At 42.8% G+C, this 115,343-nt stretch carries 96 protein-coding genes, 2 tRNA genes and 1 other RNA gene (2 of these 99 cut by a window edge); 35 read left to right on the top strand and 64 right to left on the bottom strand.

Annotated features, from left to right (window positions below; translation table 11 throughout):
- From moaA to modB, 8 genes are all read left to right on the top strand, one after another.
- Positions 1-193, top strand: partial view of a GTP 3',8-cyclase MoaA gene (gene moaA / locus AB8P72_RS03850; RefSeq protein ID WP_369958045.1) — the end only. The gene continues 911 nt to the left of window position 1, outside the view; only the last 193 of its 1,104 coding nucleotides appear in the window; its start codon lies off the left edge, out of view; its stop codon occupies positions 191-193.
- Between the two features lie 67 nt (positions 194-260).
- Entirely contained in the window at positions 261-791 is a 531-nt protein-coding gene (moaB, locus tag AB8P72_RS03845) for a molybdenum cofactor biosynthesis protein B (protein ID WP_089555991.1), read from the top strand.
- 3 nt (positions 792-794) lie between these two features.
- The gene (locus AB8P72_RS03840) at positions 795-1,550 is read left to right on the top strand and encodes a molybdenum cofactor guanylyltransferase (protein ID WP_369958044.1); all 756 of its coding nucleotides are present in this window, start codon (positions 795-797) and stop codon (positions 1,548-1,550) included.
- A 213-nt stretch (positions 1,551-1,763) separates the two neighbouring features.
- Positions 1,764-2,201 (top strand): cyclic pyranopterin monophosphate synthase MoaC, encoded by a 438-nt coding sequence (moaC, locus tag AB8P72_RS03835; protein WP_369958263.1) that lies wholly within the window; start codon positions 1,764-1,766, stop codon positions 2,199-2,201.
- A 79-nt stretch (positions 2,202-2,280) separates the two neighbouring features.
- Positions 2,281-2,571 (top strand): MoaD/ThiS family protein, encoded by a 291-nt coding sequence (locus tag AB8P72_RS03830; RefSeq protein ID WP_369958043.1) that lies wholly within the window; start codon positions 2,281-2,283, stop codon positions 2,569-2,571.
- A 135-nt stretch (positions 2,572-2,706) separates the two neighbouring features.
- Positions 2,707-3,198 (top strand): molybdenum cofactor biosynthesis protein MoaE, encoded by a 492-nt coding sequence (locus AB8P72_RS03825; protein WP_068404974.1) that lies wholly within the window; start codon positions 2,707-2,709, stop codon positions 3,196-3,198.
- Between the two features lie 173 nt (positions 3,199-3,371).
- Entirely contained in the window at positions 3,372-4,277 is a 906-nt protein-coding gene (modA, locus tag AB8P72_RS03820) for a molybdate ABC transporter substrate-binding protein (RefSeq protein WP_369958042.1), read from the top strand.
- A gap of 209 nt (positions 4,278-4,486) precedes the next feature.
- Positions 4,487-5,188: a molybdate ABC transporter permease subunit gene (gene modB, locus AB8P72_RS03815; RefSeq protein ID WP_369958041.1), complete on the top strand. Its 702-nt coding sequence runs from the start codon at positions 4,487-4,489 to the stop codon at positions 5,186-5,188.
- Positions 5,189-5,237: 49 nt separating this feature from the next.
- Here the strand turns inward: modB and AB8P72_RS03810 are convergent, their stop codons facing one another.
- The 5 genes from AB8P72_RS03810 to msrB all read right to left on the bottom strand — a co-directional run bounded on the left by AB8P72_RS03810 (position 5,238) and on the right by msrB (position 8,035).
- On the bottom strand, positions 5,238-6,254 hold the full coding sequence (locus AB8P72_RS03810; RefSeq protein ID WP_369958040.1) for a D-cysteine desulfhydrase family protein: 1,017 nt from the start codon (positions 6,252-6,254) through the stop codon (positions 5,238-5,240).
- A 189-nt stretch (positions 6,255-6,443) separates the two neighbouring features.
- A tRNA-Asp gene (locus AB8P72_RS03805) sits at positions 6,444-6,520 on the bottom strand.
- A gap of 51 nt (positions 6,521-6,571) precedes the next feature.
- Positions 6,572-6,647: transfer RNA gene (locus AB8P72_RS03800), tRNA-Val, on the bottom strand.
- Between the two features lie 348 nt (positions 6,648-6,995).
- Positions 6,996-7,481, bottom strand: coding sequence for a glutathione peroxidase (locus AB8P72_RS03795; RefSeq protein ID WP_369958039.1), 486 nt, complete (start codon positions 7,479-7,481; stop codon positions 6,996-6,998).
- Positions 7,482-7,612: 131 nt separating this feature from the next.
- Positions 7,613-8,035, bottom strand: coding sequence for a peptide-methionine (R)-S-oxide reductase MsrB (gene msrB, locus AB8P72_RS03790; protein WP_068404968.1), 423 nt, complete (start codon positions 8,033-8,035; stop codon positions 7,613-7,615).
- Positions 8,036-8,460: 425 nt separating this feature from the next.
- Here msrB and AB8P72_RS03785 point away from each other — a divergent pair, with 425 nt between their 5' ends.
- Positions 8,461-10,092 (top strand): aminotransferase class I/II-fold pyridoxal phosphate-dependent enzyme, encoded by a 1,632-nt coding sequence (locus AB8P72_RS03785; protein WP_369958038.1) that lies wholly within the window; start codon positions 8,461-8,463, stop codon positions 10,090-10,092.
- 94 nt (positions 10,093-10,186) lie between these two features.
- Here AB8P72_RS03785 and AB8P72_RS03780 read toward each other — a convergent pair whose 3' ends face one another.
- Together AB8P72_RS03780 and AB8P72_RS03775 are read right to left on the bottom strand one after the other, a co-directional pair.
- On the bottom strand, positions 10,187-11,797 hold the full coding sequence (locus AB8P72_RS03780) for an inorganic phosphate transporter (RefSeq protein ID WP_369958037.1): 1,611 nt from the start codon (positions 11,795-11,797) through the stop codon (positions 10,187-10,189).
- A 651-nt stretch (positions 11,798-12,448) separates the two neighbouring features.
- Positions 12,449-14,119 (bottom strand): ATPase, encoded by a 1,671-nt coding sequence (locus tag AB8P72_RS03775; protein WP_369958036.1) that lies wholly within the window; start codon positions 14,117-14,119, stop codon positions 12,449-12,451.
- A 282-nt stretch (positions 14,120-14,401) separates the two neighbouring features.
- Here AB8P72_RS03775 and AB8P72_RS03770 point away from each other — a divergent pair, with 282 nt between their 5' ends.
- From AB8P72_RS03770 to AB8P72_RS03750, 5 genes are all read left to right on the top strand, one after another.
- Entirely contained in the window at positions 14,402-15,112 is a 711-nt protein-coding gene (locus AB8P72_RS03770) for a hypothetical protein (protein WP_193031733.1), read from the top strand.
- Between the two features lie 412 nt (positions 15,113-15,524).
- Complete coding sequence (gene ubiE, locus AB8P72_RS03765) at positions 15,525-16,373, top strand: bifunctional demethylmenaquinone methyltransferase/2-methoxy-6-polyprenyl-1,4-benzoquinol methylase UbiE (protein ID WP_369958262.1); 849 nt, start codon at positions 15,525-15,527, stop codon at positions 16,371-16,373.
- A gap of 200 nt (positions 16,374-16,573) precedes the next feature.
- Positions 16,574-17,269 (top strand): SCP2 domain-containing protein, encoded by a 696-nt coding sequence (locus AB8P72_RS03760; protein ID WP_102077850.1) that lies wholly within the window; start codon positions 16,574-16,576, stop codon positions 17,267-17,269.
- Positions 17,270-17,359: 90 nt separating this feature from the next.
- Positions 17,360-19,018 carry an ABC1 kinase family protein gene (locus AB8P72_RS03755; RefSeq protein WP_369958035.1) on the top strand — a complete coding sequence of 553 codons (1,659 nt, stop codon included), beginning with the start codon at positions 17,360-17,362 and terminating at the stop codon, positions 19,016-19,018.
- A gap of 180 nt (positions 19,019-19,198) precedes the next feature.
- Entirely contained in the window at positions 19,199-20,635 is a 1,437-nt protein-coding gene (locus AB8P72_RS03750) for an FAD-binding oxidoreductase (RefSeq protein ID WP_369958034.1), read from the top strand.
- A 222-nt stretch (positions 20,636-20,857) separates the two neighbouring features.
- Here AB8P72_RS03750 and ruvB read toward each other — a convergent pair whose 3' ends face one another.
- From ruvB to AB8P72_RS03725, 5 genes are all read right to left on the bottom strand, one after another.
- Positions 20,858-21,838, bottom strand: coding sequence for a Holliday junction branch migration DNA helicase RuvB (gene ruvB, locus AB8P72_RS03745; RefSeq protein ID WP_068404994.1), 981 nt, complete (start codon positions 21,836-21,838; stop codon positions 20,858-20,860).
- A gap of 197 nt (positions 21,839-22,035) precedes the next feature.
- Positions 22,036-22,656 (bottom strand): Holliday junction branch migration protein RuvA, encoded by a 621-nt coding sequence (gene ruvA, locus AB8P72_RS03740; RefSeq protein ID WP_068404947.1) that lies wholly within the window; start codon positions 22,654-22,656, stop codon positions 22,036-22,038.
- A gap of 104 nt (positions 22,657-22,760) precedes the next feature.
- Positions 22,761-23,798, bottom strand: a complete 1,038-nt coding sequence (gene fba / locus AB8P72_RS03735) for a class II fructose-bisphosphate aldolase (protein WP_286798018.1) — start codon at positions 23,796-23,798, stop codon at positions 22,761-22,763.
- A gap of 467 nt (positions 23,799-24,265) precedes the next feature.
- Entirely contained in the window at positions 24,266-24,652 is a 387-nt protein-coding gene (locus AB8P72_RS03730; RefSeq protein WP_191692201.1) for a hypothetical protein, read from the bottom strand.
- Positions 24,653-24,939: 287 nt separating this feature from the next.
- A complete protein-coding gene (locus tag AB8P72_RS03725; protein ID WP_369958033.1) occupies positions 24,940-26,142 on the bottom strand; it encodes a phosphoglycerate kinase in 1,203 nt (400 codons plus the stop codon).
- Between the two features lie 422 nt (positions 26,143-26,564).
- Between AB8P72_RS03725 and AB8P72_RS03720 the strand changes: the two genes are divergently transcribed.
- Positions 26,565-26,894: a TraR/DksA C4-type zinc finger protein gene (locus AB8P72_RS03720; protein ID WP_144297721.1), complete on the top strand. Its 330-nt coding sequence runs from the start codon at positions 26,565-26,567 to the stop codon at positions 26,892-26,894.
- 95 nt (positions 26,895-26,989) lie between these two features.
- Here the strand turns inward: AB8P72_RS03720 and AB8P72_RS03715 are convergent, their stop codons facing one another.
- Positions 26,990-27,658, bottom strand: coding sequence for a thiamine phosphate synthase (locus tag AB8P72_RS03715; RefSeq protein ID WP_369958032.1), 669 nt, complete (start codon positions 27,656-27,658; stop codon positions 26,990-26,992).
- A gap of 92 nt (positions 27,659-27,750) precedes the next feature.
- On the bottom strand, positions 27,751-28,842 hold the full coding sequence (locus tag AB8P72_RS03710) for a serine hydrolase (protein WP_369958031.1): 1,092 nt from the start codon (positions 28,840-28,842) through the stop codon (positions 27,751-27,753).
- 449 nt (positions 28,843-29,291) lie between these two features.
- Between AB8P72_RS03710 and AB8P72_RS03705 the strand changes: the two genes are divergently transcribed.
- From AB8P72_RS03705 to AB8P72_RS03695, 3 genes are all read left to right on the top strand, one after another.
- On the top strand, positions 29,292-29,927 hold the full coding sequence (locus AB8P72_RS03705) for a response regulator (protein ID WP_369958030.1): 636 nt from the start codon (positions 29,292-29,294) through the stop codon (positions 29,925-29,927).
- A 76-nt stretch (positions 29,928-30,003) separates the two neighbouring features.
- Positions 30,004-31,926 (top strand): PAS domain-containing sensor histidine kinase, encoded by a 1,923-nt coding sequence (locus AB8P72_RS03700; protein ID WP_369958029.1) that lies wholly within the window; start codon positions 30,004-30,006, stop codon positions 31,924-31,926.
- Between the two features lie 8 nt (positions 31,927-31,934).
- Positions 31,935-33,659, top strand: a complete 1,725-nt coding sequence (locus tag AB8P72_RS03695; RefSeq protein ID WP_369958028.1) for a sigma 54-interacting transcriptional regulator — start codon at positions 31,935-31,937, stop codon at positions 33,657-33,659.
- 69 nt (positions 33,660-33,728) lie between these two features.
- Here the strand turns inward: AB8P72_RS03695 and AB8P72_RS03690 are convergent, their stop codons facing one another.
- Positions 33,729-35,366 carry a S41 family peptidase gene (locus AB8P72_RS03690; protein WP_369958027.1) on the bottom strand — a complete coding sequence of 546 codons (1,638 nt, stop codon included), beginning with the start codon at positions 35,364-35,366 and terminating at the stop codon, positions 33,729-33,731.
- Positions 35,367-35,717: 351 nt separating this feature from the next.
- Positions 35,718-37,376: a 2,3-bisphosphoglycerate-independent phosphoglycerate mutase gene (gene gpmI, locus AB8P72_RS03685; RefSeq protein WP_369958026.1), complete on the bottom strand. Its 1,659-nt coding sequence runs from the start codon at positions 37,374-37,376 to the stop codon at positions 35,718-35,720.
- 246 nt (positions 37,377-37,622) lie between these two features.
- Here gpmI and ssrS point away from each other — a divergent pair.
- Positions 37,623-37,818: non-coding RNA, 6S RNA (gene ssrS, locus AB8P72_RS03680), on the top strand.
- Between the two features lie 135 nt (positions 37,819-37,953).
- Here ssrS and AB8P72_RS03675 read toward each other — a convergent pair.
- Positions 37,954-38,571: an FxsA family protein gene (locus tag AB8P72_RS03675; protein ID WP_193031908.1), complete on the bottom strand. Its 618-nt coding sequence runs from the start codon at positions 38,569-38,571 to the stop codon at positions 37,954-37,956.
- A 152-nt stretch (positions 38,572-38,723) separates the two neighbouring features.
- On the opposite strand from AB8P72_RS03675, the gene ruvC reads away from it, so the two are divergent.
- Positions 38,724-39,308, top strand: coding sequence for a crossover junction endodeoxyribonuclease RuvC (gene ruvC / locus AB8P72_RS03670; protein WP_238060555.1), 585 nt, complete (start codon positions 38,724-38,726; stop codon positions 39,306-39,308).
- Between the two features lie 148 nt (positions 39,309-39,456).
- Here the strand turns inward: ruvC and AB8P72_RS03665 are convergent, their stop codons facing one another.
- From AB8P72_RS03665 to AB8P72_RS03650, 4 genes are all read right to left on the bottom strand, one after another.
- Positions 39,457-40,437: an META domain-containing protein gene (locus AB8P72_RS03665; protein WP_369958025.1), complete on the bottom strand. Its 981-nt coding sequence runs from the start codon at positions 40,435-40,437 to the stop codon at positions 39,457-39,459.
- Between the two features lie 289 nt (positions 40,438-40,726).
- The gene (locus AB8P72_RS03660; protein WP_068406659.1) at positions 40,727-41,386 is read right to left on the bottom strand and encodes a glutathione S-transferase family protein; all 660 of its coding nucleotides are present in this window, start codon (positions 41,384-41,386) and stop codon (positions 40,727-40,729) included.
- A gap of 242 nt (positions 41,387-41,628) precedes the next feature.
- Positions 41,629-42,267, bottom strand: a complete 639-nt coding sequence (locus AB8P72_RS03655; RefSeq protein WP_369958024.1) for a peroxiredoxin — start codon at positions 42,265-42,267, stop codon at positions 41,629-41,631.
- 420 nt (positions 42,268-42,687) lie between these two features.
- Positions 42,688-44,427: a glutamine--tRNA ligase/YqeY domain fusion protein gene (locus AB8P72_RS03650; protein WP_369958023.1), complete on the bottom strand. Its 1,740-nt coding sequence runs from the start codon at positions 44,425-44,427 to the stop codon at positions 42,688-42,690.
- Positions 44,428-44,701: 274 nt separating this feature from the next.
- On the opposite strand from AB8P72_RS03650, the gene AB8P72_RS03645 reads away from it, so the two are divergent.
- On the top strand, positions 44,702-45,217 hold the full coding sequence (locus AB8P72_RS03645; protein ID WP_068406650.1) for a peptidylprolyl isomerase: 516 nt from the start codon (positions 44,702-44,704) through the stop codon (positions 45,215-45,217).
- A gap of 77 nt (positions 45,218-45,294) precedes the next feature.
- Positions 45,295-46,137 (top strand): UDP-2,3-diacylglucosamine diphosphatase, encoded by an 843-nt coding sequence (locus tag AB8P72_RS03640; protein ID WP_369958022.1) that lies wholly within the window; start codon positions 45,295-45,297, stop codon positions 46,135-46,137.
- Between the two features lie 146 nt (positions 46,138-46,283).
- Here AB8P72_RS03640 and AB8P72_RS03635 read toward each other — a convergent pair whose 3' ends face one another.
- The 3 genes from AB8P72_RS03635 to surE all read right to left on the bottom strand — a co-directional run bounded on the left by AB8P72_RS03635 (position 46,284) and on the right by surE (position 49,594).
- Positions 46,284-47,588 carry a lytic murein transglycosylase gene (locus AB8P72_RS03635; protein WP_201542643.1) on the bottom strand — a complete coding sequence of 435 codons (1,305 nt, stop codon included), beginning with the start codon at positions 47,586-47,588 and terminating at the stop codon, positions 46,284-46,286.
- A 115-nt stretch (positions 47,589-47,703) separates the two neighbouring features.
- Positions 47,704-48,507 carry a peptidoglycan DD-metalloendopeptidase family protein gene (locus AB8P72_RS03630; RefSeq protein ID WP_369958021.1) on the bottom strand — a complete coding sequence of 268 codons (804 nt, stop codon included), beginning with the start codon at positions 48,505-48,507 and terminating at the stop codon, positions 47,704-47,706.
- A gap of 274 nt (positions 48,508-48,781) precedes the next feature.
- Positions 48,782-49,594 (bottom strand): 5'/3'-nucleotidase SurE, encoded by an 813-nt coding sequence (surE, locus tag AB8P72_RS03625; protein ID WP_191692486.1) that lies wholly within the window; start codon positions 49,592-49,594, stop codon positions 48,782-48,784.
- Between the two features lie 223 nt (positions 49,595-49,817).
- On the opposite strand from surE, the gene AB8P72_RS03620 reads away from it, so the two are divergent.
- The 3 genes from AB8P72_RS03620 (at position 49,818) to AB8P72_RS03610 (ending at position 53,713) form a co-directional block, all read left to right on the top strand.
- Positions 49,818-51,125: an RNA-guided endonuclease InsQ/TnpB family protein gene (locus tag AB8P72_RS03620; protein ID WP_369958020.1), complete on the top strand. Its 1,308-nt coding sequence runs from the start codon at positions 49,818-49,820 to the stop codon at positions 51,123-51,125.
- A gap of 458 nt (positions 51,126-51,583) precedes the next feature.
- Positions 51,584-52,021: an MCR_0457 family protein gene (locus AB8P72_RS03615; RefSeq protein ID WP_068406636.1), complete on the top strand. Its 438-nt coding sequence runs from the start codon at positions 51,584-51,586 to the stop codon at positions 52,019-52,021.
- 525 nt (positions 52,022-52,546) lie between these two features.
- Positions 52,547-53,713, top strand: coding sequence for a D-alanyl-D-alanine carboxypeptidase family protein (locus tag AB8P72_RS03610; protein ID WP_369958019.1), 1,167 nt, complete (start codon positions 52,547-52,549; stop codon positions 53,711-53,713).
- 155 nt (positions 53,714-53,868) lie between these two features.
- Here AB8P72_RS03610 and AB8P72_RS03605 read toward each other — a convergent pair whose 3' ends face one another.
- From AB8P72_RS03605 to ndk, 10 genes are all read right to left on the bottom strand, one after another.
- Positions 53,869-55,842 (bottom strand): sensor histidine kinase, encoded by a 1,974-nt coding sequence (locus AB8P72_RS03605; RefSeq protein WP_369958018.1) that lies wholly within the window; start codon positions 55,840-55,842, stop codon positions 53,869-53,871.
- Between the two features lie 241 nt (positions 55,843-56,083).
- Positions 56,084-57,526 carry a ribosome biogenesis GTPase Der gene (der, locus tag AB8P72_RS03600; protein ID WP_369958017.1) on the bottom strand — a complete coding sequence of 481 codons (1,443 nt, stop codon included), beginning with the start codon at positions 57,524-57,526 and terminating at the stop codon, positions 56,084-56,086.
- A gap of 462 nt (positions 57,527-57,988) precedes the next feature.
- Positions 57,989-59,197 (bottom strand): outer membrane protein assembly factor BamB, encoded by a 1,209-nt coding sequence (gene bamB, locus AB8P72_RS03595; RefSeq protein ID WP_369958016.1) that lies wholly within the window; start codon positions 59,195-59,197, stop codon positions 57,989-57,991.
- A gap of 243 nt (positions 59,198-59,440) precedes the next feature.
- The gene (locus tag AB8P72_RS03590) at positions 59,441-60,244 is read right to left on the bottom strand and encodes a YfgM family protein (protein WP_369958015.1); all 804 of its coding nucleotides are present in this window, start codon (positions 60,242-60,244) and stop codon (positions 59,441-59,443) included.
- A 58-nt stretch (positions 60,245-60,302) separates the two neighbouring features.
- Positions 60,303-61,589: a histidine--tRNA ligase gene (gene hisS / locus AB8P72_RS03585; protein WP_288727750.1), complete on the bottom strand. Its 1,287-nt coding sequence runs from the start codon at positions 61,587-61,589 to the stop codon at positions 60,303-60,305.
- A gap of 116 nt (positions 61,590-61,705) precedes the next feature.
- Positions 61,706-62,821 (bottom strand): flavodoxin-dependent (E)-4-hydroxy-3-methylbut-2-enyl-diphosphate synthase, encoded by a 1,116-nt coding sequence (ispG, locus tag AB8P72_RS03580; RefSeq protein WP_068407683.1) that lies wholly within the window; start codon positions 62,819-62,821, stop codon positions 61,706-61,708.
- 125 nt (positions 62,822-62,946) lie between these two features.
- Entirely contained in the window at positions 62,947-63,762 is an 816-nt protein-coding gene (locus tag AB8P72_RS03575) for a helix-turn-helix domain-containing protein (RefSeq protein ID WP_369958014.1), read from the bottom strand.
- Complete coding sequence (gene pilW / locus AB8P72_RS03570; protein WP_369958013.1) at positions 63,759-64,694, bottom strand: type IV pilus biogenesis/stability protein PilW; 936 nt, start codon at positions 64,692-64,694, stop codon at positions 63,759-63,761. The genes AB8P72_RS03575 and pilW overlap by 4 nt, the downstream gene beginning before the upstream one ends.
- A 253-nt stretch (positions 64,695-64,947) precedes the next feature.
- A complete protein-coding gene (gene rlmN / locus AB8P72_RS03565; RefSeq protein ID WP_369958012.1) occupies positions 64,948-66,189 on the bottom strand; it encodes a 23S rRNA (adenine(2503)-C(2))-methyltransferase RlmN in 1,242 nt (413 codons plus the stop codon).
- A 354-nt stretch (positions 66,190-66,543) separates the two neighbouring features.
- Positions 66,544-66,975, bottom strand: coding sequence for a nucleoside-diphosphate kinase (gene ndk / locus AB8P72_RS03560; RefSeq protein WP_369958011.1), 432 nt, complete (start codon positions 66,973-66,975; stop codon positions 66,544-66,546).
- A gap of 347 nt (positions 66,976-67,322) precedes the next feature.
- Here ndk and AB8P72_RS03555 point away from each other — a divergent pair, with 347 nt between their 5' ends.
- A complete protein-coding gene (locus tag AB8P72_RS03555; protein ID WP_369958010.1) occupies positions 67,323-68,630 on the top strand; it encodes an RNA-guided endonuclease InsQ/TnpB family protein in 1,308 nt (435 codons plus the stop codon).
- Between the two features lie 226 nt (positions 68,631-68,856).
- On the opposite strand, the gene AB8P72_RS03550 is transcribed toward AB8P72_RS03555, so the two are convergent.
- The gene (locus tag AB8P72_RS03550) at positions 68,857-70,146 is read right to left on the bottom strand and encodes an adenylosuccinate synthase (protein WP_369958008.1); all 1,290 of its coding nucleotides are present in this window, start codon (positions 70,144-70,146) and stop codon (positions 68,857-68,859) included.
- 196 nt (positions 70,147-70,342) lie between these two features.
- Positions 70,343-71,659: an ATP phosphoribosyltransferase regulatory subunit gene (locus AB8P72_RS03545; RefSeq protein ID WP_369958007.1), complete on the bottom strand. Its 1,317-nt coding sequence runs from the start codon at positions 71,657-71,659 to the stop codon at positions 70,343-70,345.
- 499 nt (positions 71,660-72,158) lie between these two features.
- Here AB8P72_RS03545 and AB8P72_RS03540 point away from each other — a divergent pair, with 499 nt between their 5' ends.
- A complete protein-coding gene (locus AB8P72_RS03540) occupies positions 72,159-72,548 on the top strand; it encodes a DUF2237 family protein (RefSeq protein WP_369958006.1) in 390 nt (129 codons plus the stop codon).
- Positions 72,549-72,674: 126 nt separating this feature from the next.
- On the top strand, positions 72,675-73,898 hold the full coding sequence (gene corA / locus AB8P72_RS03535; RefSeq protein ID WP_200663194.1) for a magnesium/cobalt transporter CorA: 1,224 nt from the start codon (positions 72,675-72,677) through the stop codon (positions 73,896-73,898).
- 129 nt (positions 73,899-74,027) lie between these two features.
- Here the strand turns inward: corA and AB8P72_RS03530 are convergent, their stop codons facing one another.
- The 17 genes from AB8P72_RS03530 to AB8P72_RS03450 form a co-directional block, all read right to left on the bottom strand.
- The gene (locus AB8P72_RS03530) at positions 74,028-74,492 is read right to left on the bottom strand and encodes a phosphate-starvation-inducible PsiE family protein (RefSeq protein WP_369958261.1); all 465 of its coding nucleotides are present in this window, start codon (positions 74,490-74,492) and stop codon (positions 74,028-74,030) included.
- A gap of 134 nt (positions 74,493-74,626) precedes the next feature.
- On the bottom strand, positions 74,627-75,532 hold the full coding sequence (folD, locus tag AB8P72_RS03525) for a bifunctional methylenetetrahydrofolate dehydrogenase/methenyltetrahydrofolate cyclohydrolase FolD (RefSeq protein WP_369958005.1): 906 nt from the start codon (positions 75,530-75,532) through the stop codon (positions 74,627-74,629).
- Between the two features lie 272 nt (positions 75,533-75,804).
- Positions 75,805-77,259 carry a capsule assembly Wzi family protein gene (locus AB8P72_RS03520; protein WP_369958004.1) on the bottom strand — a complete coding sequence of 485 codons (1,455 nt, stop codon included), beginning with the start codon at positions 77,257-77,259 and terminating at the stop codon, positions 75,805-75,807.
- Positions 77,260-77,297: 38 nt separating this feature from the next.
- Positions 77,298-78,833, bottom strand: a complete 1,536-nt coding sequence (locus AB8P72_RS03515) for a hybrid nucleoside-diphosphate sugar epimerase/sugar transferase (protein ID WP_369958003.1) — start codon at positions 78,831-78,833, stop codon at positions 77,298-77,300.
- A gap of 24 nt (positions 78,834-78,857) precedes the next feature.
- Positions 78,858-79,976 carry a glycosyltransferase family 4 protein gene (locus AB8P72_RS03510; protein WP_369958002.1) on the bottom strand — a complete coding sequence of 373 codons (1,119 nt, stop codon included), beginning with the start codon at positions 79,974-79,976 and terminating at the stop codon, positions 78,858-78,860.
- A gap of 17 nt (positions 79,977-79,993) precedes the next feature.
- The gene (locus AB8P72_RS03505; RefSeq protein WP_369958001.1) at positions 79,994-81,178 is read right to left on the bottom strand and encodes a hypothetical protein; all 1,185 of its coding nucleotides are present in this window, start codon (positions 81,176-81,178) and stop codon (positions 79,994-79,996) included.
- Between the two features lie 148 nt (positions 81,179-81,326).
- Entirely contained in the window at positions 81,327-81,851 is a 525-nt protein-coding gene (locus AB8P72_RS03500) for an IS630 family transposase (RefSeq protein WP_369958260.1), read from the bottom strand.
- Positions 81,820-82,176 (bottom strand): IS630 transposase-related protein, encoded by a 357-nt coding sequence (locus AB8P72_RS03495; protein WP_369958000.1) that lies wholly within the window; start codon positions 82,174-82,176, stop codon positions 81,820-81,822. Before AB8P72_RS03495 ends, AB8P72_RS03500 begins: the two co-directional genes overlap by 32 nt.
- A 133-nt stretch (positions 82,177-82,309) precedes the next feature.
- Positions 82,310-83,368 carry a hypothetical protein gene (locus tag AB8P72_RS03490; protein ID WP_369957999.1) on the bottom strand — a complete coding sequence of 353 codons (1,059 nt, stop codon included), beginning with the start codon at positions 83,366-83,368 and terminating at the stop codon, positions 82,310-82,312.
- Positions 83,369-83,607: 239 nt separating this feature from the next.
- Positions 83,608-85,347: a hypothetical protein gene (locus tag AB8P72_RS03485; protein ID WP_369957998.1), complete on the bottom strand. Its 1,740-nt coding sequence runs from the start codon at positions 85,345-85,347 to the stop codon at positions 83,608-83,610.
- Positions 85,344-86,642 carry a lipopolysaccharide biosynthesis protein gene (locus AB8P72_RS03480; protein WP_369957997.1) on the bottom strand — a complete coding sequence of 433 codons (1,299 nt, stop codon included), beginning with the start codon at positions 86,640-86,642 and terminating at the stop codon, positions 85,344-85,346. Before AB8P72_RS03480 ends, AB8P72_RS03485 begins: the two co-directional genes overlap by 4 nt.
- Positions 86,639-87,673 carry an NAD-dependent epimerase/dehydratase family protein gene (locus AB8P72_RS03475; RefSeq protein WP_369957996.1) on the bottom strand — a complete coding sequence of 345 codons (1,035 nt, stop codon included), beginning with the start codon at positions 87,671-87,673 and terminating at the stop codon, positions 86,639-86,641. Before AB8P72_RS03475 ends, AB8P72_RS03480 begins: the two co-directional genes overlap by 4 nt.
- 39 nt (positions 87,674-87,712) lie before the next feature.
- Positions 87,713-88,990, bottom strand: a complete 1,278-nt coding sequence (gene tviB, locus AB8P72_RS03470; protein WP_369957995.1) for a Vi polysaccharide biosynthesis UDP-N-acetylglucosamine C-6 dehydrogenase TviB — start codon at positions 88,988-88,990, stop codon at positions 87,713-87,715.
- A gap of 63 nt (positions 88,991-89,053) precedes the next feature.
- Entirely contained in the window at positions 89,054-91,015 is a 1,962-nt protein-coding gene (locus AB8P72_RS03465; RefSeq protein ID WP_369957994.1) for a polysaccharide biosynthesis protein, read from the bottom strand.
- A gap of 52 nt (positions 91,016-91,067) precedes the next feature.
- On the bottom strand, positions 91,068-93,332 hold the full coding sequence (locus tag AB8P72_RS03460) for a polysaccharide biosynthesis tyrosine autokinase (protein WP_369957993.1): 2,265 nt from the start codon (positions 93,330-93,332) through the stop codon (positions 91,068-91,070).
- A gap of 45 nt (positions 93,333-93,377) precedes the next feature.
- Positions 93,378-93,809, bottom strand: a complete 432-nt coding sequence (locus tag AB8P72_RS03455) for a low molecular weight protein-tyrosine-phosphatase (RefSeq protein WP_369957992.1) — start codon at positions 93,807-93,809, stop codon at positions 93,378-93,380.
- Between the two features lie 34 nt (positions 93,810-93,843).
- On the bottom strand, positions 93,844-94,950 hold the full coding sequence (locus AB8P72_RS03450) for a polysaccharide biosynthesis/export family protein (protein ID WP_198328964.1): 1,107 nt from the start codon (positions 94,948-94,950) through the stop codon (positions 93,844-93,846).
- Between the two features lie 367 nt (positions 94,951-95,317).
- Between AB8P72_RS03450 and rluB the strand changes: the two genes are divergently transcribed.
- A complete protein-coding gene (gene rluB / locus AB8P72_RS03445; RefSeq protein WP_201542683.1) occupies positions 95,318-96,244 on the top strand; it encodes a 23S rRNA pseudouridine(2605) synthase RluB in 927 nt (308 codons plus the stop codon).
- 99 nt (positions 96,245-96,343) lie between these two features.
- On the opposite strand, the gene AB8P72_RS03440 is transcribed toward rluB, so the two are convergent.
- The 3 genes from AB8P72_RS03440 to AB8P72_RS03430 form a co-directional block, all read right to left on the bottom strand.
- Positions 96,344-96,901: a hypothetical protein gene (locus AB8P72_RS03440; protein ID WP_369957991.1), complete on the bottom strand. Its 558-nt coding sequence runs from the start codon at positions 96,899-96,901 to the stop codon at positions 96,344-96,346.
- A gap of 71 nt (positions 96,902-96,972) precedes the next feature.
- Positions 96,973-97,626 carry a hypothetical protein gene (locus tag AB8P72_RS03435; protein ID WP_369957990.1) on the bottom strand — a complete coding sequence of 218 codons (654 nt, stop codon included), beginning with the start codon at positions 97,624-97,626 and terminating at the stop codon, positions 96,973-96,975.
- Between the two features lie 323 nt (positions 97,627-97,949).
- On the bottom strand, positions 97,950-98,723 hold the full coding sequence (locus AB8P72_RS03430) for a hypothetical protein (RefSeq protein ID WP_369957989.1): 774 nt from the start codon (positions 98,721-98,723) through the stop codon (positions 97,950-97,952).
- Between the two features lie 193 nt (positions 98,724-98,916).
- On the opposite strand from AB8P72_RS03430, the gene AB8P72_RS03425 reads away from it, so the two are divergent.
- Positions 98,917-99,519, top strand: coding sequence for a LysE/ArgO family amino acid transporter (locus AB8P72_RS03425; protein WP_369957988.1), 603 nt, complete (start codon positions 98,917-98,919; stop codon positions 99,517-99,519).
- 88 nt (positions 99,520-99,607) lie between these two features.
- Here AB8P72_RS03425 and AB8P72_RS03420 read toward each other — a convergent pair whose 3' ends face one another.
- The 4 genes from AB8P72_RS03420 to AB8P72_RS03405 all read right to left on the bottom strand — a co-directional run bounded on the left by AB8P72_RS03420 (position 99,608) and on the right by AB8P72_RS03405 (position 104,339).
- A complete protein-coding gene (locus tag AB8P72_RS03420) occupies positions 99,608-100,990 on the bottom strand; it encodes an NAD(P)/FAD-dependent oxidoreductase (protein ID WP_313205993.1) in 1,383 nt (460 codons plus the stop codon).
- A 335-nt stretch (positions 100,991-101,325) separates the two neighbouring features.
- A complete protein-coding gene (locus AB8P72_RS03415) occupies positions 101,326-101,931 on the bottom strand; it encodes a MarC family protein (RefSeq protein WP_207161740.1) in 606 nt (201 codons plus the stop codon).
- Between the two features lie 310 nt (positions 101,932-102,241).
- Positions 102,242-103,102, bottom strand: coding sequence for a carboxylating nicotinate-nucleotide diphosphorylase (nadC, locus tag AB8P72_RS03410; protein ID WP_369957987.1), 861 nt, complete (start codon positions 103,100-103,102; stop codon positions 102,242-102,244).
- A 202-nt stretch (positions 103,103-103,304) separates the two neighbouring features.
- A complete protein-coding gene (locus AB8P72_RS03405; RefSeq protein WP_369957986.1) occupies positions 103,305-104,339 on the bottom strand; it encodes a hypothetical protein in 1,035 nt (344 codons plus the stop codon).
- A 319-nt stretch (positions 104,340-104,658) separates the two neighbouring features.
- On the opposite strand from AB8P72_RS03405, the gene nadA reads away from it, so the two are divergent.
- The 3 genes from nadA to AB8P72_RS03390 all read left to right on the top strand — a co-directional run bounded on the left by nadA (position 104,659) and on the right by AB8P72_RS03390 (position 108,776).
- Complete coding sequence (gene nadA / locus AB8P72_RS03400; RefSeq protein ID WP_369957985.1) at positions 104,659-105,798, top strand: quinolinate synthase NadA; 1,140 nt, start codon at positions 104,659-104,661, stop codon at positions 105,796-105,798.
- Position 105,799: 1 nt separating this feature from the next.
- The gene (nadB, locus tag AB8P72_RS03395) at positions 105,800-107,695 is read left to right on the top strand and encodes an L-aspartate oxidase (protein WP_369957984.1); all 1,896 of its coding nucleotides are present in this window, start codon (positions 105,800-105,802) and stop codon (positions 107,693-107,695) included.
- A 169-nt stretch (positions 107,696-107,864) separates the two neighbouring features.
- Positions 107,865-108,776, top strand: coding sequence for a lysine exporter LysO family protein (locus AB8P72_RS03390; RefSeq protein ID WP_144297288.1), 912 nt, complete (start codon positions 107,865-107,867; stop codon positions 108,774-108,776).
- Between the two features lie 36 nt (positions 108,777-108,812).
- Here the strand turns inward: AB8P72_RS03390 and AB8P72_RS03385 are convergent, their stop codons facing one another.
- From AB8P72_RS03385 to AB8P72_RS03370, 4 genes are all read right to left on the bottom strand, one after another.
- Positions 108,813-109,529 (bottom strand): OmpA family protein, encoded by a 717-nt coding sequence (locus AB8P72_RS03385; RefSeq protein WP_369957983.1) that lies wholly within the window; start codon positions 109,527-109,529, stop codon positions 108,813-108,815.
- A 76-nt stretch (positions 109,530-109,605) separates the two neighbouring features.
- Positions 109,606-110,085 (bottom strand): OmpA family protein, encoded by a 480-nt coding sequence (locus AB8P72_RS03380; protein ID WP_369957982.1) that lies wholly within the window; start codon positions 110,083-110,085, stop codon positions 109,606-109,608.
- Between the two features lie 133 nt (positions 110,086-110,218).
- On the bottom strand, positions 110,219-111,511 hold the full coding sequence (locus tag AB8P72_RS03375) for an FAD-dependent monooxygenase (RefSeq protein ID WP_369957981.1): 1,293 nt from the start codon (positions 111,509-111,511) through the stop codon (positions 110,219-110,221).
- A 107-nt stretch (positions 111,512-111,618) separates the two neighbouring features.
- Positions 111,619-112,866: an FAD-dependent monooxygenase gene (locus AB8P72_RS03370; RefSeq protein WP_369958259.1), complete on the bottom strand. Its 1,248-nt coding sequence runs from the start codon at positions 112,864-112,866 to the stop codon at positions 111,619-111,621.
- A gap of 609 nt (positions 112,867-113,475) precedes the next feature.
- Here AB8P72_RS03370 and AB8P72_RS03365 point away from each other — a divergent pair.
- Positions 113,476-114,609, top strand: coding sequence for a PhoH family protein (locus AB8P72_RS03365; RefSeq protein ID WP_369957979.1), 1,134 nt, complete (start codon positions 113,476-113,478; stop codon positions 114,607-114,609).
- A 126-nt stretch (positions 114,610-114,735) separates the two neighbouring features.
- Positions 114,736-115,343, top strand: partial view of an rRNA maturation RNase YbeY gene (ybeY, locus tag AB8P72_RS03360; protein ID WP_369957978.1) — the 5' portion only. 49 nt of this gene lie beyond the right edge of the window; the window shows 608 of its 657 coding nt (coding positions 1-608); the start codon lies at positions 114,736-114,738; the stop codon falls past the right edge of the window.

Below are 115,343 nucleotides of genomic sequence, written 5' to 3'. Positions count from 1 at the left end.
CAGTAGCCAAGGTAAGGTGCATCTGTGTCTATTTGATCAAGGTAACTACGATATTCGTCCGTATCTCGAGCAAGACGATGTCGCAGGACTTGTGAATACCCTGCACAGCTTTATGCCGATTAAACCTGAGCATCATTACCTTCACGAATCAAACAGCGGCATGATGAATAACTTGTCGATGATTGGTGGTTAGAATCAAAAATATACTAATAATCAAATTTTTCATTTTTTATCACAAGCGTATTTATTAAGGAACATTCATGAGTAAGCTGCAAGCACCCTTTACCCCGCTTAATATCGCCATCTTGACGGTTTCTGACAGTCGTACTCTTGCAGAAGATACTTCAGGGCAATATTTGGTCGACCAACTGACCGCAGCAGGGCATCAACTGGCCGACCGTCAGCTGATAATTGATGATATTTATAAAATCAGAGCCGTTATCAGCGGCTGGATTGCCGACCCAGATGTGCACGCTATTATCACCACGGGCGGTACTGGTTTTTATATTAGAGACAGCATGCCAGAGGCGGTTGGCGTATTATTTGATAAATCGGTTGATGGCTTTGGCGAGATGTTCCGCTTAATCTCAAAAGACGATATCGGCATGTCGACGATTCAATCTCGCGCCGTTGCTGGTATGGCAAACGGTACGGGCATTTTTTGCCTACCCGGTTCGTCAGGTGCTTGCCGCACTGCGTGGGAAGGTATCTTACAAGAGCAGCTCGATAGCCGCACGCGCCCTTGTAACTTTGTGCCGCACTTTATGCGCACCAACCCAGGTCACGATTAGTTCATGCTGCAAGTTGCAGACAGCTCAACCCAAGCTGATGAACTCAGTAGCTTAGCCGGTATCGTTATTTTAGCAGGCGGCGCCTCCAAACGTATGGGTTCGCCAAAAGCTGAGCTTATCTTGCCAACAGCTGAGCGTTTGCTTGATTATCATGTCAGACAGGCGCTTGAATTAAGCGCTGCGATGATGAGCAATCTACCTATTATGATTGCCGATAATGGACGTGGTTTTAGCGTCCATGTAGATTCGATTAACAAAGACATGCAGTTGCCAATTTTCCATATTACTGATTATCTTTCTAGTAAAAGTGTTTCTAAAAAAGATGATAAATCGATTGAAACCGGCGGCGCGTTGGTAGCGATTGAAGCAGCGCTGCAATCATTAAAGCGTTTGGCAAGTTCAAACCAATTAACAAAAGACGCAAACTGGCAACAATCTTGGCTGCTGGTCATTAGCTGTGATAGCTTGATTCCTATCAGCGATTTATGGCAAAAACTGCAACCTTATATCAGGCAAGCTGACGGCAAGTCTGTCATTTGTTTAACCGATGACAGCCATTTATATCCATTATTAGGTTTATATCGTTTAAGTATTGAGCCTGAGTTAAAGCAGTATATTGACGACGGACAGCGGCAAGTAATGAAATTTATTAAGCCGATTGTGCAGCCTGTACCCTTTACCAAAGCATGGCAAGCGTTAACCAATTTTAATACGCCTAAAGATTTTGCCCGTGCTTGTTTAGCTTTGAGCAACTTATAAAAAGGTTTATTTAAAGGTTTGGTTAAAGAAAGCAACTTTAAGAAGAAATTGCCATTTAATAAGCACTGTATTTAAGAAAAACGAGCCATTTAAGAGAAATAAAGAATGAATAGCGATAGTCAAAAAGACAGTAACCAAGCGACCAAACAAGCAACTAAGCTACCAAGTAACCAGTCTGGCTTATCACATTTAGATAGCGACGGTGATATCACCATGGTTGATGTGAGTGGCAAAACGGCGGGTACCAGAGAAGCCCATGCAAGCGGACAAGTGGTTTTTCCTGCAGATATCTATACGCAAATTAAAGCCGCTGACGGTATGACCAAAAAAGGCAGCATCACTCAAACCGCTCATATCGCTGGTATCATGGCAGCCAAACGCACCCACGACCTGATTCCCCTTTGTCACCCCCTGCCCTTGGATAAAATCGGTCTAAGCTTTGCATACGATGATGCCCATCATAGCATTACCGTAACCGCTACCGTTAAAGTCACTCATAAAACTGGGGTGGAAATGGAAGCATTAACCGCCGTTAGCGTCGCCTGCTTGACTATTTATGATATGACCAAAGCCATCTCACACGACATTGTGATTGATAATATCCATCTTATGAAAAAAACTGGCGGTAAATCCGACTATCAGCATAAGTAAGAATGATTTAAAAAAATAAAGTTGTAAAAAACGTACAGTTAGACAGTAAATAAGCAGTTTATCAATAAGGGAGATTGCTATGAGCACCTTAGTAGAAAGCAATACAGACTCTAAGTTAGAAACCATGATGAATATCAACGTCTTATATTTCGCCAGCTTAGCCGATGAAGCCAATTGCCATGAAGAAAAAATCACGGTGCCACAGTCGACTTCATTGACCGAACTCTATGAGCAGCTGCGCCAAAAGCATCGTTTTAGTCGTTCGCAGTCGGAGCTACGCGTGGCGGTAAATGACTATTTTGCCAAGTGGACGGATGAGATTTATGATGGCGATAGTGTGGTTTTTATCACGCCAGTTGCTGGTGGTTAATTTAACATAGCTTTTTATTAACCTACTCATTTATCCTTTTTTATGAATTCACTTTTTATGAGCGTCGTGACTTTACGCGATGCTTAAAAGTTAAAAATCTTGTTAAACGAAATTGCTAAATAATAGGCAGAAAAAATGACAGACAATGTACATGGCCAATCGATGAGCATCAAACGTAGCATAGATGAAGCGTATCTCATCGCTGAACGAGATGGTTTTGCGCTGTTAGATACCGATATTGACGAAAGTCGCCTTAAGAAAACGCTCGATAATGACAGCTGCGGCGCCTTTGTCTGCTTTGAAGGCCGCGTACGCAACCATAATAATGCCACAAGCGTCAATCGTCTAACCTACTATGGCTATGAAGATTTGGCCATCAATCAAGGCCGCGCCATCATCAAAGAGGCCAAAAAGCGCTTTGAGATTCTCGATGCCATTGCTATCCATCGCATTGGCGCGCTAGAGATTGGCGATGTGGCAGTTTGGGTTGGTGTGGTTTCTGCCCATCGCTATCCTGCTTTTGACGCTTGCCGCTGGATATTAGATACGATTAAAGCCGATATTCCGGTGTGGAAACAGGAATATTACCAAGATGATTCTTCAAAATGGCTGAGCAATAATGGCTAATTAATGATTAACTAATGACGACTCACTCAATAACATTGATGAAAAATATATAGTCGTGATATGCATATCGTTTAGAAAACAATTAAGCCAATAACTATAAAAAACTGATATATACTGCAAAATTATTCATTTTCACTGACTATTGTTCTTTTTTAAAGTAGAGGATGTAGGTTATGCACTCAAAACCATCATATGCTCAGCATCAACCAATTACCAATTTGTCTTATTTAAAACGGTCTAAATCGATAGCAACATTGGGCGCATCTGCGTGCTTGGCTTTAATACTCAGCGCTTGTAGCCAAGAAAACAGCCCTAATGAGACAGCGACCGTTGCAGAAAACGCACCACTGACTACTCAACCTAGTGAAGCCATTCGCATTGCTGCCGCCGCCAATTTATCAGACGTATTGCCTGAAATCATCGAAGGTTATAAAAAAGATAAAAATCTGCCCGATCAAGAGATCGAGGTTACCTTTGCTTCTTCAGGTAAACTATATTCGCAAATCACTGCCGGCGCACCTTACGATATTTTCTTAGCAGCCAACCAAGAGTTTCCGGCTAAATTGGTCGATGATATGTTTAAAGGTGACAGCAGCCATACGCCGTTTACCTATACTCAAGGCCAACTCTCTATTTATAGCGCGACCAAGCCGGTTGATAGTTTGAATCAGAGTACACTGACTGAGCTATTAAAGCGTGATGACAAGACGAAAATTACTATTGCCAACCCTGAGCTTGCGCCTTATGGCGAATCTGCCAAGGCTTATTTACAAGCACAAAACCTTTACGACTCTCTAACAGCACAAAAGCGCATCATTCAGGCGGAAAATATTGGCCAAGCTTTTCAATATGCCCACACAGGTAATGTCGATTATGGCTTTGTCGCCCAGTCGCAAGTGACCGCCATCAAAGCGACGCCCGAGCAATTTTATATTTTACCAGCCGACTCTTATCCTGCTATCCTGCAGGACGGTATCGTCATTACCGATGTTGCTAGCGCAGCAGATTTTACTGATTACCTGCGCTCGCCTGCTGGACAGGCTTATTTTGCTAAAGCGGGTTATTTGGCTGTTAAGTAGCTTGTTTGTAGCAATCTATCGAGAGAATAAATACGGCTTAGGTTTGCTCAAGTGAATACTTTAGCCCTTGATATGCTTGCCTTCGTAAAACAAGTGAAATGTAACATAAGTGACACCTTATCAAGGCAAGCGATCTATAAATAACATGGCTTCATAAATAATGTCCTATCAGCGGCGCACTGGATAAAAGGTAGATAGATAATCACGCTATGATGTCCCAGTTTCTTATTTCAGACATGCTGCTACCGGTATGGGTAAGCATCAAGCTTGCCAGCATTACCACCCTTTGCTTATTGTTATTTGCGACGCCACTCGCCTATTGGCTTGCCAAGCCTAGCCGCGGAAATATCGTTGGGCGTATAAAGATTCTATTGATGGGCATTATTGCGATGCCTCTTGTTTTGCCGCCTACCGTCATTGGTTTTTATTTATTATTATTACTCAGCCCGAGCGTCGGTATTGGACAATGGCTTATCAAGCATAATATCAGCCCTTTGGTTTTTACCTTTGAAGGGCTGGTGATCGGCTCTATCATCTACTCCCTGCCTTTTTATATTCAGCCTGTCTACGCTCAGTTTTTGCGCATTCCTCAAAGCGTAATGGAAGTGGCAAGCTTATTAGAGCCTAGCCGTCTTAGACGTTTTATAAAAATCGTCCTACCGCAAGCGCACATTGGCATCATTCTAGGCGGCTTAATCAGTTTTGCGCATACCATTGGCGAATTTGGCGTGGTACTGATGATAGGTGGCAGCATTTCAGGTGAGACCAAGGTTGTCTCTATTGCGATATATGAGCAAGTAGAGGCGCTAAATTATGAAGCAGCGCACCTTATGTCGGGGATTCTTATTATTATGGGTATTATTATGGTGGCGCTGATTGCTGCTGTCAGTCGACTTAATCAGCGCCCATAAGCACTTGTTTTATAAACCAATAACAAGTCAAATTTCTTGTTGTAAGGAATCAAACTTCTGGCTTACGGCTTTTTTTCGCCAAATCCAAATCATGGGCATAAGCAAATAAAGCTGGCGCACCGCCAGTATGCCAAAACAACACACTATCAGTTTTCTTAATCTTCCCAGTACGAATCATATCGATAAGTCCGCCCATCGCGCGACCAGTATAAACAGGGTCGACCAATATCCCTTCTGTTTGCGCCGTCAAAGCAATCGCCTCATTTTCTAATGCACCCACTACGCCATAGCCTTCACCAACATAATCAGAGTTAAGAATCAGATCTGACTCGGTAAATTCGTAATCTGTCTTGATTAATTTTGCCGTGCTATTAGCAAGCGCTAGCGTATATTGATCAAAGGCGACTTTATCGGTTTCGCTTTTATCAATATTAATACCGACGATTTGATAAGGTGAGTTAAAGATTTTGTTGCCAAGCATTAAGCCCGCTTGCGTGCCGCCAGAGCTTGAGGCAAACACGATATGAGTCAAGGATATATCCAGGCTTTGACGCTGCGATTCTAGCTCTTTAAACGCCTCTACAAAGGCTAACGCCCCAAGCTCGCTTGAACCACCGTACGGTACCACGTAGACGTTTTTGCCTTGGTTAGTTAATTGTTCAACGATGCTAGGAATTTCCTCACCTTTGCGATGATTGCCTGCCCAGTGGATATGACAACCAAACACCTTATCTAGTAAAAGGTTGCCATTTACCTGCTCCGGCTCTTCACCGCCCAAGACTAAATGACACTCTAGTCCTAAGCTTGCCGCCGCCGCTGCTGTCTGACGGCAATGGTTTGACTGTATCGCGCCCGCAGTGATGATTGTATCGGTACCTTTGGCAAGCGCGTCACCGAGGATAAATTCAAGCTTGCGGGTTTTGTTGCCACCCAATGCTAGCCCCGTATTGTCATCTCTTTTCATATAGATTTTGGGGCCGCCCAAGGCTTGACTCAATCGTTTCAGCTCAACCAGAGGGGTTGGAAAAAAGCCTAGCGGCTCTCTAGGTATGTGGTTATATTCCATGTTATTTTCTATCCCTATTATCAATAGCCATGTAGAAATTATCTGTTAGCACAGCATACAATAGAAATATAAGTCACGCCGCTACTATTTAAAATAAGCAGACACAAAAAAACCTCAAACAATCTAATGTTTGAGGCGAAACTTGCTTAGACTTAACAGTCTAAATTCGTTTTCTAATACTACAGAAAATGGCGCAGCGGACGGGACTCGAACCCGCGACCCCCGGCGTGACAGGCCGGTATTCTAACCAACTGAACTACCGCTGCTTAGGTCGTCTTTAGCATTTCGTCTTCTAAAAGACCCACTCGCTAAATGAGTGGTGGGTGATGACGGATTCGAACCGCCGACATTCTGCGTGTAAGGCAGACGCTCTACCAACTGAGCTAATCACCCTGAGCGAGGATAAAACGAAGCACTGCTTCGTCTGAGCGCAAGAGAATTTACATTTTCGTAAATTCTAGGAAGCTACGCATCCAAACTAATATTACTGAAATCCTTTAAATAGGATTTCCTGAAAGTTTCAACATTCAAAGCTGTCACCCTTTAAATAACTTTCAACAGAAGAGAACTAACTAAAGCCTCGCTCTGTGGGTGTGTATTATATAGATTTACACATGGCTGTCAAACCCTATTTGCCTTTTTCTTGCGTATTTTTTCTTAATTTAGCAGCAATTTATGCAAACCTATGTTTTTATTGGCTTTATATTTTATATAAAACCAATAATTTCTCTAGCTTATTATTTATTTGGCCGCCAATGCTTGTTCGATATCTGCTTTTAAGGCATCAGGCTTCGTCGTTGGCGCATAACGGTCAATCACTTGCCCATCGGTGCCAATTAAAAACTTAGTAAAATTCCATTTGATACCATCTGTCAGCAGCCCGCCTTTTTGGTCTTTAAGCCAATCATAAATCGGATGCGCATCTTTACCATTGACATCAACTTTTGCCATCATTGGAAAGCTGACGTCGTAATTTTTTTGGCAAAACGTGCCAATCTCCTCGTTAGTCCCAGGGTCTTGCGCGCCGAACTGATTACAAGGAAAGCCAATCACCACCAATCCTTGCTCTTTATACTGTTGATACAGCGCCTCTAGGCCTTCAAACTGCGGCGTAAAGCCGCATTTACTGGCGGTATTGACGATTAATAATATTTTGCCTTTATAATCGGCAAAGGCTTGCGAGGTGCCATCCATACGTTCAGCGGTAAAATCGTAAATAGTGCTCATGATTCATCCTTAAATTGATTGTTTTATTATTTTTACTATTAACGTGCGTACTGATAAGAAAAAAGGAAGCACCGCGTACTTCCCTTTTATCATGCTAACTTTGGCTAAAACATTGATTATATTAATACTTATTATTCAGCTTTATCCAAATCGATAGACACTGAGTTGATACAGTAGCGCATACCAGTGGTCTCACGTGGGCCATCAGGGAATACGTGTCCCAAATGCGCGCCGCAATTGCTACACGTCACTTCGGTACGGCGCATGCCAAGTGAATTGTCTTCGTGCTCATCGATAGCGCTATTATCGATACTCTGATCGAAGCTTGGCCAGCCGCAACCGGCGTCAAACTTATTGTCCGACTCAAACAAGCTGGCACCGCAGCCTTTACAGCGGTAGATACCTTTATCATTGACATCGTTATAAACGCCGGTAAATGGACGCTCTGTGCCCTTCTCGCGCATGACGTGGTATTCGTCGGCACTTAAGCGCGCTTTCCAATCTGCGTCGGTCAATTGGCTGATTTCTTCTTTGCTTAATTGATTGTCTTGCATCTTTTATCCTTATTAAATGATTGGTTATCTCATTTGCGGTGTGTCAGTTACTGACCAATTTATCGTACGTTTTTATAAAAACGCTAGGCTTTATCTGCTGCTGACTGTCTTACTATTCAAGGCATTGCTTATAAAAGTAATAAATTTAGCAGTTTAAAGTTTCAGGTTTAAAGAAACGACATTAGAGATAGAGAAGTAAAATATAGCAAATTACGCCGCCGCCTAAATCAGTAAAGTTGTAATTTTATTAAACGAGCTTTTAGCTCGCTTTCTTATTACTGATAAAACCAGGATAAATTGCAAGTTATTCTTGCATCAAATATCAACTTTATAAAAATTATGTCTTTATGCTTGCATTAATAAAGTGTATGCAATAATATCTTGCATTAGGAATAGATTATCTTTAATAAAAGGCTTAAACAACAATGGCTGATAGCGAATTTTCCCTAACTTCTCAAAGCACGCAAGCCGAACGACTGGTACAGCTGCGCCGCGATAAAGGCATGACCGCCGAGCAGTTGGCACAGGCGATGACGGCAGCAGGTGCTAAGGTGAGTCGCGGTGCGATTTCTAATTGGGAGCGCGGCACCAATGGCATCGTGTCATCGAAGCTGCCGACCCTAGCGCGTATCTTAGGCTGTAGTGAAGGCTATTTATTACGTGGCGATTTGCAAAACGACATGGATAGCGTTGCTAATTCAAATCAACCTATCAATTCTTATAATACAACCAATACTCATAATAAGAACGAAACGCCTAGGCAGCAAAGCGTAGCCCATACTTCTACCGCAAATTTACAACCCAACCCGATAAGTGGTCACTCTATGAATCCCATTAAAAAATCCGATAAATTACAAAACGTTTGCTACGATATTCGCGGTCCGCTTTTGCAAACAGCCAATAAAATGGAAGCTGAAGGTAAGCGTATTTTAAAGCTGAATATTGGCAACCCTGCGCCGTTTGGCCTTGAAGCACCGCATGAGATTTTGCGCGATGTAGCGATGAACCTGCCAGAAGCGACAGGATACTCGGACTCGCAAGGGATTTTTGCGGCACGTAAAGCGGTCTTGCAATATTATCAATCAAAAGGTCTGCTATCAGCTGTCGATGTGCGTGATGTATATTTGGGTAATGGTGTCTCTGAGCTGATTGTGATGACCATGCAAGCACTCATGAACGATGGCGATGAGGTGCTTGTGCCAATGCCCGACTATCCGCTTTGGACAGCAGCGGCCAATTTAGCAGGCGGTACAGCGGTACATTATCGCTGTAATGAAGACGACAATTGGCATCCAGATATCGAAGATATTAAGTCTAAAATTACGCCCAAAACCAAAGGCATTGTGGTGATCAACCCCAATAACCCAACGGGCGCACTGTATAGTGATGAGGTGTTATTGCAAATTATCGAAGTCGCCAAAGAGCATGATTTAATTATCATGGCCGATGAGATTTATGACCGTATTCTTTATGATGATATGGCGCATACGCCGATGAGCACCTTGACTGATGATGTACTGGTGCTGTCTTATAACGGCTTATCAAAGTCGCACCGCATCGCCGGTTTCCGTGCTGGTTGGATGATGGTTTCTGGTAAAAAAGACCACGCTGCCGACTTTATCGAAGGCTTAGATATGCTGGCGTCTATGCGCCTATGTTCTAACGTTCAAGGTCAATATGCCATTCAAACGGCAATGGGCGGCTATCAAAGTATGAAAGAGCTCACTTCAAAATCAGGACGACTATCAAAGCAGCGCGAACTGGCCGTTTCACGTCTTAATGCCATTAAAGGTATTTCTTGCACCATGCCGCAAGGGGCGTTTTATTGCTTTCCAAAGATGGATCCTGAGGTTTATCCTATCAAAGACGATATGCAGTTTATGATGGATTTATTGATAGAAGAAAACGTTTTAATGGTACAAGGGACCGGCTTTAATTGGGATGCACCCGACCATTTCCGCTTGGTGTTTTTGCCCAATCTGCATGATTTAGAAGATGCCATGGACAGATTGGACCGCTTTTTTGCCAAAAAACGTAAGCAGTTTGGTACCGAGTAAACATTCAAACTTGTATAAAAAAACGCTTATCAGCAGCTGCCGATAAGCGTTTTTTATTTATTATAGAAAACCATAATAAATAACAATAAAACTTTTATTTAAAAATATTACTTAATAACAGATAGCTGATAGCCGACATCGAGGCCGCCGCAGGCAGGGTAATTACCCATGCCAGACCGATAGGTTTCATCAGCGCCCAATTGGTATCTCGATTGACGATGCCAATACCAAGTACCGCGCCAACCAGCGTATGCGTACTCGATACGGGCAGACCCATGGTCGATGCGCCCATGACGACGGCAGCCGCAGCCAATTCCGCGGAAAAGCCTGAAGCTGGGTGCATTTTTGCCAAATTGGTCCCGACGGTTTGAATGACTTCTTTACCGATAAACCATAGACCAACGATGAGCGCCACACCAAAGGTCAACATCACCGCAGGCGGTACAGCCGCTTCGGTCGCTATACTATTGGTACGGATAACGTCCATAATTGCCGCAAAAGGACCGACGGCGTTGGCGATATCGTTTGAGCCATGACTAAAAGCAAAGGCGGAAGCAGTAAAGACCTGCATCCAGCTAAACATAATAAACGTCGCTTTGGTCAAATCTTCTTTATGCTTACCGCGGATACTCTTGGTATAAATAAAGGTCGCAAGCCATACCAGCGCCGCTATCATACCCATGATGAAAAAGCCTTGAATCGTCGTCATGTTGCTGTTGACGTTTTTTAAGCCTTTGAACACCACCAAAGAGGTCATGACCGCGCCGCCTGCACCAGCAATGAGCGGCACCCATTGTTTAAGGGCTTTTAGAGTATCAAGGTTGCTACGTTCGTGCTCAATCTTATAAAGCTGTTTGTAATAATCGGTTTCTAAATCCTCAATGTCGCAATCATCATCTTTATAGATTTCTTGATCGCGCAGCATCGCTGAGGTATACGCCAATTGCTCTGACTCGGTTAGACTTTCTAGATACTCTTTGTGGTTTTGCTTGACGGTTTTTTTATCGTCTTTTAGCGTCGCAATATGCGCTTCGGTTCTATCATTATATTCAATGATTTTTTTCTTAATTTGACCATATAAAAGGTAAGAAAATACGCCGCCTAACACGGGTGAGATGACCCAAGAGATGGCAATTGTTCCAATCGTACCCCAATCGACGGTCGATAGTGCCATGTCGGTACCACCTAAAGAGATACCGAGCACAATAGAGCTACCAACGACGCCACCGATAATGGCATGGGTGGTCGAAACGGGCAAACCTTTTTTAGTGGCAAACAACAGCCAAAATGCCGCCGCGATAAGCGCTGAGAGCATGACATAAATAAACTGATTGGGCGAAACCGCTAAACCATCTAAGTCAACGATGCCGCTGCGAATGGTGTCGGTGACTTCGCCGCCCGCCAGTACCGCGCCCGATACTTCAAATATCGCGGCGATGCCCAAAGCTTGCGGAATCGTCAACGTCCCTGCTCCCACCGAAGTACCGAAGGAGTTGGCGACGTCGTTACCGCCGATATTAAATGCCATAAACACACCAAAAGCCGTCGCTACGATAAATAGCGTCGTCTGCTGATGCATGGTGTAATCTAGACCCCACCATAAAAAGTAAGCGGTCATCGCAATCAGTAAAATGGCAAAAAATAGATTGATTCTCATAGAACCGACTGCTTTGGTTGGTCCTGTAGAACTGCTGCTAATACCCATACGTTGATACGTCCTGCGTAAGCTGATTGAAATTATAGGTGATTGATGCCATTGCGGCGCTATTGATGGTGTCGTTTTTACCACCCACCATTATGATAGCGTGTCCGCAACGTGGTTTTGACATACTGTTTTGAATATGTTTCTCGAAATACTGTTTTGAATGTACGAATTTGAAAATATAGTTATAAAAAGTTACTATCTACTGCGCTCTATATTGTCCTGATAGTTTTGCGTGCTTGTAAATATTTACGCGCAAGCTTGCCCACCTATCAGCGAAAAACCTAAGCCACAAAATGCCATAAAGCCGCAAGTAGTCTTGCCAAATCGTCCGATTACAGCAGCTTGCGGCTTAGGTTTTATAGTGATAGCGTTGGTTATAAAAATCTGTTGTTAATAATTAAAACATTTATAGGATAAATACCATCTCTGACTGTGCAGCTATTTTGTGAGCAGGCAGAAGTTATTACGCGCCTATTATATTAAATATAGACACAGATTGCATGATGATATTGCGAGATTTGTAACTTTGAATATATCACTCAAAAAAGCTGCCTATTTAGTAGAAAAATGTTGTTAATTTTCCCTAAGACTTCAAATCAAAATAATACTAACTTTTAAACTCGTATAAAGCCTTTATCACTTATCATGCATTTATTTAGTATCAGCAGTGATAGACAATGCCGCGGATAGCTGTTTAATAGCGTGGTCTAATACCTCTAGTCGCGCTTGACGCTTTTCATTAGTCGCGATGATTGCCCAAGGTGCATCCTTGGTATTGGTACGTGCCAACATATCAGCCGCCGATTGCACATAACCCACCCATTTATCACGATTACGCCAATCATCATCGGTCAGCTTAAATTGCTTATGCGGCGTCTCTTCACGCGCCTCAAAGCGTTTGAGTTGCTCCCCTTTATCAATAGCAAGCCAATATTTGATGACTATCGTGCCAGCAGCGACCAAATCTGCTTCAAAACGATTGATTTCGTCATAAGCGCGCTGCCATTCTGCGTCAGTCGCAAAGCCCTCGTTACGTTCGACCAATACGCGTCCATACCACGTACGATCAAAGATGGCGATACGGCTGATACGATCGACTTGCTCATTGGGCAGTTTGGTCCAAAAACGCCATAAATAAGGATGCTGCAATTCATATAACATCGGTGCGCCAATATTATAAATCTGATATTCGCGCGGATCGAGTGGCGCAACCAGCCTTTTGATCGCGCCGCCTTTGCCAGCGGCGTCCATCCCTTCAAAGGCAAACACCACATGCCGACCCTGACGCGCCCGTAGCAATTTGGCAAGGTGTGCTTGCTTATCGGCAAGCGCTTTATGATAGTCAGATTTCTCTATCTCAGTATCGTCAACCTCTATCAAAATTTTAGGGATTGCTACAGGCTCGAATTTTGCTGCTTCTTTTATATTCTGACTTTCTGCTTTACTGCTTTCGAGCGCCTTTTGCATCGCCTGCAATACTTGATGACAAAAATGGGTGGCAGCCTCTGATTTATCATCGCCATTGATAATAATCCAGTCATCTTGCTGGCGTAGCAAGGCTGTTGCTACCTTATTAAAAGTATCGACGACCTGTTTACTTTTCCAATCGATTTGATATAAAAACTCTGGATCAGCTTCATCGTCATTTAGGCGCGCCTGCAAGGTTTCGATATCGACATGAAACCAGCATTTAAGCAGTTTGGTTTGGTTAGCAGCAAGATCTTGTTCAAAGGCTTGTAGTTTGGTGAGTTCTTTCTTTAAATAGTTTTGCCATTGGCCAATAGGCAAGGCGTTATTTTTCAGCGTCTTATTATTCTTATCTTCACTTTTTTTCACCTTATCGTCATCACTTTCATTGTCATCATCATCTAAGGTCACCATACGCATGACGTTATAGAGTAAGTCGGCATACCAGTTGCCAAAATACACCATCACATCGCCATGACGTGGCAGCGCTTTGGTATGCGCTTGCCAAATCGGCTGATGCTCTAAGGGACAATCTCCGATAGTCGCCTCAACCTTGAGTAAGCGCGGGTCAACCCATTGCCGCAGCTGGGTGACTGCGGTGCCCTTGCCCGCCTGCTCCATGCCGTTGACCAACACCAAGAGCCCAGTTGGTTTTTTGATGGTTGGCGGTGTTTGCTGCCGCGTGGCGCGTAGGGCAAACTGAGCGGTGACTAACGCCAAGCGCAATGTATCTTTGTCCATAGCAAAGATATTTAACGGATTGGGCGTCAAACGCTGCTCGACGACTTGCTTACTAAACTGGTCACTTACCGCTTCTGGCGCTTGGCTTTCAGTCGATTTATTTTTTTTGCTCATGTCCATACTCGCTTTATTATTAGATAATTTTTATATAGGTCTTATTTATGGTTTTTATTAGCTGTCTTATTTATATAGTGAATCATAGCATTGCGTAAAACCAGTAAATAACCCTGCTATGTAACAGTTTGGCATTTGTATTCTGTGGTATTTTCTTTTAAGGTGAACAAAATCTTGCGCGCATGCTTTAATAGCTGCCCACAAAGATAAGAATTTAGTATTATCTCAACCCTTTTATTAGCAATTTTATTGCCATTTTTACTTTTTATAGGATTACTTGCCATGTCTGCGTTAGCCAATTTACAACAGCACTTAAACCGTTTTTGGGCGCTGCCACACCATAAAGATGCTGCCTTAAATACCAAGCTCAAAGAAGTGCAAGCATGGCAACAAGCACGTATTAAGCGCACCCATAGCGCGCTGTTTGAACAACCAAAAAACAAACCGATGGCAGAGTATTTTTTAACCCAGCTATATGGTGGTGATGAATTTAAAGTATTGGCAGAGCAGTTAGATCGTATTCTTCCCAAAGCCAAAAAATTAGAGCGCCTTGCTAAAGAAGCTTCTTTAGAAGCGGGCAGCATGGGCATTCAAGCGTCTATCTTGGCCATTGAGCTGGATTTACATTTGGCCGAGTGGTTGGTTGCGCAAGATTTAGCAGTCAATGAAGAGAATATGCTTGCCGCTTACCGCGCAGTCGATGAGGCCAATGAGCGCCGCGTGCAGATTAACAATCTAAAAGAGGTCTGCTACCGTACCGATAAAGATTTGAATTCATTTATGCTCAAAAAAGCCTTTGGTCTCGCAAAAGGAACGGCTTATCGCCATAACTTCCAGCCGCTTTACGACTTTATCGATTCAGGCTTTAAAGCGATGAAACCGCTAAAAAGTGTCAGCAGCTTTATTGAACCGTTTTGTGAGCGCGAGCTTGAGATTATTGACGAAGTTCATGACACCAATAATGGCGGTAAGCCAGCAGCGTTTGGTGTATGATAGGGTCAATAATGCCCGTGGCTAACTGACCGCTATAGTGCTTAAATAGGGTTTAAACCGTATGCAATCGGTGTTTAAACCCTATGCAAATAACGCTTAAATACGCCATCATAAAAACAAATAATAGGATAATCGTATGACTGATAACTCAAATAACAACCTTAGCCAAGCCGATCAATCCCATACTGATAACCCTACTTCTCATGGTCATCTGCAAGATAAATTGGTTAAAGATAGTATTGCTCATAATCAAAGCATCACCGCGCAAGTAAAAGCGCGTCAAAACCAAAGCGCTAGTACGACGCTGAATGCCAATGCTGCAGCCGATAGCAGCAATAATAATGACTTTACCCAAGTGCACGACTTACCAACCGGAACCCCACAAGGTCAACAAACGACTATGCCAAACACCATAAATAACAGCGTCAATCCTACTGCTACGCACGCACAAACGGCCAAGCAAACGCTATTTAACCAACGTGATGACATCAATAACCCGCATACGCCTGATACCGATGGTAATGAGCAAACGCATTTTGGCTATAAAACGGTCAATAAAGCAGAAAAACAAGCGCGCGTTGCCGATGTTTTTACCTCAGTTGCCAAAAAATACGACATTATGAATGACTTAATGTCGTTTGGTATTCATCGCCTGTGGAAACGTTATGCGATTAGCTTATCGGGTGTACGCGCCGGTCAGCAGGTGCTCGACATCGCTGGCGGTACGGGTGATTTGGCCAAAGTATTTAGCCGTGAAGTCGGTCGCAACGGCCATGTGGTATTATCAGATATCAATGCGGCGATGCTAGAAGTTGGCCGCGAACGCCTCATCAATGCCGGCTGTAATAACGTTGATTTCGTCTTAGCAAACGCTGAAACTTTGGCGCCTTTTGATGATGAAAGCTTTGATTTGGTGACTATCAGCTTTGGTCTGCGTAACGTTACAGACAAAGATGCGGCGCTAAAATCTATGTATCGCGTCCTCAAGCCAGGCGGTCGTTTATTGATTTTAGAATTCTCAAAACCTGTGTTTGAGCCATTATCAAAAGCTTATGATTTGTATTCATTTACGGCGTTGCCGATTATGGGTAAGTTGGTTGCTAATGACTCTGAGAGCTATCAATACTTGGCAGAATCAATTCGTATGCACCCCGATCAGCAAACGCTTAAACAAATGATGCAGCAAGCAGGCTTTGAAAATTGTGATTATCATAACTTGACCGCTGGTATCGTTGCGGTGCATCGCGGTTTTAAAGCCTAGTTTTAAAAAATCATAGTTTTAAAAAAGCACAGGTTTAGAAAAGAATAGCTGTAGAGCTTAGTTTTGACAGCTGCTTAGATAACCAAGCTTTTTATCATGTAAAAACGTCTGTCATTGAACAGGCGTTTACATCGTCATAACAGCCAATATTGAAATATGCGCCACGCTTATGGCGCTCAACCAAACATTGTGAGGGCCTTATGCTGACTGTTTTACTTTTGGCAGGTGCCGAAAAGCTGATTAATATCGCCATTGCCAGCGATGAGATTACTAAAGCTGGGCTAGCGCCGCTTGCGGGCAAAGTGCTGCGTCTCAATATGGGCATGCCTGAGATTAATATAGACGTTCTATTTACCGAAGAGCGTTTGCGCTTTGAGCCGGTCATGACAGAGAGCGTGTTTGAACCAAGCGGCAGTATGAATGAGCGCCAACAGGCCAGCCTAGAGCGTTCGCGACTTGGCCATAGTCGACCAGATTGCACCATTACCGTTGATAATCCAGCGCAGCTGCTGAACCTGATGCGCGGCACAGAAGGCAACTTACCGATTGCAGGGGATTACAAAGTGCTGATGCAACTTAAGCAGCTGGTTGCAGGATTTGACCCTGATGTCGCCGGCCAGCTTGAGCCGTTTATTGGAAAACCGATGGCCAGCCAACTGCATTTGCTTATCTCGCAGCTAAAAGGTAGTTGGCGTCATAATGCTAAGCGCGCCTTTAACGATGTCAGCGACTGGGCCAATGACGTAGCGGGTAATGTTACTCCTGATCCGATGGAAGCCGCCGAAGTTAATGACCTAAAGCAGCAGTTATTAAAACTGCGTGCGGATATCGAACGTGAAGAAGCCAAGCTTGCCGCTATCAAAGATGAGCAAGCACGTTTAAGCAATCATAGATAATCATAAATAGAGTCTATGACGACCTAAACGCTAACTATGCGCCATCATAGACTCTGCCCTATTTTCGACTTTTTAGAGTAACCCTATCTCATGCTACTATCCCATCGCGCCCGCTTACTTGAACTTTGGCGTATTGCCGCCGCTTATCGCATTGATACCCATTTGTCTGTCGAAGAAGCGCCGCAGCTGCAACCGTTAGCGCGTTTAATCCGTTTACATCCAGCAGCTTGGGGTAAAAAACATCAGCCTAATGCCATCAAATATGCGCTTGAAGACATGGGTACGTTATTTTTAAAACTGGGACAACTGCTCTCGACGCGCCGCGATTTGGTGCCGCCTGAGATTATCGATCAATTGGTGCAGTTGCAAGATAAGGTCAAACCGTTCGACTCTGTTGTTGCCATTGCCCAAATCCAAGACCCAAAACATGGTTTAGGTCAATCTATCGCCACGCTATTTGCCCGCTTTGATGTTAAACCATTAGCAGCGGCTTCTATCGCTCAAGTACATACGGCCGCTTTGCATGATGGCCGTGAAGTGGTGGTAAAGGTCGTTCGCCCTGATATTCGTACCACCATCGTGGCAGATTTTGAGCTACTGCGTGAGCTTGCTAATTGGGCATCGGCGCGTATCGAAGCGGCGCGCGCGATTCATATCGTTGATATTGTCGAAGACTATCGCCAAGTCATGCTGAACGAATTAAACTTGACCTTAGAAGCAGACAACACCACGCAGATGCGCAACAACTTTTTGGGTTCAGCACTGATGTATGTGCCTGAAGTTTATGATGCGGCTAAAAATGTCATGATTATGGAACGTATTCAAGGCGTTCCTATCTCGCAGGTTGAGGTATTTGATAAGCTTGGTTATGACCGTGCAGCACTAGCAGAAAAAGGCTTAACGATATTTTTCACCCAAGTATTCCGCGATAACTTTTTTCATGCCGATATGCATCCGGGTAATGTCTTTGTAGAAACGCCACCGGTTAAAACGCTCACGGCAAATATGCCAGCAGTTGACCTAGGGCATGAGCCACGCTATATCGGGCTTGATTGCGCCATTATGGGTACGCTATCAAAAGACGACCAACTTATTGTCGCGCGTATGCTGTTGGCGGTAATGAATAATAACTTTACGGCGATGGTTGATATCGTCAGCCGTGCCGGTTGGATACCACCCAATACCGATAAGCATGCGCTCATGCGTGATATGAAACGCACTGTCGGTCCGATGCTACAAAAATCCATTAATGATATCGACTTTGCTGGTGTCTTGATGCAAATTTTGGATATCGCCCGTCGCCATCATATGAGCATCCCGCCGCAATTGATGCTGCTGCTGAAAACCTTGGTGCATGTTGAGGGCCTTGGTCGCGATTTATATCCTGAGCTGGATATTTGGTCACTTGCGAAGCCCATTTTAAGCGGCTGGATTAAAGAGCAGCTAGACCCGATGCGTAACTTGCAACACTTACGTCAGCAGTTGCCAGAGATTTTATTATCAACGACGGATATTCCTAAGCTACTAGACCAAGGTTTACAAAGCCTTGCCTCACAAGGGTCGCGCCAAGACAGTCAGCTACGAGAAATCCAACAAATACGCGCTGATATGCTCAATGACCGTCGCCGTGATTGGCTAGCGCTATCAGGTTTTGCGGTATTTATTGCCATCGCCACGCAAGTCGGTTGGTTTGCGCCTATTTTTTACCTATTGGCTATCATCGTCGTTATTTGGCGGGTTTTAGCTTAGACTATTAATTTTTAACGAAAAAATATCCGTTAATTACTATCAAAATATCTCACTTGAATAAGCTCTAATGCATTTTAATTGTCGTTAAAGGGCAATTAAAATGCATTAGAGCTTAACTTTTTATCTTATTTAGCATGTCGTTTAACCAGTAAATATACGTCTTATATGGAGAATTTACCTATGTCGACCATATCATCTACATCACCTTCCAAGTCTCATGATTTAATCAAAAAGGATCATAGTGACGCGATTGCCGCTTTGCAAACACGCTTTGGCAAACAACTTAGCACCAATATCACCGTACGTGAACAGCATGGACATACCATGACCTGGCTTGCTAACCAGCCACCCGACGCGGTATTGACCGTGCAGGATAAACACGAAGTCGCTGCAGCGGTTGAGATTTGCAATCAGTATGAGATGCCAGTCATTGCCTTTGGTATTGGCTCATCTTTAGAGGGTCAATTGAACGCTCCCTATGGCGGGCTATGTATCGATATGCATGCCATGGATGCGATATTGCAGGTTAATAATGAAGACCTGACCGTTACCGTACAACCTGGGGTCACGCGCGAGCAGCTCAATCATTATTTACGCGATACTGGCTTGTTTTTTCCGATAGACCCCGGTGCCAATGCCAGTATCGGCGGTATGGTGGCGACCCGTGCTTCAGGCACCAATGCCGTCCGTTATGGCACCATGAAAGATGTGGTACTTGCCCTTGAAGTAGTGACCGCGAGCGGAGACATTGTGCGCACAGGTACTCGCGCCAAAAAATCTGCCGCTGGTTATGATTTAACACGCTTAATGATAGGCTCTGAGGGGACACTTGGCATTGTCACCGAGATTACGCTTAAACTATTTGGTATTAGCGAGTGTATCGGTAGTGGTATTTGTCATTTCTCAACGGTTGAGGATGCTTGTCAGGCGGTGATGTTGACTATTCAAATGTGCTTGCCAATTGCCCGTATCGAGCTGCTCGACGCGATGCAAATCAAAGCTTGTAACCAATATGCCAATTTGAATTTAACAGAAACGCCTACGCTATTTGTAGAATTCCATGGCACAGAAGCCAGCGTCGCCGAGCAAGCGCAAATCTTTACCGATATCATCGAAGAGTTCGGCGGTACAGATTTTGCTTGGGATACCAACGAAGCCGAGCGGAAACGTCTGTGGCAAGCGCGCCATAACGCCTATCACGCTAGCTCTGCCCTACGACCTGAAGCCAGCGCTCTATCGACTGATGCCTGCGTGCCCATTTCACGCTTGGCAGAATGTGTTAGCGCTACGGCAAAAGACATCGAAGCGTCGGGTATGATTGGACCTATCGTCGGTCACGTCGGCGATGGTAATTTTCATGTTCTTTTATTGGTCGATACCAACAACCCTGAAGAAGTCGCTACCGCTGACGGTATTATCAGCCGCCTTGCCTCGCGTGCGATTGAGATGGATGGTACTTGTACCGGTGAGCACGGTATTGGACAAGGTAAGCAAAAATATATGGAGCAAGAGCATGGTAATGCCTTATTGCTGATGCAAGCGATTAAATCTGCCCTTGATCCCAAAAACATCCTGAATCCTGGGAAAATATGGCCTGAAGCTTTACCTAAAGCTTAATTTTAAAAAACTGCAGTATGAAAAAGCGTTTATCTTTAATCTCACAATTAAAGGTAAACACTTTTATAGTTTTAATATGGTTCATTTATTTTGAAATAAATGCGTGATTGCAGGTATCAATTTTTCGAAGCCTCTGGAGTGCAAAGCACACAGCAAGCGAGGAAAATTGTTACCTGCACAATGCTATTAAAGACACGTTTCGTGCGTTTCGCACTGACTATCCTACAACATCTGGTCAATCGCCATTTGCGTCAATACCCGACCACGCGCCGTCCGCAGCACATAACCTTGCTGTATTAAATATGGCTCAATCACATCTTCAAGCGTACCGCGATCTTCGGCCATCGCTGCTGCTATTGCTTCAACGCCTGCTGGGCCACCATCAAAACGCTCGTGTAATATTTCGATATAACGTCTATCTAAATGATCAAGCCCGCGTCTATCAACGGCAAGCATATCAAGCGCACTACCCGCTATCGCGCCATTGATACTACCATCGCCTCTGACTTGCGCATAATCACGCACACGGCGTAATAGCCGATTGGCAATCCTTGGCGTTCCGCGCGAACGGCGCGCAATCTCTACCGCGCCATCTTCGCTCATCGGTACCCGCATCAAACGCGCCGCACGGCTAACAATCGTTGTCAAATCAGCGATATTATAAAACTCTAAGCGCTGCACGATGCCAAAACGATCTCGCAATGGCGAAGTCAGCAGCCCTGCGCGCGTAGTTGCTGCCACCAAAGTAAACGGCGGTAAATCAAGCTTGATAGAGCGAGCAGCTGGTCCTTCACCAATCATAATATCGAGCTGAAAATCTTCCATTGCTGGATAAAGAATTTCTTCAATGACCGGACTTAGACGATGAATCTCATCGATAAAGAGGACATCGCCCGCTTCTAAATTGGTCAGCATGGCGGCCAAATCCCCTGCACGCTCAAGTACAGGCCCTGAGGTAGAACGCAGATTGCCACCCATTTCACGAGCGATGATATTAGCAAGTGTGGTTTTACCAAGCCCCGGCGGACCAAAAATCAAGGTATGATCTAATGCCTCGTCGCGACCGCGTGCCGCGCCAATAAACACTTCCATTTGCTCACGCACCACCGGCTGACCGATATATTCAGCCAATAATGCCGGTCGAATGTTAGAGTCAGGCGCATCACCTGCCCCTTCTAACGGATTAATCAAACGATCTTGCATCATAGGTTTTATCATTTTATTAAAATCATTATTTTTAAAGGACTAAATCATAAACAGCATAACCAAACGCTGCGCATAAGTCATGCAAAACATCATAAAGCAGGTAGTCAATAAAACACAGCCTAAAACTAAAATAAGCGACAATGAATGTCGCTTATCTGTTTAAAATTTAACATAATTACTTATAGTTTAAATGATTAAAAGCCAGAGAGCTGTTGCAAAGTGGCTTTTAACAAGCTCTGCGTATCGGCAAAGGTATCACCATTACTTTTCGCTGCTTTAATCGCTTGCTGCGCTTCTCGTTCTTTATAGCCCAAGCTAATCAACGCGCCCTCGACCTCAGCGATGATACTGCCTTCAGCAGACATAGGCGCAGGCTGAAGCGCAAATTCTAAACTGCTATTATCCACTTCGATATTTTTCAGCTTATCTTTTAACTCAATCAATAAACGCTGTGCAGTCTTTTTACCGATACCGGGAATACGCGTTAATGCCGTCTCAGACTCTTGCTCGACGTGCATTTTTAGCTCAGCCGCTGACATCGCAGACAGCATCGCCAGCGCCATTTTTGCCCCAACGCCATTGATTTTAATCAATTGGCGAAAAACATCACGCTCTTTACGATCGATAAAACCAAAAAGCAGCTGCGCATCTTCACGCACGTGAAAATGCGTCCAAATGCTCGCCTGCTCATTAAGACGCAACTGACAAAATGACGGCAGCGGCAGCTCTATATCGTAGCCTACGCCAGAGGCAGTCATGACACAGGCAGTCGGCGCCATCAAATATTGCACCTGCCCCGTAATCAATCCAATCATTAATCCACCACCTTTTATAAGATTTAATATAAAAACTGCTTATAGCGTTTGCGCTAAAAATAAGCGGCTGTTATGGCTCAATGAGCATGCTTTTTTGGCCACACTTATTTATAAAAATCGACCATACCTTCGAGGCTGATTGGACGAACTTTATGCGCCTGACCCGCTGAACCAAAGGCTTCAAAACGATTGGTACAGATATCTGACATCGCAACCATAGAGGCTTTAAAATATTTACGTGGATCAAATTCGCTAGGATTTTCTGCCAAGAATTTACGGATCGCGCCCGTTGATGCCAAACGTAAATCGGTATCGATATTGACTTTACGGACGCCATGTTTGATCGCTTCAACGATTTGCTCAACCGGCACACCATAAGTTTCCCCGATATCACCGCCGTTTTCATTAATAACTTTGAGCCATTCTTGCGGTACTGACGACGAACCATGCATCACCAAATGGGTATTCGGGATACGCGCATGAATCTCTTTGACGCGCTCAATCGATAAGATGTCGCCTGTCGGTGGACGGGTAAATTTATACGCGCCATGACTGGTGCCAATAGCAATCGCTAGCGCATCGACATTGGTGTCTTTGACAAACTGCTCGGCTTCATCAGCACTGGTCAATAGTTGCTCGTGATCCAATACGCCTTCTGCGCCTGAGCCGTCTTCTTCGCCTGCCATGCCGGTCTCAAGGCTACCTAAGCAACCGATTTCACCTTCGACAGACACGCCGCACGCGTGGGCCATCTTGACCACTTCGCGGGTCACGCTGGCATTATAATCATAATCCATTGGCGTTTTTCCGTCTTCACCGAGCGAGCCGTCCATCATCACCGATGAAAAACCAAGCTGAATTGAGCGCTGGCAAATCGCAGGTGACATACCATGATCTTGATGCATCACCACCGGAATATGCGGCCATTCTTCAATCGCAGCAATAATCAGATGACGTAAAAATGCTGACCCTGCATAACTACGCGCACCCGCACTGGCTTGCACGATAACAGGTGAATCACAAGCGTCGGCCGCCATCATAATGGCACGCATCTGCTCTAAGTTATTGACGTTAAAGGCCGGGACACCATAGCTGTGCTCAGCGGCATGATCCAAAAGTTGACGTAAAGATATTAAGGCCATAAAACGCTCTCTGATTAGATTTTAAAATAAATACTTATAACGATTTGGTGATTACAAGTGTTCCATCCTCGCTGCAAGGTAGGTAAATCGACAAGCAGCACTATAGAACAGTTGGGAAAATGCAGGATTTTTACTAGCAATTATCACGCGCAGATTATAGCAAATTTTGCCCACGCTTCGTAGCGGTTGAGCGACTATTTATTAGGCTCACATTATTAAGCTCGATTAAGCTTGCGGTTTTATTGAGCATACCGATTGTATTGAGGTTACAGCTTTGGTTTAATTGATGAATGATGCTATTGCATACTTTACTTTTAGCAATGCATAAAACGCAAAAAGCCTTGGTCATCACCAAAGCTTTTTAGTATTTCGAGGCTTATAAGACCGCTATTGATTATAGCGCTATGCATGCAAGTCGATTATTAAAATCAAATAACTTGAATGAATCATAACTGATTAGCAATCAATTAGTACTGTTGTTCTGCTTCTACTGCGTTTTCACTGGCTTTCTCTTCAACAGCAGAGGCACCATCAGCAACCACGCCAGCAGTAGCGGAAACGGCTTCATTTGCGCCAACTACAACTGCTTCACCAGTATTTTCTATCGCGTCAGTCGCAGCAGCACCAGCTGTTTCAGCGCCTTCGGCAACTTCTGCGCCGGCGTTTTGGGCAGCAACTTCAGCGTCAGCAGCAGCGGCTTCGGTTTCAGCAGTAGCAACTTCTGTGTTAGCAGCAGCATCATCACCCGCAGACTCAGCAGCAGCTTCCGTTTTATCTTGTGTTTCTTGGCTACATGCAGTAATTGCAAAGGTACCAGCAAGGACACTAGCAAGTAACAAATGACGTTTTAACATAATAAACCTCTCGTAAATAAAGCATGCCAAATACATGATTTTCGCTATTTTATAGAGTACAAATTGGGCATGCAATCATAATTTTCAGTATGGAAACAAATAATTACTACTTAATAATAAGCTGTGACCTTTCACGCTCACCTTTATCCTGCAGCTCTCATACAGACAGGCCAAACAACAATAAAATCAAACACGGTGGTCACTTTATTATTTTTATAGCCTACCCCAGATGCTCATAATAAGTTGTACGTCTAATGTTACTTAATTGATAAATGACGATAGAACGATTACTCGCCGATTTGTAAAGCAGCGACTGCTGGCAACACTTTACCTTCTACAAATTCCAAAAAAGCGCCGCCGCCCGTTGACATATAGCTAACCCCATCAGCCACTTGATATTTATCAATTGCCGCTAACGTGTCACCGCCGCCTGCAATCGAAAACCCTTGGCTGTCTTTAACCGCGTTTGCCACGATTTGTGTACCTTGACCAAAAGCATCGACTTCAAATACGCCGACCGGTCCATTCCATAAAATGGTTTTTGCCTTAATAATAGCAGCCGCTAATTGCTTGGCGCTCTCTGGCGCGATGTCTAAAATCATGTCATTATCGCCGATGGTATCGACCGACTTGATAGTAGCGGTAGCTTTCTGTAATGAGCCGGTAAAGTCCGCAAAATCAATCTCATTTTTATCGGCCACGACCACATACTCTGGCAATAAAATCTCAGTTTTATTCATAATATCACGAGCGGTATCGACCAGTTCCGCCTCATATAATGATGCTCCAACGCTATGACCTTGCGCTGCCAAAAAAGTATTGGCAATACCGCCGCCAACGATAATTTGCGAGCAGACTTCAGCTAAGCTATGCAGTACTTCAAGCTTGGTCGAGACTTTTGAGCCACCAACGATTGCCAGCATCGGTTGGGCTGGCGTTTCAAGCGCAATACTTAAGGCATCAAGCTCAGCGGCCAATAAAGGTCCAGCGCAAGCGACTTTGCCCGCTTGATGCATCGCTTGGGTCACGCCTTCGGTTGACGCTTGCGCGCGGTGCGCCGTGCCAAAAGCGTCCATGACAAAGACATCGCACAAATCCGCATATTTTTGCGCCAACGCTGTGTCGTTTTTCTTCTCGCCGTTATTAAAGCGCACGTTTTCTAACAGCACGACTTCGCCTGCCTTGATTGCCACGCCTGCCGTTAGATAGTCTTTATTTAAGCTGACTGGCGCAGCTAGCTTATCGCTTAAATAATCAGCAACTGGCGCAAGCGAATAGATGGCCTCAGGACTGCCTTCTGTCGGACGACCAAGGTGTGAGCAAACAATCACCGCCGCGCCTTTTTCTAACGCCATTTTGATGGTAGGCAAACTGGCTTGCAGGCGCGCATCGCTTGCGACTTTGCCATCTTTGATAGGTACATTTAAGTCTTCACGAACCAATACCACCTTATCCGCTAAGCTAAGCTCACTCATACGCAAAAAATTCATTACCTGCTCCTATGCATCATCTATGGTTAATCTACAATATGGCTGTTTGCTAACTGCAAAACGTTTTTACGAAATAGTCATCTTAAAACGTATATTATGGGTCATTCTCGCACTTGGTGTTATAGAACTGTCCAAGCAAGAATTTCAGCGGTGTATTCTAGCAGTTTTTAGTCTTCTCTTATAAAGAACTGTGATAAATTTTGCGCTATAGATTATCAATCCATATAACTGCCAAATTTCAATAGTAATCATATGCACTAAGAACAGTAACATTTCGTGGTGGTACTTCATCATCAGGCTGTTTATGATAAAAGAGTGTTTATGATAAGCACCGCTCATTATAAGAAAGCAGCTTATTATAAAACCTATGATGATAATGAATAATAAACCTAACAATAAAAACAATTTCTCAGGAGAAAATTATGAGTATTGATATTGAAACTGCCAAACAAGACCTGCTAAACCTAAAGGAAGAATATGAAACTCGCATTGATAAAATCGAAGACCATATTCAAAACCCGCAAGACGACCTCAATGAACATTGGGAAGATCAGGCCATCTCATACCGTCAAAACGACATGCGCGCAAGCTTGATGGATGAAGCACGTCAAAGCCTTATCTACGTCGAAAACGCGCTAAGCCGTATTGAAAACGGTACCTACGGTGAATGTGAAGTGTGCGGCAAACAAATTGAAGCGCAACGCTTAAAAGCGCTGCCATATGCTACGTTGTGTATGGAACATGCAGAATAATTTTTAATGTCTATTTTAAATAAATGTCACTTAAAATAATGTCATTTGAAATAAATGTTAGCTTTAAAGATTAAAGAATTGAAATAAGTTTCTAATCAAGCAGGCGCTTGCCATCTGCTAAGCGCCTGCTGCCATTGCTGACAACGCGCGGCAATTTTCTCTACAGGCAAATCCATAATATCGCCAACGACCGCCACATAGGCAATTGGCAAACCTGCCAGCTCGGTTATATTTTCCGCCGTCAATCCCCCTATCACGCATATATCGATCCCCTGTTGACAACCTTCAATAAGTTGCTGGCGAGATATCACATTGGCATTAGGTTTGGTGTTTGAGGCAAAAACAGCGCCCATCGCCGCATAGCTTGCGCCATCTTCTTTTGCTTGTTTGATCAGCGCTACATCGCCGTGACAAGTTCGTCCGATAATTTCACTTGGTGCTAGGGCAATTTTGGCATTATTTATCTCACCATCTTGTTGACCTAAATGCACCCCGATGCCAAGTTTTTTGGCAAGTGCAATGTCATCGTTCATTACAACATCGACATTATAGGCTTTAGCTAAGTTGACTATTTGCTGTGCTTCCTCATAGAGTTTTTCTTTGCTATTTACCGATTGTAAGGTTTTTTTACGGCGAATTTGCAATAATGCTACCAGCCCCGTTGCTAATGCTGCTTCTAATTTTGCATATAACACCGCGAATTCATCATCATTGGTAAGTAAGTATAATCTGGGCGCGGGCGCCATAGTCGATGCTTGGAACATATCATTTTTCCTCAAACAAGCTCAAATTTGACCCAATAAAAAGGCCGTTATATTACATAACAGCCTTGCACATCAATATTAAAATAGCACGCTTATACGGTACGGCGAGTCGCCAAACTGTTTAAGATATTTTTAGCATCGCCCCAACGCGTCGCTGAGCTGTTCGCACCCAAAATCACGATAATCGCTGGACGATTATTAACGCGGGTTTCCATCACCACGCAGCGCCCTGCTTCATTGATAAAGCCAGTTTTTGAGATACCGATTGGATAGCTACCATCACGCACTAAGCTGCTGGTGTTGTTGGCTTTATAGGTACGGTTGCCGCTTGAGTAGTTAGAGACAAAAAAGTCATAGCTTTTGGTGGTCGAAAAACGACGAATGACATCGTAGTTACCAGCTGCACGTACCATTTTAACGAGATCATTTGATGAAGCGACATTACGCTTATCAAGACCCGTTGGGTCACCGAAGAAAGCGGTGGTCATGCCCAAGTCTTGAGCTTTACGGTTCATAGCGCGCATAAAGGCACTATAACCACCTGGATAGTTACGCGCTAGGCTTTTTGCGGCTGGGTTTTCTGATTTCATCAATGCCATAAGTAGCATCTCAGCACGGTTCAAACGGTCACCTGACTTAAGGTTTGAGCTGGCGCGTTTTGGACCGACGAAGTCTTCTGGATCAAGGGTAATCTCTTCACGCATGTCAAGACCGGCGTCTAACACCACCATCGCTGTCATAATCTTAGTAATACTTGCCATCGGACGGGCAATATCAGCAGCTTTTTCGTAGATAGATTCGCCGGTTTCAGCATCGATGACCACAACACTGCGCGAATCGGTACTGATCGGAATCATACTACCGCTGTTAAAACCACCACGATAGGCGGTGTTATAGCTGTTGGTATTATTGAAGCTATTATTGCTGCTACCAAAACTGTGTGCATTAGTAATATTGGTGGCGCCGTAGCCATTGTCTACTTTTTTAATCGCCGAGCTATTACTGCTGTTGTACATGATTTTACGCGCTTCAGATAAGCTATCGGCACCGCCCCAGCTCACACGAGCACTAGACTCAGAGCCAGAACTACCATTAATGGTAAGTGCCGCTTGTGCAACACTGCCCAAACTCAATGAAATCAGAGCAGCGATTAATTGCTGTTTGGTTAATGGTAGTTGCTTCATTATGCCTCCTGCAGCCGCGCTGCCATTAGTTAGAAAATTAGTTACATACTAACTAACACCAACAACGTACGTAGCGTTTGTGGTTGTGTTTGTAGATACTCGCATAGAGTTTTTGTATTTTTAGTGTATCATGGTTTGCATTTAAGTTTAATCTACTAAATCAATTAGATGTCGTTTTTTGACCACATTCAAATTTTACTACATTTACTTTATATTACAGCAATATTAATTAACAATGGCGCAATATAGCATTACATTTAAGCTTATAAGGGCACAATTGCAAAGCTCATATAAAAGTATGCTGCTTAATATAAGGGAGTTTGTGAGTTTACATATTTTAGTCAATAAATTTATAGCAGCTGACATTTATAATGAGAAAGTAAAATCATTTAGATAGTTTAAGTTTAACAGTGCACCCTTTATTCTGACCAATAGAAAAGAGTATAACTATGATTCAAGTACTAGTAGTAGATGATCATGATTTGGTGCGAATGGGCATTAGCCGCATGTTGGCAGATAGTGCCGATATCGAAGTCGTCGGTGAAGCGGATAGTGGCGATATGGCGATTAAATTGGCAAAACAGCTGCGTCCGGATGTGATATTGCTCGATGTCAATATGCCCAATATTGGCGGCCTCGAAGCCACCAAACGCCTTATTCAGCTTGATATGGGCTTTAAGATCTTGGCCGTGAGTAGCATGTCAGCGCAGCCCTACCCGTCGATGCTTATTAAAGCGGGTGTCAATGGTTATATTACCAAAGGGACGCCGCTTGACGAGATGATACGCGCGGTGAAAAAAGTCTATCAGGGCGGGCGTTACTTTAGCCAAGAGGTTGCCGAGCAGTTGGCGGATGTTCTGCTATCTGATAATGCCAGCTCACCTTTTGACTTATTAAGTGACCGTGAAAAACAGGTCGCGATGATGGTGGTGAATTGCCAAAGCCCGCAGCAAATCGCCGACCAGTTATTTGTCAGCGTCAAAACCATCAATACTTATCGTTACCGCATTTATGAAAAAGTCGGTGTCGATAGCGATGTAAAATTGACCCATTTGGCCATTCGTCACGGGCTTATTCAACCGTAAGTTACTAAGCATAAATAACTAAGTATAGTAAGCACCTTCCCTTCTATTACGCTCAACTTAAAAGGCTTTAGAGCCAGTGAAAACTTTAAAGCCTATGAAACCTTCAAAGCCTGTGCCATCGTCAAAGTCTAAGCAACATGAGCAGCATAAGAAATCTGCTCCTAGCGTTATAGCCGCTATTACGGATTATTTTCAGCGCGATGACACCTTACCTTTGCCGCAGCTGCGCAGGTTGGGTTTGATTTATAGCAGCTATCGCTTTGTCGTCAGCTTATTCTCGATGTTGATGGTGTATATTACAGCACGCGCTAGCGATGGTTCATCATTACCAAGTTTTTTGCAGCAAACCGCACTCAGTTTCTATGTACTTTTAAGCTTAATTTTATTGGGTTTATTTTATGTGGTGACCAAGCATCCACGGCAACAGCTGGCGTTTGGTTTAGCGGTAGACGTCATTATTTTAAGCTTACTGCTCTATACCGCTGGCGCGCCTGATTTGCAGTTGACCATGCTGTATATGGTGGTGGTTGCCGCAAGCTTTATGCTGCTTCATAGCTCGCAAGCGCTGATTATCACTTTACTGGCGATTATTTTCGTTATCTATCAGCAGTTTTTTTATGCGATTGCCAATAGCATGAATTTGGCAAATTTAGGCGATGCGCTCCTGATGTCAGCCAGCTTTTTGGCAGTCGGCGGTTTGAGTTGGTCAATCTCGCAGCGCTTGGTACAAGTTGAGAAAGTAGCGGCCCGCCACGCCAAAGAAGTCGAACGCTTAAACGTTATCAATCAAGAAGTCATCACCCAAATGGCCAACGGTGTCATCGTCATCGATTGTGAACAAGTGGTTTTAGCCAACCTTTCGGCTTATCAATTACTGAGTATTCCAAATGCTACGGCAATGGATGCAGAGTATGTTGAGACAAATGCTGCGCTAAGTAGCTCGCCAAACAGCTTGTTAAACAATTCTTTAAACAGCCATGCGAACAACTCTTCAAATAATATTAAAAATCATATTGCAAACAAACCACTCGCCGACTTTCAGCAGCAGCTTCGCGCGCAACATCTACAGTTATTTGAAGCTTGCTTATCGATAGAGACGGGACAATCTCGCAGTTTTATTTATGAGTTGCCAGCTACTGCCAATGCCTCTGTCTTTGGTAAGCTTCGCGTTGAAATTATCCCGCTAAAAAATGACAGTAAGCTTGTCATTTTAGAAGATTTACGCCGCGAACAAGCCAGCGCCCAACAGTTAAAACTGGCCTCACTAGGGCAACTGACCGCTAGTATTGCTCATGAAATAAGAAATCCTTTAGCCGCTATTTCGCAAGCCAGTCAACTACTGATAGAAGATATTGAAGAAAGTCAGGCCATAGAGAGTGCAAGCGCAAATGATGCGTTGGCTGGCAATCATGAGCTTTATAAAATGATATTCACGCAAACAAAGCGCGTTAATCGTATTATTGAAGATGTCTTAAAGCTGTCACGCCAGCAAACCGCCAAGCAGCAATTAATTGCCCTTGCCGACTGGATACCAGAATTTTTGGCAAACTATTTTCAAGGTCATGATGTTTTTTTACACAGCCATGCGCAGCCGTCCATCTCATTTGACCCGCATCAATTAGAGCAAATTTTTATCAATTTAATTAACAATGGCTTACGTCATAGCAGTTATGCTCACCCTCATGCCGTTGTGGAAATCGAGATTTATTGTGCCGACAACGATGTTATAATTGATGTATTGGACGATGGCACAGGTGTAAGCACGGCAGACTTAACCCACCTGTTCAATCCATTTTTTACCACTGATAAGGCGGGTACGGGTTTAGGCTTGTATTTATCGCAAGCATTTTGTGAAGCCAACCATGCGCGCCTACTTTATATTCCAGAACACAAAAAGACTTGTTTTCGTTTGATTGCGCCTGCTATTGACAACGCGGCCATTGATAATGAAGCAGTTGAAAACCTATTTTTAATGCCTTGCAATATTTTAAGACAATGAGATGATGTATGACCACAACCGCGCTAGTCGTTGATGATGAAGTAGATTTATGCCGCTTGATGCAAATTACCTTAACCAAGATGGGCATCAAAAGCGATGTGGCTTATACCTTATCGCAAGCCAAAACCTATTGGCAAGCAAACGACTATGACTTTTGTCTAACCGATTTAAAACTCCCTGATGGGTCAGGCTTAGAGTTGGTTAAGCATATTAGCAGCAGTTCAAGTACGCCCATTGCCGTGATTACCGCGCATGGCAGCATGGATTTGGCGATTGAAGCACTGAAACTGGGCGCTTTTGACTTTGTTAATAAGCCGCTCGAGCTGCCGCGTCTACGTCAATTAGTTGAAAATGCACTCAAGGTTATTCATCAAGATAACGCCGCAAAGTCAACGCCTGAGCGCTCACCTGAGCAGCAAATGCTCGATAGCCGTCTGATTGGCGACTCAGCCGTCATGCACCCACTAAAAAATACCATTTTAAAGTTAGCGCGCTCACAAGCGCCAGTTTTTTTATCGGGGGCATCGGGCACTGGTAAAGAAGTGGTTGCGCGCTTGATCCATGATTTAAGCCCGCGCCGCGATGGCAGCTTCGTGCCAGTCAACTGCGGCGCGATTCCGTCAGAGCTGATGGAGTCAGAATTTTTTGGTCATAAAAAAGGCAGCTTTACTGGGGCTGTGGCTGATAAACAAGGACTGTTTCAACAGGCCAATGGCGGTACGCTATTTTTAGATGAGGTCGCTGATCTGCCATTAGCGATGCAGGTCAAATTACTGCGCGCCATTCAAGAAAAAACTGTGCGTGCAATCGGCGATACCAAAGAAGTGCCAGTTGATATTCGTATCCTATCAGCGACGCATAAAGATTTAAATCAGCTGGTACATGCAGGTAGTTTTCGCCAAGATTTATATTACCGCATCAATGTCATTGAGCTTAAACTACCGACGCTTAACGCAAGACGTGATGATATACCGGTATTGGCCAAGCACTTTTTGACCTTAATTGCCGACGAACGGCAATTGGAGTCGCCGCCAACACTGACCAATGCTGCTTGCGCGCGTCTACAACATCACGACTTTGCGGGTAATGTTCGCGAATTACGTAATATCCTTGAACGCGCGATAACCTTAGCGGAGACATCCACTATTGATGCTAGTCATTTAGGCTTAGCTGATTTTGACAATCAACAATTAGAGAACGCGCAAGAAGCTATTGCAGAAGTAGAGCAAAATAACAACGCTGACAAAGCGACCCTTTCGAGCAATGCTATTTTAGATAAAAGTGAAAGCTTGGGAGCGCAATCTATAAAAGATAATGTGGTAAAAAATAACGTAGAAGCCGTAGAAAAAGACAGCCCGCAACAAGCAAAAGCTACTATATCTCCTTATCCCACCATTACGCAGCACTATCCTTCAATGAATGCGCACGCTGCAGCCAGTCCTACAGCACAACTTGATAAAACAGCACCTAGCGCTATGTCAGAACCATTAAGCAATGAAGCTAATGAGCAAGAGAAATTAGATAAATCAATAAAAGAAGAAGTTGTCGCTGGTCAATTACCTGCCCAAGGCTTAGAGCATTATTTGCAAGAGCAGGAAAGGCAGCTGATTATTACCGCCCTTAAACAGACAAACTGGAATAAGACCCAAGCTGCTGAATTGTTGGGCACCACTTTCCGCTCGTTACGCTATCGTATGTCAAAGCTTGAAATTGCTGAAAATCAGTCTGAATAATATATAAGCGCTAACCGTAAGACGATAATTAAATCAGCTCGAAAAGTCTCAGTTTAAATGCTAACGAAATTAGGGCTTGGCTTTAACAGCCGGTTTTTCAGTCGGCTTTTCAGTCACATGGTCGATAAGCCTGTTGTTTTGAGTCACTTTGTTTTTAACAACTTTATTATTAGTATCATCTTGACTAGGATTATTCGCTGCTTGAGGCTTGCGTACAAAGCGAACACCCGACGGCAGGGCTTTTTGTCTGAGTAAATCAAGCGTCTGTTGCTCCCATGTGCTTTCACTTCCTGTTAAAGTCACATCAGGCGCTACCCCAACCCCATCTATTTTTTTACCCGAAGCGGTCATGTAATGAGCAACGGTCAGCTTTACCGCCTGCTCGTCATTAAGCGGTATCACGGACTGCACCGAACCTTTACCATAACTGACCTCGCCTAAAATAGTCGCGCGTTTTTGCGCTTGCAAACTACTGGCTAAGACCTCAGCCGCTGAAGCAGAATAACGATTTTGCAACACCACAACTGGCATGGTATCTAATAACGCTGCACCTTGCGTCGATAGTGTGCGGGATTCGCTTTGACGACCTTTGACTTGTACCACATCGGTATTGGTCATAAATAAGCTGGCAACGCTTACCGCTGACGCCAATACACCGCCTGGGTTGTCACGCATGTCTAATAAAATTCCCTTAACAGGCGCATCCAAATCAATTAACCCTTGTAACAGCTTTTCACGGCTATTGTTTTGAAAGGCGGGTAATCTAACAATAGCCATTCCATCTACCAGCCGCGTTTCAATAACTTGTGGATGGTTGTGATTACGCTGTAAAGTCGTGGTATGTTTACGCCGGCCTGCTTTTGATGTCACCACATCTACTTGGGTACCTGCAATGCCCGTTAACAATTGCTCAATGTCATTACTTTCTTCGTCTTCACCAAGTTTAAACTCGTCCACTTGGTGCAAATAATCACCAACGGCAATGCCTTTTTTATCAGCAGGCGAGCCATCAACCACCTCAGTAATCACCCAATAGCCTACTTTGGGTTGATACTGCACCTTGATACCGATATCGCCGACGTCGCCTTCAGTAAAAGCACGCAGATTCTCATAAGCTTCTGCATCCAAAAACTCAGCGTGGCTATCAAGCTTGGTCAACATACCGCTCATGGCATTGCTAAATAACTCTTCGTCATTCACCGTATCCACATATTCGCGGCGTACCAAATCAACGACAGCCACAAAGGTTTTAAGCGTTTCAGGCGAAATGGCTTTTAACGATACTTGCGCAACTTCAGCGGGAATATCGGTATTTATCACGTCTGACTCGTCATTTAGCGCGCTTTCATCGGCGACAGCATCTATCGAGTCATCGACTTGATCGGCAGATTCGAGCATATCGGCGATATCTGATAAATCGTCGGCGTTATTAGCTTCCTCGTCATTATTTAAGGATACATCGTCGTCGTTAAGTCCAATCAATTGCAAGCTTGCTGTGGGATTTTTGCCAGTATTATTGATTTTTTGATTATCATTGGTAGCAGCCTGTGCCGGCATATTGACCACACCCAACCCTACCACACCGCTAATAAGGGCGGGTTTTAATAGCTGAGAGCCGATTGATTTGACATTAAAAGACTTCATTTTAAAAGATTTAGAACCAATAAATTTAGAAGTAGTAGATTTAGAATCAAGAGGCAATGGCATGATGATATTTCTCAAGCTTTTAGACCGCAATAAGGATAAAGGGCGAATTGGACGCATAATAAATTACTCAAAGAAAGGGATTGGTTATTATTTTTATAACTTTTGGATTATATGGATATTTATGATTATAAAGTTATTCATGAACAATGTCGTCTAAAATAACACTGCGCCTCTATCTAAGACTAGGACAGTATTGCAAGTAACTTAAACAATATGTATCAAGAAAAATACGGGGATGCGCAAAAAAAATGCAAAAAAAGGGAAAGATACTCAATATCTCTCCCTTTTTATAAAACTCAATAGCTTTAGCAGTAATAATAGACTGCTAAATAACCCTATTAAATGTCTCGTTTATGTAGCCGAAAGCAGTAAGTTTTTACCGGTCATCTCATCTGGTTGCTCGATATCCATTAATGCCAAAATCGTAGGCGCGATATCACTAAGCTTGCCGCCGCTACGTACTTTTACGGCTTTCTCACCAATATAAATCAATGGCACCAGCTCAGTGGTATGCTGCGTATGCACTTGGCCGCTTTCGTAGTCTTGCATCTGCTCACAGTTGCCATGGTCAGCGGTGATCAGCATGTCGCCACCCGCAGCGCGTACCGCTTCTTCTAAACGACCAATGCACACATCCAACGCCTCTACCGCTTTGACAGCAGCTTCAAAGACACCTGTATGCCCGACCATATCGCCGTTGGCATAATTAACCACCAACACATCATATTTACCAGATTCGATAGCAGCGACCAGCTCATCGGTCACTTCAGGCGCGCTCATTTCTGGCTGTAAATCATAAGTAGCAACATCAGGCGATGGCACTAAAATCCGCGTCTCGCCTTCATATTCATCTTCGCGGCCGCCGCTAAAGAAAAAGGTCACGTGCGCATATTTTTCAGTTTCAGCGATACGTAGCTGGGTCTTACCTTTATCTTGTAAATACTCGCCAAGCGTGTTGGTCAAAGACGCTGGATAATAGGCAATACTGGTTTTTGGATTGTCCGCTAGCACGTCAGAATACTTCGTCAACATCACAAAAGCGGCAAGCTTTGGTTGCTTATGACGGGCAAAACCAGAAAACTCATGATCTGGTAGCACAAAGGCTTGCGCAAGCTCACGAGCACGGTCAGCGCGGAAGTTCATAAAGATAAGTGCGTCATTGTCATCGACGGTATAAGGCACTTCGTCGCGACCAATCACCACCGTTGGATTGATAAACTCATCGGTTTCGCGTGCTTTATACGCCGCTTGTATGGCGCCATCGGCACGTGTTGCTAAGCGGTCGGCTTTACCCTCGGTGATAAGCTCATAGGCTTTTTGCACGCGGTCCCAGCGATTATCACGATCCATTGCATAATAGCGCCCGATAATGCTGGCAATTTGCACGCGGCCACCTTCGTAGTGGTCATTGAGCTTGGCAATATGGTCGCGTAAGCGGTTAATGTACTTATCAGCAGATTTGGGCGGGGTATCGCGGCCGTCTAAAAAACAATGCACAAAGACATTTTTGGCACCGTGTACCAATGCCGAATGGCACATGGCTTCGATATGATCTTGGTGCGAGTGCACGCCACCATCAGACAACAATCCCATAATATGTACGTTACCGCCAAGCTTATTTGCCGCTTTCACCGCATTAACTAAAGCTTCGTTTTTATAGAACTCACGATTGGCGACTTCATTTGAGATACGAGTGGAGTCTTGATAAAGCACGCGGCCGGCGCCCAAATTCATATGACCAACCTCTGAGTTACCAAACTGACCATCTGGCAGGCCGACATCTTCTCCTGAAGCCGATATCAATCCATGCGGGTATTGCTGATAAATCTTATCCAAATTTGGCATATGGGCGGCAGCAATCGCATTATCCTTATCGTCTTCACGATGCCCAAAACCATCTAATATCATTAAGACATGGGGCACTTTTTTATTTTGCTCGCTAACTTGCTTATTATTGAGCTGAGCCTGACTATCGTCGATAATTTCTGCTTGTTGCTGGTTATGGGTCATGGATTACCGCTCCTCAAGTGAATGAACGCTTAGAATGCTATCTTAGGATGTTTACAGTCCTCTATATTAACACATATCTCAAAATAGCTGAAAAATCGTCCTTTTAAGCCATATTTAAGCCCTTAAAAATTCTGCCATTTCATGGTAGATAAAGTAAATACTCAACATCATTCATGCTGCTTATTAACCCTACGTAGCAATCTGTAAATCGTACTTGCAATCACTCAAGTCATTGGTTAAGATAATTATATTCTGAAGTGTTGGCTAGTAGATGTTTATTCCCTGAGCCGATAATGCTTTACCAGGATGTGGTACCTATTGCCTTATTGTGTATGCCTGCACCGCTTGCGGTGTCTCAGGAAACCTGCAGAGGCAGTGACGCATCCGCCCTGAACTTCACGGTTCATGGGTCACCATCTTACGGCGGCACTTCGGTTGTTTTATTCAGTTATTAGCTATTTTATTTATAAATATTATCTTTTATAAAAATAGTTTTAACACTCAAAAAGCCCCTTTTATTAACGGTAAAAGGGGCTTTTTTTATGCCGGCAAAAATGTCTATTTAATAATAAATTGATTATTCGTCATTGGCAGATTTGGTAATTTTCTTCACATCTTTAGGGATGTTTTTAGCCGTCCCATCGACAGTAGTATGTTGTTTAAACACATTGCCAAACGGATTTTGTTGCTGCTGACCAAACGGATTTTGATTGTTCATACCACCAGCACCGCCAAATGGATTTTGACCACCCATGCCGCCTGCGCCACCAAACGGGTTTTGTCCACCCATCTGTTTTGCCATCATCTCCATCATTTTTTGCTGATTGTTCATAACGTAATTATTAGCAAAGGCTTTGAGCTTTTTTTGCACCGGCGGCAATATCACCAGTAAGGCTAATAAGTCACTGAGCACACCCGGAATCAGCAGCAAAAGACCCGCCGCTGCTACAGCGACACTTTTAATCATGGTTGATTCTTGTGGACGCATAGCAGGGTTCATCATACCGCCCGCTTTCATCTGCTGCGCCATTGGATTGAGTGCTGCCATCCCTTTACGTATAAGAGAGATACCGATAACGGCGGCGATAATAAACCACATAAATACCCACCAACCGCTCATAAACTGCGCAAGTAAATACCAAAGCAGCATCTCGATAATAAACCAAACGATGGCAATACCAACTATCTGACCCATAAAGTGTCGTCCTATAAGATAAAATCTAAAAATTAAGCGCCATGCAAATTAATATGGCTAACATATGATGTATATGGGGATTGATTGCTATACTATCAAACTTACGGCTGATTTTTAAGCCATAAAACAAAATGTAAGTAAGACGGAATACTATGGCAATTATTATCGGGATTGACCCGGGTTCGCGCATGACCGGTTATGGCATTATCCAACAAACGGGCGACAAACTTACGTATATAGACGCAGGTACCATTCGCACAGATACCAAAGAAATGCCTGAGCGCCTAAAGCGTATTTTTAATGGCTTAACGCGTATCACCCAGCATCATTTAAAATATGGCGACGAGCCAATTTATACCGCTATCGAGCAAGTTTTTATGGCAGAAAACCCAGACTCAGCGTTGAAGCTCGGGCAAGCTCGCGGCGCAGCTATTGCCGCTATGGTCGCTCTTGATTTAGAAGTATCGGAATATACCGCTCGCCAAATTAAGCAAGCGGTCTGCGGTTATGGTGCGGCGGCAAAAGAGCAAGTACAAGAAATGGTCTGCCGCATTTTGGCGTTAGAGGTGGTGCCCCAGCAAGATGCTGCCGATGGTCTTGCCTGCGCCATTTGCCATGCGCACTCAAGCCATTCCATGAACAAACTCATAATGAATAGCACCATGCGTGGACGCGGCGCTTCGAAGAAAAAAGGTCGCTGGCGTTTGACCGAAGAAGACTTAGGCAATTTGCGTTAAAAAATAAGTTCGCAGTAAAGTAATAGAAGTAATAAATATAAAAAAACACGCATCCAAACGGCGCGTGTTTTTCGTTTAAATTATCTCTTCTATTTGAGTCATCATTTTAAATAATAAAAATGACCAACAAACCTACTCTAACAAAGCATTACTCTACCACGCTACTCTCAATCACTGCATCGAGTACATAGGCATATTCTTGCGCTTCTTCATTCTCGTTAGCGTCTAACTGATAGCGCTGAAGACGTAGTACTTCATCGTGCATACCATCGGGCTGATAGCCATCGATTTCACCGTTAAAGGCTGTCCACTCACCTTCGCTAGCCTTGATACCTTGGTCATCATAAGTAATGGGTTTTACTTGTAAGCATAACTCTGAACTCTTGTCAGCGCAGGCTACTTTCTTAGCATTGACTGCCCAAAATACCGTTTCACCTTTACTGTTATATTTAGCTTGCGAAGTCAGCTTTCCTACCCAAACTAACGTCGCCGCGTCGCTTGTGATTTGCGTTAAGATTGGTTGACGACTTTCAGCCGTTGCGCTCTCAGCACTACCGTTTTCGATATTGGCGTCTAATACTAAGGTCAATTGATTCTCACCTTGCATTAGCTCATTCAATTGGTTTTCAGCCTTATCAAGCTCACCGCACGACATTTTGGTGCTCATACCGTCTTCGATGGTCAACGTCTGACCTTGAAGCTGATATCCTGCGCTCATGGTATTGCAGCCGACACTATAATTTAGGCTATTCTCGCCTTGGTATTGGCTAAAGCTCAAGCGCACTTGGTCTTTGATATCAAGCAGTGTATTTAGTGGCTGAGCGCCTTTATCGCTTGCAGACATCAGTGTCCAGCGATAACGGGTAAGATTGGCTATCATTTGTTCTTCAGTGCTCATCTCAGCCGCCTTGGACTCATCATTTTCTAGCGTAGCATCAGGCGTAGCAGCATTACCATCGACTTCGTTAGCATTTTCTGTCTGTATATCATTCTCGCTTGGTACTGAGGATTCTTGGCAGGCAGTTAATGTCAGACTTACCGCTAAAATACTGGGCAATACAGCAAATCTAGCCAAAGACTTTATAAAAGATGATTCCGTAAAATATTGGGTGTCAAAAGATGAGGTCATAACAGTCATACCTTGTGAGTAAACCTTTTCGATATTCCGCTTTCTAGCATACGAAGTTTTTACCATACAAATTGCAATTGTATCTGTTTTTGTAAAGTGTTCATAATTTGACCACTATAGCGCCGATGTTATCTATTATTGTTACAAAGTGTTTAATTTTATAGATTGATAGTAACTGTTTTCGATAGTTTTTCTAATTTTGAAATAAAAAAAGCCTTAACTGGCTAATATGGTGGTTAGCTCATTAAGGCTTTTGGCTATGTAAAGCTCGGTTTATAAGGCGACCTTATCATTCATCATAAGCAGGTTTGGCTTTTGCCATATTTTTAATACTAAAGCGCTCATGCATCATTTGATAAAAACGCGCCAAATTTTCGCCCTGCTCGTTTGGATTAACTTTCAGCGCTTTACCAAAATCTAGCCCCAAATACAGTACTATATCGGCAAAGCTCAACTGCTCACCGACCAAATAATCATGACCGTTTAGGGCATTTTCAAAATAAGGTAGGGCTTTTATCGCGCGGGCAATAGAGGGCGCGACAAACTCAGGTACTTGCTCGACACGCTGCGCTTTGGACGGATGGCTATGCTGAAACGCCAGCATAAAGTTGTATAGCACCTCAAACTCAGCAATACGGCGCATCGAGCATACTTGCGCCCGCTGTACGACGTCATTACCCATCACCGAGCGCTCGCCATAAACACGGTCGAGATACTCGCATACCGCCTGCGAGTCATTCAGCACCGTACCATCATCCAAGGTTAATACCGGCACCGTCTGCATGGGATTGATTTTGGTAAATTCCTCAGACATCTGCTCATTGGTAGCAAAGTCGATATCGACCACATCAAGATCATCCATATCATCGACATCGATACCTTTTGACGCTAATAAAATAAGCGCTTTACGTGGATTTGGGGCGGTACGGGTTAAGTATAATTTTTTCATGGCAAACTCCTTGTAAGATGGTTTTAAAGCGACTCAGCGCCCTTTGGTTTTATTATGGCTATTGCATTATCGGTTATGGATAAAATTATAAATATCATATTTAGACATTTCAGCCTGTTATTATCATAACAAAACCTTATGAAATATGCTGTTTTAATAAAAAGCTGAAAAAGTAAAAGCCCTATAACATGACGTCATAGGGCTTATTAACTTGAAACAACTGCTTGGACTAGCTGCTCAACTTATTTGTTAGGCGCAGGCGTGGTACGTAGATAAGGCTTAATTTCGGTATGGCCTTTTGGATAATTGGCGGGAATATCTTCGTTTTTCACGCTTGGTGGAATGATAACGTCATCGCCTTCTTTCCAATCAACTGGCGTTGCGACATTATACTCATCAGACAATTGCATCGCATCGATAACACGGACGATTTCATCGAAGTTACGACCACAGCTGGCTGGATAAGTCAGGGTTAAGCGTACTTTTTTATTTGGATCAATGATAAACACACTTCGAACCGTCGCGGTATTGTCGGCATTTGGATGAATCATGTCATAAAGATCCGCCACTTTGCGATTTGAGTCCGCAATGATAGGGAAGTTAACGGCGGTACCTTGGGTTTCTTCAATATCTTTGGCCCAACCTTTATGATCGTCTAGGCCGTCAACTGATAAGGCAATTGCTTTTACATTGCGCTTTTGGAACTCGCCGCCTAATGCCGCCGTACGCCCAAGCTCAGTGGTACAGACTGGCGTGTAATCTGCAGGATGTGAGAAAAAGACAACCCAACTGTCCCCTGCCCATTCGTGGAAATTGATATCACCATCAGTGGTTGTCGCGTCAAAATTTGGTGCAGTATCACCTAAACGTAAATTTGCCATGCTTTATTCCTTATTTATATGAGTGATGAGCGTTAGTATTTATTCACCTCTAAAGGTATCCATGCGCTCTATTGTTATAAACGTATTTAGTTATAAATGTTCCTAGTTATAAATGTACTTAGCTATCAACATACTCGGTCAATACTACACAATAACTCAAATTACGTCAGCAAGAATTCTCTTCTATCTTAGCAAACTGGTTATGAATGTCTTGTGATGGATTGTAATGCGCTTATGCCATTTATTACTAAGAATCCAAGTTTGCATTTAAAACATTAACCAAATCAATATTCTGAACCCTTCAAGATAATCCACGTTCATAAAAAAGCCCATCTCTAGCGTACTAGAAATGGGCGATTTTGAAAACTACTATTGTTGAGTAACGTTTTAAACTTTAATAATAGAGCCAATAGTTCTACACTAAGCCGGTTTATAGCTGTCACGTAAGCTCACGATTTGATTAAACACTGGCTTGTCGCTCGAGTGGTCTTCACTATCAGCAATAAAGTAGCCCTCACGCTCGAACTGGAATCGCGTACCAGCATTGGCATTAGCAAGCGATGGCTCAACTACGGCATCGAGCTCAATCAACGAGTTAGGATTTAGCGCTTGATGAACGTCGGCGACGCTACTTGGATCTTCAGCGCTAAATAGCTGCTCATACATGCGTACCGTCGCTTGCACGCCTTGGCTTGCTGAGACCCAATGAATCACGCCTTTAACCTTACGGCCTTCAGGGTTGTTACCCAAAGTCGCAGGGTCAATCGTGGCTTTTAGCTCAACAACATTGCCAGCGTCATCAAGAATATGCTCAGTCACTGCCAACACATAAGTGTTACGCAGACGGATTTCTGGCTTTTCTGGAGATAAACGCTTATAGCCTGCTGGCGGCTCGATCTCGTAATCGCCTTGGTCAATATAAAGGGTTTCGGTAAACGGAATTTCACGCTCGCCCATATCAACATTTGGATGGTTTGGCTGCGTGAGCCATAAAGTCTGAGCGTCTTCATCCCAGCGCGCATTGACGCTATCAGCTTTTTGCGACTCCCAACTGCTAACCGCATCGCTAAAGTTAGTAATCGTTACCTTTAACGGCTTGAGCACTGCCATACCGCGCGCCGTCGTCGTCTCTAATGACTGACGAATACTAAATTCTAATAGACGAAAATCAACGACGCTGTCTACCTTGGTCACACCGACGCGTTCACTAAAATCGCGTAGACCTTCAGGCGTATAACCGCGGCGGCGCATGCCAGCGATGGTCGGCATACGTGGATCATCCCAACCGCTAACGATACCTTCATCAACCAACTGCTTTAATTTGCGTTTACTGGTCAAGGTATGGTCGACGTTTAGACGACTAAACTCGTACTGGTGCGGCGGCACATCAAAGCCAATTTTTTCAACCGCCCAATCATAAAACGGACGATGGTCTTCAAATTCCAGTGTACATAACGAATGGGTAATGCCTTCGAGTGCATCAGAGAGCGGATGGGCAAAATCGTACATCGGATAAATACACCATTTATCACCGGTTTGATGATGGGCTTGGTGCATGACGCGATAGATAACAGGGTCGCGCATATTCATGTTTGGGCTTGCCATGTCAATCTTGGCGCGCAGCACGGCTTTGCCTTCGGCAAACTTGCCTTCTTTCATATCATTAAAGAGTTTTAAGTTTTCTTCAACACTGGCATCACGCTGCGGCGACGGCGTGCCTGCTTCATTAAATGAACCACGATTATCGCGAATTTGCTCAGGCGATTGCAAGTCCACATAAGCATCACCCTGCTCAATCAACTGTACGGCCCATGCGTACAACTGGTCAAAGTAACCGGACGCATGGTGCGCCTCGCCTGCCCACTCAAAGCCAAGCCATTTCACATCATTTTCAATATTATCAATATAGTCTTGCTTTTCGGCGGTTGGGTTGGTGTCATCAAAGCGCAAGTTACAAACGCCGCCAAACTCTTCGGCGATACCAAAGTTTAAGCAGATAGATTTGACATGACCTAAGTGCAAATAGCCGTTTGGCTCAGGCGGAAAGCGCGTCACGATTTGCGGGTATTTTTGCGCTTTGATATCGTCACGAATGATATTACGAATAAAGTCGTTTTTTTGTTCGTCTTTTTGTACATTGTTGCTTGAGTGCTCACTCATTACTCATTGCTCCTAGCGCAAGGTTTTAGCCTTTAACACGTGTCATTACGCTTTATAAAAGGTTCAAAATAAGAAAATTTAAAATAATCAATCAAAAATCGCTGATAAAAGATAACGTTGCGTTATTCTATCAGCTTTTGCAAAGGCATTAACAGCCTGATACATGACAGACGACAAAAAAGCCGTTAGACTAGCCATAACTTTTTAGTCAGCAACTTTTTAACCACCACTTAACAGCGTTATTTTAGACGCTATAATCAAAAAGGAATATCACATGGTAGACATGCCACCAGTAGTAGAACTTGACACCAATATGGGTGCGATCGTTATCGAACTCAATGAAGAAAAAGCGCCAAAAACGGTCGAAAACTTTTTAAACTATGTTAAATCTGGTCATTATGACGGTACGATTTTCCATCGCATCATTGACGGCTTTATGATTCAAGGCGGCGGTATGGACGCTGAAATGAATGAAAAAGCAACCAATGCACCCGTTGAAAACGAAGCGGACAATGGCTTGAAAAATGACAAAGGTACGATTGCGATGGCCCGTACGCAAGACCCACATTCAGCAACCAGCCAGTTTTTTATTAACGTAAAAGACAACGATTTTCTAAACCATTCTGGCAAAAACATGCAAGGTTGGGGCTACACCGTATTTGGTAAAGTCACTAGCGGCATGGATGTTATCGACAAAATGCGCGGTGTACCAACCGGCCGTTTTGGCATGCATGCTGATGTGCCAAACGAGCCTGTAGTCATCAACTCTGCGACTATCATTACGCAGTAATCGTTTTTTATAAACGGTATAAGATAAGCGGTTTGTCATTAATAGCCGCTTATCTTACCTTATGAGGATAAAGATACATGCAAAGCTTTAATCATTTAATCACGACCCGCCCTCATGAGGTGCGGCAAGTTTTGATTAGCGATTTGCATTTATCGCCAGAAGAGCCTGCCTTAGTGCAGGCTTTTTTGGCCCTGCTCGATGATTGCCTTGCCCTACCTCAGCTTAAACGCTTATTTATCTTAGGCGATTGGTTTGAGGTTTGGATTGGCGATGACGCTTATTTGACTTTGTCAGAAGACGCGCGCCAAATCCATTGGCTCACGCCGCTTATCGTTAAACTAAAAAAACTACGGATAGCTGGCTGTGAGATATTGGTCATGCATGGCAACCGTGATTTCCTCTTAGGTCAGCCCTTTTGTAGCTTATTTGGCGGTGAGCTGATTTATGAGCCGTATTATTTAACCGTCGGACAGCAGAATTACCGCTTAGAACACGGCGATGCCTTATGTACCGATGATAAAAAATATCAGTTCTTTCGCAAGATGATGCGTCATCGTCTGACGCAGTGGTATTTGCTCAATAAATCGCTGACAAAACGTTTAGCGATTGCCGATAAATTACGGCAAAAAAGTCAGCAGAATAACGCCAATAAAGCCGCTTATATCATGGACGTTAATGAAGATACAGTAATACAAGCCATAGCAGACAGCGATGCGTTGTTACATGGTCATACCCATCGCCCAGCCATTCATCAGGCGACGTCCGATAAAAAGCGCTACGTGCTTGGTGATTGGCGCTTGCTTGATAAAGAGTCACGCCAGCCAAAAGTCAGTGCGGTGATTGGGGCGGTAACGGCAGATGGTGATACAGGCGATAATGCTGCTGAGTTTGAGTTGGTTGAGTTTAAGATGACTGTCTAAACCCTATCTAACCTGCTGCTACAATTTTTATAAAACTGTACGAACAAAAAAAACTCCGCTTAGCACGGAGTTTTTTATTGGTTTAGTTATTTTTTAAACCATCGTTGTAAATAACGATTATCCAAAAACAGCGACTTTACTCTGTCTCACCATCCTGCCAATGAAGATGCTGTGCGTTGAGTGATAAAGCCGTCTGGCGTTTGACCATTATCTGCTTGCCAGCGCTGGAACGCCTTACGCGTATTGGTACCAACGATGCCATCAGCGCCTTTGGTATCATAACCCATGCTGGTTAAACGCTGCTGCAAATTACGCACTTGCGCGGTCGATAATGGACGCTCATAGCGCGGCCATGATTTTTGTAAGCCGCTCTGACCTGCCAGCGCTTTACCAAGTAAGCTCACACCAAGCGCATAGTTTGATGAGTTGTTGTAAACCTTGATGACATCAAAGTTTGGGCTAAGTAATAGGACTGGACCATCTTTACCAGCAGGTAGCCATAGCTCCATTTGCGTATTGGCATCTAAATAAACATCAGCGATGGTATCCACGCCCATCGCCGCCCATCTAGCCGCAGGTTGCTTGGTACCAACCGTTGAGTAATCAAACGACGCAGGTACAGTTGCTTCATAAAATGGCGCAAGGCCTCGCACCCAACCTGAATTACTCAGGTAATTGGCAGTAGAGGCCAGAGCATCGCTCGTTGCCCATGGGTTACGATGACCGTTACCATCACCATCAACGCCGTGTTTCAGCCAGGTATCAGGGATAAACTGCGTCTGCCCCATACCGCCTGCCCAAGAGCCATCGAGCTGTGACCATGAGACATCGCCGCGCTGCAATAGCGTCGCTAGTGACAATAACTGGGTTTCAGCAAATTCTTGGCGACGGCCATCATAAGCAAGGCTGGCAAGCGAGCTTGGAATACTGCTATTGCCCGTTACCACACCGTATGATGACTCCATGCCCCAAATCGCAGCGATGATTTCTGCATTGACGCCGTACTGCGACTCTAACTGTGATAAAAATGCGCGTTGCTCGGCAAACTTACGCTTACCTGTGCTGACACGGCCATCTGATACGGCAGAATCGACATATTCCCAAGGCATTTTAGAAAACTCTGGCTGCCCTGAATCCAGCGAGATAACTTGCTGATTTAAATAAGCCGTGTCCATCAAACGACGCACGGTTGAAGCATCATGACCCGCTGCAATGGCGCGCATCGAGAAGTCAGATTTCCAATCAGAAAAACTGTTATAGCTTGGTTTAGTAACCGGCTGCGGCTTGACGACTGGTACAGGCGTTGGCTTTACCTGAATGGTTTGGGTTTGGGTAATTTGCACATTACCTTGGCGTACAGGGGTACTCGGCTTTTGCATTGCCTGCTGGCTGGTACAGCCGACCATGACTAACGCGGGAAACAAGGCAAGGTACTGTTTGTTTAATAACATAAATTTCTCAAATATGAATAAGTAAAGCAACTGATAGCTAATAAGTAATAGCGAGCAAGCAATAACAATTAACAACAGCCACTAAAAAATTGCAGCAAATTTAACGTTTTAAAATCTAACGTCCAAGCACCGCACGTGGGTCAATAGGGTTACCATTTAGGCGTACTTGGAACTCTAAGCCGACTTGATTGCTCTCACCGCTGCTACCCATATTTGCAATACGCTGTCCGCGCTGTACTGCTTCACCTTCTTTTACCAGCAAGGCACTGTTATGCGCATAAGCAGTAATGTAGTTATCGCTATGACGAATCATAATCAGGTTGCCATACTCAGGCAGGCCGTTACCTGAATACAGCACCGTACCCGATTGGCTAGCAAGCACTGGATCACCGACATTACCGGCAAACCACATACCCATATTACCGGCAGCAGCATCAAAGTTACGAATCACTTGGTTGCGACTTGGATACTCATAACCCGAGGTTGCGTTGGCGGTCACTTCATAAACAGGCGTTTGCGAATAGTTCGGAGTATTATTCACAGGCGGTGTATAGCTCGGCTGTGGCCGTGTTTGAGCAGGGGTGTTATAGCGATTGTTATTATTGGCGCTTACTGGCTCGGCTTGCCATAACTTGAGCCATTGACCACTATAAATCGTATATTTGCTATCTAAACCATTGATCGCACCGATTTGGCGATAATTGAGACGATAGCGGGCGGCGATTTGACTGACAGTGTCGCCACGCTGCACACGATAATAATTGGGCACGCCTTGTCCGTTGGTGATAATCTTCGGTCCCTGATTAGCCCCTTGATAGGTGGGTTTGGTGGCACAGCCGACCATCGTCACGGTCGCTGCCGTCAATGTTCCCATCAAGGCTAGGGTTGCTAAGCGCGATCCAGCAATAAGCTTCTTCATACAAGATTTCCTATTCTTTATGTTACTCACAAACTCCTTGTGTTACTCACAAGCATTTTGCTAACGGTTGTAACGTTTAATGTCCTAAACACCATAATTATGCATTTAATAACCAATGGTTTTTAGCTCATTCAATAATAAATGGTTTTTAGCGATTTTAAGCCCTAGCAAATTTAGTACTAATAAATTTAAGCATTGGCCAATTTAAGCACGGGCAAATATCATCATAAACTTAGATAAATCAGTCAATTTACAGCACTAATTAGAGGGCTAATTACAGTACTAAGGCTGAGAATGTCGCAAGGGTTTCGGTTGGCGTATGATGCAGACGCACAGGCGATAGACTAATATACCCTGCTGCCACCGCTTGGTCATCCATCATCTGCGTTTCTGCTGATTCAATACTTGCGTCGTCTGTTAATAATTCCCGTTGGCGTTTGCGTAACGATAGCCAGTAGGCATCGCGTCCGCGTGGATCGACCACATGATGAACGGGACGTGCAATCTGACTGTGACTCAGCGCTGTTATTTTTCGACCTTTAATCGTAGCTGCGCTTTTGACATCAGGAATATTAACGTTTAATACATGATAGGGCAAATTTTTGCAAGCATCCAATATCGGTGTATCGGTAATGAGTTTGACAATCTCATTGGCCGCCATTTGATAATGACTGGCTTGCTGCGCATCGTCATTTTTTGTGCCGCCGCCTACCAAAGAGGTTGCGATAGCTGGTATGCCAAAAAGCTGCGCGGTCAATGCAGCGCCAAAGGTACCCGAAAATAAAACGTCCTGACCAAGATTGGCACCGGAATTGATGCCAGTAATCACCCAGTCAAAATCGCTATGACGATAGAGTTCATGTAACGCCAAATAAACGCAGTCAGCGGGTGAACCATTGACTGCTATAAAACCCGAATCTAAATTATGGGTATACAATGGCGTTGAGATGCTCAAAGCGCTTGCGCAGCCACTTTGCTCGTTGCTTGGCGCAACCACCACCACTTCTGCGATGGTCGACAATGCCTGATAAAGTGCCAATAGCCCTGGCGCATGCACCCCATCATCATTACTTATTAAAATCTTCATTTTTGCCCAATTCAGCTTAATATCGTTATTAATGACCGTCTGTCAGGTCCTCTACTTTTTTATCCTAAAACCGCTATCTAAAAGCGAAAGAGGACTCCACCCGACATTAGGGTGGAGGTGAATTTCGCCTAGTGTTTATTATATTTTTATACAAATTAGCTACTGTATGAAATCTAAATAATCTTTAGAATTTATATTCTATCAAACAAAATTAGTTGCGGTAATGAAAATCAACAAAGCGTATAAGTTTAGGCTTGAGCCTAATGTAGAGCAACAGATTATTCTAAATAATCTTGTCGGCTCTGCACGTTTTGTTTGGAATCAAATGCTAGCGATCTCATTTGAGATGTTTGCCAAAAATGAATTTATTAATGCCACCAACTTGGTTAATAAAATCATGGATCTAAAGAACAATCCTGATTTTGACTTCTTAAGAACCCATGCCAATGCCGTGTCCTTACAACAAAAAGTACGTGATCTCGCCTCTGCTTGGTCACGATTTTTCGACCCTAAAGTTCATGCTAGGCTCAAAGAAAATAAAAAGAAGCTCCGAAAACCCAAGTTCTTTAAGCTAAGCGATGGCACAGAGATTCAACTACGACAACTGATGCCAAGATTTAAACGTAAATCCGATGGCTGCGACTCAATCAGGCTTGTTCAGTTTGATAAGTATTGCCGTATTGAAGGCAATCGCATCAAACTACCTAGCGGTATTGGCTTTGTGAAGTTTAGAAAATCGCAAGACATCATCGGCACCATTAAAAACATCACCATCAGCAAGAAATCAGGTCACTGGTACGTGTCGTTTGGCACCGAAACGCAGCTAACTGAAAATCCACGACACCCTGCCACAAGTGCCATCGGCTTGGATATGGGTATCACTAAACTCATTACCACCTCAGACGGTCAAACCATCAAACCCAAAAATAGCTTTAAAGCCAATCAAATTAAACTGGCCGCATTACAGCGCCAATTAAGTAGAAAAGTCTTATTCAGTCAAAACTGGAAAAAGCAGAACCGTAAGATTCAAAAATTACACCATCACATCGCCAATATTCGCCATGATTACTTGCATAAAATCACCACCGCGATCAGCAAAAACCACGCCATGATTGCTTGTGAGGACTTAAAAGTAGCCAATATGTCGAAATCTGCAAGCGGTACGCTAGAAAACAGAGGGCGTAACGTCAAAGCCAAGTCAGGATTGAATAAATCCATTTTGGATCAAGGCTGGGGCATGATGATTGATATGCTTGAGTACAAGCAGCACTGGCAAGGCGGGGTGCTCATTAAAGTAAACCCACGCTACACCAGCCAAACCTGCTTTGAATGCAAGCATACCGCTAAAGAAAATCGACAAACCCCAGCTAAGTTTGAGTGCGTCCAATGCGGGCATAAAGCAAATGCTGATGTGAATGCAGCTAAAAATATTTTATCGGCAGGACATGCCGTTTTGTCTGCGGAGGGAGGATGCGGTAAAGGTCGCCCGTTGAAACAGAAAACTTGTGACATTCGTGAGAAAGTCGCCTAAGCGCTAACGCTTTTAGAATCCCCCACTTGAGCTTAGCGAAAGTGGTGGGAGTATGTCAAAATCATGCCTACCAAAATTAAGCAAAATAAAGACAGACATTATAGATAGCGCTGTCGCGTTTTAGATTTTGGGCGATTATACCCTACTCGCCTCGCGAGGCGAACCCAGACTTTAAGTCATCTCAACTTACTATTTGATTTTATTCATAATTTTAATAGTACAAGCAAGCGTCTTTTGCAAAAGATAAAACGTTGGGGTTACAGTAGGCAACAAGGGACAACACGATCAATTGATACTTTTATGTTGAGGTAACTTAGGGCGATATAATGCTGATATGTTGCTGTAAAGGCGGCTTAGCTCACAATATATCTACACATAAATCAATATTTTATGTGACTTTTATTTTTTTACCCATTAACATAGCACCATCAAACAAAGATAAGCGAGTGTAATACTGAATGAAAAATCAATCGATATTATCTATAGCTTCTGTGATAGCAAAGACCGCCTCAAAAGTTGGTCTTGCAGGACTGATAACGTCTATTGCTATGCTGTCTCAAGCGACTCAAGCTGCGTCCAATGCGTCGACTACCATTCCAGTAGATTTATCAGGCATTAATATCACTAAGCATGAAATTGCGGTGATGCATGTGTTATCAGAGATTTGCCCGCCGATGTTAACTGGCAAACAAAAACAGCGCTTTTATAAATCTTATAACGTGCAGCTGCATGAATTGATGCCATCGTTAGAGGATCCAAAAGCGGCTATTCAATACTTGTCTACGCAGCAAGATTATCGTCAAATTCTGCAAGGTATTCGTAGTTGGACCATGGGCTTCTCAAAACAAGAGAACAAAGCCTTATGCGAAGATTTGGCCAATGCTGAATATCATTAATCCGTTTCGATAGAAAAGTAAATCCGATAAAACCTAGCATATGGTCAACGTAAATAAATACCTTTACTATTAACGACAATAAAATCTGGTTATTATGACGTGATAGATGCTAGGCAAAGATTATTAATAATTAGCTTTTAGTAATTGCTCTTATAAATTTTAAATAAGAATCTGCATTAAGCCTATACTGGGTTTATTAAAGACTACATTTATATTGCAAAATCAGCTTGCTGTATCGTCCGCTCATAGCAGACGATACAGCAAGTTTTTTTATGGATATTAAAAAGGTTGCTATAAATCCAATTTCTAATTGTGAGTGATTTTATTTTATTTATCATTTCCCCATCGAGCGGCATTTTGCTAAGATAAGGCGTTAATTTTATGTCCATCGCTCAGTCGTCAAGGCTTTCAGCAAAAATCTGTTCTGACGCTTAAATTTAAAGCGCTTATGTTAGATTAAATTGAGATTTAGCCTGTGATAGCAGCGATAGATACATTTGGTTTTATGATGCGGTGTAACAATCTATGATAGTAAAGCATGTGAAAAAACAGCTGGTACAGCTGGTAGTGGGCGTTAGTGTTTCTATGAGTGCAATGATGGCGGGCGCAGCCATTCAGCCTCCTGAAATGGACAATACCGCCTATGTATTAATGGACTATAACACGGGTGAGATACTGGCGCAGAAAAACGCCAATCAACCACTGCCACCAGCGTCTTTGACAAAGATGATGACCAGCTACATGATTGAGCAGCGCTTAGCATCAGGTGATCTCAAAGAAGACGAGCAAGTATTGATGAGCGCCAATGCTTGGTGCCGCGGTAGTAGCAGTGAGTCGTGTATGTATGTACCGGTCAATAAATCTGCCAGCGTGATTGATATGCTACGCGGCATCATCATTCAATCAGGTAACGATGCTTCAAAAGCGATGGCCGAACACATCGCTGGTAGCGAAGCTTCGTTTGCGATTTTGATGAATGAAGAAGCCGAAAAAATCGGCATGAAGAATACCCATTTTGTCAATGCCACAGGTATGCCCGATGAAGGTCATGAAGCATCAGCTTTAGACCTAGCAAAACTTTCGCGTGCTATTATCAAAAACAGTGGCGACTATTATGGTCTTTATTCGGAAAAAGAGTTTACCTATAACGGTATCACGCAGGGTAACCGTAACGCCCTACTTGCGACCGACCCGACGGTTGATGGCTTAAAAACAGGTCATACTGACGCCGCAGGCTATTGCTTAGCAGCGTCAAGTAAGCGTGACGATATGCGCCTTATCTCTGTCATTATGGGCACAAAAAGTCAACAAGCGCGCGCCGATCAGTCACGTGAGTTGCTAAACTGGGGCTTTGGCCACTTTACCACCGTCACTAAAGCGCCGGCTGGCCAATTCGTCAGTAAAGTACCGGTTTGGTTTGGCGAAGCAAAAGAAGTGGAGTTGACAACCGGTGACAGTTTGCAGATTTTGACCAGCAAAACCCAAAAGAATAAAATCACCACCGTGGTCGATATTCCTGAAAGCTTAGAAGCTCCTATCAAAAAAGGTCAAGAAATTGGCAAAATGATGGCGGTAATTGATGGTAAAGCAGTTGCCTCAGTTCCTGTCGTTGCTACGAGCGATATCGAACAATCAGGATTTATGAGCCGTATTTGGCAACGTTTCACGCGCTGGGCACAAAACTTGTTTTAAGCACTTGTCTTAAATCTTTAGCTTAACAATTGGTTCTAAAAGCCATTTGATATTAGATAACAGTGATTAGCGAGTTTAATATAAAAAAGACGCATTTGATGGGCGTCTTTTTTATCGGTCTTTTTTTATCTTTAGCCTCATGAACACCGTCATATTTAAGACCAAACCAGCCAGCTTTTTAGCAAATTACTCAGCGCTTTGTCTTCATAGTTCGCTACCTGACAGTAATCAACTCCAGCAGCTTTTAATCCGTGCTCAAAACTATCCAAATGTAGCGCCTGCTGCTGCGAATACCAATACACCAACAAAGCACGATGATCGGTCTCAGAAGCACGAATACGCCTTGCCAAGGCTTCAGCACTACTTGGTAATACGTCTTCAGCAAACATCACCATATCGAAATTTTTATCGTTTATATCATCAATGACCAGCTGTTCATGTTGATAGCAGGTGACACGTGCCCCTAGTCGTTGTAATTCCTCTAGCAAAGCGCCGCTATCTTGATAGTAGTAATACATTACGTCGAGTCCAGACAGCAGGTATTGCTGCCGCGATTGACGCTGATTGGACAGCTGCATAGTAACTATAAATTCTGTCCCGACCCCTAGCGTACTACTCACCTCGACACTAGCACCCATCAGTTGCGCCATTTGCTTGACGACTGGCAAGCCTATACCTGTGCCTTCATACTGACGGGTCTGCGATGAATCTACCTGAAAAAACGGATTAAAAATATCTTCTATAAAACTGCTGTCAATACCGATACCGCTATCTTTTATCCGTATCTGCCAGCGATTGCTGTGGTCGAAATGGGTCAGCTGCGAGGTAATGCTTACTTGCCCTGTTGGGGTAAACTTAATGGCGTTACTCAGTAGGATCGACAGTATCTGCTGAATTTTTTCGGCGTCGCCTTCGAGGCTATAATCAATATGATGAATATGACTGCTCAAATCCAAACCTTTCTGCTTGGCAATAGGTTCATATTCGGCCAATAGGTCTGAAATTAATTGCAGCGGATTAAACTCACTGATTTGTAGGCTGATTTGCCCTTTTTGGATTTGATTCAGTTGTATAATTTGATTGAGCGCCAATACCAATTTATCACTGCCATTGTGAATAATCTCAACCGCGTCTTTTTGCTCAGCATTTAGCTGTTCACCTTCTAATAGCTGTAAGCCGCCAACGATGGCATTTAGGGAAGTTTTTAGCTCATGGGTTATCATGCTTTGAAAATTATGCAACTGCACATCAAGCGATAAATCTTTTTGATGCAACTGCTGCTCAAACACGGCCAGCGCTGCATAATCTTGTTTCGACGCTTGCAGGCGATTAAACAAAGTGATAAAAGCCTGCTTAATCTGTACCAATTCTTCAAATTTAAAGCGCTGCGGAATCGCCGGTAGCTGCTCAAGCTCAGGGTTTTTTAGCACAATATCGCAAACTTCGGTTAGCGCGGCGATATCTTTTGATGGCCAGTTTAGTTTGCGCAGAATAAACAACGCCCAGATAATCGCCAATGACGTTGTCATTAACCACAGCCATAAATTGCTTTGAACCCAATCTGTCCGCAGCGCTGCCACATTTAAAGTAATATTGATATAGCCAACCAAGGCGGTATCAGACGACATTTCGCTCACTGAGTCGCTTATAGGGTCGCTCTCTGAGTTTGAGTTAGTATTGATGGTGGTCAAAGTCGTAAAATTTTTCTGCTCGCCGTTTAGCGTATCACTACCGATAGAAAGTGTGCTAGTACCATCAACATAGTCACCGACGACCGGATAATTAAAGCTGACCGCATTGGCAAATAAAGCATTTTTCCAATCGTCTTTTGACAGATTGCTATCAGCAATTGGCTGCGAGGTGGTATAAAACAAAATACTTTCGATGTTTTGCTCATTTTCTAACAAAAAACGCACTTGATCAGCGACTACCTCATCGCCATCTACGCTCGCCGCGCTAAGCGTCAAAAGGTTCGCCAACTGCTGAGTATGCCGACGTTCTTCCTTATAATGCTGCACCAAGCCATAAACAAAAGACAATAAAAAACCTGCCAATACAGCCAAAATCATGGTCTGCATGATAGATTGCCAAATAAGCATGGGTAAGGTTTTTGGGGAGCGGTTGTTCATATGACTCAACTGAGTGAAGACAACTTGTAATTATAATATAGATATATTATAGAGAGGATAAGGATAATGCGACATTTTAATGTAACTTAACACAGTCTTAAATTAAAAAATGCCATGACGACTGATATAGCCATCATGGCATTTTATACTACAGAAAAAGCTAAGAATCGAAAAACAGCAAAGTTAAAATAAAATGTTCTTTATTTGCTAAAAAAATAAAGACACTCACTATCTGGCAAAATTAACGCTTTTTATCTTTATTGGTAAATCTGGGCTTATCTTTGGTGGTAAATTTTTGCGCGCGATTGCGTTCACGTTGGCGTAATTGCTGCGCTTTTGCTTTGGTTGGTGTATCGCTTTTATTGGCGTACGGGTTTTCATTTTGCTTAAATATAACATTCAGCGGTGTGCCTTCAAGCTTAAAGACTTGACGGAATTGGTTTTCAAGATAACGCTGATAGCTTTTTGGTAGCGCAGACGTTTGGTTACCATGAATCACAATCACCGGCGGATTATGACCACCAATATGCGCAAAACGTAGCTTAATACGGCGACCAGCAACCGTTGGCGGCGGATTTGCCGTGACCGCATCTTGTAAAATCTGCGTCAAACGGTTGGTTGATACCTCAAACATCGACGACTGATAAGCGCGCAAGATAGATGGGTATAAATTACCTACGCCAGTGCCGTGTAGCGCTGAGATAAGATGTACTTTGACATAAGGGATAAAGTTAAAGCGACGATCCATCTCAAGCTTGATATAGTCTTTTTGATCCTGGGTCAGACCGTCCCATTTATTAATGGCAACTACCAATGCACGCCCTGCATCAAGCGCATAACCAATCATATTTAAGTCTTGGTCGACAATACCTTCGTGCGCATCAATCACAATGATGGTTACGTTAGAATCTTCAATCGCTTGCAAGGTTTTAATGACTGAGAACTTCTCTACCTTTTCATCGATTTTACCGCGGCGACGTACACCAGCCGTATCAATCAAAACGTAATCTTTGCCATCGCGTTTATAAGGAATATAAATACTATCGCGCGTCGTACCGGGCATATCAAACACCACCACACGATCTTCACCCAATAAACGGTTGACCAGCGTTGATTTACCAACGTTTGGACGACCGATAATCGCAAGCTTTAGCCCTCTTGGCTCGACGATATTTTCTTGCGTTGGCATATCAGCGGTCAACGCTTCTAGCAAGTTACCGACACCGCGCCCATGACTGGCAGCCATCGGATACGGCTCACCTAAACCTAACGCATAAAACTCTGCCGGCGCCGCATCATGGACACCATCGACTTTATTGGCGACGACATAAACAGGCTTACCAAGGGTATGCAAAAACTTACCAATCTCAGCATCGGCACCAATCATACCGGCACGCGCATCAACGACAAAAACGATAATATCGGCTTCATGAATGGCGGTATGCGACTGCTCAGACATATAGTCATCAATATTGCCGCTACCATCGTCTGCCTCACCAATACCGCCAGTATCGACCACGATAAAGGATTTGTCTTCGTAGGTTGCATCACCGTATTGACGGTCACGAGTCAGCCCTGATAGATCAGCAACCAATGCCTGCCGACTTTTAGTGAACTGGTTAAATAAGGTAGATTTACCGACGTTTGGACGGCCAATTAAGGCGACCACAGGCTTGATACTCATGAGTTACTCTCAGTGAAAGACACAGTGATGTGTACAATGGCGGACGCTGCGTTCATACTTATATTAAGAATAATAACGCTACTCGACCGCGAGTTTAAATAAATGGTAAAGATAAAACGATGGCAAATAATACTGGGCTTTTTGCGTTAAGCAGTTGCTATAAATAATGGTTAATATGTCGCTTAAAGTATAGATAATTCAGACATATAAGCATCATGACCAATCAATCGTCATGACTTATACAATTAGCGCCTACCACGTATCGGTCGCATAGAGTACGCGAAAGCCACTATTTAAACAAGCAATTTACACAAGGCACGAAACGCTGACAAAGCAGCGTTTTTTTAACTCTCATATCAGTCTGCTTATTTAACGTCTCATTTTGCGCCTAGTTTTAACCAATCGCTTTAAAACATGGCTTTAGAACATAGACGTTTAAATAAGCCTTCCCTTATAACAAACCTAGCGTGCTAATTGCCAAATCGCTACTTGTCCTGAAGTACTTTGGGTCATTAACAGACTGCCTTGTACTTGCAAGTTGGTCAAAGCACCTTTGGTCTGCACGCGGCTAACAATTTTGCCGCTTGCAGGATCAAATAAATGTACCGCCCCATCAAAGTCGCCGACCGCAATATAATTGCCAATCATTACAGGATTGGTGAGGTGACGATAAGTCAACTCTTCACTTTCCCACAACACTTCGCCATTACTGCGGTTATAAGCGACCACCTTACCGTCTAAACTGGTAGCAATAACTTGCTGATTATTGACCGCAAGCGACTTTAAGCTGGCAAGCTCATTGACGAACATAACCTGACGCGAGGCCAGATCAATCCCAAGCAGCTGACCGCTATAACTGATGGCAAATAGCTGATTGCTATCAACAATCGGCATACCATCGACATCGCTCATGCGCTCAACTTCGCTACTACCCGATCCGACGCCAACGCGGCGTGACCACTGCGGTAGACCATTATCAATAGTAATAGCATGCAAGCGACCATCAGCCGTTGCTAGGAGTGCAGTTTTATCATCTAACAGTGTCGGCGCTGCTGTACCGCGTACGCTGATAGGAGGTACTTGGGTGGCAAACTGCCAAACAGATTGACCGTTTTGTAGCGATAAACCATGCAAGAAACCATCATTGGCTGATAAAATCACTCGGTTATTGGTGATTAACGCTGGGGTCAAAACTGTGCCGGTTAATTGCTGCTGCCAGCGCTTAGCGCCAGTTGCACTATCAAATGCCATCACCAAACCGCTACGCGTACTCACAATAGCCGTCTGACTAAGGGCGTCTAATGCCACGCCGCTGGTAATTTGATCACCTACATTGACTGACCATAGGCGCTGACCCTTATTATCAAAGCCTGTCAAATCACCACCGCGTGACGCCGTCACGATTTGCGAGTTAGCATAGCCTACTTGCAAGCTAAGAGGGTCTTTATTACTGGCTTTTTTACTACCAACATCGGTACTAAAAACAGGTTGTAGTACGCTAATTGGCTGTGCGATTTGTACCAACTTTACAGGCTCATTGACGACTGGTTTGATACCTCGATTACACCCAACGACTGCTGTTGCCATCACTGCGATGACGGCGACATGCATGGCCGTCGTTTTGATTGTCTTAACGTTTATCGTTTTGTTTGAGCGAATAGCTTGAGTCATTATAGGTTCTCACTACCAATAAAGTAATCATGAATAAATTAGTTAGCAGTAAATAAGTGGCACACAATAATAAGTATAATAAATAAGCACTTATGATTGATACTACCTCTTTAACTCACTGCGCTACTTAGTTTTAAAAGGGTTTGTGCAACGTTTTATCGTGTTGCAATTTTTCTTTATTAGCACATTAGCGCTTTTACTATTTTTTTAATATTTGGTTTTGGTATCTTTTTAACAACTGGCTTATGCGCCAGCTTCTATCTTACTATTGTCTGCCGCATTTTCACCTTCGGCTACGTCTGGCTGGGCAGGCATAGCAGGTTCTTGGATAAGTCCTGCTTGCGGCGCAATAGGTTCAGGCACGATACCGAGACTTTCCATCTTTAATGCCAATACTGCACGCGTCTCTTGACGGCTACGTAACAATTCCCAAGCATTATTGTAAGATTTAATCGCCGCATCTTTATTGTCTTGTGCCAAATAAATATCACCCAATAGCTCTTGCTGGCTTGCCTCAAACGAGCTTGGCATATCGTTATTAGCTTCAGTTAAAGCAGCATCGGCATCGCCCGCTGCTAATAGTGTTTTGGCATAGCGCAGACGGGTAATCGCTTCTAAGCCTGCATCACCCAAATCGATTGCCAGTGCCTTTTTAAAGGTTTCGCCAGCCCCTTTAAAATCATCACTGTCCACTTGCTGACGCGCTTTAATCATCAGCGCTTGCCACGCATAGACTGAATTGCCATGGGTGCTTACTAAAGCATCAATATCTTTATCTAGCTTTTTACGGCTCTCAGCCAGTGACGCTTGTGCCTCTGCTTCTAAGTCTGGATTTTGTGACGCCAGGCTAACTTCTTCATTTAAACGTTGAATATCGGCATAATGGTCGGCGGCTACCGTATCGACGCGCGCATGGTTATTTTGCCAATACGTCCAGCCAAAATAGGCTGCTAACGCCAATAAAATCGCAGTGACAATATAGCTGCCATATTGCTTTAACGCTTGCATTGAATTGTCTGCATTTGGCGAATTGGGTGTCAGAGCCATATATTTTTACCTGATAAAATTGATATGAAATTTTTAATGCTAAAACCACAATCGCTTATTAACGAACGAAGTTGTCTTTAGTTGACAACCAGTCTTGCGCGACTGTTTTTTGCTCACCCGTCTGCATGTCTTTGATACTAATGGTATTATCATCGAGTTCCTGCTGAGCGATAATCACTGTCAACGCCGCGCCCGATTTATCAGCCTTTTTCATTTGCGCTTTTAAGCTGGTTGCGCTCGCCATTTTTACGCGTAGGTCAGGACGGCTATAACGCAGCGCTTGCGCATAACTGATACCCGCACTATAAACTTCTGGATGGGCGACGACAAAAATATCGCAAGCGGGCAACTCTGCTATCGGTGATACAGCGTCGATAAGCAGTAATAAGCGCTCAAGTCCCATCGCAAAACCAACGGCTGGCTCAGATTTTACTGCTTTATCATCAGAGGTGCCGATAGATTTTAACTGACCAACCAAACCATCGTAACGGCCACCGGCACAAACGGTCGCTTGGCTACCAAGCTTATCAGTAACCCACTCAAATACGGTTTTATTATAGTAATCAAGTCCACGTACTAAATGCGGATTAATCTCAAACTCAATCCCAAGTGCGGTTAAATACGCTTGTACTTGTTCAAAATGCGCTTTACTTTCGGCACCCAAAAACTCGGCAAGCTTTGGCGCCTCTGCCAATAGCGCTTGGGTACTCGCCTCTTTACTGTCTAAAATACGTAATGGATTGGTCGTCAGGCGGCGTTTGCTGTCTTCATCTAACTGCTCTTGTTTGTCAGTTAGATATGCAACCAATGCTTCGCGATAAGCATGACGCTCATCAAGCTCGCCCAAACTGTTAAGCTCTAAGCGCATCTCATCTTTTAGACCAAGCTCTTGCCACATCAAATGCGTCATAGCAATCAGCTCGGCATCAGCATCTGGTAGCGCACTACCAAAACTTTCGACACCCAATTGATGAAACTGACGGTAGCGACCTTTTTGTGGACGCTCATAGCGAAACATCGGACCTATATACCAAAGCTTTGGCGTATCGCCGCGCAGCAAATTGTGCTCAATCACCGCGCGTACTGCCCCTGCCGTGCCTTCTGGGCGCAATGCCAATGGTGTTGGCGGCTCAGACTTATCGGTAAAGCTATACATCTCTTTTTCGACGATGTCGGTTGCGCCGCCGATAGCACGCGCAAACAAGTCGGTTTGCTCTACAATAGGCAAGCGAATATGCTCATAACCGTATCTGCCCAATACATCTGCCAATATCGACTCTAAGTGCAGCCATTTTGCGGACTGCTCAGGCAAAATATCATTAAACCCTTTGATTGCTTTAATCATAGTACGGTCGTATCCTTAAATTTTTAACAAGCTATCTCTAATACTTTTTATTAATAATGACGGTTTTTATTAATAATCGCGCTTTATTTTAATCGCAAAACAAATCAGGGGGCGACTTATTTTACGCGAATGATTTCATTCTCACGTTTTTTCGCCAAATCTTCGGCATGCGCACGTACCATGCCTTCGATTTCATCAACCAAATTATTGGTATCAATCAAATGGCTTTTTTCGCCCATACGGTAGACCAGCGATTTTGGTGCCGCGCCGACAATACCAATGTCTGCTTCTTTCGCTTCGCCCGGACCATTTACCTTACAACCAATCACCGACAAATTCATCGGCTCACGGATATCTTCTAAACGCGACTCTAATGCGGTCATTACTTTAATCACATCGAACTCTTGGCGTGAGCAGCTTGGGCAAGCGATAAAATTAACACCATTTGAGCGGATATTGAGCGACTTTAAAATATCAAAGCCGATTTTAATTTCTTCTTCTGGCTCTGCTGCCAAGGAGATACGAATGGTATCGCCGATACCGTCTAATAACAGCCCGCCTAAGGCAATGGCAGATTTCACCGCGCCAGTACGATAGACGCCCGCTTCGGTGACGCCTAAATGCAAAGGATTATCAATCTGCGCAGAAATCAGACGATAGGCATCTAAAGTCAAAAATACATTACTGGCCTTTACCGATACTTTATATTGATCAAAGTTTAAACGCTCTAAGATATCGATATGGCGCATCGCTGATTCAAGCATCGCCTCACCCGTTGGCTCAGTATATTTACGCTGAATGTCTTTTTCCAAGGAGCCGGCATTAACGCCAATACGAATCGGAATATTATAATCTTTGGCGCAAGCGACCACTTCGCGGACTTTGGCGTCGCTACCGATATTACCCGGGTTAATCCGCAGACAATCGGCGCCCGCTGCTGCAACCGCTAGGGCGATTTTATGATCAAAATGTACGTCTGCGATAAGGGGTACACTAACCCGCTTACGAATCTCGGCAAAGGCGTTGACGGTGTCCATCGTCGGTGTCGACACGCGCATTAAATCCGCACCCGCTTCGACGCAGCGCTCAATTTGGGCAACGGTCGCTTCTACGTCACAAGTATCGGTATTGGTCATGCTTTGCACACTAATCGGTGCATCGCCGCCGATTGCGACATCACCAACATATATTTTTTTGGTAAGACGACGGTTAATAGGCGCTGACGTTGACATAGACAAACCCTTTCATTGGAACAAATTGGAACGAATTAAAACTGAAACTTGGAAACCAACATTACTTTTAACGCTAACAGCTTGTTAAGAACAATCGTTTTGTTAAGTTTAATAGCTGTTAAATATTAAGGTGCAAGCTCAAAACTGGCCTGCGTACCTGTAGCATAACTGTCTAACGCCACCGCTTCTTCATTAAGCATTAAGCTGACATTTTTGACATTATCAATCTGTACGTTAAAAGGTGGTGTACCTGATAACTTATAATCGCCAGCAGTTTGCGAGCCATTCATCAGATTGCTACCCGAGGCATCGGTAATCACCACAACAGCGGCATCGGTCAGCTTCACGTCGAGCGTAGCGGCAGCTGTACTTTCACCGCCCAAATTCAGCGCCGAGCCAGACGCACCAACGCCATTACTATCAACATCAATCGCTGCGCCTTGCGCTTGCTCTAGTGCTGAGATATCTTCGCTGATCGTTACTGGCTGCTCATTATTGTCTTTACTGGCGTTAGACACCATACGAAATAAGAAAATCGCTAGAATAATAACGCCAATCACGGCGATGATTAATAAGGGATTAAAACGAATACGGTTATGAGTATCGCGCTGCAAGGTACCCATCGGGCGTAGTAGCGACTCAATATTTTGAGGAGCGCGCGCTTTTAGCTCATTAGGGTAAGCAGCATCAAAGCTGCTCGCTACTTTTATAGGATCTAAACCCAAAAACTTGGCGTAGTTAATTGCAAAACCCCGCGCAAACGCCGCTTGTGGTAAATCCGCAAAATTCTCATTTTCGAGCGCTTGTAAATGACGTTTTAAAATAAATAATTCGGCAGCAGCCTCTTCTAAACTGACTTGTTTGGTTTTGCGGGCTTGCTGCAACATGGCACCAAATGATCCCTGAGCGTTAGATTGTGTGTTTGATGATGGGGTGGTCATTTCCATGGTGCCTCTGGATTATTAAGCCAAATCTTAAGTTGTTTTGCTTCATCGCTTAGTGGATAAGCGGATAAAAGCTGCTGAGCCAATTGCTGGCGCGTTGCTATGTTATTTTGTGCCGCGGCAAGTTTGATACCCTGTAATAGCAGACGCGGGCTAATGCCCTGCCCTTGTACCAGTAATAAGGTTTCATCATAAAGCCTTTGAGCCTGCTGTACACGTTGCTGCTCGAGTAGCAAATCAACCAGTTCAATATGCGCAATCACACTATTGCGATTACCATCTAAAGCGCGTAAAAATGCTTTGGCAGCAGCTGGATGATCATTGAGCTGAAGATAGGTACGCCCTAAATTCTCTAACGCCCCAATTCGGCCTTCATAGCCAAGCGCCGCCCCTGCAATCTCAAACTGCTCCGCCGCCTCTTTATAGCGCTTCATTTGCGACAAATAAACACCATAATTATTGTGCGCTTGATCAAAATCTTTATCCAGCGCAATGGCTTTTTTAAAGTATTGATCGGCTCTTGCAAGATTAAGGCGACTGCCCTCTTGCTGCAACAAAATGCCCATCATATCATAAGCAGGCGCATAACGGCTATCGGCAGCAAAGGCTTTTTCAAGTTGACGCTGGGCGGTATCGAGCTCATTTTTGCGGATATATTGTGCAGCAAGTGACGTGCGAACGCGAGCAATTTCTTGCTGATCTAAATTGCGATTGTCGCTCGGTCGCGTCGACGTTTGATAAGGTGCATTACCAATCAAGTCTGTGGTCGTCGTACTTTGACAACCGCTTAACAACAAAGCACTTAACGCACTGGCTAACAAAATAACGTTTGCGCCGCGCGTTTGGGCAATACTAACAGCTGATTGCTGCGCCGATTGAGAAAGTAAGGTTTGATATTTGAACTGACAAAGAGTTTTTAAAGTCATCATAGCCGCCATCATAAAACTGTGGGTCAATGCGTTCGATCATCGAGGCATCAGTTTAATAGATTTAGCACCCATAAGTACAATTTAGTTGATATTAATTGTGCTGCTCTTTATTATTGATGTCCGTAACTACATTCTATTACCGTTCTGAGATGAAAAAGACAGATAAGCAATTCAATTCATTGCCTTACCTGTCTAATTGTCAATCAGCAAATATTTAACCCTAACTTCCTAACTTTGGACAATAAAAACGGCATTAAATAATTTCCCGATCTTTAATACTTTGCTGCCATGCTGCTGAACGACGCGTTCTATCCGCCACTTGTCCAACCAATTGACCACAAGCGGCATCGATATCGTCACCGCGCGTTTGGCGAATGGTACACACAAAACCCGCTTGGCTTAAAATATCGCTAAAGGCATGAATGCGGTTATTGCTCGATTTATCATACGGCGCATGCGGGAACGGGTTAAACGGAATCAGGTTAATCTTACTTGGCAAATCTTTTAATAATGCCACCAGCTGATGGGCGTGCTCATTGCTATCATTGACGCCATCAAGCATGACATATTCAATAGTGACATGCTTCTTATGACGCGGATTGACATCATAAACATAGTTTTTTGCCGCGGCAATCAGCTCATCTAATGGATATTTTTTATTAATCGGCACCAGCTCATTACGTAGCTCATCGTTTGGTGCATGCAAGGATATCGCCAATGCCACATCAATATCTTGCGCTAGCTGGTACATTTTTGGCACCACGCCTGAAGTCGATAGCGTCACACGGCGCTTTGATAAACCGTAAGCATGATCGCTTAGCATCAGCTCCATTGAGCCAACCACGGGTTTATAGTTTAATAAAGGCTCACCCATGCCCATCATCACGACGTTGGTGACGTTGTTTTCCCATAAACTATGGTCAACGTTTTCCAAACTGTCATTGTCATCGCTCATATAAGAGGCGTTCGCCACCCATAATTGGCCGATAATTTCGGCAGCGGTTAAATCACGCTCGAAACCTTGCTTACCAGTACTGCAAAAACTACAGTCTAGCGCGCAGCCGACTTGTGAGGAGATACAAAGAGTCTTACGGCCGTTTAGTTTGCTATCATCGGCCGGAATCAATACCGTCTCGACCAATGAGCCACCCGTGACTTCAAAGACCCATTTACGCGTACCATCATCGCTATACTGACGATGAATCACTTTTGGCGGCGTGACACAAGCATGGGCTGATAATTTATCACGCAAGGATTTGCTCAAATTAGTCATTTGCTCAAAATCGGTCACCCCATGCTGATAAATCCATTTAATCACTTGCGTCGCACGAAACGGCTTTTCGCCAATACTTTTGAAATAATCGGCCAGTTGTGCTTGCGTCATGCCCAATAAGTTGGTTTTTGCTTGTGTTTCATCGACAAGCTTGATGCTATTGGCAGGCTTTTTAGCAGTCTGTGCTGGGATATGTTGGATAGGAGTTTCGAGAGTGGACATAATAGGTAACCTTTTTGCAGCCACTAAAATAAGCGCTACAATTATTGAGATGGGCGTTGCCAGTTAATCATACATCTGATGTATGTATGCATAAGCAATCCGTTATGAGCGCATTTTTATCCGCTTCTTTTATCAAGATATCTATAAACACATAAATTTTATAAAAATATCATGACAATATGCTGATAAGGGATTGATAATGCTCTTAAAACTAATAATGAGGCAGATCTTTAAGGATTTCAATGTAGAAACAAACTATTATAGCTAAAACGGCTTATACCAAAAGATATAAGCCGTCTTGCTACACTAATTATCGATAACCAGCATCAAAGCGATTATCAATAACTGCTGCTATTAACGCGTACGTGCACAAACTTCATCTTCATTGAAGAAATAGCTGATTTCACGGGCTGCTGATTCAGCTGAATCTGAACCATGAACGGCGTTTTCATCGATGCTGCTAGCGAAATCAGCACGGATAGTGCCTTCAGCAGCGTCTTTTGGGTTAGTTGCACCCATGATTTCACGGTGCTTAGCGATTGCGTTTTCGCCTTCTAGCACTGATACCAATACAGGACCTGACATCATGAAAGATTTTAGGTCGTTGTAAAATGGACGCTCAGCATGCTCGGCGTAGAAACCGCCTGCTTTTTCATCATCAAGTTGTAGCATTTTAGCGGCAACAATTTTTAGGCCTGCTTTTTCAAAACGGTCGTAGATAGCGCCGATGTGGTTGCCAGCTACTGCGTCAGGTTTGATGATAGATAAAGTATGTTCGTTAGCCATGAAAAGCTCCTAATGGATGAGGGGTTAAAAAATTGAACTAAAATAAGAAATGAAATAGAAAAGAAGTCGCTTTATCACGAACCTCTCATTTTATCTCCGACTACTATATTGGCTTAGACTTATTGAAATGATTCATGATTTATCAATATAAATATAAATTCAAGACAGACCAAAACAGAATTATTGCTTATCAAAACGTGAAAAAGGACTCCACCTGATGTTAGGGTGGAATTGAATTTCGCCTAGCGTTTCGTTTATTATATTATATCTTTACACAAATAATATATTGAAATAAATTATTGTAAACTTTAGAGTTTATATTATATCAAAAAAAATGAATCGGCGTTATGAAAATCAACAAAGCGTATAAATTTAGGCTTGAGCCTAATGCAGAGCAACAGATTATTCTAAATAATCTTGTCGGCTCTGCACGTTTTGTTTGGAATCAAATGCTAGCGATCTCATTTGAGATGTTTGCCAAAAATGAATTTATTAATGCCACCAACTTAGTTAATAAAATCATGGTTCTAAAGAACAATCCTGATTTTGACTTCTTAAGAACCCATGCCAATGCCGTGTCTTTACAACAAAAAGTACGTGATCTTGCCTCTGCTTGGTCACGATTTTTCGACCCTAAAGTTTATGCTAGGCTCAAAGAAAACAAAAAGAAGCTCCAAAAACCCAAGTTTTTTAAGCTAAGTGATGGCACAGAGATTCAACTACGACAACTGATGCCAAGATTTAAACGTGAATCCGATGGCTGCGACTCAATCAGGCTTGTTCAGTTTGATAAATATTGCCGTGTTGAAGGTAATCGCGTCAAACTACCCAATAGCGTGGGCTTTGTGAAATTTAAAAAATCACAAGATATCATCGGCACCATTAAAAACGTCACCATCAGCAAGAAATCAGGTCACTGGTACGTGTCGTTTGGCACTGAGCGAGCATTATCTGAGAACCCAACTCACCCCTCTAAAAGCGCCATAGGTATTGATTTAGGTATCACTAAACTCATTACCACCTCAGACGGTCAATACATCAAACCCAAAAACAGCTTTAAAGCCAATCAAATTAAACTTGCCAAATTGCAGCGTCAATTAAGTAAGAAAGTAAAATTCAGTGAAAACTGGAAAAGGCAAAACCGTAAGATTCAAAAATTACACAATCACATCGCCAATATTCGCCATGACTACTTGCATAAAATCACTACCGCGATCAGCAAAAACCACGCCATGATTGCCTGTGAAGATTTAAAAGTCGCCAATATGTCGAGATCAGCTAGCGGTACGATGGAGAAAAAAGGTCGTCATGTCAAAGCTAAATTAGCATTAAACAAATCAATCTTAGATCAAGGCTGGGGCATGATGGTTAATATGCTTGAGTACAAGCAACAATGGCAAGGCGGGTTGCTCATTAAGGTAAACCCACGTTACACCAGCCAGACGTGCTTTGAATGCAAGCATATTGCCAAAGAAAATAGCCGCACTCAAGCAAACTTTGAGTGCGTCGAATGCAGGTATGTTACGAACGCAGATGTTAATGCGGCTCGTAATATATTAGCGGCAGGACATGCCGTTTTGTCTGCGGAGGGAGGACGCGGTAAAGGTCGCCCTTTGAAACAGAAAACTTGTGACCTTCGTGAGAAAGTCGCCTAAGAGCTTATGCTTTTAGAATTCCCCACTTGAGCTTGGCGAAAGTGGTGGGAGTATGTCAATATAATGATTGACGCTATAAATGCTAGCATCAATTTAGGTAAGACACTTGCATAAAGCCAAAACTTACCGCTCATTTGTCAAATATTTATGATTTATTGCTACTAAAAAACCCCAATGCTGAACATTAGGGTTTTATGAATAACTTATAATAGAGCTGTTTTACTAATTAAGCATCATACGGATCGCGCAATACAATCGTTTCTTCACGGTCAGGACCGGTTGAGATGATATCAACTGGGCAGCCAATCAATTCTTCGATACGTTTAATGTAAATTTTAGCGTTTTCTGGTAGGTCATCATAGCTTGTGATACCAACCGTTGACTCGCTCCAGCCTTGTAGGGTTTCGTACTTAGGCGTTACTGATTCATAGAATTCAGCATCATGGGCGCCTGCACACTCAGTTTCAGGTAGATTATAACCGACACCGATTAATAGCTCTTCTAGACCGTCTAATACATCAAGCTTGGTTAAGCAGATACCTGACATAGAGTTTAGTACCACAGCACGGCGTAGGGCTTCAGCATCGAACCAACCACAGCGACGAGCGCGACCAGTGGTTGCACCAAACTCATGACCAACTTTGGCCAAATGCGCACCAACATCATCAAACAATTCGGTTGGGAATGGACCGCTACCAACGCGCGTAGTGTACGCTTTAGTGATACCCAATACATAGTCTAAATACAATGGACCAATACCTGTACCAGTCGATACGCCGCCCGCAGTGACGCTAGAGCTGGTGACAAACGGATAAGTACCGTGGTCGATATCAAGTAACGTACCTTGCGCACCTTCAAACATTAGGTTTTTGCCAGCAAGACGTAGTTGGTTTAGGTCTTCGGTCACATCGGTAACCATACCTTTAATCTCTTCTTTCCACTCTTGGCAAAGCTTAAACGTCTCATCAAAATCAATGGCGTCAACTTTATAATACTGAGTCAGTTGAAAGTTATGATATTCGATTAGATTGCGTAGTTTTTCTTCTAAGTCATCACGGAATAAGTCAGCAAGTTTAATTGCACGGCGCGCAACTTTATCCTCATAAGCTGGTCCGATACCGCGACCTGTGGTACCGATTTTACCAGTACCTCGCTTAGCTTCGCGTGCTTGGTCAAGCGCCACGTGATAAGGCATGATCAATGGACAATTTGGTGAAATACGTAGGCGCTCACGGACTGGCACGTTCTTGTCTTCTAGGGCTTTCATCTCTTTTAGTAGAGCGTCAGGCGCTAGCACCACGCCGTTACCGATGAAGCACGTTACGCCTTCACGCAAGATACCTGAAGGAATCAGATGTAGGATGGTGGTTTTGCCATCGACAACTAAGGTGTGACCGGCATTATGGCCACCTTGGAAACGTGCAACGGCTGAGGCTTTTTCGGTCAGTAAATCAACGATTTTACCTTTACCTTCATCGCCCCATTGGCTACCCAAAACTACGACATTCTTACCCATGATTAATCCTTACCTTTATGTATTGAGGTGTGTGCAATAACGGTTTAAAACTAAATTTACGCTAAAAAATATGATTAAAGGTTATTCTTTAGCATTTTAATGATTCAGTCATTTAATGATATTTCTTGAAATAGGTTGTAAATTCAAATATGGCTTTTAAAATTAAATGGCATTTAAGAGTAAACAGCTTTTAAGCTCAAACGGTCTCTAACTGCCACTCATTATCTACAAAGTTTAAACGGTGCGTCAGCGCTGCTGGACGGTCATCAGCCGTTAATGGCATAGTGACGCGGTAACCTTGCTGACGTAAGCTTGTGACCTGTTGCAATAGATTCTGCATTTGCGCTTTATCAGCATTAGCTTGCTGTAATGCCTCATAATCAACCAATACAATAATCGGTGATTCAAGCTGAGTATGCGCCAGCAAACGACTAACATCCATACTAAAACCTGTCGCTTGACGGGGCTGCTTCGCACTTAATTGCCCCACGCTCTGCATACCATCAAAGCGCCCGCCACGTACCAGCGGCTGAGTTTCACTATTGATATAGCCGTTAAAGATAATACCCGTATGGTAATGATAGCCTGATAGCTCCGTCACATCGATACTGACTGGCGTCTGCCACTGCGTCTCTAAATGGGCTTTTAGACGTTGCAACTCATTGACAGCCGTCACGATGTGCGTATCTTGCTTAGCAGTCTCTGACAGCGTGTCTAACAGTTTTGCCATATCATGACCAAAGCGCGCCAATGCATAAAAATCATTACCCATTGTCAGTAGCTGACAGACGCGTTTTAGCTCTGGTAAATTCTTATTGGCATACAGATGCATCAATTGCTCGGTGTCATTATCTGACAACTCAGCCAGTGCCGCTAAACGCTTGAATATCGCCACATGACCCAAGTCAATATGTAGCGCTGCGCTCATATCCAAGCTATTTACCATACTAAACAGCACATCTATCAGCTCGATATCAGCTGCAAGCTCGCCGCAACCAAATATCTCCGCACCGAGTTGTAGCGGTGTACGTGAGCCAAAGAGCCCTGAAGGCAACGTATGAATGACATCACCGGCGTAGCAATAACGCGCAATTCCATGACCGCCGTGATGGGCATCTATACGCAAAATCTGTGGCGTAATATCCGCGCGCACGCCCATCAAACGACCAGTCAGCTGATCGATAATCTTAAAGGTTTGACGTTTTAAATCTTCTGAGGCTTCACTCAATAACGATTCGGTAAACTCAATCATCGGCGGATTGACCAACTCATAGCCATGGCTAATAAGCTGCTGGATCAATTGATGTCTCAGTACTTCTTGTTTATGGGCATCTTCAAACAGCACATCGACAACCCCATCAGGCAGCAGCCAGCTGTTATTGGCAACGTCACTGGCAAAGTTGTTGAGATATGGCAGACCATTAGCGGCAGCAGGGTTATCAGCAGGCTGGGGCGCCGCTGGTTTTGTCGTATTTGACTGGGCAGGTTTTGCAAAATCAGAACTGACAGACACAATGAATCCTTGTTTGGCGTAGCGCTTACCAAAAACGCGGTACTGATGCGGTACCAAAAAGTCGTATTCATAATGGCAGTGATATAAGGCGTTTTGTATTTTTGACGCGCAACATCACCGACCCAATTATCTATAAGCAAACTAGGTGACCGCAAAAGGGTGAGTAATAAGTATAAGTTAGGATGATAAGACGAGTATCTTTATGCGCTAAAATTTATGCGATAGAAAACTATGATAAATAATCAAGGCACTTTATGCTTTAGTTTAGCATAGCAGCCAAGCTTCGCCTAGTGACAATTGAACCCAATTGCCATCTAATTATTTTGCGAACGCATGATGTAATGAACTCATTGTCTCCTAAACTTATTCTTTAACAAAGAAGCGGCCTGACTCATAAACCGTACTTAAACCTTGTAAAGCGTTTACCATCTGTTGCTTGATAAGGCCTTATCGCTAGACTCATGTTACACTAAAGCATATTTTTATCTCGGAAAGCCTTATGTCATCTGATTACCACCCAAACCCTGCCATCAACCAAAGCAACGTTCTTGGCACTGCCCTTGCTAGCTGTTGTTTTGACCCTATTACTGGCTATTACCGCAATGGCTTTTGTCATACCGGTAACCTTGACGTCGGTCAGCATACCGTCTGCGCGAAGATGACCAGTGAATTTTTAAACTTTTCTGCCAGTCGTGGTAATGATTTAATCACGCCGCTGCCTGAGTATGGTTTTTCTGGCCTGCAACCTGGTGATTACTGGTGTATCTGCGCGCTACGCTGGGTTGAAGCATTAGACTTCGATATTGCCCCACAGATAAAGCTCGAAGCTTGTCACGAAAGCTTATTAAGTTTGGTTGATATCGACACGCTAAAACGCTATGCATTGTAGTTTGCAGAGAAGCAATATAAAAAAGGTGAGGGACATAAATTAATAGGCTAAAGATGTTTTAGCCGATGTCATTTTCACGTTTATTTAACATTTATTTAATATTAGCCACCGACTAAAGGAGAAGGTATGAACCAAGATGATGACCTGATTGTCAAACCGACAACGCGTATCACACCTGACTCTAATGTCAGCCTTATCGATACCAGCATGGGCGATGAGCGCTCTTATTTAGACAATTATGCCAGCTATGACAGCTATATTTATGGCGATGCCGATGCGACGGTCGAAGATACGATTGAGACAATGACCGTTTATGATCCCGACTCTGAACGCTATGAAGATATCGACTTATCGAGCGATGATGAAGTGGTCAATTGCTACGCCTACTCGCGTAAAACTGGTGAAAAAGTCAATAAAATTGGCCTAAATGATGTCAGTCGCGCTTTAAGTAATAGCGGGCAATTTATCTGGCTCGGGCTTTATGACCCAAGTTTAGAGACCATGGTAAAAGTTAGAGATGCCTTTGAGCTGCACGAGCTGGCAATTGAAGACGCCTTTGCTGACCATCAGCGCGCCAAGGTTGAAAACTACGACAATGATATGATATTTGTGGTGCTGCGTACCGCCAAACTTGAAGACAACGTCATTCGCTATGGCACCACGGCGATATTTATGGGCAAAAACTACCTGATTACGATCCGCAATGGGCCGTCGAACTCTTACGCGCCGGTGCGCGAACACTGCCATCGCCGCCCAGAAAAGCTGCGCATGGGACCTATCTTTGTCCTGCATGCCATACTCGATTTTATCGTCGATAACTATATGCCGATTACCGATCGCTTAGGCAGTTATCTACGCGAGCAAGAACGCAATATCTTCACCTATGAGTTTAATAAAGAAACGCTTAGAAATCTGTATGAATTAAAATCCCAGCTGGTGCATATGCGGGCGGTGATTTTACCGGTACAAGATATCTGTAGTTTCTTTATTAATCACGATAAAAGCGATTTAATCTCGCCGTTTTCCCATGCTGCAAAACCTTATTTCCGAGATGTGAATGACCATTTACTACATTCTTTAGATGCGATTAATGGCTTAAATGAAATGCTTAGCGTGGTCATGAATACTTACCTCGCTATGGTTAATATGGGACAGAATGAGGTGGTACGTAAACTTGCTGCTTGGGCTGGTATTTTGGCCGTACCGACAGCGATTGCTGGTATCTATGGCATGAACTTTGACTTTATGCCAGAGCTGCATTGGCAGTATTCTTACCTTGTTATCATGGCCGTTATTATCTCACTGTGTAGCTTTTTATACTTTAACTTTAAACGCTTGGGTTGGCTGTAATTTAAGAGAATTTCAGACAAAAAAAAGGGCTGCCATTTAATTGGCAACCCTTTTTTTATTAAAAACTATTTATTCGCATGCGCATGATTGAGCAACAACCATTCAACGATGATGTTTTTTGAAAAAACCTTATTTACGATAAGGCTTACTATCAACGCTTGGCAGATGATGCTCGGTACTACTTATTTGATGATCATCCAAATAATCTTCTGGTCGCCCAAACATCTTCGCCGTCCACGTTAATATTACAATCGACGCACTCAGTACCATAATGGCAAAGGAAATCGTTGCCAATAGCCACAGATGAAAGTTATCGGATACCGCTTGCACGTCAACCACCAAATGGCGTGATAAAGCGGTAATCGCAATAAATATCAAAAACTGCACCGGCAAACGGTGGGTTTTAAAATAAATCCCAATCATAGCGAGCAGTTCAAGATAAATAAAAAGCAATAAAATATCTTTTAAATCCGCTGCGCCTTTTTGCACAATAGAAAAGAACTCTTTGCCCGCCGTCCAAACGACCACCACGCTGATTAAGAATAAAATAATATAGTGGCAGATATCGACAAACTCACGGCCGATATGCTGCATGCGCTCATGGATACCGATATTGGAATTTGCTACATCGGTATCATCGATATCATTGCTTTGATAGGCTTTATTATTTTTCTCTGTCGATAGCTGTTCTGATTGCTGTTCTGGTTTTTGCTCTAACAGCGTCTTCATCAGCTGACTGCACTGTTATCTAAACCAGCAGCTTTTTCGGCCGCATCAACGGTTTGGCGAATAAGGGTATTAATGGTCATAGGGCCTACGCCACCTGGAACTGGTGTATAAGCACTGGCAATATTTTCTACGCCTTGCAATTCGATATCACCAACGCCGCCATTATCCGTCGGATGGAAACCTGCATCGATCACCACCGCGCCTTCTTTAATCCAATCCGCTTTAATTAGCTCAGGTACACCCACTGCCCCAACCACGACATCAGCACGCTTAATATGCGACTCTAAATCTTGCGTTCTTGAGTGGCAAATCGTTACCGTACAGTTGGCATTTAATAGCATCATCGCCATTGGCTTACCTAAGATAGCACTGCGACCGACGACTACCGCTTCTTTACCTGCAAGCTCAATGTTATGATGCTCTAATAAATGCATGATACCTTGTGGCGTACATGAGCCATAAGCGGACTGCTGCATCGCCATACGGCCAAAGCCCAAACAAGTCACACCATCGACGTCTTTTGCCAAGTCAATCTGCTCAAAGCAAGCACGCTCATCGATATGTGCCGGTACTGGGTGCTGCAGCAAAATACCATGAACGTCTGGATTGCTGTTAAGCTCGTCTATTTTTGCCATCAGCTCTGCAGTCGTTGTCGCACTTGGCATTTCAACGCGTATAGAATCCATACCCACACGCTTACAAGCATTGCCTTTCATACGTACATAAGTCGCAGAAGCAGGATCGTCACCGACCAATATCGTCGCGAGGCTTGGAGTACGTCCTGTCTTAGCTTTGATAGCGTCTACACGCGTACTCAGTTGCTGTTCTATTTGTTTAGCAAGTGCTTTACCGTCCAAAACGGTAGCAGATCCTTGGGCAGTTGACGTAATAGACGCAATTGACATAGTAACTCCAATAGAGGGTGCGATAAAAAATAGGGTGCGATAAAAAGTAAAGACAGCGCCTGCAAGTTTTTGCATGCCTGTCTTATACTCGGTCAATTCTTTTTGACCGTTAATTGAGACTGATATTGTACCTGTCTGAGCCAAAAAATCCTAGCGCGCTATTAACAGTCCATACTTTAAAATCTGTAAACTCACTATAAAAAATCGGCCTATTAATTATAATAGACCGATTTTTATGTTCGAAAACTTTCGTAAACTGATTAAACAGTCATTTAATAAGTATGAAATTCTATACCTACGCCTACCCCAACATCAGTGGACTGATTATCAGAGTCGACTGCCCAAAGCCTACTAGATATCAGCGTCTTTGGATTGTATTGATGCTCCCAAGCCACATCAATACTGGTCAGCTTATCAGTCGTTGGAAAAGCTTGATTAATGGGTTCATCCGCTTGATTCACCTTGGCATGTTGTACTTTTGCATTAATGAAATTACGGTCATCGAGCCATAAGCGACCACCAAGCGCGATACTTTCCGCATCGCCGCCTAGTGCATATCCTAATGGAAAACCTTGCTGATAATAGCCGTCTGTATAGATAAAGTGGTCATAAGAAACGCCTTTTACCTCACCACTAGAACGAGTGTCTGTATACTCTGCATACAGCTGGTACGGCTTACCATAGGCAGCAGATGCATAATCAACACCGGCTAAATACATGTTTTTAGCGGGCAAACCCCCTGCTTCATCTTCGCCCACATATTGAGCATAAACGCCTGCAGGGATATTCACCAATGGTGCTAAATTTAAGCGCGCATCAAAACCACCAAGTTGATTAGCTGGGTCATCAGCCGCCTCTATACTATTAGTTGCTTCGTTATCTTTGGTTCCTAATAAAGCATCAGTAAAAGAGCTAAAACTCTGGGGACGACCTTCACCGCCCCACATAAAGGTACGTGAGGCCCCTAATTCTAACCAGTCTGTAGGATTAGCTGTTAGGCGCATACCAAATAGCTTAGCATCAGGAATCGCCTCATAATCCTCTAGCTGACCAGCAAATAGCTGATACTGCCAAGGTCCGACCCACGATAAATATGGGGATGTCGGCGCTGTTTGTTGATCTCGCTGCATGGTAAAACCTGTCACTGGCAAGCTTGCATCACCTCGAATAAGGCTACCATCATGCCCGGGGCCCCACCAGGTAGGAATTTTACCCGCTATAAACCACTGATTGGCTGCGGTACCAGCAAGGTACGAGCCTTCAAAGCTAACGTCTGAGCTGTCATCGATAAGTTTGTCATTTTTTACATTGGCTTGGAGATTAAACTCCCAATCTGTTTCGCTAAGCGACACACCTACACTTGCTTGTTGACCTGCAAGTTGATCGTCAGCAAATTTTTGTGGTAGCTGGTCTCTATCGGTTTGTATATGCAGGGCGGCAGAGCCTTTTACCACTGAGTCACGGTTTTGGCTCAATCGCGCTTGTACCGACTGCAACATCTGCTGCTGCGCTGGCGTCTGGGCACTAGCCGTATTTAACGCGCGATTAATCTCATTAGCAGTCAGCGGCCACGTGCTGGTACTAATCTGCGCGACCCCTTGAGTATTCAGCCAGTCAAGATCTGCCTTAAGCTTTAGATCGTTCATATACAGGTTTTGTGCAGATGCCAACATCGACACTGAGGATAAGACACTCAAACTTAGGACCAGACTTAGCTTTTTATACATGATAGATTACTTCCAGATAACTGAGATTATATCGTTTTTCATTTAACTGCGTCGCCACTACCTTTACCTAAAGCGGTATTCAGTATATAAGAAAGATAGTTTTTAAGGTTGATAGTATCAATCATTTCTTTGTCTTTTTTAGCCAAGCGTTCGGGTGTAGACATATCGATACCACTTAATTGAGCTAGACCAGTGATGCCTGGTAAAACTTTATAAACCCCCATCTCATCTCTAGCTTCGATAAGCTCTTTTTGATTAAACAAGTTGGGTCTCGGACCTACCAAGCTCATCTCACCTTTTAATACATTGATAAGTTGTGGTAACTCATCGAGCTTTGTTTTACGTAGTACTTTGCCCAATTTCGTTATCGAAGTATTATCAGCAAGGTGACTGGCAACAGACTCCGTGCTCACCTTCATCGTACGAAACTTAATCAATTTAAATGGTTTCTGATCTTTACCTACTCGTTCTTGAATAAATAGAGGCGAGCCTGTATCCAAGTACCCAATAGCGGTTGCCCCAATTAACAATGGTGAGGCTACTACTAAGCCTGTCGTAGAAAAAACAATATCCAATGGTCTTTGTAAAGGCATAGACTGGGAAGCTGCTAAGCTTGACTTGTAATATTTAGCAGTTTTTTGAATAGACTCACTAGTTGAATATTTAGGCTCCCAACCTAACAAAGTTTTAGCTTTACTGATATCAACTTGTAATGATCCTGATAACCTTTGAGCGACACTTGATTTACCGACAGCACTTGCTGCGGTATTAATCAATTTGGGAGGAATATTTACTGCTTTGTTTTTAACGTCTAAACCTTTTGATATCTCTTCCAACAAATCAGCAGTAGAAATATCATCATCGTCAGATATCAGAAATACTTCATTTTTAGCATCTTTGTGCTCGATACAGGTAATAATAAAATCAACCAAGTTGTCTACAGATACCAGACTGCGTAGGTTCTGTTTAATTCCACCTATAGGCAAAGGGACGCCCTTATAAGTCCATTTCATTAGAGAGCGAAAGTTACCTTTGACATTTTCGCCATATACTAGGGTAGGACGAATAATTACAACTTCTAATGCCGTTGTCTCAGCAATTTTAAGTAGGCCCTGCTCAGCCTCATATTTAGAAATACCATAAGGATCGGTAGGATTAGGCTTAGAATCAGCTGTATACGGTCTACCACGCTCGGTACCTTCGCCATTCACTTTGATTGAGCTAATAAATATAAAACGCTTTACACCTGCTTCCACAGCTTGCCGAGCTAGATTTAAGGTCCCCTCTAGATTAACCTTACGAAATTCAGTTAAAGGATCAGCAGACTTATCATTCATTACATGTACACGAGCAGCTGTATGAACAACTACATCGACACTTTTTAGTGCATCACTCCAATCAGTGCTAGTTGTTAAATCATCAACTTTGACAATCCGTACAACGTCCGACTGCTCATTAATGTTACGCACAGCAATCGTTAAATCATAGCTCCCATCTGCTACAATACGCTGCTGTATCGCATTGCCAACAAATCCAGTTGCACCAGTGAGAAGTAATCTATGTTTATTACTCATGGATAAATATCCTAAATAAAAAATTTAATTTGTTTGCTGATAAATAGACAGATGCTGCCCTACCACTTTTTCAATCGAAAACTCTCGCTCTGCTAGCTGACGTCCAGCAATACCCATCCCTACTCGAAGCTTAGGATCTTTAATTAGCTTTTCTATAGCATCAGCTAATGCATTGGAATTCTTAACTGGGACCAATAATCCTGTCTTGTTTTCTTCGATAGCATCACGGCAACCGGGTACATCTGTCGTAATCACAGCCCTTCCCGATGCAGCAGCCTCAATCAATACTTTGGGTAATCCTTCACGATAGGAAGGTAGTACTACGATATTAGTCTTCCTGAACACAGCCGACATATCCTTCTGATATCCCAAAACAACTAAATTTGGAAGAGCTTTCCATTCCTCAAGATCTTGCTCTGTAGCACTAGTATTATTACCTAAATCAAGATCTCCCACGATCTGATAATTAGCTACTATGCCCTTTTTATTTAACAACTTAATAGCATCCACATACTCCGCTAACCCTTTATCAAATAGTAAACGTGCTGCGAAAGTCACTACAGGCGTATCATTTAAGTTTTCAGGAGTAGACTGGAAGGTAGATAGGTCTATACCTGAACCACGTATGAGCATGGTTTGCTCAGCTTTGACAGCTTTTAGATCTATTAATAACTGCTTATCGTCAGGATTTTGCAGTATAACTGTGGTTTTTTTAGAACCTAAAGCAAGACGATATAAGCCTACTCCAATTTTTCGTTTTAAGTCTGCTTTAACACCTTCTGCCAAAAATAAAGTGCCTAACCCTGATACAGCAGCCACTACCTTATTAACTGATGTAAAGCGAGAAGCTATACCGCCATATAAAACAGGTTTTATAGTCACTAAATGTAAAATATCAGGATTTATATTATTTATAAGCTTCCAAATTTCTAATAGACTATTTAATTCGCTTGGAACACTACTACCATTACGCGATAATGAAACCTCATGATGAATAAAACCTTTTTCTAATATTTCTGAAACTGCTTCTCCAGCTCTAGTCGCCACATGTACAGTGTACCCCTGCTCTTGAGCCGCTAGAGCAATAGGTAAGCGGTGGGATAAGAAAAACCAAGGCTCATTTACTATATATAATATCTTCAACTTATACCCTATCAATTTTATCGAGAATTGTGCTTCATAGCTTGCTTGGATGAAGCTTTCTTCTTTCTCGGAAATAGCTTCTCAATATCGCAGTCAGCACATACAAATAATACATATATAACTACGAAAGCATAGCGATAGCGAACAGCTGTCCCGTAGTTTGCAACAACCAAACCATATACGGACATCGCTAGCGCCATAAATAGCAACCAAAAAGCAAGCTTATCCAAACTTTTCTTCCAAGCTTGTCGAGTAATCAAAAACAAAATACCCAAAACAAATGCGTTTTCAAGTGACTGTATTAACTGTAAAGCACTGCTTGCTTCCCATGGTAAAGGTTTAGATAAGAAATAAAATCCTGATGTTAAACCTTGATAAACAAAGTCTCCCACACCTGAGATGAGTTCAATATCATCCCTGTCTCCCCCATCTTCAACAAACATAGCCACTCGAAACTTGTTGACTAGAGGAATAGCGATCGGTGCAGAAAGCAGTAAACCAACCAAGCTAATAGCACCAATAACCAATGCTTTGGTGAGCCCCATACCTTTTTTTGCAACATTAAATATAAAGTATAGTAAGACTATTGGACCAACAATATAAAAATTCTGGAACTTAATTAAATATATTGGAATAATGCAAACAGCACTCTTTAAAACTTTAGACTCACGAGCAAAGATTATCGCCAAAGTCATAAAGAAAAATATTAACGTCTCTCTTAAGCTCAGAGCCGTATACAAAGCCATACTTGGAAACAATAAGTAAAACCACGAAGATAGCTTCGTAAATATTTTTTTTACGTAAAGAATGAAAAATAAAACGATATAAATAAAAGTATTATAAAACCCCAAGCTGATAGGCGATACAGGAGTAGGAAATGGCATCAATGCGAAAAAGACACTAGCTTGTACAGTATTTTTACCACTCGTTAATGATTCAATAAAGCCCCATTTCCCACTTCTTAAGTTATTAACTCCTTCCCAATATTTCAACTGGTCAGGCATATAACTAACACTAAACAAAACATCGTTTAGAAAAAAAGGCAGAAAACAATGAAGTACTAGTACTATTTGGTAGTTACTAGAAACTTTAAACTTATATCCGCATACCAATATTAATAATAGGCATATAAATAAACTAGGTAATTCAAACAACCTAATCCCAAAAAAACCATAGGTATAAATCCAATTTAACTCACTCATATTTTCTCATAAAAAACTCAAATCTCATTAACTTAGATCATTAATATTATGCAAAAAACCTTGAAAACAATTTATTAACTATATTTTCATACATAGTAGATAAATGAAATTTCATGAAATCAACTCCATAACTTATATCTAGTTATAGTCAGTTCAAAATAAAATTGTTATGGTTAGGGCAAATATCATAAAATAATTTAGATAAGTCATTTTGCATCCAACCTTGGCGTAGAAACTTCACTTGAGCCCACTTCTTTTCAATGGGATTTAGATCAGGGCTGTAGGGTGGCAACCAAAGAATACGATGGCCATGCCTATTTAATAGCTTTCGAATGCGTTTATTTTTATGAAACCTGGCATTATCCATCACGATCACACATTTGGCTTTAAGACTTAGAATAAGTGTGAACTTGCACCAGTCATAAAATATATTGCTATTGATGTTTTGCTCAAAGTAATCAAGCGCAAACAGCATCTTTTCATACAAAGCACCGATGACGTTGGTTCGCTTTTTACCTTGCCAGTTGTAGCGATCAATACAAGGCTTACCAATCGGTGCGTAGCCATTAGGACGAATAGTCTCAGCTTCAAAGCCACTTTCATCCATATAAACAATGGGGTAGCCTTGCTGAATAAAACGATCAAGCTTTCTCTGATAAGCGGCTCTTTTTATTGGAGATGCTTTTGGATGTTCTAAGATCTTTTTTTTGACTAATGCCTAGGCGCTTTAAGGCATGATAAATGCCTGTTTTACTACAGTTTAAACGACGAGCTCTTTCGTATTGATAATCATCAGGATGTTCTTTGACATCCTTAAGTAGCACGTCATCTGGTATTTTATAAGGCTTAGTTTGCCTAGTTGCTTTACTATGAACACGTCTCTTCCAGTTTTGTATGGTGGTTGGGCTGAGATTATAGAACTCAGCCGCCCCGGCAAAGGTGATACCATCGTCTATACTTTTGAGAACTTGTCTACGAAAATCTAGTGAGTAAGTCATGATGTTTATAATAAAAATTGGGTTTGATAATTGATTTATAACATTTTTAAGTGGGCTTGACTATAGCTCGTCATACTACTTTTAAAGTTCAATATAAATAGTAAATATTTTAGCTCATTACGGATATGGTATATTAAACTCTTTCTTTTAGTTTGCTTAACCAACTATCCATCCTATTTTTCCAGCTTACTTCTATTATAGTATTTCTAAAACCATTATTCTCTAGATTATTCAAATAATGTAATATGTCCTTTCTAGTTTTTTCAGTTTTTTCAAAACTCACACCTATTCCACAATCATACTTTAAAACCTCATCTGAATAACCTATAATATTCTCTGCAATTACTGGCTTATTATTATTAATATAATCATATAATTTTAACGGACTACCAGGGCTTACACGATTATTTTTAACTGGTAATAGACATGCATCAGCAGCTTTTATTAACTCATTACATCCGATATCATCAAGAGGAGATATATTAATACAGACACTATCTGGATCATATTGTTTTAAAGAACCTCCACCTACTACTATCTTTATTTTATCACCATATTTATTAAATTCTTTTTGTAAATCAACTAGGTATTCCACACCATGCCAAACTGAAACAGATCCAGTAAAAACTAAATAAGTGTACTCATCATTAAATGAAAATTTATGCCTTGCTTCACTCTTATTGATAAGACTTAATGAATCATTGCCATAGCCATTGTAACAATAAAAGTCTGAAAGTTTACTCCAACCTTTTTCTTTATAAAAATTTAATAAAAAAGGATGGTTAAATATTCTGATATCCACCCATAAGTCTAAACTATGAAAAAAATTAAATACAGACTTTAAAAGAAAAAGTTTTAGACTTTTATGTCCTAAGAGTTTTATCTCTTCCTTAGATAGAGCATGTATTTCTCTAACTGTCAAAACACCCATTAACTTAGCTATTAAAACCGAGAAAAAACCAGTATTACCTCTAGATATTAAAATATCTGGCTTATTCGCTAAAATATAACTGGCACATTTTATATCAAGAGAAAAACCTTTAAGTAATTTATATAAGCTACCACCTTTGTAAAGACTGAACACTGTAAGACTTGGCACAATATCTGCTAAAGCTTCTAACTTTTGTTTAGTCGCTCGATCCTTACCACTTGACTTTGTAAGATCAAAGTTACACAAATACACAATATGCATATCGAATCCTAAAACATAAATTATGGAGTGAAGAGGAGATAATATAACATGAACATTTTTCACCAAAAATCTTAACTACTTTATCTTATTTCGAGTGGTTAATCCCAAACCTTTCTTGTCTTTTAAATTAAAGCCTGCAAGATATAGGATATTCAAAAAATACCTCCTTGTAAATAAATTATGACCTAAGTGTTTCGTCAAAACATAATGTATAAAGTATATTTAAAGCTTATTATAAACTATTTCATTAAATGTAATACTGTAAGCAAGTTAACTCTTTGCTCTAAAGTTAAAGATTTATAGTTAACTTCATTACAAACATTAGAACTAAGCACTTGTTCTTCATATTCTTTTTCTATATTACAATCTATTTTTTTTGATAGATTTTTCCAATTAGTCCAAGACCCATCCACTTTTTTTACATTTAAAGCCTTGTTAAAAACCCTTTTATTCCACCTAGGAAGTTGCAAAAAACTATTTAAATACCACGGATAATAAGGTAGACGACCATCTCCATGAGGAATTAGCTTACTGGCTTTAAGTGCTGGCTTCAATGCTTTATGAAATAATTTCCTATTAAGTTTCCATTGAGTAGGAACCATAGCAGATACTTTTACAACATCTTTGCTTGTAAACACCTCATAACTTGGAAACAATCTTCGGTTTACTGTTATGTTTGGAAAATCCACATGCATTGTTATTGGCCATACATTAAACCATTCATAGGCACTATCTTTCCTTAAAGAGCTAACATAGCTATAATGAATTGCACGACGTTTATTAATCTCTTCTAATATATTACTTCCAAATACTAGTGAATTATTTGAGATAGTTCTATCAGTTCCTTTAATAAAGAATTCGGGTAAGAAATAAAATCTTTTATATGTTTTATTTTTTTTAGAATGATGAGCTTTAAGTAAAGTATCGGATAAAAAACCACCAAATACGGCTAACTTTTTGTCTGCACCCGATTGCTTTGCTAAACCCAAGGTATGAGCATTAGTATATTGCTGGCCATTACCTACCAGCTTACTGGCTTTAGGTAGGATATCTAAGTAGTGCGTTGGACTCCGTAAAATATAGTTAAACTCACAACCGTAAGCATCAGAAACACGCTTGGCTAATTTAAACTCTCTGTTCTTTGAGTCAACATAAATATACGCATCGCGTTTTAGGCGTTCAGGCAGCAAGCCTGCAACAGAACGTGAGTCTTCTCCCGCACTAATGAATTGACCTACTTCAGTCATTGTTTCAGTAATACGCTCAATATAACCAGCTAAACCTATACGTAATGCTATTGCAGCTTCATTAATATTTTTATAAGAATTAATCTCTAAAGGCTCCCAATAAGGAGTTCTTTGCTCTATATTTTTACTATTATTTAAAAGCCATCTATGCTCAGTGGCTGGTGCTAGCTGAAATAAGTTTGAATAAAGTGTATGCGGATAAGTCACTATACTATGAAGAATAAAATCAGCGACTGATACCTCATCTACATTTTTATTTTGATTTGCTATCTTAGCTACTGTATCAACATGTGTGCCTAGACAAAAACTTATATCTAAGAGATATTGATAAACAGGTATGAACGTCATTAGGTCTGTATAACAGAATATTTCAGCTGTATTTTTATTAACTATAAGAATAACAAAAGGGCCACTTAGATCCTCTGACCAGTCCGCTGCTCCACTTTGCCAACGCTGTAAAATAGCTTGAGTAGCTTCCGTAGGCTGTTGTGCGTTAGTTAGAAAGTGGTTGTCTCGCCAATACAGTACAGGGCCACCAATAACTACACAGATATGAGATTCATCTTCATAAGGTGCAAAACCATTGTAAGGTCCTAGGGTAACTGCAAGAGCTCCCCAAGTTCCCGAATACTCTTCAACTTTAACCAACTCTGGTTCTGGCATTAGATCTTTTAACGGCTTTGCAAGTTGGTGTATTGCTTGCTCATTACGACAAAATAAGAAATCACTCATATTGCTATTTGCTCCTGATCAAATCTTTTTGCGGCAAAAAACGTGCTAACGATTAGATAGATGTTCAACACTGCTCCCACTATGCTAAATACAGCTACGGCAGTTAATGCACTAGCAAAATAGAAAAAACCTATATAAATCGCAACTATACGTAAACACACACTAACTACTTCATAAACTAAAAACCAGCGCTGCATTCTAAATACAGGTATAGAAGAAACTGATGGACGATTGATGAGTGCAAAGAATAACCAAACTGATAGCCACTGCGCATACTGTCCTGCTGTCTGCCATTCTTGTCCAAATACAAAATCAAATAAAAGTGGACCAAATACAATTACTATTAAGAACGGCCATATACCAATAATAGTTAGAGCTGCCGTAGCTTTAACAAGTAAAGGCAAAGTTTTATCTTTTGCCAGCACTGCTTCATTAAAATGTGGATAAAAAACACTTTGTACTGAAGAAGCTAGCAAAGTTGAAGGTAAGCTTAATACAGTTCGAGTGAGGGTATAAAATCCAGCAGAAGCTGGACCAAAAAAAGCAGTAAGCATTAATATAGGTAGGCTTTGAGATGCTGCGTTCAATACAACTTGCGGCATACGGTATAAAGGGAAATCACGATACTCATACGCAACATTTTTTAACGACACACTTTCTTGGTTCTCAGTAACTGATGTAGTAGTAACCTTACTTCCAATGTAGCCTGTTAATACTGAACGAACAGCTATAGCTAATGTATGAATGCCAATCAATACACCTGCTAATGGGGCATATAACCCTGCCAATGCTTGTGAACCGTAGTTGATAAAGGAGTGAGCTATAGAAACCTTAGCAATTCCTTTAAATGCTTTTTTACGTATTAACCATTGCTGCGCTATGTCTTGGCAAGAGCTAAAAAACATCACTAAAGGTATAAAAAACATAAAACTAATTAAACTAGCCGCGCCTAGCTTAGGTATTATCCAATCACCTGCTAGCAACAGGACTACAAGCACAAATAAACTCATAATCACTGTAATCAGTAACGATAATTTAACTAGAGCTTTAGCTTTGTTATCATTTTCAGGCAATACAATCGCAATAGGGTAGGCTAAAGTAGCTAGGGTAGTCAAAACAGCTGTTAGAGCAATAAATGCACCAAGTGTTCCATATACTTCAGGACCATAGGTGCGGGTAATAAATGGAATAAAAGCCATACCAATGGCTTGAGCGCCTACTGTACCGCTAGCAACCACTAGCACATTTTTAACTAGGCGATTTTTCCAAATTGGTTGTAGTTTACTTTTTATCATTTTAAGCAAAGTTTCTGTACATACCAAGGCATAGCTTTCTCAATACCCTGAACAATATCAAACTGTGGCGCATAGCCTAATGCATTTTGAATTTTACTAATATCAGCCTGACTATGACGCACGTCTCCTGCCCTAAAATCTCTATAGACCGGGGCTTGAGTGTAACTAACGCCATTAGCACCTAAATGCTCTTTAAGTGCTAAGAACAGCGTATTAAGGGTAGTACGACCGCCCACAGCTACATTGTAAACCTGATTTTTAGCTTCTTTAGTAGCAGTTGCGGCCAAAATATTGGCCTGCACGGCATTTTCAATAAAATTAAAGTCACGACTAGTCTCGCCGTCGCCATTAATGAATACTTCATCACCTGCGATCATAGCAGCCGTCCACTTTGGTATTACCGCTGCATAGGCACCATCTGGTGTTTGACGCTTACCAAAGATATTGAAATACCGCAGACCGATCGTCTTAAAGCCATAAGTACGTGAGAATACATCTGCATATAACTCATTGACATACTTAGTCACCGCATAAGGTGATAACGGATTGCCAATAGCATCCTCGACTTTTGGCAATGCTGGATGATCGCCATAGGTTGAGCTACTCGCCGCATAGGTAAAGCTAGCTACCTGAGCATCACGAGCTGCTACGAGCATATTTAAGTAGCCAGAGATATTGGTATCATTGGTATTAATAGGATCAGCGATAGAGCGCGGGACTGAACCTAGAGCTGCTTGATGCAGCACGTAATCAACACCTTGACAGGCTTTCGAACAATCAGTTAACTGACGAATATCACCCTCTATAAAAGTAAAACCTTCCCACTGTTCAGCGCTTACTAAACTTTTTACTTCATCTAAATTATGCTGAAAACCTGTGGCGAAATTGTCTAACCCAACCACTTTTTGATCAAGCAATAATAGTGTCTCAAGCAAATTAGAGCCGATAAAGCCCGCTACTCCTGTGATAAGCCAAGTTTTAGGCGTCTGTACTAATGTTTCTTTCACTTTATTGTAGGTTGTCGCTGTCATAGTATTGCTCGCATGCTGTTATTGTAAGACTATATAGGCTTATAGACGGATATCTGTGTCTTCTTTGGCGAACACATACTTCAGATCATATAGCACATGATTATGTTTACCTAAACTTCTTATATGCGCTACGCCCATATCGACAAACTCACTGTGAGCTACTGCTAAAATAATACTATCATAGCTATTGGCTGTAGGCTCATTGACAGGCTTAACACCGTACTCTTTTTGAGCCTCTACAGCATCTACCCATGGGTCGTACACATCGACATCGATATTATATTCTTGCAGCTCGTGTACGATATCAATAACCTTAGTATTACGTACGTCAGGACAGTTTTCTTTAAAACTCAAGCCTAATACCAGAACCTTGGCACCTTCAACTTGAATACGTTTTTTAATCATGGTTTTGACCAACTGCGTGACCACATACTCACCCATGCTGTCATTCAAGCGACGTCCAGCCAATATAATTTCTGGATTATAACCAATCGCTTGGGCTTTATGAGTCAAGTAATAAGGGTCTACACCGATGCAGTGACCACCGACGAGACCTGGACGAAACGGTAAGAAATTCCATTTGGTACCCGCAGCCTCTAACACTGCTTGAGTATCTATGCCCATTTTATTAAAGATTACCGCGAGTTCATTAATCAGCGCAATATTGACATCTCTTTGGGTGTTTTCAATCACCTTTGCCGCTTCTGCTACTTTGATGCTTGCTGCTTTATGAGTACCTGCCGTAATAATTAAATTGTATACTTCATCGACGAAATTGGCGACTTCAGGTGTTGAGCCTGCCGTTACTTTTAAAATATTGGTAACGCGGTGCTCTTTATCACCAGGATTGATACGTTCAGGACTATAACCGGCATAGAAGTCTTGATTGAAGGTTAATCCCGAGACTTTCTCTAACACCGGAATACAAACTTCTTCGGTGGCGCCCGGATAGACAGTCGACTCATAAACGACGATATCGTCTTGTTTAAGAAGGCTACCAATAGCTTCTGAGGCTTTAATTAAAGGCGTAAGATCAGGCTGTTTATAATCATCGATCGGTGTCGGGACCGTGACGATAAAAAAATTACAGTCTTTAAGCGCTTGTATATCTGAGCTATAACTCAAATGTAATGCTTGAGTTAGCTCTTCATCACTAACTTCTAAGGTATGATCTGTACCTGCGGCAAGTGCCGAGATACGCTCAGCATTTATATCAAAGCCGACGACCGGAAGATGCTTACCAAACTCAACCGCTAATGGCAAACCGACGTAGCCAAGTCCGATAACCGCTATTTTTATATTCTTGATATCTAACATAGTGTTCCTTTGTTCATCTAACCAGTTTTATTTAACTATAATATCTCAGGCATTTACTGAGAGTTATGCAGCTTTAGTTCCTTCTTGATAACCCGCGACGAACTGCTTAAACCGCTGCTTTAGCCAAGGGACATCAAACTCTTTTTGTTTTTCATTCAACTCAAACAATACCGATTCAAGCTCATCTAATGGAAAGCTATGCTCTATTGCTTGCATGATCAATGGATGATAAGTCGATTCAATGTTGTCTTCACCGATGATCAGCTCTTCATAGAGCTTCTCTCCAGCTCTAAGACCCGTAAAGATTACTTCGATATCACCTTCAGGATGGGCTGCATCTTTAATATCAAAACCACTTAAGTGAATCATTCGATGCGCTAGATCAACGATTTTAACGGGCTCGCCCATATCGAGGACAAACACTTCACCACCCGATGCCATCGCACCTGCTTGGATGACTAAGTTTGCCGCTTCTGGAATCGTCATGAAGTAACGAGTCACATCAGGATGGGTGACTGTAATAGGTTTCCCTTGCTCAATCTGCTTAGTAAATAATGGTACTACAGAACCTGACGAACCTAGGACATTACCAAAACGTACCATACTGATACAGGTCTGGCTATTTAACTGGCTCAACGCTTGGCAAACTAACTCTGCTAAACGCTTAGATGCGCCCATCACATTGGTCGGTCTTACGGCTTTATCGGTCGAGATCAGTACAAATGTTTCTACATTTGCTGCAATCGCCGCTCGGGCACAGTGATACGTGCCTTTGGTATTATTAATAACGCCTTCAAAAGGATTATGCTCTACCATTGGCACATGTTTATAGGCGGCTGCATGATAAACCGTTTGGATGTTATAGAGATTCAGTATTCTAAGCAGGTTCGATTCATTGGTGACATTACCGATGACTGCAACGATTTTAATGTCTTGATAAGCAGGCGTATTTGCTTGCTTAATGGTTAGCTCTTGATGTATGCTATAAAGCGCAAACTCAGACAGCTCATAGAGTACTAGGCATTTTGGCTTATTCTTGATTACTTGACGACATAGCTCGCTACCGATAGACCCACCAGCGCCTGTAACTAACACGCACTTATCTTTAATATTCATCTGTAGCAATTTTTCATCAGGTTCGACAGTCTGTCTGTCTAGCACATCTAAGATATCCACTTTGCGCATACTACTGACGGTCACTTTTTCGTCAGCGATTTCTTCTAGACTGGGCAATTCTTTTATTTTTATAGCAATGCCTGAAAGTTTGTCTATAATCTGTCTTTTTTGCGCGCGGCTGATAGAAGGAATAGCCAAAAATACCTGCGCAATATCTAATTCTTCTACTAAGCTTACTAAATCATGAGCCGGATAAATCTTTTTACCGAGCAAATAAGCACCAGCAAGCTGTGGATCATCATCAACATAAGCCACAACATTATATTTATGTGAGTTTCTTAAACCTTCTAATAAATCTCGACCAGCCTCTCCGGCGCCGTAAATAACAACATTGTCATAAACACCATCGTCTTTAAGGCGACGCTGAGCTCTACCGCTCCAGCGCATTAAAATCTCACGAATAATAAGACGACTATTCCATAACCAGATAAAGAAGAAAAACAGAAATATAATGGGTACGGAGCGCGGTATATCTTCTAAAGGATTTAAATAAATGACGATCTCATAGACCACCATAAGCAAAAAGAACAGCTTTGCCACACTACCCATAACCGTATCTAAAAAACCACGTGCTACGCCTTTATAGAAACCAATCAAATATAAACCGACGATGGGCAGCGTACCATAAGATAATAATATGATAGGGCTAATGTTATGAGCGATATCACCGTAGCGCAACGACAAAGCTAAGAACAGGCAAGCTAAAGACATTGCCAAGTCTGTAGTGAGTAAAATCGCTCGTTTTACACTACGGGGCAACGATAACAAGTATTCAGCTATACGTTGTAGCCAGCCAGTTTTGCCATGAAGTGATGGATAATCACTTGACGGTTTTGAATTAGTAGACATAACACTCAACCACTTAAAAACGTGAATTTTGGTAGAATTTTCAAAAAGCTAACTATTGGTTATTACCATAAGCATAACTATAGTGATAACTATATTTGCTCATAATCCCTTGTTGTACATCGTTGAGAATGATACCGTCGACCTTTATATTGGCTTTATTCATCTGATTAACCGCATAAACCAGCTGTCCTTCTATAGAATCGTCGTATCTAGTGACCATCAATACTTTATCCGCGTGCTGGGCTAATATCATAGCGTCAGAGGCAGCCAATACTGGTGGCGAGTCGATTAAAATATAATCATAATGCAAATTAAGCTCTGCCATTAAATGTTTAAAACTACCATTAGCTAACAATGAGGCTGGATTACGTGGATGCTGACCACGTGGCATAAAGTCAATATTATCTATACCAGTCGGATGAATAAAGCTTGCTAGGTTATTAGTCTCTTGACTGGTAACAACTTCTGCAATTTGGGCGTTAGATTTTAATAAATGAGTCTTATCCTGTGACAAATAATCTCCTAGACCATTATCTTGGCTCATACTAAACATTCTATGTAGCTCACCCAAGCGCATATCAGCATCGATAATCAGCACTTTTTTATCTAACTGCGCAAATACCTCTGTCAGATTCGCAGAGATAAATGACTTACCAACACCTGGGCTTTCGCCAGTGATTAGAATGACTTTGGCGCGCTGACCCGCCCGCCCTTCTACTGGCATTCCGAACATTAGATTTGTTCTTAAGCTCTTAATAGCTTCATAGCTCAAACTATTATTATCAACATAAGCCAACAAACGATTGGGTGCTTTCTTATTTTTACGTAGTCTGGTCAGTAGTGGCGAACGTGGAATCGTTGCTACTACAGGGACGCCTGTTTTACCCTCAATACGCTCAGGGTCTTTGACCACATTTCTAAGCATGTTTTTAAGCAGTACCAGCATCGTTCCAAGCATCGCTCCTAACAGCATCGCCAAGACCATTATTAATAGTTTTTTTGGTGCAATGGCTTTATAAGTACTGATAGGCAAATCAATAATACGAGCAAAACCAATTTGACCCGCTTTAACGATTTTTAACTGTTCATAGTTTTTAAGTAGCGTCAGATAGATCTCTCTATTAATCGTCGTGTCAGCTGACAGTTGTAAAAACTCTCTTTGTATCTCAGGTAAACCGGCGATAGTATCGTCTATCTCATTTTTTCTGGCATTAAGTACCGCCAGTTGCTCATTGATCTGGACAACCAAAGGGTGCTCTTCTGTGTAGTAAGTTGTGAGATCCGCTTTTTTAAGCTTCAATTCATTGAGTTGGGCATCGATTTGCGAGTTTTCTGTCAATAACAACTCTGCTTCTTTGCCTACATCAATAGTGCCGTACTTTTTACGGAAATCATTAAATACTGCTTCAGAGTCTTCCAGTTTTTTCTTTAACGTTGGAATCTGAGTTTCCATAAAACTAATGGTTTTAGTAGTTTCTTCGGAGCCACGAGACTGATTTTGATCAATGTAAGATAAGACAATTTGTTTTAATATCAAGCTGGTTTGTTGCTGATTAGCACCCGTCATAGATAGCTGAATAATGCCTGTCTGCTTACCTTTTTCAACCACAGATAGGGCGCTATTTATCTGGTCAGTCGTGGTTTGAAGAGATTGCTTGGTAATATTCACCGAGTAGCCATCAGCTGGAAGATCATTGACTGTGATTTGAATCTGACCGTCTGTGCCTTTAAATAAATGGCCCTTACCGATCTGACCTTTAAAATCATCAAAACCATTAGTTAACACAAATCCTGTCGCGGAGCGTGTCAAAGTAAAAGGTTGATTTAAATACTCTTGTGAGACATTAAATTGGCTAATTTTTACTTCACCATCTTCGGTTTTAAGAGAGACACCTTCCGGTTTATTTATTTGAGTATCCGTACTATTGCTCTTGATTCTATCCAACGCGCCAATATTAGGATCGGACAAACGAATTCGTAGATGTAACAAATTAACCACTGGCTCTAAGATCATACGCGATCTTATCAGCTCAGCCTCTGCTTGCGCTTTACTGACTTCAGAGCCAATCAGCTCAGAAATATCCGCACCTAATGCGGCAACGCCTTTAGAATTCTCTTCAATTTGGATCAGTGCATCCGACTTAAAAGTAGGATTGACGTATCTGCTATACAAAATCCCTATTACCAATCCTAATACAGCAAAAAACACAATGACTTTCCAGCCACGCAAAATGGCAAACAGTAGCGCCATAAGATCAATTTCGTCGTTATCTTCTTTGGAAGCAGCGTTTGATAAGTTCTTTGAATCTGTATTCATAACTGTATGGTCATCACTTAAGGTTAATCGTTTAATAGCAGCTATTTAGCTAATTTTATCGGCCCACTGTTCTAGGCTAACAACAATATCTTGATATGCTGTCTGAAACGCACTCATCTCATGTTTATAGGGGTCGGCAATATCTTTATCTTGCCAATGACCGAGCTTAAAAGTCTTGCCGCGACAAAACGGCCAGCGCTCTTCGATCCATTTGGTCTGACTGTCTGACATAGTAAAAATCAAATCCGCTTTTTTTGCCAAACCTTCGTCAATTTGTTTGGCGACATGATTAGTGATATCTATTTCTTGCCCTGCCATAATCTCTAGCGCGGCAGGATCTGCAGAGTGCCCGACTAAAGCCCCCACCCCTGCAGAATCGATATTTTTATGAGGGTAACGTTGTTTTAATAACGCTTCTGCCATGGGACTACGGCAAATATTACCGACACACACCACTAAAATATTATTAAATGCCATAATAATTATTACCTATTATCTATAAACCCAATACCTATAAGCCTGAGAGCGACCTGATAGCTGACGTAGAAGGTAAAATAGCGCTGATAACACGATTCCAACGCGTTAAGCCAGTTGGATCGACATAAACAATATCATTCGGGTGCATCTCGAAACGATTGGCTAGCGCAAAGCTGGTGATGGTCTGCATATCTACATAGTAAATATCTGTCGCTCGTGTATTTAAATTATCACGAACCACATATATTTTAGCCGCATTTGCCGTAGCAGAATTAAGCCCTTTAGACTCACCCAAAACCTGCGCCAAACTAATACCTTGCTCTAAAATAGGCACTGGCTCTACTTGACCGAACTCACCTAAAACATATACTTTATTACGATCTTGACTATTGACGTGGATAGAGTCGCCATCTCGCAGGTAAATTTGGTTAGCAGAAGCGCCCATTTGGCGCAGCGACTCCAGTCCGATGTTATAGCTAGTACCGTTACGGTTTAGCACGACATTATTTGAGTCGCCCGTAGGAGTGGCTCCGCCGGCCATAGAAATTGCGCCATAGAGCGACACAGGCACATCAGCAATAGCAAACTCGCCCGGTTGTTTTACCTCACCATCAATAAAGAATTTATTGCCACGGTAGTTAACGATTTTGACCTGCGGGTCTGAATATTTAAGATAACGTTGCAGTTGTTTCTGTAAATTGGCAGTAAATTGTGGCACGCTCATGCCACTGGCTTTAATACGTCCAATAAGTGGAAACTGTACAAAACCTTGTTGATCAACAGGGAAGCCCAAAGCATAAGGGTTGGCAGTGTTACTACTATTTGTCAAAGGCGGCGCAATCTCTGGATACCCTACTAGCGTAATACCTAAAATATCACCTTCCGAGATTCGGTAATCAACTTGCCCAGAGGTTCTTAGCAAACGCGTTAAATCGCTACTAGGAACAACGGCCTGCTTCGGTGGTAGCGTCGCCAAATTTAACGGCTGCACATTAAACTGTATACCACTCGCAGCTACGAATGAACCACTGGGCGGCAGATCACCAGATTGTAGGCCAGAGTTAATGCTGGAACAGCCTGAAATCAGACCTATCATAAGCACAGACGCCACACCTAATAACTTTGATGAATTGAAGAACATAAAAAAACCTTTATAAATCACAGATATAAGTAGCGTCTAGCAACGAGCGCAATTGAGACAACTATACTAAAAAGTTACACCAACCATAAAAAAAGCAAAGCCATAATAACATAGGTGGTTAAATAGTGAATAATAATAGGCTATTTTTGGTAAAAATTACGTAATAGTAACAATTAGTTTATATTCATTTCTTATGAAGCTTTTAATTTTTAATGTCAATTAGGGATACTTAATAAAACATCATCTATTCGTTAATTATAATAGCCTTAAAAGCTAATCTTAAACATAACTTCGATAAATAGCGTATAATACTCGGTCCAATTTCATACATTGAGAAATGTAAACCCACCGACTCAAGGATATCGTTATGAAAGATGAAAAACTGCAAAAAGCACTCGCCCGCATGGGACTTGGCTCACGTCGTCAGATGGAAGAAGTCATTAAAGCAGGTCGTGTGACTGTTAATAATGGACCCGCAACCATCGGCGACCGCGTCGAACAAGGCGATGAGATTCGTGTTGACGGTCGTCAGATCAAATATACCGCTGAAAACGAAAAGCGTCGTCGCGTTTTAGCTTATTATAAGCCTGAAGGCGAAGTATGTTCTGCCAATGATCCAGAAGGACGTCCAACGGTTTTTGAGCGTTTACCAAAGCTGACTCATGATCGCTGGGTCATGGTTGGGCGCTTGGATATTAACTCAACTGGTCTGCTCTTATTTACCAATGATGGCGAGATGGCGCACCGCTTGATGCATCCGTCTAGCGAAGTGACACGCGAATATGCCGTACGTGTACTTGGTGAAGTCACTCCTGATATCGCCCGTACATTGACCGCTGGCGTTATGTTAGAAGATGGCATGGCACAGTTTGAAGACATCAAAGAAGGTGGCGGTGAAGGTGTCAATAAATGGTATCATGTCAGGCTCAAAGAAGGCCGTAACCGTGAAGTGCGCCGACTGTTTGAGTCACAAGGTCTTAAAGTGAGCCGTCTATTACGTACGCGTTACGGGTCGATTGCGCTGCCAAAAGAGCTGCGTACCGGTCGATTCCTAGAGCTCGATAAAAAAGACATCAATACCTTAACCGATTTGGTCAGCCTACGCCCACGTCACGGTACTGGATTGCACGGTGCGGCTAAGGAAAAGCAAGAACGTATCAAAAGCAAGCCGCTTAAGGCGCGCCGTGTTGACAGTCGTAGCGATAGCCGTCCTAGCAGTGCAAAACCTAAAAGCAGTGGTAGCCCTGCCAGTCGCGGTTCACGTAATACCCGCGATCGTAACAACAAGCGTTAATCTGGCACAGATTAATCCTAGCCGATAAAAAAGCGGTCAATGATTGATTCATTGACCACTTTTTTTATGCGTTTTTTAAGAGTATCACTCACTTTAGGCTTAGTCGTCATGACTATGAATATAATTTTTCATCACGCGCAATTCTTGTAGGTGCTGCTCCTCCATTCGCTCTAACAGCCCATCTAAGCGCTGCTCAATGCTGTCCAATACCTCTTGTAACAGCCTACCTGCCTCAGCCTGCTTCTGCCCATTTTTAGTACGATTGCTTATATTGATATTTGCTAAATAATAATGACTGGCCAACATTTCGGGTAAGCGGGTATGTAGCATTTTATGTAAAACAAATTGTTGCTCGTTAATGGCTGAAGTTACATCTTGCGCTTCTAAATCGTTTTGGTAGTTGTGATAGTTTGCTACCTTTTTATCAATATTCTGTAATTGTCGTAGCTGCTTATCTGATAAGACTTCTAGATGTTTTTTATTTAAATCTAGCTGTTGCCAATTGAGAGAAGTTAACAACAGGGGCGCATTACTATCTTGATAGGTCAGCACGCCTGGAGTAATGCCAACCATTCTATGCAATGCGTACCAGCCCTTTCGACCCAAATAAAAGACGCCGACAGTGGTAACCACACCAACGCCTATTAATATACTCATGTCACTTTACTCTTCTTTCGACTTATTTCAGCATAAACATTTCAACTTGAGATGTTATTATCATCTCTCATTTATAGCTTAATATTTTCTATATCAGTTTCTTTACCAGCTGAATTTTCAATTGCTTGGACTTCAATAGCGCTATTATCAATTTGTTGTAGTCTAGAATTGCTGGTTGGGTTATTAAAACGCTGCTGCAAATATCGATTGGTCGCCAGTAGCTTTTGTCCATCTTGATGATAGGAGGCATTGAGCAAGTCATCAAACTGGGTATTAATCGTCCTAAGCACTTCTAATAGCGCCTCTTTGCCCGTGACATCAGAATGCTCAATTTTCGTGGTATCAGCAAGGGCGCCGTTCCCAACATCTAAGTCATGCAAGCGGCGATAATCGGCTACCGCTAGTGGCACATGCCTATCCATTAGATTTTGAATCATAACGTAGGTTTCATTGACAGTATCTTTATCATCAATTTTACCATCGTTATTGGTATCGCCATAAATTACCCGCAGCTTCTCGCCCTTATCATTGATTTGATCCAGCGCTGTTTTGACTTCAACTGGCAAGCTTTTTTCAGGTATATAACCCAATTGCGGCATCGCTTTATACTCAAGCATTTTGGGCGCCGTGACTTTTTTGATACCACGATATCCAAGGTACAACCCAGCTGCTGGCAGCACGCCATATAAAACAAACATCACGAACATTGCAGTCAGTTGGGTCATTTGGGTATCCTTGTTGTTTAGTAGAAATGATTGGCAAATTTATTGTTATTTTCGATAATACTTAATCATTATTATTAAACAAAAAAATAAGGCTGTATTAAAGCCTTATATTGTTATGTATTGCGCCGATTGTGTTTATAGTTATTTTCAAACAAAACAGAAACATGAAATTTTTACGCGATACTGGAATAAACTTTCCTAGCTTGCTGTGCCTGCGCCGACAGAGGCTGCGAAAAATTCATTCCAGTGTTTCTGTCTCGTTTTTATACTGAATCCACAATAGCAATACTAACGACTTTTAAATAATCCTCGTTAAATTCAAGTTAGCTTTGCGTACGGCTTTTGACATAACGGTGCGTTGAAGCCAGTTTATTCATCACCGTTTGATGTAATTCTTCTAATAACTCGTCAAGCTCGTAATCGATGTCTAAAAACAAATCCGTGAGCATATCGCCAGCGGTCATTTTTCCTTGGACGACATTATTTTTAGTGCGATGCGGGCTAAAGCGTTGCAGCTGCTCATAATGATGCAGCGCTTCAGGGATACTTTCAGACACCAGCTTATCAATGACAAACTGGCGCTCATTATGTTGCTGCTGTTGCTCGGCATTGAGCTCGCTACTCCATTCACGGTAACGCTTTAGCTTACTATTAATCCGGTCTAATATGGCGACCGCTTCAATCGGCATGGCATTTAGGGTGGCTGCATCGACCACATCAACAAGCTCAGTCATAATCGGACAGCGTCCATGTTTAAGATACCATAAGGTATCTGGGTCAAAAGGAGGTCTATTGATCGGGCGCATTTGGGCGCGATTGGCTAGATAGCGATCGGTCAATGGCGTCGGCGTGCGAATATCATTCACTTGTGCTAAGGCATCACAAATACGCTCGCTACGCTGCGGCTCGCTAAGCGAAGAATTTGAAGCTGAAGTATCCATGCTTTCTTGATTATCGCTACTATTATCGCCTTGCTTATTTGCATTATTAGAAACTTCTTTAGCGGCAGCTTGCTGAGCATTTTTGGCAGCGATGGTTGGCAGGTCATCTTGGGCTTGCCCGAACGACTGTAGCATTCTTGTCAGACTTATGACCATGACCTACCCTGCTCCTCGCTTATTCTTTATTCATTGCTGACTAATATTTCTGAATAGTACTGATGACTTGGTAGCATCTATTGCAGCAAACACATTGCATTCGACTATTTTATCCCTTATCTTAACAGCTTTTTCGGGCGCTGCCAGTAAGCAAACGTCACTGTTTCGATTGTTAAAGGATAAGGCCATTATCATGAACTTCACCGATTATAGCGCCGGGTTTTTGCTTGGTTTATCCTTGATTATCGCCATTGGTTCACAAAACGCCTTTGTCCTCAAACAAGGACTGAAACGCGAACACATATTTTTCGTCTGCTTATTTTGCGCCATCAGTGACGCGGTTTTAATTTCTGCTGGTGTCGCTGGCTTCGGTGCGGTCACAGCGCACTATCCACAAGTTGTGAACATCGCTAAAATTGCTGGCGTCGTATTCTTGCTAGGCTACGGATTACAAAGCTTATATGCCAGCGTACGCCTATCGCATGCGCTCACCATCGATGGTCAGGTGGTCACCAGTTTAAAAAAAGCGCTGTTATTATGTTTTGGCTTTACTTGGCTTAACCCGCACGTCTATCTAGATACATTGGTGCTGGTCGGCATGGTTTCAACCAGTGCCAATAGTAAATTGGCATTTGCAGTCGGTGCGGTCAGTGCGTCGTTCTTTTTCTTTTTTGCATTAGGCTATGGCGCGCGCCTGCTCAGACCTTTATTTGCCAAACCAAAAGCTTGGAATATATTAGACGCTTTGGTAGGGTTTTTAATGCTGTATTTAGCTTGGCATTTATACCAAAGCTAACCATGTATTCAGTGCATTTAACGTTAAAAACGAAAAAACCAAATACGCTATGAAACGTATTTGGTTTTTTATTTATCAAAGCAAGCATTTATGCTACTTTTTTACGCTTTTTAGGTTTAACAAAGGTTAAGTTTAAAAAGTGCTCAAGTGAATCATCAAGAATGTCTAACCATGGCTCTGGTAATTTAGGTGCCATGGTCCCCGTTAAAGTAGAACGATAGGCCTTTTCTCGAAAGGTCATGATGTTTTCAGCTTTATCTTTTTGCCACTCTTTCAAGATTTCACCCTGCTTTTCAACGGCAAATTCTGGATAATCGGTAGCATTGGTCAAATCGCGAATATAAGCGGCTTGAAAGTCAATTGAATCACTAACCGTCACGCATTTGGCATAAGTTGCGAGCCATTTTTGCTCATCTGCTTCACGCGCTGCCAAATCGGGCAATTCGATATCACCCATAATCACATCACGTGCATACCATGCTTGCGCATCGAACATATTAAAGGTGAAATACTGGTCTTGCATGCCCAAATAAATCAGCTTTGGGTTTGGCTGCCAAAAGATACCTTTATAAAGGTTGGCTGGATACAAGCAGTTGTGCGTCTGCAAACGTAGCTCATCTGGCATAAACGGGAAATGAAATAAATAACCGGTGCACATGATAATAGCGTCAAACTTTTGGCTCGTACCATCGGCAAAGTGCGCGACATCGTCTTCAAAATGCGTCACTAATGGCACTTCTTTAATACCCTCAGGCCACTCATAACCAAGCGGTTGACTACGATAGCTGATGGTCACAGATTTGGTGCCATATTTGTAGCACTGGGTACCAATATCTTCGGCAGAATAGCTACTACCTACTAATAAGATATCTTCATCTTTAAATTCTAGCGCATCGCGGAAATCATGCGCGTGCAAGATACGACCTGGAAAGGCTTCTAAACCTTCAAAATACGGCATATTTGGCGTAGAGAAATGACCAGTCGCTACCACCACGTAATCAAACTCTTCGACTTCTTGCTCATCGGTTTTATGATTCATTACCGTCACGGTGAATTTTTGCGTGTCATCATCAAACGACACCCAGCGCACGGGGCATTCAAAGCGAATATATTTTTGAATATCTTGTTTATCGATACGACCCATGATGTAATCTTTTAGGACTTCACGCGGCGGGTACGATGGGATGGCTTCACCAAAATGCTCATCAAACGAATAATCGGCAAATTCTAAGCATTCTTTGGGGCCATTTGACCATAAATAGCGGTACATACTGCCGTGCACGGGTTCACCGTTCCTATCTAAACCAGTACGCCAACTGTAATTCCACATACCACCAATGGCGTTTTGCTTTTCATAACACACGATTTCAGGTAAATCCTTTACCCCGGCTAAACGAGCCGCTTCAAAAGCACGTAACTGTGCCAAACCACTTGGACCTGCCCCTAAAATTGCCATTCTTTTCTTACTCAAAACTGACTCCTATAATATTGTTGTGCTCCTATCATAACATATTTGTATGGATAACGTTTTTAATGCAGACTTTTGGTGATTAATTGGAATTCGCATAATGATTTGCAAGATATGAAAAGGTGTTACTAAACAAACTTTTGGGATAAGTATGAGTATTTTTCAGCAACTAGGCAGGTTTGACTACTTTAGGAAGTTTTAGACTTTAACCCCATAATAAAAAGACCATGTTTTTTTACACGGTCTAAAAAATACGGATATATCTTAAAAAAGAAGGGCTTAAAAAAGGACAGGTAAGAGCCATTAGAGAAGTAAGTGGCAGACAAGAAAGGTAATAGTTACACTAAATCAGGAAATAAGGTACGTAGTCCATTAACGATAATCTCGATAGAAACTGCTGCAAGCAACATACCCATGATACGACTCATGATATTAAGTCCAGTATCGCCCAATAACCGACTGATACGACCGGCAGCCATTAGCGCCACATAACAAAATAAGCTGATAAATAAACCAGCAATCAAAATCGCAGAGACTTGCAAAATACCGGTGACCTGTGATGAATAGATAATCACCGTCGAGATACCGCCAGGTCCAATCATCATGGGAATGGCAATCGGAACTACGGCAGCAGCCATCGTTGGCGGCGCACCTTGCAAATGGTCAACATCAAAGTTTTCTTGATCGGGCTTAACCGGGTTACCTTCGCCATTCATCATATTTAGGGCGATTAAAAATACCAAGATACCACCTGCCAGCTGGAACGAACCAATCGAGATACCTAACGCTTTTAGCAGCGTCTCACCTGCTAAGGTAAAAAAGCTGATGGTGATAAAAATCGTCAAACAAGCGATGCGCGCCACTTTACGGCGATTATTTAGCGAGTAGCCGTGAGTTGAATCCAAAAACAACGTCAAAGCGCCAAAGGGATTAATCAGTACCATAAAGGCTAAGATTATCTTGATAATTTCAGTATCCACTGAGCGCTCGCTTATCTATTGGTCAAATCAGGCAAAAGATAAGGTCACTATGCACAAGTAGAGGCACAGGCAAAGATGACCTTATAATCGGTAGCAGCGGCATTGTAGCATAGGCAGATAAGTCTATTAAATCATTAACTTCGCTTAATTTGCCGTCCTTACCAATTCAATAGCATATCCGTACAAATCTGCCCTTTTAATCACCTATTTAACCGATACCTATGCCATAAAATTAATCAAAAGCTTTAGCATCGATGTAGACCAACCGTTAGTCTTAAACATTAAAATCGAGACCAATATCTAAAGCCGTGGTACTGTGCGTTAAATAACCCATGGCAATGAAATCAACGCCCGTTTTTGCAACAGCTTGCACGGTTTCAGGGGTGATACCACCTGAAGCTTCAGTTTTGGCGCGACCTTTACACATGGCGACCGCCTGCGACAATATCTCAGGTGCCATATTATCTAACAGTACCAAACTCACGCCAGCATCTAGCGTTTGCTCTAACTGATCCAAGGTATCGACTTCGACTTCTATCGGAATGAGATGCCCAGCAAAGTTTTGCGCTTGCTGAATGGCAGTTTTGATGTCACCGGCGATAGCAATATGGTTGTCTTTGATTAAAATCGCATCATCCAATCCCAAGCGATGATTGCGCCCGCCGCCGCAGCGCACCGCGTATTTTTGTATGATACGCAACCCAGGAATGGTTTTACGCGTACAGGTAATTTGCGTTGGGTATTCTGCGACGCTATCGACAATTTTTTTGGTATCTGTCGCAATACCACTGAGATGAGTCATAAAGTTAAGCGCGGTACGCTCTGCGGTTAGTAAATTCCGCGCGTTACCACGCACTGTTGCCAGTACCGTACCCGCTTCGACCGTCGCACCGTCATTGACTTTGGCAATAAACTCGATTTGCTCGTCAATCAAAGCAAAAGACAAACGCGCTAAATCCATACCACAAATCACACCTGCTTGGCGCGCTTTGATCTGTAGTTGCGCTTGCATATCTGCTGGGATAGTCGCTTGTGAAGTCACATCACCGCGCCTGCCCAAATCTTCCGTTAAGGCCGCTTCTACCAAAGGTTTAAGCAATACTTCAGCCAATGCTGGCTCTTGTTTAACTGTCATGTTTGACCCTTATTTTGCCTGATATTTATATGCGCTCTATGCACTTAAGAAAATATAGTTAATTAAACTCAAAATGAGCATAAATATAGCGCAAAGTACAAAGCCTCGCAAGAAAAGGGTGTAAATTAATAAAATGAACCAATATGATTTAGCTTTGATATGAGTATTTAGCGTCGGTATAGGAAGGCTTGTGCAGTTGATGCTATTTTCGTTTAGGCAATTTACTATCCATCAGTAAACTTTGTAGCTCAATATCATGGCGGAAGCGATAGAGCTTGGCAGGGCGACCGCGCTGAGCGCTACTACTCTGCCCTGTCTCCATGACAAGTTTTTGTGAATCTAGCAAACGGCGGAAGTTTTGCTTATGTAAAGGTACGCCTGAGAGCGCTTCGACGCTTTGTTGCAGCTGCGATAAGGTAAACACATCCGGCATCAAACCAAAGATAAGCGGTCGATATTCAATTTTTGCACGCAGTCTTGAGATCGCAGTCGCAATGACGCGGCGATGGTCGTAATACATCGGTACGCCGATTAACTGCGACCAATTTTTTGGCAACTTCACTTGGTGACTTGGCGGATAAGTCGGCGCTTCAGGGATTAATCCTGCTTCATAAAGCATCTCATAACGCAGCAGTACATGCTCGGCCACCCATTCTCTATTTTCATAAGTTTTATCAGCATTTAATGCTTTGTCCGTATCTTTGAAATCATCAACTTCTAAAGTTTCCTCACTGATTCCCCAGCATAAACCAATACGCTGACGGCGGCGCTGCTGCACGACCGTTTCTGCTGCGCTATCCGCCCAGCTTAATAACGCCGGCACAATATGATTCATAATCATACTTGGCATACCATCCAAGTGATTTTCCCATGGGAAATAATTGTACCAATCGCGCCACAATGCTTGGCTTGGCAGCTCCTGCATTTGCGCTTCTTGCACCAAGCCTAGGTAGCTCACATAGACAAGCGCATGACCATCGACGTTGCGGCGATTGGTATCTACGAAAGTATAAAGCTGCTCTAAATAACCAAGCGGCTGCTGCGTTTGCTCCTCGACCCATTGACGTACGCCCGCTTGCAAGGAGCGATGTAATGGCATCAATGGCCCATTGGGCAAGAGCTTGCCTTGGTCAACCGTTAAAACGCGCGCGGTGTGCTCAGTAATCGCTACCAGCACGGCGACCACTTCTGTGGTGCCGCTACCTTGTTGATGCGAATGTGAATAAGACAACGTCATGGCTTTAAAGGTGTCCTTTATGTCTAAACGTGAAATGAGCGTTTTTAAAATGAAGTGTTTATAACCATGCTTAGTATAGCGTGAATCGAAAACTATCATAGCCTGCCGTTGTAAATAGACGATATCGGAAGCAATAAAAAAGACAGCGAGCAAGGTAAGTTTTGAAGAATTACGTATCATTTTAGAAGCAGGTTATAAAAAATACTTGTATTTATGCTCAAAATGAGCATAATTGTTAAAACTTGTTATTTAACCATATTTAACTGACTCACTTTTAGCGGCTATTGGCTTGCCGTTATCGCAGCAAAGGTTTGCACTTATGAAAATTTATCCTTACGATGCGCCCATCATAAGCACTGATAATCGCATTGCCACTCAGATGAATATCGAATACGCCAAAGCGAAAATACCTGCGGACTTACCGCGTGCGGAACGACTTGCGGTTGAAGAAAATATCAAGCAATTGCTAAAAGAACATAATGCAGTATTGGTTGCCCATTACTATGTCGACCCTTTTATACAAGATTTGGCATTAGCAACCGGCGGCTGTGTGGGGGATTCGCTTGAGATGGCACGCTTTGGTCAAGCGCATAGTGCGCAGACATTGGTCGTCGCGGGTGTGCGCTTTATGGGTGAATCAGCAAAAATTTTAAGTATGGAAAAAACGGTACTGATGCCAGACTTGGAAGCGGAGTGCTCGCTCGATTTGGGCTGTCCGGCTGATGAGTTTTCCGCATTTTGTGATGCTCACCCTGAGCGTACAGTGGTGGTTTATGCCAATACTAGCGCTGCTGTGAAAGCCCGTGCCGATTGGGTAGTTACGTCATCGGTTGGCATCGATATCATCCGCCATTTGCATAATAATGGTGAAAAAATCATTTGGGGTCCTGACCGCCATTTGGGTAAATATATCGCACAAGAGACTGGCGCGGATATGCTGCTCTGGCAAGGTTCGTGCCTCGTACATAACGAGTTTAAAGCTACTGAGCTGCTGCAATTAAAAGAGGAATACCCAAACGCCAAAGTATTGGTGCATCCTGAGTCACCTGATAGCGTCGTAGCGCTGGCCGATGTGGTCGGTTCAACCAGTAAGCTGTTGCAATCAACGTATGAGATGGATGCCGATACCTTTATCGTTGCCACCGACTTAGGCATCTTGCATGAGATGCAAAAGCGCTCGCCACATAAGCGCTTTTTAGCTGCGCCAACGGCTGGTGAAAGCGCCAGTTGTAAAAGCTGTGCTTTTTGTCCATGGATGGCAATGAATGGCCTGCAAGGTATTGAACAGTGCTTGACCAATCGTAGCGGTGAAGTCCTCATGACGCCTGAGCTGGCAGCAGCAGCTAGAAAACCTTTACAACGTATGCTTGATTTTGCTGAAGCGCAAAAACAACGTGTGGCCGCGAGCGGAGATATCGTCAAAGACCGCGAATTATTTGCCAATGTCGGAGCGGCCTAATATGAGCGAGGCACAGTCAGCGGATAAGGTAAATACTTATAATTCTACAGATATTATACAGACAGACGTGCTTATTATTGGCGCTGGACTTGCCGGTTTAAGTACTGCTCTTGCCTTACCAACGTCTCTAAATATTACGGTACTCAGCAAAGCGGCATTGGAGGTTTGCTCAAGCCATTATGCGCAAGGCGGAATTGCAGCCAGTCTAGATAAGAATGACCGTGTCGCTGACCATATCGCTGATACGCTCATTGCAGGCGCAGGCTTATGCGAAGCTGACAATACCAGCAGCATTTTAAGCGCGGGACAGCAAGCCGTACAATGGCTATGTGAGCAGGGCGTGCCCTTTACCTTGATTCCTAAGCAGGAAAGACAGCAGCATGATAATGCAAATCCTTTAGCAGCATTACAGACCAGTAATTTGCATTTAACCAAAGAAGGCGGTCATGGCTGTCGGCGGGTCGCCCACGCTGATGATGCAACTGGTCGCCACGTGATGGAGGCTTTAACAGTCAAGGTAAAAGCGGCAAGCAACATTACTGTGCTACCGTTTCATGAAGCGTTGAGACTTTTAACAAATAGCGCCAATCCAAATAAGCAATGCCAAGGTGCGCTTGTTTTTGATCACTTCAATCAACGTAAACTCACCTTTCATAGCCGTGCTGTTGTCTTAGCCAGTGGTGGCTTGGGGCAACTGTTTAAGCGTGCCAGCGCGCCGAACGTCTGTGTCGGCGATGGGGTTATGATGGCATGGCAAGCCGGCTGCCGCTTGGCAAATCTAGAATTTATCCAATTTCACCCAACTGGTTTGGCCTTAGATGACAGTAGCTTTCTAATATCTGAAGCACTACGCGGTGAAGGTGGACGATTATATTGCCCGCAGACAGGTAAGCGTTTTATGCTAGAGGTTGACGAGCGCGCAGAACTAGCTCCAAGAGATATTGTTGCCCGTGCCATCGCTGAGCAGATTAATCAAAATGGGCTTGGTTATGTCAATCTTGACGTCAGTCATTTGCCAGCGGAGTTTTTGCGCGAGCATTTTCCGCAGATTTATCAAACCCTATTCGAGCTTGGCATTGATATCACAAAACAACCTATTCCCGTTGCGCCGACCGCTCATTATAGCTGCGGCGGTGTAGTGACAGATGCCAATGGCGTAACCGATGTGGTAGGACTTTATGCGGCGGGCGAAGTCGCTTATACAGGTCTGCATGGAGCAAATCGCTTAGCCAGTAATTCGCTTTTGGAATGTGTGGTGGTTGGGCGCAATATCGCTGCTGACTTGCCGCGTTATTTAGCAGCTTTAGATAAAACAGATAAAACAGCAAATACTAATAATTTAAAATCGTTAGCTGCTGATATTTGGTCACCGCCAATTCTTAAAAACACTAAAACGATTACCTTACCTAGCACTACTCTGCCTTTGTTTGACGCTTATCAATATAGTACTACGGAAAGCGCTTTAAATCTTGATACTAAAGTCACTGACATTAATAAAATAACGGCACAGCTAAAAAAATTGATGACCAGTAACATGGGCATCACCCGTAGTGCTGAGCAACTAACACAAGCACTAATACAAATTCAGCAATGGCAACAGAGTATTGGTTTGGCTAAATCTAAGCATTCTACGATAAATAATGAAGATATAGCCAATAGTCAAAATGAGCTTGGAGAATTTCAATTAGCCAGACAATTACAATTAGCGACTTTAGTTATCGAGTCCGCTTATCAACGACTTGAGAGCCGCGGCGGTCACTATCGTCAAGACTATCCACAATTAGCAACTGTAGCCAAAACCAGTGTGATTGAGCCATTATCAAATCAGGTAAGTATGCAAATGTCTCGTTTCAATACTTTTATGATAAATAATGAGGCAATAACGGAGACCTCTTAAGCAGTTTTGTCATGCAATAATATGGCGAATATGACTTCGGTTTTAGCATTGATTTTCCAGCATTTACACGGTGATATGATACAATCTCCAGCTTCCTAAAAAGACCTTGTTAAAAGTGCCTTCTTAAAACGGCCTTGATAAAAATCATAAACGCTGCGAGCTCATCACCATGCAAAGCCTGATTACCCTTGTTTTGGTATTAATGCCAATGTTTATTGGCTTTGCCATTCCCTCAAACCCAACCATGACTAAGCTTGCCGATAAAGGCTTGTCTTATTTGGTCTTTATCATCTTAGGCTTGATTGGTATTGAGCTGTCGCAAGTGGAAGGGCTTGGCAGTCAAATAGGTGAAATTGCGCTATATGTCACTATATTGTCGATACTAACGATTGGCACCGGCTTATTTGCCTTGATGCTGTTTGACCGTCTGCGTCCATGGCATGCCAAAAAACCTAGCGTCAAATCTAAAGAGCACCGCGTTAGTATACGCGGCAGCTTGGCACAAGTATTTTGCGTGGCGATTGGTATGGTGATTGGTTATTTTTTGCCAGCCGATTATATGCCACCTGAAAACACCATGACAGCAATGCTAATGATATTAATCTTACTGGTCGGTATTGGCCTCAAAGGCTCGGGCATTACCTTAAAAGAAGTATTACTCAATAAACGCGGCGTTGAGATGAGCGTTATCTTTACGCTATCGGTATTGGTCGGCGGGCTTATCTTTGCGCTGATGTTTAGCGATGTCTCTTGGACGAAAGGCTTGGCACTGGCATCTGGGTTTGGTTGGTATTCACTGTCAGCAATCATCATGACCGATGCTTATGGCGCGGTTTGGGGCAGTGTGGCGCTATTTAATGACTTGGTACGTGAGTTCTTTGCGCTATTGTTTATTCCCGTCTTTATGCGTAAATATCCATCAGCAGCGGTAGGACTTGGCGGCGCGACCAGTTTAGACTTTACCCTGCCTATTATTCAACAATCTGGTGGTTTAAAAGTTGTGCCTCTGGCGATTAGTTTTGGCTTTATTATTAATATTGTCTCGCCAGTGCTGATGGTGTTGTTTTCGGCGTTGGGGTAAGGTTAAATTTTTACGGTTGATGAAAATCAGTCGTTATTATTCAAAGAGCTCACAGTGCTTGGCGTACTTACCATACATTTGTATATAAGAATCGTATTTAAGATTCATTAAATCTTTCACTGAACTACTTGCCATCAGCGTCGCACGACGCTGTTTTGCTTCAAGACCGTTAAGATTAAGTGCTTTGAAACTAGGGTTTATATAATCTGTTTCTTTAACTAAGATTTTATTTGAACAATCATAAGTACGGATACGCTTAGCCTCAATACCATGTTGCAATACTAACGTATTCTTAATGCTAAGGGCGCGATTGCGTGATAAAGAATCGAAACCGAGCGTCGCTGAAGCATCTTTATCCATTTCATTTGTAGCTACATGACCAAAAATAAAAACACTGGCTTCTGGATACTCATTGATTTTTTCTGCTATTTTCATAAACTCTGCATCGTAAATAGCAGGTAATTGACTGCTCATTGGCGGAAAAAACCCAGCAAACTCCATTTCGAGTGCGTCGCCTCCCTCAATTATTATTTTACAGCCTTTAGCGTCAACTACTACGTTAGGTGGCGTTTCAGGACATTCGTCTATAGCATCAAGCACACCATCGCCATCTAAATCGCTATCCGCCTGCATCGTCCTGATATTTTCATATTGCGGTATGGTTTTGGGCGGTGCAATGTCGGTCGTTTGGCAGCCAGCTGATATTATAGTTGCTGCTAGTAACAACAACGTGCGATGGGTTTTAATGGTCATTATTACGCTCTCTTTATCCAGAACAACTAAAGGCCTTGTCTGTCATCATTTTCACGCTTTTTAAAACATTCAACTACTATTCAACATTGCTAATAAGCGCATAAATACGCTGATTGAGCCAACTGTTTTCAGCATCATTAGGCGCAATTGGGCGCTCTGACCCATAGTAAACGGTCTTAATACGATCAGGATCAATATTATGTTTTATGATCATATAATTTTTAATCCCTTCCACACGGTATCTTGATAATGTTTGATTGGCGCTAGTTTCTTCACGCTTGGATATATGCCCTTCAACACGCATGACAGCGTCCAAATGATCTTGCATTTTCTTGCCTGCGTTATCTAGCTGTTCATAATACTCACTTTTTATCTCACTGCTATTTTCATCATAATAAGCTCTAGCTTCCATCATAAATTCGTTTTCACCAAAAAGTAAGGAATGCGGACAGCCTCTTTCATCTATTACCACGTTATACGGAGTGGCTGGGCATTGATCCAGCTCATCAGGCACGCCATCGCCGTCGCTATCTACATTAACCACAACCGTTGGCATGTTAATAGTTTTACTTGTTTGTTTAGACAAGTCAGCGGTTTGACAAACCTGTCAGTGCTAAAACGCCTGTCATCATCAGCGTTATTGTCCGTAATTTCACGTTCATACTTTACTCTTCCTTAAGTCTAGAACGCTAAACCCCACTCGCCTGCTTAGCAAACAGACGCATCAATGGTTTAATTTTGCTGACGCGATACATACCTTCATTCCGAATTTGTTGAATCGGACGCATCTGCGCAAGGGAACCTGCAAACAGCCAATTAAGCGCCGAAAAGCTGTGCATCATAAGGCTATTATGCGGACGGCGCAGACGCTCATAGCTACGCAAGGTTTGGTTCGTACCCCACAGCTTATTGCCACTGCGCGCATAATCATGGCTGAGTTGTTCGCTTAACACTTTTACATCAAGCATTCCCAAATTTAGCCCCTGACCTGCCAGCGGATGCACACCATGTGCGGCGTCCCCAATTAATACTAGATTATCGGCGACATAGCTTTTTGCTTGCTGCGCGGCTAACGGAAAGCTGGCGATGGATTCAATCTCGCGGATAGCGCCAAGCTCATAATTACTGGCAGCAGCCAATTTATCAGCGATGTAGCGCGGCGTTTCTTCCAAAAATGCCAGTGCTTGGTTGCGGGGCAATGTCCATACAATCGACTGCCAATGCTCTGGATTGGCTTTATCTTCATCAGAAATATCAGCTAACGGCAACAATGCCAACGTACCAGTTGGTAGCATGGCTTGACGGGCGGTTGCTCGATGCGGCTTGTCGGTTTGAATGGCGCAGCAAATCGCGGTTTGGTTATAATCAAGCACATCGAGCTCAATTGCCGCCTGCTTACGCACAAACGAGCCGCGACCGTCAGCACCCACTAATAAACGTGAGTCAATCACCGTGCCGTCATCTAGCGTCACACGATAACCTTGCGCGCTACCAAGCCAGTCCATATCGACAACCTTGTGCCCATCGATAACGGTTAAATATTGACTGACATCAGAGGCAGATAGACGCTGCCATAATGCGTATTCGATAACGGCGGGCTCAACCATACTGCCGAGCATTTTTGGCTCAGAGTTTTGATTGCTGTTATTGCCGTCATTACTATTATTAGCATCATCACTATCACCAAACAGTAACTCGCCGCGACCGTTTAACTGCCAAACCTGCATTTGCGAATAATTGGCTTTACGCTCTGATGCCGCTATCTTTTGCCAAGCGCCGACGTCTTTGAGTAAGTTGATACTGGCAAGACTTAATGCATAAACACGCGCATCCCGCTTGCCAAGCACCTGCTGCCAATCTGATTCATCACGTTGCGGGCGCGCATCAATGAGCGTCACTGGCATTTCAGCTTGCGCCAGTTTTAGCGCAAGGGTTGCACCGACGATACCGCCGCCGATAATGAGCGTATGGTTATTTTTCATAAAACATCCTTTATCGCGTTATTCATGCTATCCGCTCATATTTATGTGGTTTAGCAGCAGCTGAAATGATAGATTTTATTTGCTTGATAACTTACCAGTATGTTGAACTAAGATTTTAAGCCCATCGCATAGTTGGCAATCAATGGCTTAATATTTGGCAGTTTATCAAAGGCAACCAAAGCCACGTTACGTGCCAGCTTCACCGCTGGATTTGGATGCGTAAAGCCATGGACTACCGCATCACAGAAGCGAATGACGCGTTTTTGATCGGTTTGACGGGCTTTTTCATAGCGCTTTAGCAAAGTAGGATTACCGATATCTTCGCCTTTTAGCACTTGCTGACTCATCATGTGAGCAAGTACATGGGCATCACGCATACACAGGTTAAAGCCTTGTCCAGCGACCGGATGTAACGTATGAGCCGCATTACCCATGATGACGCAGCGGCCATCGACTTGCTTATCGGCCAGTACCCGCGTCAGTGGATAAGCGCCGCGGCGACCGGCTTTTTTAAACGTGCCAGCGCGCGTGCCAAAGGCTTGCTGCAAGGTTGCCAAGAAATGCGCATCATCTTCTAGATATTGTGTCTCTTCACCCGTTGGACAAACCCAAACCACTGAGCGTCTATAGCCTTTTTGATACTCAGCATTGCCGTCGCCTTCTGGATCGGTCAATGGCAATACTGCAAGCGGCCCTGCCGGACTAAAACGCTCAATGGCAATATGTTCATGCGGCTGATCGGTTTCTACCACCCCAACGATAGCGGTTTGCTTATAATCATAAGTCGTAGTGCTGATACCTAATAGCTGACGCACGGTAGAGTCGCGGCCATCACAAGCGACTAACACGCTGGCTTGCAATTGCTGCTCATGCTCTTCTTCACCGTAATAGCTAAAGCTTAATGTCACGCCATCGTTTTGTTGGCTAACGGCTATCACATTGGCGTTATCAATCAAGGTGATCAGCGGCTCTTGCTGGGCAGCCAATAACAACTTGCGTCCAAGCCACGCGTTTTCCATCACTTGCCCAAATGACTCGACTTGCTCTTCAGCTTTATTTAATTGCGCGCGCCCAAAGCTACCTTGCTCACTGATTTTTACCGCATCAATCCGGCAAGCATGGCTTTGTAGCTCATTCCATAGCCCAATCTCTTGATAAATCTGCACCGTGCGCCGTGACAGTGCGGTATTGCGGCTGTCTAAATAATGCGTGCGTTTAGCGTCGTCATTTGGACTGATGGTTGGATAGCTGTTTTTCTCTAGCAAAGTGCTAGCGATACCATGATGGGCGAGTAACAGCGCAAACGACAAACCGACATGGCCGCCGCCGGCGATAAGGACTTGCTGCTCAGTCATAGCCGCTTTATTAGCCTGTTCAGATTTAGCAGGATTGGTTTTTGATAAATTTGCTTCAGTATGTTGCATGGTTATTATTCCTATTATGACCCATTTAGCACGCTATTAGACATGATGACTTTCCACTCAAAAAAAACACTTAAAAATGTTATTTTTTTTAGAAAATCTATCCTTCTCTGACGTTTTTTAGCTTGGCTTTTACACCGCCATTATCTAAGCATTAGATTACCACAATTTGTCCCTTGTTCTGTGCCTCCGACCATAACCATAGTGGCTAAACAGTTTTGTTGCCGTTTTCGCTCTAAGGTGTATCATCTACAGTTGCAATCACCATACAAAAACAAAGCCCTGTCCGCCTGCAAATAGCTTGAATTTTAAATTCTATCTACCATAATGAAGACAGGGCATTTACTTATTACTGTCATCTTATCAACAACTATTTTTAGCAAAATTTTACCGTCATATTTATTAGCACTACTTTTAGTATTTACATAACCGTTATAAACGCCATTAAAAAGCATTGAAACACGACGTATTATTTTATTTTTAAAGCCCGCTCGACTATCATGCATAAAAGCACAGAAACACTAATGCACTGAAGTAACGAACATGCAGCGGGCAACCAAATACAAGGATAATCGCTTGACTGATTCCATAAGCCGCCGTATACATTTTGAATCGTTGACCCCAGCACAGCTGAAAACCGTGCTCGGCGAATATAATAACCACATGAAATACATCCAAGAACGCCTCGATATTAAAATCAGCCAACGCCAAGGCGACTTCTGTTTAAGTGGCGATATTTTGGGCGTTGAGCGCGGCGAACGCATCATTTATAAAATGGTCGATGAAGCGCAAAACACCAAAGACATCAGCGCCGAAGAGCTGCACTTAATCATTCAATCGAGCATCGCCCGTGATGAAGACATAGAGGCTGATAAGCAATCGGCTGCCGAGGAAGATGCTGATAACTTAGAAACCGCTACTGACTTTACGCCCATTAGTCTGCGTACCCGTAAGGGTAAAATCATTCCACGCGGTGGCAATCAGCAGCGTTACGTCAGAGACATTTTAGCCTCTGATGTGTCGTTTGGTATTGGGCCTGCTGGTACGGGTAAGACCTATCTTGCTGTTGCTTGTGCGGTCGATATGCTTGAGCGCAATGAGATTGAGCGTATTTTATTGGTGCGTCCAGCGGTAGAAGCTGGCGAAAAACTGGGCTTTTTACCCGGTGATTTAACCCAAAAAATTGACCCGTATTTACGTCCTTTATATGACGCGCTGTATGAGATGCTTGGCTTTGACAAAGTCGGTAAAATGCTCGAAAAGCAAATCATTGAGGTCGCCCCCCTTGCTTATATGCGCGGTCGTACGCTAAACAATTCGTTTGTTATCTTAGATGAAGCGCAAAATACCACGCCTGAGCAAATGAAGATGTTCTTGACGCGCTTAGGTTTTGGCTCGCGGGCGGTTATTACTGGTGATATCACGCAGGTCGATTTACCGCGTGGGCACAAATCAGGTCTGGCACAAGCGATGGATATCTTAAGCGGTATCGAAGAGATTCATATCACTAAGTTTGACTCAAAAGACGTCGTGCGCCATCAATTGGTGCAAAAAATTGTTGAAGCTTATGATGTCTTTGATGAAGAGCAACTTGCCTTACAAGAAAAGCGCAAGTTTGAGCGCATGAAAGAGCAAGAGCGTAAACAAGCCATTTCTGATGCCGCCGCTAAGTTATAAGCTATTTTAAGCAACGTATATATATGACACAAACCGGATTTGATATCCGGTTTTTTAGTGTTAATTACTTATTGCTAGTTAATTAATCTTAGATATTTTCATATTGACATAGAAAAGGAGGGTGGCATGAGCCCAGCCGAACAGAATGACGCTGACAATCACTTAGACGAGAACATCAATAGTCGTTTTAATAATAATGAGAACGATGAAAAATTAGCCGCATTTAATAATGATGAGAACTTAGCCGTGCTTGATATTAGCGCCGCCGATAGCATCGATGACGAGATACTTGAGAGCTTTTATCCTCGCGAAAAACTGTTAAAAGTCATGATGGCGACACTGGAACATATCGATGAGCGTATTAACCATGGTCTGACGCTGCCTTACTTTGCTGATATCGATAGTGAGATATGGCAAGAAAAAACCAAAGCGCTCGATATTTATATTACCGATGCCCTCGAAGGTCAAGAGCTAAATTTAGAGGCGCGCGGCAAAGATTATGCCACCAATATTTTATCCTACCCAAGCGACTTGCCAGCGGCAATCATTGGGCTGATGCCAACGTTGCCGCTAGGCGAGCTGGTGATTTGTCATGCTGTGGTGGTACGTGAAGCGGCTGAGCAAAAAAAGACCGTGGCACAGCATATCAGCCATTTATTGATACACGGTATACTGCACCTACTGGGCTTTGACCATGAGCTCGGACAAGCTGAGCAAGATGAGATGGAAAGCTT

Origin of the sequence: Psychrobacter sp. CLB018, assembly GCF_041222815.1 — a bacterium.
Lineage (GTDB): Bacteria > Pseudomonadota > Gammaproteobacteria > Pseudomonadales > Moraxellaceae > Psychrobacter > Psychrobacter faecalis.
This window is presented reverse-complemented; position numbering and strand designations above follow the sequence as displayed.

Bases quoted from the DNA above. Each gene is read 5' to 3' on its own strand.
- moaB (WP_089555991.1), top strand. From the start codon at position 261: ATGAGTAAGCTGCAAGCACCCTTTACCCCGCTTAATATCGCCATCTTG.
- AB8P72_RS03840 (WP_369958044.1), top strand. From the start codon at position 795: ATGCTGCAAGTTGCAGACAGCTCAACCCAAGCTGATGAACTCAGTAGC.
- moaC (WP_369958263.1), top strand. From the start codon at position 1,764: ATGGTTGATGTGAGTGGCAAAACGGCGGGTACCAGAGAAGCCCATGCA.
- AB8P72_RS03830 (WP_369958043.1), top strand. From the start codon at position 2,281: ATGAGCACCTTAGTAGAAAGCAATACAGACTCTAAGTTAGAAACCATG.
- AB8P72_RS03825 (WP_068404974.1), top strand. From the start codon at position 2,707: ATGACAGACAATGTACATGGCCAATCGATGAGCATCAAACGTAGCATA.
- modA (WP_369958042.1), top strand. From the start codon at position 3,372: ATGCACTCAAAACCATCATATGCTCAGCATCAACCAATTACCAATTTG.
- modB (WP_369958041.1), top strand. From the start codon at position 4,487: ATGATGTCCCAGTTTCTTATTTCAGACATGCTGCTACCGGTATGGGTA.
- AB8P72_RS03810 (WP_369958040.1), bottom strand. From the start codon at position 6,254: ATGGAATATAACCACATACCTAGAGAGCCGCTAGGCTTTTTTCCAACC.
- AB8P72_RS03795 (WP_369958039.1), bottom strand. From the start codon at position 7,481: ATGAGCACTATTTACGATTTTACCGCTGAACGTATGGATGGCACCTCG.
- msrB (WP_068404968.1), bottom strand. From the start codon at position 8,035: ATGCAAGACAATCAATTAAGCAAAGAAGAAATCAGCCAATTGACCGAC.
- AB8P72_RS03785 (WP_369958038.1), top strand. From the start codon at position 8,461: ATGGCTGATAGCGAATTTTCCCTAACTTCTCAAAGCACGCAAGCCGAA.
- AB8P72_RS03780 (WP_369958037.1), bottom strand. From the start codon at position 11,797: ATGGGTATTAGCAGCAGTTCTACAGGACCAACCAAAGCAGTCGGTTCT.
- AB8P72_RS03775 (WP_369958036.1), bottom strand. From the start codon at position 14,119: ATGAGCAAAAAAAATAAATCGACTGAAAGCCAAGCGCCAGAAGCGGTA.
- AB8P72_RS03770 (WP_193031733.1), top strand. From the start codon at position 14,402: ATGTCTGCGTTAGCCAATTTACAACAGCACTTAAACCGTTTTTGGGCG.
- AB8P72_RS03760 (WP_102077850.1), top strand. From the start codon at position 16,574: ATGCTGACTGTTTTACTTTTGGCAGGTGCCGAAAAGCTGATTAATATC.
- AB8P72_RS03755 (WP_369958035.1), top strand. From the start codon at position 17,360: ATGCTACTATCCCATCGCGCCCGCTTACTTGAACTTTGGCGTATTGCC.
- AB8P72_RS03750 (WP_369958034.1), top strand. From the start codon at position 19,199: ATGTCGACCATATCATCTACATCACCTTCCAAGTCTCATGATTTAATC.
- ruvB (WP_068404994.1), bottom strand. From the start codon at position 21,838: ATGCAAGATCGTTTGATTAATCCGTTAGAAGGGGCAGGTGATGCGCCT.
- ruvA (WP_068404947.1), bottom strand. From the start codon at position 22,656: ATGATTGGATTGATTACGGGGCAGGTGCAATATTTGATGGCGCCGACT.
- fba (WP_286798018.1), bottom strand. From the start codon at position 23,798: ATGGCCTTAATATCTTTACGTCAACTTTTGGATCATGCCGCTGAGCAC.
- AB8P72_RS03730 (WP_191692201.1), bottom strand. From the start codon at position 24,652: ATGTTAAAACGTCATTTGTTACTTGCTAGTGTCCTTGCTGGTACCTTT.
- AB8P72_RS03725 (WP_369958033.1), bottom strand. From the start codon at position 26,142: ATGAATTTTTTGCGTATGAGTGAGCTTAGCTTAGCGGATAAGGTGGTA.
- AB8P72_RS03720 (WP_144297721.1), top strand. From the start codon at position 26,565: ATGAGTATTGATATTGAAACTGCCAAACAAGACCTGCTAAACCTAAAG.
- AB8P72_RS03715 (WP_369958032.1), bottom strand. From the start codon at position 27,658: ATGTTCCAAGCATCGACTATGGCGCCCGCGCCCAGATTATACTTACTT.
- AB8P72_RS03710 (WP_369958031.1), bottom strand. From the start codon at position 28,842: ATGAAGCAACTACCATTAACCAAACAGCAATTAATCGCTGCTCTGATT.
- AB8P72_RS03705 (WP_369958030.1), top strand. From the start codon at position 29,292: ATGATTCAAGTACTAGTAGTAGATGATCATGATTTGGTGCGAATGGGC.
- AB8P72_RS03695 (WP_369958028.1), top strand. From the start codon at position 31,935: ATGACCACAACCGCGCTAGTCGTTGATGATGAAGTAGATTTATGCCGC.
- AB8P72_RS03690 (WP_369958027.1), bottom strand. From the start codon at position 35,366: ATGCCATTGCCTCTTGATTCTAAATCTACTACTTCTAAATTTATTGGT.
- gpmI (WP_369958026.1), bottom strand. From the start codon at position 37,376: ATGACCCATAACCAGCAACAAGCAGAAATTATCGACGATAGTCAGGCT.
- AB8P72_RS03675 (WP_193031908.1), bottom strand. From the start codon at position 38,571: ATGGGTCAGATAGTTGGTATTGCCATCGTTTGGTTTATTATCGAGATG.
- ruvC (WP_238060555.1), top strand. From the start codon at position 38,724: ATGGCAATTATTATCGGGATTGACCCGGGTTCGCGCATGACCGGTTAT.
- AB8P72_RS03665 (WP_369958025.1), bottom strand. From the start codon at position 40,437: ATGACCTCATCTTTTGACACCCAATATTTTACGGAATCATCTTTTATA.
- AB8P72_RS03660 (WP_068406659.1), bottom strand. From the start codon at position 41,386: ATGAAAAAATTATACTTAACCCGTACCGCCCCAAATCCACGTAAAGCG.
- AB8P72_RS03655 (WP_369958024.1), bottom strand. From the start codon at position 42,267: ATGGCAAATTTACGTTTAGGTGATACTGCACCAAATTTTGACGCGACA.
- AB8P72_RS03650 (WP_369958023.1), bottom strand. From the start codon at position 44,427: ATGAGTGAGCACTCAAGCAACAATGTACAAAAAGACGAACAAAAAAAC.
- AB8P72_RS03645 (WP_068406650.1), top strand. From the start codon at position 44,702: ATGGTAGACATGCCACCAGTAGTAGAACTTGACACCAATATGGGTGCG.
- AB8P72_RS03640 (WP_369958022.1), top strand. From the start codon at position 45,295: ATGCAAAGCTTTAATCATTTAATCACGACCCGCCCTCATGAGGTGCGG.
- AB8P72_RS03635 (WP_201542643.1), bottom strand. From the start codon at position 47,588: ATGTTATTAAACAAACAGTACCTTGCCTTGTTTCCCGCGTTAGTCATG.
- AB8P72_RS03630 (WP_369958021.1), bottom strand. From the start codon at position 48,507: ATGAAGAAGCTTATTGCTGGATCGCGCTTAGCAACCCTAGCCTTGATG.
- surE (WP_191692486.1), bottom strand. From the start codon at position 49,594: ATGAAGATTTTAATAAGTAATGATGATGGGGTGCATGCGCCAGGGCTA.
- AB8P72_RS03620 (WP_369958020.1), top strand. From the start codon at position 49,818: ATGAAAATCAACAAAGCGTATAAGTTTAGGCTTGAGCCTAATGTAGAG.
- AB8P72_RS03615 (WP_068406636.1), top strand. From the start codon at position 51,584: ATGAAAAATCAATCGATATTATCTATAGCTTCTGTGATAGCAAAGACC.
- AB8P72_RS03610 (WP_369958019.1), top strand. From the start codon at position 52,547: ATGATAGTAAAGCATGTGAAAAAACAGCTGGTACAGCTGGTAGTGGGC.
- AB8P72_RS03605 (WP_369958018.1), bottom strand. From the start codon at position 55,842: ATGAACAACCGCTCCCCAAAAACCTTACCCATGCTTATTTGGCAATCT.
- der (WP_369958017.1), bottom strand. From the start codon at position 57,526: ATGAGTATCAAGCCTGTGGTCGCCTTAATTGGCCGTCCAAACGTCGGT.
- bamB (WP_369958016.1), bottom strand. From the start codon at position 59,197: ATGACTCAAGCTATTCGCTCAAACAAAACGATAAACGTTAAGACAATC.
- AB8P72_RS03590 (WP_369958015.1), bottom strand. From the start codon at position 60,244: ATGGCTCTGACACCCAATTCGCCAAATGCAGACAATTCAATGCAAGCG.
- hisS (WP_288727750.1), bottom strand. From the start codon at position 61,589: ATGATTAAAGCAATCAAAGGGTTTAATGATATTTTGCCTGAGCAGTCC.
- ispG (WP_068407683.1), bottom strand. From the start codon at position 62,821: ATGTCAACGTCAGCGCCTATTAACCGTCGTCTTACCAAAAAAATATAT.
- AB8P72_RS03575 (WP_369958014.1), bottom strand. From the start codon at position 63,762: ATGACCACCCCATCATCAAACACACAATCTAACGCTCAGGGATCATTT.
- pilW (WP_369958013.1), bottom strand. From the start codon at position 64,694: ATGATGACTTTAAAAACTCTTTGTCAGTTCAAATATCAAACCTTACTT.
- rlmN (WP_369958012.1), bottom strand. From the start codon at position 66,189: ATGTCCACTCTCGAAACTCCTATCCAACATATCCCAGCACAGACTGCT.
- ndk (WP_369958011.1), bottom strand. From the start codon at position 66,975: ATGGCTAACGAACATACTTTATCTATCATCAAACCTGACGCAGTAGCT.
- AB8P72_RS03555 (WP_369958010.1), top strand. From the start codon at position 67,323: ATGAAAATCAACAAAGCGTATAAATTTAGGCTTGAGCCTAATGCAGAG.
- AB8P72_RS03550 (WP_369958008.1), bottom strand. From the start codon at position 70,146: ATGGGTAAGAATGTCGTAGTTTTGGGTAGCCAATGGGGCGATGAAGGT.
- AB8P72_RS03540 (WP_369958006.1), top strand. From the start codon at position 72,159: ATGTCATCTGATTACCACCCAAACCCTGCCATCAACCAAAGCAACGTT.
- corA (WP_200663194.1), top strand. From the start codon at position 72,675: ATGAACCAAGATGATGACCTGATTGTCAAACCGACAACGCGTATCACA.
- AB8P72_RS03530 (WP_369958261.1), bottom strand. From the start codon at position 74,492: ATGCAGCATATCGGCCGTGAGTTTGTCGATATCTGCCACTATATTATT.
- folD (WP_369958005.1), bottom strand. From the start codon at position 75,532: ATGTCAATTGCGTCTATTACGTCAACTGCCCAAGGATCTGCTACCGTT.
- AB8P72_RS03520 (WP_369958004.1), bottom strand. From the start codon at position 77,259: ATGTATAAAAAGCTAAGTCTGGTCCTAAGTTTGAGTGTCTTATCCTCA.
- AB8P72_RS03515 (WP_369958003.1), bottom strand. From the start codon at position 78,833: ATGAGTAATAAACATAGATTACTTCTCACTGGTGCAACTGGATTTGTT.
- AB8P72_RS03505 (WP_369958001.1), bottom strand. From the start codon at position 81,178: ATGAGTGAGTTAAATTGGATTTATACCTATGGTTTTTTTGGGATTAGG.
- AB8P72_RS03495 (WP_369958000.1), bottom strand. From the start codon at position 82,176: ATGACTTACTCACTAGATTTTCGTAGACAAGTTCTCAAAAGTATAGAC.
- AB8P72_RS03490 (WP_369957999.1), bottom strand. From the start codon at position 83,368: ATGCATATTGTGTATTTGTGTAACTTTGATCTTACAAAGTCAAGTGGT.
- AB8P72_RS03485 (WP_369957998.1), bottom strand. From the start codon at position 85,347: ATGAGTGATTTCTTATTTTGTCGTAATGAGCAAGCAATACACCAACTT.
- AB8P72_RS03480 (WP_369957997.1), bottom strand. From the start codon at position 86,642: ATGATAAAAAGTAAACTACAACCAATTTGGAAAAATCGCCTAGTTAAA.
- AB8P72_RS03475 (WP_369957996.1), bottom strand. From the start codon at position 87,673: ATGACAGCGACAACCTACAATAAAGTGAAAGAAACATTAGTACAGACG.
- tviB (WP_369957995.1), bottom strand. From the start codon at position 88,990: ATGTTAGATATCAAGAATATAAAAATAGCGGTTATCGGACTTGGCTAC.
- AB8P72_RS03465 (WP_369957994.1), bottom strand. From the start codon at position 91,015: ATGTCTACTAATTCAAAACCGTCAAGTGATTATCCATCACTTCATGGC.
- AB8P72_RS03460 (WP_369957993.1), bottom strand. From the start codon at position 93,332: ATGAATACAGATTCAAAGAACTTATCAAACGCTGCTTCCAAAGAAGAT.
- AB8P72_RS03455 (WP_369957992.1), bottom strand. From the start codon at position 93,809: ATGGCATTTAATAATATTTTAGTGGTGTGTGTCGGTAATATTTGCCGT.
- AB8P72_RS03450 (WP_198328964.1), bottom strand. From the start codon at position 94,950: ATGTTCTTCAATTCATCAAAGTTATTAGGTGTGGCGTCTGTGCTTATG.
- rluB (WP_201542683.1), top strand. From the start codon at position 95,318: ATGAAAGATGAAAAACTGCAAAAAGCACTCGCCCGCATGGGACTTGGC.
- AB8P72_RS03440 (WP_369957991.1), bottom strand. From the start codon at position 96,901: ATGAGTATATTAATAGGCGTTGGTGTGGTTACCACTGTCGGCGTCTTT.
- AB8P72_RS03435 (WP_369957990.1), bottom strand. From the start codon at position 97,626: ATGACCCAACTGACTGCAATGTTCGTGATGTTTGTTTTATATGGCGTG.
- AB8P72_RS03430 (WP_369957989.1), bottom strand. From the start codon at position 98,723: ATGGTCATAAGTCTGACAAGAATGCTACAGTCGTTCGGGCAAGCCCAA.
- AB8P72_RS03425 (WP_369957988.1), top strand. From the start codon at position 98,917: ATGAACTTCACCGATTATAGCGCCGGGTTTTTGCTTGGTTTATCCTTG.
- AB8P72_RS03415 (WP_207161740.1), bottom strand. From the start codon at position 101,931: ATGGTACTGATTAATCCCTTTGGCGCTTTGACGTTGTTTTTGGATTCA.
- nadC (WP_369957987.1), bottom strand. From the start codon at position 103,102: ATGACAGTTAAACAAGAGCCAGCATTGGCTGAAGTATTGCTTAAACCT.
- AB8P72_RS03405 (WP_369957986.1), bottom strand. From the start codon at position 104,339: ATGACGTTGTCTTATTCACATTCGCATCAACAAGGTAGCGGCACCACA.
- nadA (WP_369957985.1), top strand. From the start codon at position 104,659: ATGAAAATTTATCCTTACGATGCGCCCATCATAAGCACTGATAATCGC.
- nadB (WP_369957984.1), top strand. From the start codon at position 105,800: ATGAGCGAGGCACAGTCAGCGGATAAGGTAAATACTTATAATTCTACA.
- AB8P72_RS03390 (WP_144297288.1), top strand. From the start codon at position 107,865: ATGCAAAGCCTGATTACCCTTGTTTTGGTATTAATGCCAATGTTTATT.
- AB8P72_RS03385 (WP_369957983.1), bottom strand. From the start codon at position 109,529: ATGACCATTAAAACCCATCGCACGTTGTTGTTACTAGCAGCAACTATA.
- AB8P72_RS03380 (WP_369957982.1), bottom strand. From the start codon at position 110,085: ATGCCAACGGTTGTGGTTAATGTAGATAGCGACGGCGATGGCGTGCCT.
- AB8P72_RS03375 (WP_369957981.1), bottom strand. From the start codon at position 111,511: ATGAAAAATAACCATACGCTCATTATCGGCGGCGGTATCGTCGGTGCA.
- AB8P72_RS03370 (WP_369958259.1), bottom strand. From the start codon at position 112,866: ATGACTGAGCAGCAAGTCCTTATCGCCGGCGGCGGCCATGTCGGTTTG.
- AB8P72_RS03365 (WP_369957979.1), top strand. From the start codon at position 113,476: ATGCAGCGGGCAACCAAATACAAGGATAATCGCTTGACTGATTCCATA.